The 105492-nt window shown below is 44.9% G+C and carries 87 protein-coding genes, 2 pseudogenes and 1 other annotated feature; of the genes and pseudogenes, 73 read left to right on the plus strand and 16 right to left on the minus strand.

What is annotated here, in order from left to right:
* The first annotated feature begins 82 nt into the window (after positions 1–82).
* From NCY57_RS07270 to NCY57_RS07290, 5 genes are all read left to right on the plus strand, one after another.
* Entirely contained in the window at positions 83–922 is an 840-nt protein-coding gene (locus tag NCY57_RS07270; protein WP_147603350.1) for a sugar phosphate isomerase/epimerase family protein, read from the plus strand.
* A 113-nt stretch (positions 923–1035) separates the two neighbouring features.
* On the plus strand, positions 1036–2961 hold the full coding sequence (locus NCY57_RS07275; protein WP_021652299.1) for an FAD-dependent oxidoreductase: 1926 nt from the start codon (positions 1036–1038) through the stop codon (positions 2959–2961).
* Between the two features lie 114 nt (positions 2962–3075).
* Positions 3076–3957 carry a shikimate dehydrogenase gene (aroE, locus tag NCY57_RS07280; RefSeq protein WP_015527027.1) on the plus strand — a complete coding sequence of 294 codons (882 nt, stop codon included), beginning with the start codon at positions 3076–3078 and terminating at the stop codon, positions 3955–3957.
* A 5-nt stretch (positions 3958–3962) separates the two neighbouring features.
* Positions 3963–5162 (plus strand): MFS transporter, encoded by a 1200-nt coding sequence (locus tag NCY57_RS07285; protein WP_021652301.1) that lies wholly within the window; start codon positions 3963–3965, stop codon positions 5160–5162.
* Positions 5163–5393: 231 nt separating this feature from the next.
* Positions 5394–6776 (plus strand): hypothetical protein, encoded by a 1383-nt coding sequence (locus NCY57_RS07290; RefSeq protein WP_015527029.1) that lies wholly within the window; start codon positions 5394–5396, stop codon positions 6774–6776.
* Positions 6777–7012: 236 nt separating this feature from the next.
* On the opposite strand, the gene aroD is transcribed toward NCY57_RS07290, so the two are convergent.
* The 3 genes from aroD to NCY57_RS07305 form a co-directional block, all read right to left on the minus strand.
* Entirely contained in the window at positions 7013–7774 is a 762-nt protein-coding gene (aroD, locus tag NCY57_RS07295; RefSeq protein ID WP_015527030.1) for a type I 3-dehydroquinate dehydratase, read from the minus strand.
* Between the two features lie 37 nt (positions 7775–7811).
* A complete protein-coding gene (locus NCY57_RS07300; protein WP_118608570.1) occupies positions 7812–8690 on the minus strand; it encodes a shikimate dehydrogenase in 879 nt (292 codons plus the stop codon).
* A gap of 222 nt (positions 8691–8912) precedes the next feature.
* Entirely contained in the window at positions 8913–10910 is a 1998-nt protein-coding gene (locus tag NCY57_RS07305) for an oxidoreductase (protein ID WP_059085376.1), read from the minus strand.
* A 313-nt stretch (positions 10911–11223) separates the two neighbouring features.
* Between NCY57_RS07305 and NCY57_RS07310 the strand changes: the two genes are divergently transcribed.
* The 10 genes and pseudogenes from NCY57_RS07310 to NCY57_RS07355 all read left to right on the plus strand — a co-directional run bounded on the left by NCY57_RS07310 (position 11224) and on the right by NCY57_RS07355 (position 23233).
* Positions 11224–11727, plus strand: coding sequence for an NUDIX hydrolase (locus NCY57_RS07310; RefSeq protein ID WP_092069605.1), 504 nt, complete (start codon positions 11224–11226; stop codon positions 11725–11727).
* Positions 11728–12037: 310 nt separating this feature from the next.
* Positions 12038–12403, plus strand: a complete 366-nt coding sequence (locus tag NCY57_RS07315) for a BMC domain-containing protein (RefSeq protein WP_015527035.1) — start codon at positions 12038–12040, stop codon at positions 12401–12403.
* Between the two features lie 11 nt (positions 12404–12414).
* Entirely contained in the window at positions 12415–12846 is a 432-nt protein-coding gene (locus NCY57_RS07320; RefSeq protein ID WP_044961969.1) for a BMC domain-containing protein, read from the plus strand.
* An 18-nt stretch (positions 12847–12864) separates the two neighbouring features.
* Positions 12865–13395 (plus strand): EutP/PduV family microcompartment system protein, encoded by a 531-nt coding sequence (locus tag NCY57_RS07325; RefSeq protein WP_022426452.1) that lies wholly within the window; start codon positions 12865–12867, stop codon positions 13393–13395.
* Between the two features lie 129 nt (positions 13396–13524).
* The gene (locus tag NCY57_RS07330) at positions 13525–13707 is read left to right on the plus strand and encodes a hypothetical protein (protein ID WP_015527038.1); all 183 of its coding nucleotides are present in this window, start codon (positions 13525–13527) and stop codon (positions 13705–13707) included.
* Positions 13700–15151, plus strand: a complete 1452-nt coding sequence (locus tag NCY57_RS07335) for an alanine/glycine:cation symporter family protein (RefSeq protein ID WP_021652308.1) — start codon at positions 13700–13702, stop codon at positions 15149–15151. The genes NCY57_RS07330 and NCY57_RS07335 overlap by 8 nt, the downstream gene beginning before the upstream one ends.
* Before the next feature lie 3 nt (positions 15152–15154).
* Positions 15155–16756: an amidohydrolase gene (locus NCY57_RS07340; protein ID WP_110102509.1), complete on the plus strand. Its 1602-nt coding sequence runs from the start codon at positions 15155–15157 to the stop codon at positions 16754–16756.
* Positions 16757–16802: 46 nt separating this feature from the next.
* Positions 16803–21809 carry a leucine-rich repeat protein gene (locus NCY57_RS07345; protein ID WP_250789585.1) on the plus strand — a complete coding sequence of 1669 codons (5007 nt, stop codon included), beginning with the start codon at positions 16803–16805 and terminating at the stop codon, positions 21807–21809.
* Positions 21810–22030: 221 nt separating this feature from the next.
* A pseudogene (locus NCY57_RS07350) lies at positions 22031–22333 on the plus strand (nucleotidyltransferase domain-containing protein); the annotation flags it as partial.
* A 228-nt stretch (positions 22334–22561) separates the two neighbouring features.
* Positions 22562–23233 carry a transcriptional regulator gene (locus tag NCY57_RS07355; protein WP_227573683.1) on the plus strand — a complete coding sequence of 224 codons (672 nt, stop codon included), beginning with the start codon at positions 22562–22564 and terminating at the stop codon, positions 23231–23233.
* Positions 23234–23321: 88 nt separating this feature from the next.
* Here the strand turns inward: NCY57_RS07355 and NCY57_RS07360 are convergent, their stop codons facing one another.
* Positions 23322–24185, minus strand: coding sequence for an AraC family transcriptional regulator (locus tag NCY57_RS07360; RefSeq protein ID WP_044961974.1), 864 nt, complete (start codon positions 24183–24185; stop codon positions 23322–23324).
* A gap of 201 nt (positions 24186–24386) precedes the next feature.
* Between NCY57_RS07360 and NCY57_RS07365 the strand changes: the two genes are divergently transcribed.
* From NCY57_RS07365 to uvrB, 6 genes are all read left to right on the plus strand, one after another.
* Positions 24387–27425 (plus strand): glycoside hydrolase family 2 TIM barrel-domain containing protein, encoded by a 3039-nt coding sequence (locus NCY57_RS07365; protein WP_110102506.1) that lies wholly within the window; start codon positions 24387–24389, stop codon positions 27423–27425.
* A gap of 169 nt (positions 27426–27594) precedes the next feature.
* Positions 27595–28992 (plus strand): MFS transporter, encoded by a 1398-nt coding sequence (locus NCY57_RS07370; protein ID WP_110102505.1) that lies wholly within the window; start codon positions 27595–27597, stop codon positions 28990–28992.
* Positions 28993–29343: 351 nt separating this feature from the next.
* Positions 29344–30144 (plus strand): helix-turn-helix transcriptional regulator, encoded by an 801-nt coding sequence (locus NCY57_RS07375; RefSeq protein WP_161208687.1) that lies wholly within the window; start codon positions 29344–29346, stop codon positions 30142–30144.
* 161 nt (positions 30145–30305) lie between these two features.
* On the plus strand, positions 30306–31112 hold the full coding sequence (locus NCY57_RS07380; protein ID WP_161208684.1) for an HAD-IIA family hydrolase: 807 nt from the start codon (positions 30306–30308) through the stop codon (positions 31110–31112).
* 38 nt (positions 31113–31150) lie between these two features.
* Complete coding sequence (locus tag NCY57_RS07385) at positions 31151–31699, plus strand: hypothetical protein (RefSeq protein WP_015527045.1); 549 nt, start codon at positions 31151–31153, stop codon at positions 31697–31699.
* A gap of 566 nt (positions 31700–32265) precedes the next feature.
* A complete protein-coding gene (uvrB, locus tag NCY57_RS07390) occupies positions 32266–34254 on the plus strand; it encodes an excinuclease ABC subunit UvrB (RefSeq protein WP_147603343.1) in 1989 nt (662 codons plus the stop codon).
* Between the two features lie 86 nt (positions 34255–34340).
* On the opposite strand, the gene NCY57_RS07395 is transcribed toward uvrB, so the two are convergent.
* From NCY57_RS07395 to NCY57_RS07405, 3 genes are all read right to left on the minus strand, one after another.
* Positions 34341–34610, minus strand: a complete 270-nt coding sequence (locus NCY57_RS07395; protein WP_173739611.1) for a hypothetical protein — start codon at positions 34608–34610, stop codon at positions 34341–34343.
* A gap of 117 nt (positions 34611–34727) precedes the next feature.
* A complete protein-coding gene (locus NCY57_RS07400; RefSeq protein ID WP_021652321.1) occupies positions 34728–36323 on the minus strand; it encodes a response regulator in 1596 nt (531 codons plus the stop codon).
* Positions 36298–38124: a sensor histidine kinase gene (locus NCY57_RS07405; RefSeq protein WP_250789586.1), complete on the minus strand. Its 1827-nt coding sequence runs from the start codon at positions 38122–38124 to the stop codon at positions 36298–36300. The genes NCY57_RS07400 and NCY57_RS07405 overlap by 26 nt, the downstream gene beginning before the upstream one ends.
* Positions 38125–38370: 246 nt before the next feature.
* Between NCY57_RS07405 and NCY57_RS07410 the strand changes: the two genes are divergently transcribed.
* The 13 genes from NCY57_RS07410 (at position 38371) to thiI (ending at position 53104) form a co-directional block, all read left to right on the plus strand.
* Positions 38371–39606, plus strand: a complete 1236-nt coding sequence (locus tag NCY57_RS07410; protein ID WP_015527072.1) for an ABC transporter substrate-binding protein — start codon at positions 38371–38373, stop codon at positions 39604–39606.
* 78 nt (positions 39607–39684) lie between these two features.
* Complete coding sequence (locus NCY57_RS07415; RefSeq protein ID WP_044961978.1) at positions 39685–40563, plus strand: carbohydrate ABC transporter permease; 879 nt, start codon at positions 39685–39687, stop codon at positions 40561–40563.
* Between the two features lie 11 nt (positions 40564–40574).
* Positions 40575–41429 carry a carbohydrate ABC transporter permease gene (locus tag NCY57_RS07420; protein WP_021652326.1) on the plus strand — a complete coding sequence of 285 codons (855 nt, stop codon included), beginning with the start codon at positions 40575–40577 and terminating at the stop codon, positions 41427–41429.
* A gap of 41 nt (positions 41430–41470) precedes the next feature.
* Positions 41471–42580, plus strand: a complete 1110-nt coding sequence (locus tag NCY57_RS07425) for a glycoside hydrolase family 172 protein (protein ID WP_021652327.1) — start codon at positions 41471–41473, stop codon at positions 42578–42580.
* Between the two features lie 15 nt (positions 42581–42595).
* Positions 42596–43849, plus strand: coding sequence for an ABC transporter substrate-binding protein (locus NCY57_RS07430; RefSeq protein ID WP_244092794.1), 1254 nt, complete (start codon positions 42596–42598; stop codon positions 43847–43849).
* A 175-nt stretch (positions 43850–44024) separates the two neighbouring features.
* Positions 44025–45068, plus strand: coding sequence for a heat-inducible transcriptional repressor HrcA (gene hrcA, locus NCY57_RS07435; protein WP_015527075.1), 1044 nt, complete (start codon positions 44025–44027; stop codon positions 45066–45068).
* Between the two features lie 18 nt (positions 45069–45086).
* A complete protein-coding gene (gene grpE / locus NCY57_RS07440) occupies positions 45087–45722 on the plus strand; it encodes a nucleotide exchange factor GrpE (RefSeq protein WP_059085388.1) in 636 nt (211 codons plus the stop codon).
* A gap of 53 nt (positions 45723–45775) precedes the next feature.
* Positions 45776–47668: a molecular chaperone DnaK gene (dnaK, locus tag NCY57_RS07445; RefSeq protein WP_015527076.1), complete on the plus strand. Its 1893-nt coding sequence runs from the start codon at positions 45776–45778 to the stop codon at positions 47666–47668.
* 21 nt (positions 47669–47689) lie between these two features.
* Complete coding sequence (gene dnaJ, locus NCY57_RS07450) at positions 47690–48880, plus strand: molecular chaperone DnaJ (protein WP_110102501.1); 1191 nt, start codon at positions 47690–47692, stop codon at positions 48878–48880.
* A 158-nt stretch (positions 48881–49038) separates the two neighbouring features.
* Positions 49039–49992, plus strand: coding sequence for a 50S ribosomal protein L11 methyltransferase (prmA, locus tag NCY57_RS07455; protein WP_021652332.1), 954 nt, complete (start codon positions 49039–49041; stop codon positions 49990–49992).
* A gap of 4 nt (positions 49993–49996) precedes the next feature.
* On the plus strand, positions 49997–50740 hold the full coding sequence (locus NCY57_RS07460) for a 16S rRNA (uracil(1498)-N(3))-methyltransferase (protein WP_173739610.1): 744 nt from the start codon (positions 49997–49999) through the stop codon (positions 50738–50740).
* Between the two features lie 3 nt (positions 50741–50743).
* Entirely contained in the window at positions 50744–51898 is a 1155-nt protein-coding gene (locus NCY57_RS07465; RefSeq protein ID WP_173739609.1) for a cysteine desulfurase family protein, read from the plus strand.
* Positions 51899–51922: 24 nt separating this feature from the next.
* Positions 51923–53104 carry a tRNA uracil 4-sulfurtransferase ThiI gene (thiI, locus tag NCY57_RS07470; RefSeq protein ID WP_015527083.1) on the plus strand — a complete coding sequence of 394 codons (1182 nt, stop codon included), beginning with the start codon at positions 51923–51925 and terminating at the stop codon, positions 53102–53104.
* Between the two features lie 165 nt (positions 53105–53269).
* Here the strand turns inward: thiI and NCY57_RS07475 are convergent, their stop codons facing one another.
* Entirely contained in the window at positions 53270–53506 is a 237-nt protein-coding gene (locus tag NCY57_RS07475; protein ID WP_015527084.1) for an HPr family phosphocarrier protein, read from the minus strand.
* Between the two features lie 133 nt (positions 53507–53639).
* Between NCY57_RS07475 and mtaB the strand changes: the two genes are divergently transcribed.
* From mtaB to NCY57_RS07520, 9 genes are all read left to right on the plus strand, one after another.
* Positions 53640–54968, plus strand: coding sequence for a tRNA (N(6)-L-threonylcarbamoyladenosine(37)-C(2))-methylthiotransferase MtaB (mtaB, locus tag NCY57_RS07480; RefSeq protein ID WP_110102499.1), 1329 nt, complete (start codon positions 53640–53642; stop codon positions 54966–54968).
* A 185-nt stretch (positions 54969–55153) separates the two neighbouring features.
* A complete protein-coding gene (locus NCY57_RS07485; protein ID WP_015527087.1) occupies positions 55154–55426 on the plus strand; it encodes an IreB family regulatory phosphoprotein in 273 nt (90 codons plus the stop codon).
* 1 nt (position 55427) lies between these two features.
* Entirely contained in the window at positions 55428–55880 is a 453-nt protein-coding gene (ruvX, locus tag NCY57_RS07490; protein WP_015527088.1) for a Holliday junction resolvase RuvX, read from the plus strand.
* A 92-nt stretch (positions 55881–55972) separates the two neighbouring features.
* Entirely contained in the window at positions 55973–56242 is a 270-nt protein-coding gene (locus NCY57_RS07495) for a DUF1292 domain-containing protein (protein WP_059086846.1), read from the plus strand.
* A gap of 281 nt (positions 56243–56523) precedes the next feature.
* Complete coding sequence (locus NCY57_RS07500) at positions 56524–58158, plus strand: ribonuclease J (RefSeq protein ID WP_044962008.1); 1635 nt, start codon at positions 56524–56526, stop codon at positions 58156–58158.
* A gap of 4 nt (positions 58159–58162) precedes the next feature.
* Positions 58163–58501: a YlbF family regulator gene (locus NCY57_RS07505; RefSeq protein ID WP_021652339.1), complete on the plus strand. Its 339-nt coding sequence runs from the start codon at positions 58163–58165 to the stop codon at positions 58499–58501.
* 11 nt (positions 58502–58512) lie between these two features.
* Positions 58513–58917 carry an endolytic transglycosylase MltG gene (locus NCY57_RS07510; protein WP_015527091.1) on the plus strand — a complete coding sequence of 135 codons (405 nt, stop codon included), beginning with the start codon at positions 58513–58515 and terminating at the stop codon, positions 58915–58917.
* On the plus strand, positions 58914–59606 hold the full coding sequence (locus NCY57_RS07515; RefSeq protein WP_021652340.1) for an O-methyltransferase: 693 nt from the start codon (positions 58914–58916) through the stop codon (positions 59604–59606). Before NCY57_RS07510 ends, NCY57_RS07515 begins: the two co-directional genes overlap by 4 nt.
* Complete coding sequence (locus NCY57_RS07520; RefSeq protein WP_173739608.1) at positions 59566–60789, plus strand: peptidase U32 family protein; 1224 nt, start codon at positions 59566–59568, stop codon at positions 60787–60789. Before NCY57_RS07515 ends, NCY57_RS07520 begins: the two co-directional genes overlap by 41 nt.
* 56 nt (positions 60790–60845) lie before the next feature.
* Here NCY57_RS07520 and sigK read toward each other — a convergent pair whose 3' ends face one another.
* The gene (gene sigK, locus NCY57_RS07525) at positions 60846–61475 is read right to left on the minus strand and encodes an RNA polymerase sporulation sigma factor SigK (protein WP_250789587.1); all 630 of its coding nucleotides are present in this window, start codon (positions 61473–61475) and stop codon (positions 60846–60848) included.
* A gap of 181 nt (positions 61476–61656) precedes the next feature.
* Between sigK and NCY57_RS07530 the strand changes: the two genes are divergently transcribed.
* The 3 genes from NCY57_RS07530 to NCY57_RS07540 are packed head-to-tail and all read left to right on the plus strand — an operon-like array spanning position 61657 to position 67243.
* Positions 61657–65196 (plus strand): DUF5717 family protein, encoded by a 3540-nt coding sequence (locus NCY57_RS07530; protein ID WP_250789588.1) that lies wholly within the window; start codon positions 61657–61659, stop codon positions 65194–65196.
* Positions 65193–66467, plus strand: coding sequence for a DUF5716 family protein (locus tag NCY57_RS07535; RefSeq protein WP_118752550.1), 1275 nt, complete (start codon positions 65193–65195; stop codon positions 66465–66467). Before NCY57_RS07530 ends, NCY57_RS07535 begins: the two co-directional genes overlap by 4 nt.
* A complete protein-coding gene (locus NCY57_RS07540) occupies positions 66464–67243 on the plus strand; it encodes a hypothetical protein (RefSeq protein ID WP_021652345.1) in 780 nt (259 codons plus the stop codon). The genes NCY57_RS07535 and NCY57_RS07540 overlap by 4 nt, the downstream gene beginning before the upstream one ends.
* On the opposite strand, the gene NCY57_RS07545 is transcribed toward NCY57_RS07540, so the two are convergent.
* Positions 67240–68679, minus strand: a complete 1440-nt coding sequence (locus tag NCY57_RS07545; RefSeq protein WP_250789589.1) for a hypothetical protein — start codon at positions 68677–68679, stop codon at positions 67240–67242. The genes NCY57_RS07540 and NCY57_RS07545 overlap by 4 nt on opposite strands.
* A gap of 167 nt (positions 68680–68846) precedes the next feature.
* Between NCY57_RS07545 and NCY57_RS07550 the strand changes: the two genes are divergently transcribed.
* From NCY57_RS07550 to NCY57_RS07580, 7 genes are all read left to right on the plus strand, one after another.
* A complete protein-coding gene (locus tag NCY57_RS07550; protein WP_044961983.1) occupies positions 68847–69569 on the plus strand; it encodes a LytR/AlgR family response regulator transcription factor in 723 nt (240 codons plus the stop codon).
* 92 nt (positions 69570–69661) lie between these two features.
* Complete coding sequence (locus tag NCY57_RS07555) at positions 69662–70552, plus strand: amino acid ABC transporter substrate-binding protein (RefSeq protein WP_044961985.1); 891 nt, start codon at positions 69662–69664, stop codon at positions 70550–70552.
* A gap of 229 nt (positions 70553–70781) precedes the next feature.
* A complete protein-coding gene (locus NCY57_RS07560) occupies positions 70782–71432 on the plus strand; it encodes an amino acid ABC transporter permease (RefSeq protein ID WP_022426149.1) in 651 nt (216 codons plus the stop codon).
* A gap of 21 nt (positions 71433–71453) precedes the next feature.
* Positions 71454–72146 (plus strand): amino acid ABC transporter ATP-binding protein, encoded by a 693-nt coding sequence (locus NCY57_RS07565; protein ID WP_173739605.1) that lies wholly within the window; start codon positions 71454–71456, stop codon positions 72144–72146.
* A 122-nt stretch (positions 72147–72268) separates the two neighbouring features.
* A complete protein-coding gene (gene purB, locus NCY57_RS07570; RefSeq protein WP_044961987.1) occupies positions 72269–73702 on the plus strand; it encodes an adenylosuccinate lyase in 1434 nt (477 codons plus the stop codon).
* Positions 73703–73822: 120 nt separating this feature from the next.
* Positions 73823–75097, plus strand: coding sequence for an adenylosuccinate synthase (locus tag NCY57_RS07575; protein WP_022426147.1), 1275 nt, complete (start codon positions 73823–73825; stop codon positions 75095–75097).
* Positions 75098–75231: 134 nt separating this feature from the next.
* The gene (locus NCY57_RS07580) at positions 75232–76053 is read left to right on the plus strand and encodes an HAD-IA family hydrolase (protein ID WP_015527102.1); all 822 of its coding nucleotides are present in this window, start codon (positions 75232–75234) and stop codon (positions 76051–76053) included.
* Positions 76054–76187: 134 nt separating this feature from the next.
* On the opposite strand, the gene NCY57_RS07585 is transcribed toward NCY57_RS07580, so the two are convergent.
* From NCY57_RS07585 to NCY57_RS07595, 3 genes and pseudogenes are all read right to left on the minus strand, one after another.
* A complete protein-coding gene (locus NCY57_RS07585; RefSeq protein WP_173739604.1) occupies positions 76188–76745 on the minus strand; it encodes a helix-turn-helix domain-containing protein in 558 nt (185 codons plus the stop codon).
* Between the two features lie 345 nt (positions 76746–77090).
* Positions 77091–77378: a hypothetical protein gene (locus NCY57_RS07590; protein ID WP_173739603.1), complete on the minus strand. Its 288-nt coding sequence runs from the start codon at positions 77376–77378 to the stop codon at positions 77091–77093.
* A 217-nt stretch (positions 77379–77595) separates the two neighbouring features.
* Positions 77596–78673, minus strand: a pseudogene (locus NCY57_RS07595) (IS1380 family transposase); the annotation flags it as partial.
* Between the two features lie 431 nt (positions 78674–79104).
* Here NCY57_RS07595 and NCY57_RS07600 point away from each other — a divergent pair.
* The 3 genes from NCY57_RS07600 to thrS all read left to right on the plus strand — a co-directional run bounded on the left by NCY57_RS07600 (position 79105) and on the right by thrS (position 82479).
* Positions 79105–79614 (plus strand): SEC-C metal-binding domain-containing protein, encoded by a 510-nt coding sequence (locus NCY57_RS07600; protein ID WP_021652360.1) that lies wholly within the window; start codon positions 79105–79107, stop codon positions 79612–79614.
* A complete protein-coding gene (locus NCY57_RS07605; RefSeq protein WP_092071306.1) occupies positions 79614–80096 on the plus strand; it encodes a YdcF family protein in 483 nt (160 codons plus the stop codon). The genes NCY57_RS07600 and NCY57_RS07605 overlap by 1 nt, the downstream gene beginning before the upstream one ends.
* A 421-nt stretch (positions 80097–80517) precedes the next feature.
* Positions 80518–82479 (plus strand): threonine--tRNA ligase, encoded by a 1962-nt coding sequence (gene thrS, locus NCY57_RS07610; RefSeq protein ID WP_173760379.1) that lies wholly within the window; start codon positions 80518–80520, stop codon positions 82477–82479.
* 126 nt (positions 82480–82605) lie between these two features.
* On the opposite strand, the gene NCY57_RS07615 is transcribed toward thrS, so the two are convergent.
* Positions 82606–83472 carry a shikimate dehydrogenase gene (locus tag NCY57_RS07615; protein WP_173759128.1) on the minus strand — a complete coding sequence of 289 codons (867 nt, stop codon included), beginning with the start codon at positions 83470–83472 and terminating at the stop codon, positions 82606–82608.
* A gap of 296 nt (positions 83473–83768) precedes the next feature.
* Here NCY57_RS07615 and NCY57_RS07620 point away from each other — a divergent pair, with 296 nt between their 5' ends.
* The 16 genes from NCY57_RS07620 to NCY57_RS07695 all read left to right on the plus strand — a co-directional run bounded on the left by NCY57_RS07620 (position 83769) and on the right by NCY57_RS07695 (position 102388).
* Complete coding sequence (locus NCY57_RS07620) at positions 83769–84620, plus strand: sigma-E processing peptidase SpoIIGA (protein WP_059085399.1); 852 nt, start codon at positions 83769–83771, stop codon at positions 84618–84620.
* Positions 84621–84687: 67 nt separating this feature from the next.
* Entirely contained in the window at positions 84688–85362 is a 675-nt protein-coding gene (gene sigE, locus NCY57_RS07625) for an RNA polymerase sporulation sigma factor SigE (RefSeq protein ID WP_235812409.1), read from the plus strand.
* A complete protein-coding gene (locus NCY57_RS07630) occupies positions 85355–86401 on the plus strand; it encodes an HD domain-containing protein (RefSeq protein ID WP_330638982.1) in 1047 nt (348 codons plus the stop codon). The genes sigE and NCY57_RS07630 overlap by 8 nt, the downstream gene beginning before the upstream one ends.
* A gap of 230 nt (positions 86402–86631) precedes the next feature.
* Positions 86632–86841: a binding site (T-box leader), on the plus strand.
* Between the two features lie 157 nt (positions 86842–86998).
* Positions 86999–88438, plus strand: coding sequence for a proline--tRNA ligase (proS, locus tag NCY57_RS07635; RefSeq protein ID WP_015527114.1), 1440 nt, complete (start codon positions 86999–87001; stop codon positions 88436–88438).
* A gap of 363 nt (positions 88439–88801) precedes the next feature.
* The gene (locus tag NCY57_RS07640; RefSeq protein WP_059085400.1) at positions 88802–90142 is read left to right on the plus strand and encodes a CCA tRNA nucleotidyltransferase; all 1341 of its coding nucleotides are present in this window, start codon (positions 88802–88804) and stop codon (positions 90140–90142) included.
* Between the two features lie 59 nt (positions 90143–90201).
* Entirely contained in the window at positions 90202–91176 is a 975-nt protein-coding gene (locus tag NCY57_RS07645) for a hypothetical protein (protein WP_022427359.1), read from the plus strand.
* Positions 91177–91274: 98 nt separating this feature from the next.
* A complete protein-coding gene (locus NCY57_RS07650; protein ID WP_015527116.1) occupies positions 91275–93008 on the plus strand; it encodes a phospho-sugar mutase in 1734 nt (577 codons plus the stop codon).
* Positions 93009–93110: 102 nt separating this feature from the next.
* Positions 93111–93404 (plus strand): HU family DNA-binding protein, encoded by a 294-nt coding sequence (locus NCY57_RS07655; RefSeq protein ID WP_227573730.1) that lies wholly within the window; start codon positions 93111–93113, stop codon positions 93402–93404.
* 73 nt (positions 93405–93477) lie between these two features.
* Positions 93478–93717, plus strand: coding sequence for an RNA-binding S4 domain-containing protein (locus NCY57_RS07660; RefSeq protein WP_015527118.1), 240 nt, complete (start codon positions 93478–93480; stop codon positions 93715–93717).
* A 90-nt stretch (positions 93718–93807) separates the two neighbouring features.
* Positions 93808–94089, plus strand: a complete 282-nt coding sequence (yabP, locus tag NCY57_RS07665) for a sporulation protein YabP (RefSeq protein WP_044960948.1) — start codon at positions 93808–93810, stop codon at positions 94087–94089.
* A gap of 111 nt (positions 94090–94200) precedes the next feature.
* Positions 94201–94515, plus strand: coding sequence for an FtsB family cell division protein (locus NCY57_RS07670; RefSeq protein WP_227573720.1), 315 nt, complete (start codon positions 94201–94203; stop codon positions 94513–94515).
* 119 nt (positions 94516–94634) lie between these two features.
* Positions 94635–96128, plus strand: coding sequence for a SpoIIE family protein phosphatase (locus NCY57_RS07675; RefSeq protein ID WP_044960946.1), 1494 nt, complete (start codon positions 94635–94637; stop codon positions 96126–96128).
* Positions 96129–96153: 25 nt separating this feature from the next.
* Positions 96154–97596, plus strand: coding sequence for a tRNA lysidine(34) synthetase TilS (gene tilS, locus NCY57_RS07680; RefSeq protein WP_250789590.1), 1443 nt, complete (start codon positions 96154–96156; stop codon positions 97594–97596).
* A complete protein-coding gene (gene hpt, locus NCY57_RS07685; RefSeq protein WP_015527123.1) occupies positions 97593–98120 on the plus strand; it encodes a hypoxanthine phosphoribosyltransferase in 528 nt (175 codons plus the stop codon). The genes tilS and hpt overlap by 4 nt, the downstream gene beginning before the upstream one ends.
* Positions 98121–98136: 16 nt before the next feature.
* Positions 98137–99984, plus strand: coding sequence for an ATP-dependent zinc metalloprotease FtsH (gene ftsH, locus NCY57_RS07690; protein WP_022427362.1), 1848 nt, complete (start codon positions 98137–98139; stop codon positions 99982–99984).
* A 286-nt stretch (positions 99985–100270) separates the two neighbouring features.
* Complete coding sequence (locus tag NCY57_RS07695; protein WP_195274745.1) at positions 100271–102388, plus strand: glycoside hydrolase family 13 protein; 2118 nt, start codon at positions 100271–100273, stop codon at positions 102386–102388.
* An 81-nt stretch (positions 102389–102469) separates the two neighbouring features.
* Here the strand turns inward: NCY57_RS07695 and NCY57_RS07700 are convergent, their stop codons facing one another.
* Both NCY57_RS07700 and NCY57_RS07705 read right to left on the minus strand, forming a co-directional pair.
* On the minus strand, positions 102470–102781 hold the full coding sequence (locus NCY57_RS07700) for an ArsR/SmtB family transcription factor (RefSeq protein WP_022427364.1): 312 nt from the start codon (positions 102779–102781) through the stop codon (positions 102470–102472).
* A gap of 134 nt (positions 102782–102915) precedes the next feature.
* Positions 102916–105228, minus strand: coding sequence for a heavy metal translocating P-type ATPase (locus NCY57_RS07705; RefSeq protein ID WP_250789591.1), 2313 nt, complete (start codon positions 105226–105228; stop codon positions 102916–102918).
* A gap of 12 nt (positions 105229–105240) precedes the next feature.
* Between NCY57_RS07705 and NCY57_RS07710 the strand changes: the two genes are divergently transcribed.
* On the plus strand, positions 105241–105492 hold a 252-nt coding region (locus NCY57_RS07710; RefSeq protein WP_250789592.1), incomplete at its 3' end, for a hypothetical protein.

Raw genomic sequence — 105492 nt, forward strand, 5'->3', positions numbered from 1 at the left:
TTATATAATGCTTATAGAAAAAAGATACAAAATAATTTAAAAAAAACAAATAAAATTATTTAAATTTTCAGGAGGAATTATCATGTCAAAAGAATTTCCAATCACAATCAGTTCCTGGACAATGGGAGATCAGTGCAAATTTGAGGACCGTGTAAAAGCTGCCAAAGAGGCTGGCTATGAGGGAATCGGCCTGAGAGCAGAAACCTACGTAGATGCCCTGAATGAGGGACTTTTCGACGAGGATATCCTGGCAATCCTGGATAAATATGACATGAAGGTAACAGAGGTTGAGTACATCGTGCAGTGGGCAGAGGAGCATCGTTCCTATGAGCAGAAATACAAAGAACAGCTCTGCTTCCATATGTGTGAATTATTTAACGTAAAACAGATCAACTGCGGACTGATGGAGAACTATTCCGTAGAGTACACAGCACAGAAGCTTCGTGAGCTTTGCCACAGAGCAGGCAAATACATCATCGGTGTTGAGCCAATGCCATACAGCGGAATCCCGGATGTGAAAAAGGGCTGGGCTGTTGTAAAAGCTGCTGACTGCGAGAATGCGAAACTGATCCTTGATACATGGCACTGGGTAAGAGCAAACCAGCCAATCGAGCTTTCCGTACTTGAGGGAATCCCGGCAGACAAGATCGTATCCATCCAGATCAACGATGTATGGGAAAGACCATATGCAACAACGATCTTAAGAGATGAGTCCATGCATGACCGTCTTGCTCCTGGAACAGGAATCGGAACAACAGTACCGTTCGTAAAAATGATCAAAGAAAAAGGCATCAGACCAAATGCCATCGGCGTAGAGGTTATCAGCGATGCAAACCTTGAAAAAGGTATCGAGTATGCTGCAAAACATACATATGAGAACACAAAGAAGGTACTGGAAGAGGCTTGGCCGGAAGTACTGTAATTAATACAAGAAACTAATATTTCAGACGGGCCCCTGTTTCCGACGTCATACCGGTGACAGGGCGTTACCGTGAAAGAAACAAAAAGATTGTTTCAAAGAAAAGGAGAACGCATATGAAATTCAATGCGATGTTTCAGCCGATCGAGATCGGTCCTATGACAGTAAAGAATCGTTTTGTTGTTCCGCCAATGGGAAATAACTTTGCAAACACAGACGGAACAATGAGTGAGCAGTCCGCTGCATATTACAGAGAAAGAGCAAAAGGCGGATTTGGTCTGATCACTATCGAGGCTACTGTAGTTCACAAGGGCGCAAAGGGCGGCCCGCGTAAACCATGTCTTTATGACGACTCTACGATCGAGAGCTTCCGCAAGGTTATCGACGGATGTCATGCAGAAGGAGCAAAGGTGTCCATCCAGCTTCAGAACGCAGGTCCGGAAGGAAATGCAAAGAACGCAGGAGCACCGATCACAGCAGCAACCAGTATCCCGTCAGTGTGCGGCCGTGATATTCCGAAGCAGCTTACAACTGAGGAAGTTTACGAGCTGATCAAAGGCTACGGTGAGGCTGCAAGAAGAGCAATGGAAGCAGGAGCAGATGCTGTTGAGATCCATATGGCACACGGTTATCTGGTAAGTACCTTCCTTTCTCCGAGAACAAACAAGAGAGTGGATGAGTTTGGCGGATGCTTTGAGAACCGTATGCGTTTCTCCCGTCTGATTATCGAGGAAGTTAAAAAAGCAACACAGGGAAAAATTGCAGTTCTTGCAAGAATCAACTGTGCAGATGAGGTTCCGGGCGGACTTGATATCCACGACAGTGCAGCGATCGCAGCATATCTGGAAAGTTGCGGACTGGACGGACTCCATGTATCCCGTGCCGTTCATATCAAGGATGAGTTTATGTGGGCACCGACTGTTATCCACGGTGGATTCTCTGCAGCAGAGGTTGAGGAGATCAAACGTGCGGTAAATATTCCGGTGATCACAGTTGGACGTTATACAGAGCCACAGTTCGCAGAGCTGATGGTAAAAGAAGGAAGAGCAGATCTTGTAGCATTCGGACGTCAGAGCCTTGCAGATCCGGCTATGCCGAAGAAAGCACAGGAAGAGCGTCTTGAGGATATGACTCCTTGTATCGCCTGTCTTCAGGGCTGTGTTGCAAACATGTATGCAGGAAATCCGGTATGCTGTCTGACAAACCCATTCCTGGGTCATGAGGCAGAGCCGCTTGAGAAAGCGGAAGAGCCGAAGAAGGTTATGGTTATCGGTGGCGGTGTTGCAGGACTTTCCGCTGCATTTATCGCAAAAGAGAGAGGACATGAGGTAACGCTTTATGAGGCAGGAGATGTTCTCGGCGGAAACATGAGACTTGCTGCATATCCGCCGGGAAAAGGTGACATCACAAACATGATCCGCAGCTACATCCATCGCTGCCAGAAGGATGGCGTTAAGATCGTGATGAACTGTGAGGTAACTCCGGAGCTTATCAAAGAAGAGAAGCCGGACAGCGTGATCATTGCCACCGGTTCCAAGACTCTGATCCTTCCGATTGAGGGAATCGACAATCCGGCTATCATCCACGGCTCTGACCTTCTGGATGGCAAGAGAGCAGCAGGCAAAAAGGTTCTCGTTGTCGGCGGTGGAATGGTTGGATGCGAGACAGCTGCATTTTTAGGCGAGCAGGAGCATGATGTAACTGTTATCGAGTTCCGTGATACCGTAGGTGCAGACGTGATCCACGAGCACAGAGTATATCTGATGAAGGATTTCGAGGACTACGGAATCAAGGAGATCACCGGAGCAAAGGTATGCAAATTCTATGAAGACGGTGTAGAATATGAGACCGCTGACGGAGTACGTCACGAGTCAAGAGGATATGATTCTGTGATCCTTTCCATGGGATTCCGCAACTACAATCCTCTGGAAGAGAAGATCAAAGACCTTGTACCTGAGACACATGTGATCGGAGATGCTATCCGTGCAAGACGTGCACTGGATGCAACAAAAGAGGCTTATGAGGTAGCTTCCAGGATCTGATCTGCCAATCTATCCAATAAACCGGACAGTACAAAAATTAAAAAGATGACCTGTCAGACACTGGAGAAAATATATCCGGTGTCTGACAGGGGAAAATGCAGGAGGTAAAAAGAAATGGAACAGAGAATTAAAGGAACAACTGGTTTACTTGCACTGATCGGAAGCCCTGTAGGACATTCCGGATCCCCGGCTATGTACAACTTCAGCTTCCAGTACCATAACCTGGACTATGCTTACATGGCATTTGATATCAAAGAGGATCAGGTTCCGGCAGCTCTTGATGCAATGCGTCTGTTCAAAATGAGAGGCTGCAATGTGACCATGCCTTGCAAGAACAAAGTAGCTCAGTGTGTAGACGAGCTTTCACCGGCAGCAAAGATCATCGGCGCTGTAAACACCATCGTAAATGAGGATGGAAAACTTGTTGGACATATCACAGACGGTATCGGATTTGTCCGCAACCTGAAAGAGCACGGTGTTGATGTAAAGGGCAAAAAGATGGTAGTCCTCGGAGCAGGCGGTGCAGCTACAGCCCTTACTGTACAGTGTGCCCTTGACGGAGCTGCATCCATCGCGATCTTCAACCCTGACGATCCATTCCTTGACAGAGCAAAAGGAACTGCTGAGAAGCTTGCAAAAGAAGTACCGGACTGCAAAGTAAGCGTATATTGCCTTGACGACCAGGACAAACTGAGAGAAGAGATCGCAAACGCAGATATCCTCGCGAACGGAACACTTGCAGGAATGAAACCACATGATGACATCACACTAGTTGATAAATCCATGTTCCATAAGGATCTTGTTGTTGCTGACTGCGTATACAATCCGGCCGAGACAAAGATGGTAAAAGAAGCAAAAGAAGCAGGCGTGAAGCTTGCGGTAGGCGGAAAAGGAATGCTTCTGTGGCAGGGTGCAGCATCTTACAAGCTTTACACAGGTCTTGAGATGCCGACAGATGAGTACCAGAAATTTCAGGCTGAGAACGAAGGGAAATAAGAAAAATGAGCCAGACAGGTAAGAAAAATTTAGTGATTACTTCTATCGCGCTGTATTTTACATATTTCATCCATGGAATCGGAGCTTCCATCATGGGTCAGTACAAGCCGGAGCTTGCGGCTCACTGGGGAGCAAAGGCTTTAAGTGATGGAACTATGGATGTCAGCATGGTAGTATCTGTAATTGCCGCACTTGGACTTGGAAGACTGATCTCTCTTCCGTTTTCCGGTCCCCTGTCCGACAAATTCGGACGCAGATTAAGCGGAATCATCGGCGTAATCTGTTATGCAGCATACTTTATGGGAATCGCATTTGCTCCGTCTATGGGAGTTGCCTACGCCTTTGCCATTGTAGGCGGTATCGCAAACTCCTTCCTGGACACCTGCGTAAGCCCGACATGTATGGAGATTTATGTAAACAATCCTTCTGTAGCGAACCTGTTTACAAAATTCTCCATGTGTATCAGCCAGTTTCTGCTTCCTTTCCTCATCGGATTTGTAGCAGCGGCGAATATGTCCTACAGAACCATTTTTATTGTTGCAGGTGCTGCGATCTTTATCGATGGAATCCTGATTCTGTTCCTGCCATTCCCGGAGAGAAATACAGCAGGTACAGTAAAGAAAGAAAAAGCAAAATTAAAGATCACTCCTGCAGCTCTTGCAGCAATCCTCATCGGATTTACAAGCTCTTCTACATTCATGCTGTGGCTGAACTGTAACCAGGAGCTCGGAAAGCTTTATAACTTAAGTGATCCTTCCAAAATCCAGTCATTCTATGCAGTAGGAACCTTTGCAGCAATCCTGTGTTCCTCTGTATTTATCAAAAAAGGACTGAAGGAGATCAATATCCTGATCATTTATCCACTGATCTCTTTCATCATGCTGGGACTTTGCTACTTTATCCAGAATCCGACAATCTGTCTTATCGGTGGATTTGTGATCGGTTTTGCAGGCGCAGGCGGTGTGCTTCAGCTGGCTGTTTCCACAACTGCGGAGTTCTTCCCGGAAAACAAGGGAACTGCAACATCCATGGTCATGATCGCATCCAGCGTTGCGAACTACACCATTCTGACACTGGCCGGCTACATTACAAAGACTGCCGGAACCAGTGCTCCGAGAATGATCCTGCTTCTCAATATGGCAGTGACATTCATAGGAATCCTTCTTGCACTGTTCGTTAAGATGAACCGTGGAAAAGAGGCTTGACTGAATCAAGGAAATCCCTTGGGATGAATATCCGTTTGACTACAGTAAAAAAAGTGAATCATTGTATGGATACAGACAAAGATGACTGAATCTGTGCAAAACAAAGTTCCAATTCGGGAACAATTCCCGGATTGGACTTTACCGTTTCTGAAAATGTTTGTTAATTAACAAACTTACAAAATAAAAGATACTATATATGTATTATCAAAAAAACGACAAAGGAGAATCGTTATGGCACGTGCAGCAAGACAGCGAAGAGAAAACGAACTGCCCTACATTCCGTTTGGGCCATTTCAGATTCGTTTTCCGTTTATTCACTATAAAATTGAGTCCGTAGAGTTTATCCAGGGCCTGATCCTCGGGGTTACGGCACTGGCGGCGGTTCCTTATCTGGAACAATATCTGGGATTGCCTTATGAGCTGGCATGGAGCTGTGTGATCATAGAGACCATGCTGTATATGCTACACAGCTTACTTGGTGATCCGGTTGTACCGGGATGGATCACACCGACCCTTCCGCTGACGATCGTATTCCTGGAAGGCTTCCCTATGGGAAAAGAACGTATCCAGGCAATGATCGCCCTGCAGATGCTGGTTGGTCTCGTGTTCATATTTATGGGCATCACCAAACTTGCGGATAAATTTGTCCATGCAGTACCAAATTCTGTTAAGGGTGGTATCCTTCTTGCTGCGCCGGTGACGGTTATGGCAGGACAGCTGGGAGAGGGCGGCAACATGCATAAGTATCCGCTGGCGATCGTTGCCGGTGTAGGCCTTCTGATCCTGATCAGCTTTTCAGATAAATATCAGGAGAAGAGAAAGAACAACAAATTCCTGGATCTTGTTGCCAGGTATGGAAACCTTTTCCCGTATCTGATCGCCATGGTGGTAGGTCTTCTTGTAGGAGAACTGGATGCGCCTGGTTTGGAGCTGGGAACCTTTATCAAGATCCCGCAGTTCAAAGAGATTATCTCACAGGTAAGTATCTTTGGTGTGGGAATCCCGCCGGTCTCCATGTTTGTCAAAGCGCTTCCTCTGGCACTTGTATGCTATGTTATCGCATTTGGTGATTTTGTTACCACAGAGACACTGGTTACAGAGGCACGCCAGTCCAGAGATGATGAGTACATTGATTTCAATTCCAGCCGTTCCAACCTGGTCAGCGGAATCAGGAACCTGATCCTTTCCGTCATTGCCCCGTTCCCGCCGCTTTCCGGTCCGTTATGGGTTGGAATGACAGTATCTGTTTCCATCCGTTACAAGGAGGGAAAGAAAGCTATGAAGTCTCTGATCGGCGGTATGGCATCCTTCCGTATTGCAACGTTTTTAAGTGTGCTGATCATTCCGGTTGTAAGCTTCTTCCGTCCGATCTTTGGAGTCGGTTCCTCCATTACTCTGATGTTCCAGGCCTTTGTCTGTGCAAGGATCGGTATGGATTACTGTAGAACAGACCGTGACAAGATGATCGCAGGTGTTATGGCAGCTGTGCTTGCAACCCAGGGAACTGCATGGGCATCCGCATGGGCCCTGGCTGTAGGCTTCGGCCTGAATATCTTCCTTTCAAACTGGGATCCCAGAAAGAAAGAGGAGAATGCCATCGAGGATAAAAATTGATCAGAGGAATAACAAAGATATAAAAAACAGAAAAAGAAGAAGTGTGCTGGATGGGTCAGCACACTTCTTCTTTTTGTCATGAGATTTGTTGTTTTTAATTATTATTTTAATAGATTTGCTATTATGGGATTAAAATTGCAAAAATTTGTTACATCAATTGGGTTTAAAAATTGGTTTATAATTCGCGTTCTGTTACAAAAATCTACCGTAGATCCTTTTTATGGGAGGTTACAGGATCACAGGCTTTTGTGGATAATGTCAAGAACCTGTGCAAGCTCGTTGACATTGATCTGTCCCGGTGCGGAAGCTTTGGTAGCTGCACCGAAGGTAAGGGCGGAACCGAAGGTTTCGCCAGCGAGACGGCTGACAACACCGGTACCTGCCATGGACATGGTAATGATCGGGCGGTCGGCGAACTGTTCGGACATTTCCAGCGTGGCACTTAAGAGTGTAAGCACGTCCTGTTTGTTTCTTGGCATAACAGCCATTTTCGGGATATCTGCGCCATAGTCCTGCATCATGCGAAGACGGCGCACGATCTCATCCTTCTCAGGAGTTGCGTCAAAATCATGGTTGGAAGCGATGACCTTTACGCCATAGCTGTGTGCTTCCTGGATCATGCTTTTTACGATCTCCTCACCTGTGAAGGCTTCTACATCAATGAGATCTACATAGCCGCTTTTTGCGACAGCCATGTTGAGTGCTTTGTAAGCTTCGTTGGAGATCGCTTTTTCTCCGCCTTCCTTTGCAGTACGGAAGGTGAAGAGGATCGGAGTATCCTTTAAAACGGTCTGGAGATCTTTTGCCACATCCAGAACCTTGTCTGTGTCAAAAACGTCCTCAAACCAGTCAACACGCCATTCCACAACGTCTACGGGGATCCTTGCGAAGGTCCCTGCCTCAAGGAGGATATCATCCTTTGTCTGTCCCACGATCGGGACACAGATCTTCGGTCTTCCCTCTCCGAGTGTGATATTTCTTACCTGAACTGTTTTCATAATGGTCCTTTCTGATACGACAGGAACAGATAGCAGTTTAGTCGTCGTATCTGATGTTAAGAATCTCTTTCATATGCTCGATCGGCATCGGTTCGCCGGTCCACAGTTCAAATGCAGCGGAGCCCTGGAAAAGCATCATGCCAAGGCCGTTCATTGTCTTGCAGCCAACTTCCTTTGCCATAGAACGCATAGCAGTTTCAAGAGGGGAGTAAGGCACGTCAACAACGATAAGCTCCGGGCGGAAGTAAGACTTGTCCGGAACAACGGACTGACCTTCCAGCGGTTTCATTCCAACACCTGTCGCATTTACGAAAATATAACTGTCAGCCATTTCTTTTTTCAGCTGGTCAAGATCTGCCAGATCATAGAGAACAGCATGGCTTGAAGTTCTGGTGTTGATCTTTTCTACCGTAGATACTGCACGGTCCCAGAATTCATCTTTGCGGTTGAAGATTACGATCTCGCCTACACCGTCAAGTGCTGCCTGGATCTCGATAGCAGTTGCGGCACCACCTGCACCTACGATGGTCATTTTCTTTCCGATGGCGTCGATGTTATTGTCTTTCAGTGCTGCCATAAATCCGATACCGTCTGTGATATGGCCTGTAAGATGACCATGATCATTAACGATGGTGTTTACAGCGCCGCACATTTCTGCTGCCGGTGAAAGCTCGTCAAGGTACTGGCCTACCAGAGTTTTGTTCGGCATGGAAACGTTGGAACCTCTCATTTTCAGAGTACGGATGGCCTTTACAGCATCCTCGATCTCGTCTGCACCAACCTCAAATGCAAGATATGCATAATCATAGCCAAGCTTTGCAAAAGCTTCATTCTGCATGGCAGGAGAGCTGGAGTGGCGGATCGGATATGCCATAAGACCAATCAGTTCGGTATGTCCTGTGATTCTTTCTGACATGGTAATAACTCCTCTCATTGGTAAAATCTGGATGAAGATTTGTCTTTTTTAAACCTCCCACCACATAGATCTGAAGAAGTTGCGGACATTCTCCGGACGGCTACGGGGGAGGAAGACGTGGAAAAACTATGTTACGGATCACCGAGTGAACTGTAACAAATCTATATACACTTTCCGGTAGAAGGATTGAAATATTCCCGGAAAGGGTATAGCGGAAAAATATTAAAGGTATCCCTTCTGCTCAAGAATGGTAAGGATATTGCGTCCTTCCTGGGTACCGTCAATGATTCGTCTTGCTCTCTGGCTGTCGCCGATGTTCATGATCTCAACATCCTCAGAAGAAAATTCCTCTGTGAGGTTCTGGTAAAGCTGTCCCTGAGCTCTCATTCCGAGACATACGAAGCCGTACTCAAATGGAAGCTCATAAGGCTCACCGTCGCCCCTGACAAGGAAGGAAGAATCCTTAACCTCAAGGAGAGCAGTTTTTGTAAGCTGATGTACATTGTGTTTTTTCATCATGGTCTTTGTGTCATTTTTGCTTACCGGGTCAAGATCACGTCCGATCTGATCCATCATCTCAACGATAGAGATGTCTGCGTTTCTGTCAGCAAAGAATTCCACAACATCAAGACCTACAGCACCGCCGCCTACAACAACAACCTTTTTGCCTTCCAGATCCTTCGGAAAATCATTAATGTGGCTGATCATACCAAGAATAGAATAAATATTATGGTTCTCGTTGTCAATACGATCCTTCAGTCCTGCGATCGGAGGCAGAAGCGGAGCGGAGCCGGTGGAGCTTACGATGATATTCGGATGGAACTTGCGGATGTTTTCCGGTGTTCCTTCTGTGTTTTTGAAGATGTAAAGATTATCAAGCTGTTCAGCACGATGCATGAGATAGTGCGGGAAATCAGCAAGACGGTTCTTTGCAGGGATCTTTGAGATCAGAGATGCAAGTCCGCCAAGCTCATTGCCTTTTTCAAGAAGGAAGGTATTGCATCCAACCTCTGCGGCTGTACAGGCAGCTTCCAGTCCGGCAGTGCCTCCGCCGATAACGACCACGTTGCAGTTTTTATTTACATGTTTTTTCTTATATACATCGCCCTCAAGAACAGATGGGTTTACAGTACAGCGGATCGGACGGTTTACGCCGATACGGTTTCCGGCACAGCCAACGTTACAGGAGATACATTTGCGGAGGTCACACTCATGACCTGTGGCAACCTTGTTTACCCATGCAGGGTCTGCAATCAGACCACGGCCCATACCGATCAGATCTGCATCACCGTCAGCCAGGATACGCTCAGCAACCTTCGGGTCACGGACATTACCCATGGAGATACATGGCTTGTTGAATTTTTCTCTTACGGCCTTTGCCATGTAGGAACGCCATCCGTCCGGGAGATAATTTGCATCGATCTGGTACTGGATGGAACCGTTAAGTCCGCAGGAAACATCAAAGATATCAACCTCTTCCTGAAGATAATCCAGGTATTCCAGAGTATCCTCCAGTGTATTTCCGCCCTCCATCAGCTCATCCGCACTGAGACGGAGCATGATCGGGAAGAAAGGTCCTACCTGTTTTCTTACCTCATCGATGACCATACGGCAGAAACGGGTACGGTTCTCAACAGATCCGCCGAATTCATCGGTACGCTTGTTTGTGATCGGGGAGAGGAACTGACTGATCAGATAGGAGTGTCCTGCATGGATCTCTACCGCGTCAAAGCCAGCTGTCTGTGCACGTTTTGCAGCCTCACCGTATTTTTTTACGATGTGAAGGATCTCGTCTTTGGAAAGAGGACGCGGGATCTCGCCGCCTTCTTTGGATGGAACGTCGGATGCGGAAACCGGCTGCATGTTGATCCTGGAAGAAACAGCGGAAGCTCCGGCATGGTTGATCTGGATCGCGATCTTTGTTCCGTATCTATGAATATTTTCACAGAATTTGAAAAGACGTGGCAGATAGTTGTCATGGTCGATGCGCAGCTGTGTGGTTCCGTTGGAGCCCTGCGGGGAATCGATGCTTGCGTTCTCTACGATGATGAGACCTGTGCCACCCTTTGCACGCTGCTCATAATAATTGATATGAAGAAAACTCATTTCGCCGTTCTGTTCACCGTAGTTGGTGCCCATCGGCATCATAACAATACGGTTCTTGATAGTCATATTTTTAACGGTTAATGGGGAAAAAATATGCGGATAATCATTCTTCATCTGAAAAAAACCTCCCTGGTTATTTTAAATAGAATCGTTTGTTTGTGTTAATTATATAACAAAAATATCTATAAAACTAATTCATAATACAAGTGATATAATAAAAATAATCTATAGATTTTCTTATGAAATAAAAGGAGCAGAATGTGCAGATAGCAGCTGAAAAAAATAACTGGAAAAGGTAGCAGATTCCAGGGTTTACATACAGGACTTTAGCGTGGTATCATAACAAATAAAAAAGATACAGAACACGGGGAGACGGAAATGTAAGACCATATTACCGTGAAATGTAAAAAAGACAGGAGATAGAAAAATGGAATTCTGGGATATTTACGATGCAGATAAGAAACCGACAGGACGTACCATGAAGCGCAACGACTGGTGCCTGAAAGATGGAGAATATCATCTGACAGTCTTAGGTGTGGTGGCAAGACCGGACAAGACCTTTCTTATTACTAAACGTGTGATGACAAAGGCCTGGGCTCCGGGCTGGTGGGAGGTTTCCGGCGGTGCAGCCCAGGCAGGAGAGGCTTCCCGTGATGCAGTACTCCGTGAGGTGAAAGAGGAGACCGGACTGGACGCCAGTGAGGCAGAGGGCGGATACCTTTTTACATATAAAAGAGAGAACCCGGGGGAAGGAGATAATTACTTTGTGGATGTGTACCGTTTTGTCATGGATGTGGAGGATAAGGATCTGAAGCTTCAGACAGAAGAGACAGACGGATATATGTTTGCAACCCTGGAGCAGATCCGGGCGTTTGCCGCAGAGGGAAAATTCCTACATTATGACAGTATTAAGAAGGTGTTTGAGTTCTGAGCAGATTTCTGACTGGTTTTCCGCGAGGATTTGAAAATAAATGTTGTTTTTTGTGGATTTATATTTTTAAAAACGTTGTTTTTTGACTTGTTTTCGAAGAATTGTCTTGACATTAAAATTGGTAAATAGTAAAATTAAATCAGATGAACTGCCAGACTGTTTTTTGACCATGAGCAGGTAGCAGAGCGGATTTCAAAGATCTGCCTGACTTTAGGAAGCTGTAAGCCGGATGAATGAAATCCGGCTTATAAAATTATCCAATATTATCAGATCGAGAATAATATAAAATTTTGAAAGCGAGGAATCATCAATGGCGGATGAACATAGAGATCAGATCAGAATCGTACAGGAAACCGTAGCCGGTAAGGAGATCACATTTGCCCATATCATGGGTGGTCCGGCACCTATCATATATCAGAAGCTTGGACTGAATCCGCAGGTGGACTATGGATCATCTGCAATTGGTATCATGAACATGACACCTTCCGAGTCTGCTGTGATCGCATCCGATATTGCTGTGAAGAGCGGTAATGTGTATCTTGGATTTGCAGACCGTTTTACAGGAACACTGATCATAACAGGAGAGATTTCCGATGTGCAGACTGCAATGGAGGAGATCGTGGATTATTTCCGTGATACTCTGGGATATGTAGTATGCAATATCACCAAGAGATAAGGAAGTGTACCATGGAAGAACGGATAACAAAGGAAGAACTGCTGGAGAGGCTGTTTCATGATGATTATGAGAACCTTAAGGGAAGAAGACTTCGGCTGACCCGGGTGAGAGTACCTGGAAAGGAGCTTTCCTTTGCACATGTTTTTACACCAAATGACAGATCGATATATGAGAATCTTGCGTTACATATCGGTGTTCATGAAGGTGAAGATCACAGAGGAGATGCCATCGGCATGGTCCGTGTCACACCCTGGGAGGCAATCGTGGTTGCGGCAGATGTTGCAGTGAAGGCAGCTCATGTGGAAGTAGGATTTATGGATCGTTTCTGCGGGACGCTGATCCTGACAGGCGGTTTTACGGAAGTGATGACAGCCGTGGAGGAAGTGGTACGATTTTTCCATGAGACATTGAAATTCGATGTCTGTAAGATCCACAGAAGCTGAGGCAGGACGGGATAAAAAATGAAAAAAATTTTTCTGATGGGTCGAAGTGAAGCCGGCAAAACATCCCTGACACAGGCGCTTAAAGGGGAAGAGCTTCATTATCATAAGACTCAGTATACCAATACAAATGAAGATACTATTGATTCACCGGGAGAATATGCGGAATCCAAGCATTTCAGCGTAGGACTGGCCTGCTTTTCCTTTGAGGCGGATGTGATCGCCATTGTACAGGCAGCCAATGAGCCCTTTAACCTGTTTAGTGACGGCAGCAGGAATTTTCTACTACGGCCGCTGATCGGGATCATCACCAAGGTGGATTCTCCCCATGCCAACATTCCCATGGTCAGACAGTGGATGGAGAACATGGGCTGTGAGAGGATCTTTATGGTAAATAACAAGACAAGGGAAGGCATCAGCGAGCTGATGGATTATCTGCAGGATGATCTCCCGACGCTTACGCTTGAACAGGCGAAATTCAAGCAGAGCCTTGGCCTTAACGAATGGGATTCCATGCCGGAAGGGGTGGAGTATCCGGAATCCATACGGTAAAATAGTAATATTCACGAAAAATGAATAAAAATACAAAATTCAAACAGAAAAAGTAGAAATTCCTCCGGAACTGTGATATACTGTCATCGTTTGGAAGATTCGTGGGCTGAAATGTAAGATCCCCAGAGCATGAAGGATAAAGAGGATAGAAACGGGGCTCGCAGATATATGGCAGAAGAGCTGTATGTCGGGAACACCGGGTATCCGTATCTGCCTTCATGTTCCGGGGATTTTTTATATTCTATACACAGATTTTCCGAGTGGATGCAAAAGACAAAAAATAAGAAGGACAGGAGAGGAAAAGATGTTTGAATTATTTGAAAATCTGACCAACTGGCTCTGGGGACTGCCGTTGCTGATCACGATCCTCGCTACAGGCGTATATCTGACAGTACGTTCCGGTTTCTTCCAGTTTCGCCATTTTGGTTACATTGTGAAAAACATGTTCAGTAAAGAACGTCGCCAGGAAGGCGGAGATGACGGAAAGAGCCTGACACCGTTCCAGGCTATTTCCATTGCGATCGGAGGTACTGTTGGTGTATCCAATATGTCCGGTGTTGCAACGGCTATTGCAACAGGAGGACCTGGGGCATTATTCTGGCTCTGGATCGCAGCGCTTCTTGCCATGGTCATCAAGATGGCAGAGGTAACACTTGCTGTATACTACAGAGAGAAACAGCCAAACGGTGAGTACCAGGGAGGCCCGACCTACTACATGCAGAAGGGGCTTGGCGGAGAGAAAAAGCTTCCCTTCTGGAAACTTTTTGCAGTACTGTTCGGCGGCTGTATTTTCATGACATGGTTCATTACTTTGCAGAATTATACAGTATCAGAGGCTGTCGGAAGTACCTTCCACCTGCCGTACATCGTACCGTCACTTTTGTATGTGGCAGCGATCTATCTGATCATCATCGGCGGTGTAAAGAAAGTCGGCGTGATCTCTTCCTATATGACACCGATCATGTGTATGCTTTACATTGTAGGCTCTCTCGCAATACTGGTAGTGAATTTTGACAAGCTGCCGGAAACCTTTGGACTGATCTTCAAGGGTGCATTTACAACACAGGCGGCAGTCGGCGGATTTATGGGAGCCGGTGTTGCAACAGCAATGCGTCTTGGCTTTGCCCGTTCCGTATACAGCAACGAGGCAGGCTGGGGAACATCTCCTATGATCCATGCTTCCGCAAAGACAGACCATCCTGTAAAACAGGGACTGATGGGAGCATTTGAGGTATTTGCAGACACCATCGTAGTCTGCTCCATGACAGGTCTTGTTGTTATCATCACCGGCTACTGGAATTCAGGACTTCAGGGATCAGAGCTGACACTGACAGCATTTGAGTCTGGAATGGGCTCCATTGCGAGAGCACTGATCGCGATCAGTATTTTTCTTTTTGGATTAACAACATCAACCGGATGGTTCACCTACTACAGCGTGATCCTGAAGCACTGGCTGAAAAATAATCAGAAGGTTCTGAAGATTGCAGAGAAGGTTTTTATCCTTGGAACACCATTATGGGGTCTTCTGGTCACAGTGCTTACTCTTTACGGAAACGGAACACCGGCGCAGCTGTGGGTAATTGCAGACTTTACAACCGTATTCCCTACATTTGTAAATGTTGCCACATTGTTTATCTTAAGTGGTACTTTCTTTAAACTGCTGAAGGATTACAAGGCGCGTTACATGGGAATCGGAAAGGTAGACAAGGATATGGCACTTTTCTACGAGGATAAAAAAGAAAAAGAGGAAAAATAAACAGTGGATACAATTTTTTTTAACGGATGTATAAGAACACTGGATGACAGTGAAAAAGTGGCAGAGGCTGTGGGAATCGAAAATGGCCGGATCGTTTTTGTGGGAACTGATAAAGAAGCGGAAGCTTTTTCCTGCAAAAAGCGGATCGACCTTAAGGGAAGGCTGATGCTGCCCGGTTTTGTGGATACACATATGCATATGCTGCATTATGCATTTGTGGAAAGATCTGTAAAACTGTTTGACTGCACAAGTGTTGAGGAAATGCTTGCCGCAGCAAAAAAAAGACTGGAGGAGAGCAAAGGTCAGAAGCTGACCTGGCTCTACTGCAGAGGCTGGAATGAGGAGCATTTTGATAAGCCACGCTATCCGCACAAGGATGAGCTGGATGCGCTCTCAACGGAAATCCCCATCATTATGGTGCGTGTCTGCGGGCATGTGGCTGTGTGCAACAGCTGCGGTCTGGAGCTTCTGAAAAAAATCCCGGAGTTCCCGGAGATTGAGAAGGAGGTTGACCTGGATACCGGACTTCTGAAGGAGAATGCAGTACAGTTTTATTCTTCCGTATTGGAAGCACCATCCCAGGAAGAAGTGGAAGACTACATCAAATACAGTGCGAAGAAGCTGAATGAATGTGGATTTACAGGTGTACAGTCCGATGATCTTGCTTCACTTCCGGGGAAAAACTGGCGTCGGATCATGGCCTCCTATAAGGCACTGGATGCCAGAGGAGAGCTGAGTATCCGCCATTATGAGCAGTGCCTTTTTGAGCGGGCGGAGGATGCGAAGGCTTTTATTGAGGAAGGATATCGTACCGGACAGAGGGGGTATCACTTTACTGTCGGACCAATGAAGCTGATCCAAGATGGTTCCCTTGGTGCAAGAACAGCGGCCATGAATGAGCCTTACGAGGATTCGCCGGGAAATACCGGGATCATCACATTCAGTCAGGAGGAGCTTGACGATCTGTTTGCTTTTTTTGACCAGCATCAGATGCAGGCAGCGGTACACTGTATCGGCGATCGTGCCATGGATATGGTCATTGAGGCAGCAGCGAAATCTCCTTACCGGAAGGATAATAAAAAGGGCAGACATGGTATCGTGCATTGCCAGATCACCAATCCGCGTATTTTGCAGGGGATGAAAGACCAGGATCTTCTGGCATATATCCAGCCGGTATTTATCGATCTGGATATGAACACAGTGGAACCTGCCATCGGCGCACACCGTATGGATAAGGTGTATGCATGGAAGAGCATGCTGGATATGGGAATCCATACGTCCGGCGGTTCGGATGCTCCTGTGGTAAGCTTTGATGCCATGGAGAATATTTATTTTGCAGTCACCCGCAAAAATATCAGCGGTCAGCCACAGGAAGGCTGGATCCCATCCGAAAAAATGTCTGTAGATGAGGCGGTGAAGCTTTTTACAAAAAACGCAGCTTACGCTTCCTATACAGAGAAGGAGAACGGAACGATTGAAACCGGGAAAAACGCGGATCTTGTAGTTCTTGAGAAAGATATTTATTCCATTGATCCCGATGAGATCAAGACGGTGAAGGTGGATATGACAGTTCTTGGCGGCAAAGTCGTCTTTGAACGGGAATAAACCATTCCCATAAATATTTATGAAAAAGAAAAAGGAGGAGAGTAAGATGAAGAGAAAACTGGCACTGCTTCTGACAGTGACAATGCTGGCAACAAGTGTGTATACACCGTGGCTGGCAAATGCGGCAGAGTTTACTTCCGGTGAAGAAAACTCTCTGTACACGGAAGAGAAACCGGAAACAGAAGAAATTGAAGAAGAACCGGAAGCAGACACAGAAGAAGCCGGAGAAGAGGAGGTACAGGAAGATATCCTTTCCGACGAAAACACGGACACTGGTGAAGCGGAAGAAATTCAGCCATCAGAGGAAATGACAGAGGAGGAAGAAACACAGGAGCTTCTGCCAGAGCCGGCTGACGGAGAACAGGAATCTGCTTTTGAGGATGGCCAGACAGAAGAAGCCGGCGCAGGTACCACAGGCGTCTGGAACGGACTTAACTATAAGGTATCCAATGGGGAAGTAACGATCCTTTCAGTGGTCTATGATCAGCATTTTGACAAAGACGGGAAAAAGACCGGGGAGGACCGCTGTCAGCAGACAGACGGAAAGATCCCTTCAAGTATCGCAGGCTATCCGGTTACGGAGATCGCAGGAGGAGCCTATGCGAACTGCATTAACATGACTGAGGTGGTCATTCCGTCAACGGTGAAGAGAGTGGAAAGGGAAGCCTTCAGCGGCTGTACTTCTGTTCGCAGTATTTCACTTCCGGATAATGGAGTTACCATCTGTGCCGGTGTTTTTCAGGGCTGTACGGCACTGAATTCTGTTCATATACCGGCATCTGTAAAGGCGGATGGAGCCATCGGGGAAAGTCCGGCCTATGCAGGCGTATTTGCACGATGCAGCGCACTGCGGAATGTAACCTTCGGAGAAGGCATTACCTCGATCCCCAAGGGATTCTTTTTAAGCTGTACCGGGCTTCTCAGTATCAATATACCGGACAGTGTGACAAATATCGAAAAAAATGCGTTTAACAGCTGCGTCAATCTGAAAGATGTCCATCTTTCCGCAAAGCTTGAGTCTATCGAAGCAGGAGCCTTTAATAACTGTAAAAGTCTGAGCAAGATCCAGCTGCCTTCCACACTGAAGGTTTTAAGAGGCAGTGCGTTCAGCGAAACCAGTCTTACAGAAATCAATATTCCGCCACAGATGAAAACAGAGGATTATACCGCAGCCAACAGAGCATGGGGAGGACCGTTTGCAGGTCTGACGACACTTAAGAAGGTTACATTTGAGCAGGGAATGGAAGAAATCCCGAGAGGTATTTTTTATTCACCGGGGTCAATGCTCATGCTGGAGGAAGTGGTTCTGCCGGATTCCGTAAAAAAAATCGGCTATCGGGCATTCTGTAACTGCGGATATCTTAAAGAGATCACACTGCCCAAAAACCTGGAATCTATCGATGCAGATGCATTCTGGAACTGTACGGATCTGAAGCTGAGCAGAAGTGAACTTCCGGCATCCCTGAAAGTCATCAATGGTTCTGCGTTCTATGGCTGTAAAAATATTGACAGGATCGTATTTCCGGAAGGACTGGAATTTCTTGGAGGAAGTGCCTTTGGAGGCTGTACAGGCCTTAACGAGATCAATGTGCCGGCAGGTGTTGATACTGCTTACCGGGAAGCAGGACCTTTTGTAGATTGTTCCAATCTTAAAAAGGTTACATTCGCAAAGGGAATCGATAATGTTCCCTACAGCATTTTTGAGAACTGTAAAGGCCTTGAAACCGTAGAGATCCCGGATACAGTGAAAAAAATTGAGTCCTATGCCTTCAGCGGCTGTACAGGGCTTACAAAGGTGAATATTCCAAAGAACGTAACACAGATCGACAATGATGCATTTCTGAAATGCAGTGCGCTGAAGGAAATCCAGCTTCCGGAATCGCTGGTCTATATGGGATCTGAGGTCTTTAAAGCATGCACGGCACTGGAGAAGATCACATTTCCTTCCCGGAATATTGCAAATGGAACAGGCTCCAATATTTTTGCGGAGTGCAGTTCCCTGAAGAATGCTACGATCCCTTCCGGGGTTACAAAGCTGAATGATAGCCTTTTTGATGGCGTATCAGAAAATTTTGCCATTTACGGATATACAGGATCCTATGCAGAAAGCTACGCAAAGGACCACTCATTCAAGTTTGTTTCCGTAGGAACCACAGAAAAATTAAACTTTAAGATCACATTCAACAAAAATGCGAAAAAAGCAGTGCTGTCGGAGAAACAGAAGACAAAGCTCCTGAAAAAGGGAGAGGCATTCGGAACCCTTCCGGTACCTGTCTATAAGGGATATTATTTCCTGGGATGGTATACCAGAGCAGGAAAAGGCGGCACGAAGATCACTTCCAAGTCTTTATTACTTCTGCCCGAGGATTTGACATTATACGCACACTGGGCAAAAGCAGATCTGACCAAGGCAAAGATCACCGTTGGAAGCCGTACCTGGAACGGAAAGGCATCCCTTCCAAAGGTAACGGTAAAATTTAACGGTATAACCTTAAAATCCGGTAAGGATTATAAGGCATCGACCAAAAGCAAAGAGCCGGGAACCGGAAGTGTGACTATTAAGGGATCGGGTGCTTTTGCAGGATCAAAATCTGTAAAGAAAAATTTCAAGATCAATAAGGCTGCACGTACACTGAAGGTATCCAATGTGATCAAAGGAGCCGGCAATAAAGGAAAAACGTTCACCATTTCCACAAAGATCAACGGAGGTAAGGCAGATAAACCGAAGATCACCTTTAAGAGCAGCAATTCTTCCGTTGCAAAGCTAAACGGAAGTAAGGCGACACTTCAGAAGACGGGATATTCTTATATTACCGTAAATGTAGGCGCCACAAAGCATTACAAGGCAGTATCCAAAAAGGCTCTTGCGGTTCTTCAGGGAAAACAGAACATTACCTTAAATCCGGACGGAATGAAAAAAGGTACAAAAGCCAATACCTATGTTACCTCCGGCGAACTTCTGGCGAAGCCATTAAGAGTCAAGGCACTGGATGAGGCGGCAGTTACCTGCAGCGTGAATGCATCCGGATTAAATGGAGAAGCATGGATCACCGGCGGAGACAAGCTTACGGCAAAGGGTAGAGGAAAGATCACCATCAGGCTCACCGCAAAAGAGAGTAAGCATCATGTTTACCCAAAGACAACCAAAACCATTACGGTGGAGGTGAACGGTTTTGCCGTTTACGGCAAGGAATGGGCTTATGAACAGAACAATAACGGAACCATAACCCTGGTAAGATATTATGGAAAGAATTCCAAGGTCGGTATTCCGTCAAGCCTGAGCATAGCTTCCTCTGCAAGAAAAGTAACAGCACTGGGGGCGGGACTGTTTAAGAACAATACGACGATAACGTCCGTAAGCATTCCTTCCAGCGTAAATACCATTGGAGCCAGTGCATTTGAGGGCTGTAGCAGCCTCAGTGAGGTCAGCAATTCTTCTGCACTTAAGAAGATCGGCGCAAATGCCTTTAAGAACTGTAAAAAACTTAAAAATATCGAATTACCGGAAACGGTTACATCCATTGGAGCCGCAGCGTTTATGAACTGTTCTGCACTTACCATGATCAGGCTTCCTTACGAGCTTACTATCATTGAAGCAAATACTTTCTCCGGATGTACCACAATGGGGGGAGCGCTGTATCTTCCGTTAAATCTGGAGACTATCGGAGATTCTGCTTTTGAAAACTGCCGGGTTATCGGCAAGGTACACGTTTTCGGTTATGTGACCAGAATCGGAAAAAATGCTTTCCAGGGCTGCGAAAGCCTTGCGGAAGCAGCTTATGCCGGAATCAAAAGAGGATGGACTCAGTCCATTTCCTGGGGCGCAGGCAATGAAAAACTTAAAAACGCAAGCCTTACCTCCTATGTTTACGGAGAAAACTTCCTTTCAAGTTTCGTGAAGATGTCAGAAGAAGAATTCCTTACAGATCATGCAGATTACCTTGGAAATGCAGAGATCAGCAAGGTTGCAAAAGAATTGCAGAGTGAATCCTATACTGCAATGGCATCAAAAAGTAAATTTGATGATATGGCAGCAGCACTGATCAGCCAGCTGGAAGCAGGCACACCGAATGTAAAAGCCATATTTGAACATTTTACCGGTGTAAGCTACAGTGAAGATAAGCTTAACATGGAGATGGCCAGAGAACTTCTTCAGAGTATGCAGGAAGAGGACTGGAACAGAAGATATGATTCGCTGGCAGATCTGTTGAAAGTAATAAATGGATTTTTCGGTGAAGCCAAGAATATCCGTGAAAGCTTTAAACTGGACGGGAGAACCCGTTATCAGTTTGCCCGGACAGTTTCCTCAAAGTTTTTAAATGGAGCGGTAGATGCCAGCAAACTGAATAATGCATTTAAACTGTTTACGGATAACTGGGGCAAGATCGAAAAAGCGAACAAAGCAATTGGAAAGGGATTAGACCTTTATGACTTTGTGATCTCCTGGATGCTGGTCCTGCATGTAGAATATGATCAGATCGTACAGCTGATGCATCTGGTTCCGACAGACAGTGGTCTTTATACAGGACTGAATAAGCTGGAACAGTGGTACAGTAAGGATATCTACAGTATGGCGGTGGATTATATAGCAGATGATATTCTGAGTGAAACAGCAGACCTTACCAATGATCTTATAACAAAAGGTATCGTAAATACTGTATGGAAGGGGCAGAAGCTGGGTGCTTCCAGCTATACCCTTGTAGCAAAATGGGGATTTAAACTGGTGGGCAAGGCATTCAGCGGAATCCAGCCATCGATCTCAGCTTACAATAAGGCATGGATCACTATCTGTAATACAAGATATCTTCAGTCCCAGATGGAAAATCTGCGAATAAAACTGGCAAACGGCCAGAATGATAATACAAACAGAAAATATTTTGCAACAGCAGCAAAGGCATACTTCGCATCTCTGCGTCAGCAGGTTGAGTATGTATCCAAAGCTGTTGACAGCAAACAGTCCAGCGAGCTTATGTTCCTGTACAGAAGATACGAACCAGGACTTACCTACAATTCCTACATCTATTCCCAGATCGCACGGTATGAGGGAATCTGACAAAAAAGGAGAAAACTGTAAATAACGCCAAAAAAGCTGTCCGTAAATGCGGGCAGCTTTTTTTACGGGAAACTGAGAAGATGTTACTGTTCACTCCGTTCTCAGTAACAGTAAAATTGATACATGGAAAATACTGATTGAGAAACAAGGGTAAACTGGTTATAATAAAATTAAGAAGTAAGCAGAGCATAGAATGATCAGTAGAAAATGAGGGATGATATATGCCAAAGATGATGCAGGATTTAATCGAACAGTATGTAGAAGAGATCAAGAAGATCTATGGTTCCTATGTACGCCAGATAATCCTTTATGGTTCATGTGCAAGGGGTGACTTTCGTCCGGATTCTGATGTGGACATTATGATTCTGGCAGATATATCAGATCTGGAATTAAAGGCATATGCACAACAGCTCTCGTACATGACCTATGACTTTAATATGGATCATGACACGGATATTAAGCCTATTGCAAAAAGTGAAGCACATTTTAACAAGTGGATTGTGAACTATCCATTTTATTCCAGTAAACTTGCAGAACAAATTTCAAATGATAGTTATGGAATAGAAAATATGGATGCAAAATATCTGGCAGAAGATTTGATCGAGAATGAGCCGAAGCTTTTTGGATAAATTTTTTTACTCTGAATGATATACTGTAAAAGCAACAATAATAAAGATAAAAGCACTCTCTTTACATATAGTAACAGGCAGTATTTACATATCCACAAATTTCAGAACAACAAGGAGAACCGTATGGATCATTTCAAATTACACTCCGAATACAACCCACAGGAGACTAGCCTCAGGCTATCGAAAAACTGGTCAATCATTATAGTGCTTCTTATTGTAGTGGGAATATCTATGGTTACTTTTGGATCCATCGTATGTAATAAATTGCGACAACCACAAAACTATATTGAAGCAGTAGACTCAGATAGTATAGAAATGAAAACTGCTGAATTGTTATCAGGAATTGATGGAACAATGATGTTTCGATACAATTCAAGGGATACATTTAAAACGTTATCTATTTACTTGTCAGAATATCAGCTTGGACAACGAGTTTCACATAAAAAAGTTTTGGAACTTTCCTATGAAGATGTGAAATCTTCCACAAATGGATTGATTGTCATTACACCGGATTTTGATAATTTTACTGCAAAGCTCATCGCAGCAGATAAATATTCAAAATATATGACAGAAATACCAATTTTGGAGGGAGTTAAAAACAGGGAATATTATGGAAGATCAGCAACGACTATTGAAAACAAATGCAGGATAGAGTATGGAACAGAGCAAGGATTAGCAGCACTGATTTATGGAGAAAAAGGATTAAGCTCGTTGCCAATACAGGATATTGCAGGGGAGCATATAGATACAGATAATGAGTACATGTATTACTATTCGGTTGAATTTATAAAATAGCACTAATAAAAAGAAGAGGATGTCACGTAATCTGATTTGATTCGTTGGCATCCTTTTTTGGCATTTAGTTTTTATGACATTATAGATTTCATAACCTATTTCTTATTTTTCGGTATTCTCTCGGCGAATATCCTTTCAACTTGTGAAAAAGCCGACTGAAATAAAGCTGGTTATCATATCCGACAATCTTAGAAATCTCATGGATGGAATAAGTTGTTGTTTCAAGTAACATCTGAGCATTGTTGATGCGGATTCCCACAATGAATTGCATTGGTGTAGAACCGGTATATTTTTTGAAATTTCGGATAAACCAGCTGACACTCATGCCTCGTGAGGCAGCATAATCATCAATATTGATATTTTGATTGTAGTTTTCACTGAAAAAGGTAACAGCATTATCCATCTCATGATCAAGGTATTCATTTTTTAATATGTGCTCTCTTGTCAGTTCCCGGTGGAAACTGATCAGAAGATGACGTAGCAAAAGGACAAGCATTTCCTCATAATTGTCTTGACAGCGTTGCAGCTCGATAATGATACGTTTGAAAATTTGTTCATATTCATTAGATGTACCCACTTGAAAGACACGTTCTTTATCCGGAAACCCATATTGACGTAAGATATTTTTTACATTGCTTCCTGTGAAGTGAATCCAGTATACTTCTGTCTTATCTTCTCCGTAATATTCATATTTTTGGAGTTCTTTCGGTCTGTACAGTACAATGTTGCCGGCTGGAACAATCGTTTCATTATTTACATTATCAAAATGAAAATGCCCACAACCAGCAGTGATATATATAATCTGATAATCCAGACGACCCTTTGGACGGTAGGTCGGAAGTTTGGGATGTCTGGAAAGACGGTAAGTACCACAGCTACCTACAATCAGCGGACGACTTTTGTCTTTGAAATCCATATGTGAGTGGTTCAAATAACCGGTGTTCAAATACATAGGACAGCACCTCTTTTCGTACTTTTTATCATTGTATCATTTAGTGCATATTTTGTCTAATCCAATTCATAGACATATTTTGCGAATTAGGATAAGCTATATATATAGCATAACTAAGGAACGTAAACAAAAAGTAAAGTATAAGGTTTTCTTTAGGAAAACAAAGAACAAAAAAGTATATGTATTGGAGGAGAGCTATTTATGATCGTACCACGTTATTATGAAAATCTAAGCGTACTGCACGAAAACACAATGCCAGCCAGAGCCTATTATATTCCGGCATCCAGAAGAATGGATAACTTGGTGGAACACAGAGAAGAGTCAGATCGTATGCAGTTATTGAATGGAACTTGGAAATTCCAGTATTTTAACAGCATCTATGACATTCAGGATTCTTTCTTTGAGAAGAATTATGATACAGAAAATTTTGATGAGATTCAGGTTCCAAGTGTATGGCAGATGGCTGGATATGATACACACCAGTATACAAACATCCGGTATCCATTTCCGTTTGATCCACCATATGTGCCACAGGACATTCCGTGTGGAGTCTATGTACATACTTTTGAGTACAGTAGAGATGAGAAAGCGCCAAAATCTTTTTTGAACTTTGAAGGAGTAGACAGTTGCTTTTACGTATGGATCAATGGCTCTTACATAGGATACAGCCAGGTTTCGCATATGACCAGTGAGTTTGATGTTACCGATGTACTTCAGGATGGAACGAATACGGTGGCAGTGTTGGTAATGAAGTGGTGTGATGGTTCCTATTTGGAAGATCAGGACAAATTCCGTATGAGTGGTATTTTCCGGGATGTGTACATTTTGAAACGCCCAAAACAGGCAATCAGTGATTATCATATTAAAACAAGAATTGAGGATATGCTTGCGAAAGTAGAAATTGAAATGAAATTCTACTCTCCGTTAAATGTAAAAATTTCGATTGAAGATAGAAACGGAGCAGTTGTAGCACTAGGAAGTATTGCTGAAGAAGGAACAGCTGTATTAGAAATCGCAAGTCCGGAACTTTGGAATACAGAAAATCCATATCTATATAAACTGATTCTTGAGACAGAGAATGAAGTAATTGTAGATCACATTGCATTAAGAAAGATAGAGATTAAAGACCAGGTTATTTATTTAAATGGACAGAAGATTAAATTCCGTGGTGTCAATCGACATGATTCTGATCCGGTTACTGGATTTACAATCAATCCGGAACAGATTACAACCGATCTTACGTTAATGAAGCAGCATAATTTTAATGCGATCCGTTCCAGCCACTATCCGAACGCACCATTTTTCTATGAAATGTGTGACAAGTATGGATTCATGGTAATAGATGAAGCAGATATTGAAGCTCATGGTCCATTTATGATCTATAGAAAAGAAGACACTGATTACAATCGGTTTAAACGATGGAATGAGAAGATTGCAGATGATCCGGTATGGGAAGAGGCAATCGTTGATCGCGTAAAACTCATGGTGGAACGTGACAAAAACCGTTTCTGTATTGTTATGTGGTCAATGGGAAATGAGAGTGCTTATGGCTGCAACTTTGAAAAAGCACTGGAATGGACAAAGAATTTTGATCCAGAACGTATCACACAATATGAGAGTGCAAGATACCGTAATTATGATGAAACATATGATTACAGCAATCTGGATGTGTACAGCCGGATGTACCCAGCGCTTTCCGAAATTCAGGAATATCTGGATAAAGATGGAAGCAAACCCTTCCTTTTGGTAGAGTACTGTCACAGCATGGGAAACGGACCTGGAGATTTTGAAGATTACTTCCAGATGATTCAGGATAATGATAAAATGTGCGGCGGCTTTGTCTGGGAATGGTGTGACCATGCGATTGCTCATGGAACTGCTGAGAATGGAAAGACTATATATGCTTATGGGGGCGACCATGGCGAAGAAATTCATGATGGCAACTTCTGTATGGATGGATTAGTATATCCGGACAGAACGGTACATACAGGACTTTTGGAATACAAGAATGTTTATCGCCCGGCAAGAGTTATTTCCTATAACAAAGAAAGCGGAGAACTGGTGCTTCATAACTACATGGATTTTGATGACTTGAAAGATTATGTGAAGATTAGTTATGAGCTGACACAGGATGGTCTTGTGATCAGCAAAGGCATACTTCCGGAGTTTTCTGTGGCACCACATGGGGAAGGAAAAACAAACCTGAAGATCAATGTTCCAGAGAATGGGAAATGTTATTTAAAACTTATTTACCATCTGAAAAAAGAATTGCCACTGTTGGATAAAGACCATATTCTTGGATTTGATGAAATTGAGGTAAGTAAAGAGGATACAAAATGTAAACTTGCAGAGAAATGGATACCAAAAACAGTAGTGGACTCTGAATTACAGGTAAATGAAAATGATACACAGATTCATATCAAGGGGCGTGAATTTGCTTATACCATAGACAAACGTACTGCACTCTTTACAGAGATGAAATTCGCAGGGCGGGAATACTTGAACCATCCGATGGAATTAAATATTTGGAGAGCTCCAACAGATAACGATATGTACATCAAGTCTGAATGGAAGAAAGCCCACTATGATAAGGCTTACACAAGAGCCTATACGACAGAGGTTGTGCAGGGAAAACATGGTGTGAAGATTACAAGCCATGCTTCCGTTGTGGCAGAGACAGTACAGAAGATTCTTGATGTGACGATTACATGGAAAATAGAAGCTGCTGGAAAGATTGATGCAGATATTGCAGTAACAAAAGACGATGAATTCCCGGATCTTCCGAGATTTGGTGTGAGGATGTTCCTGGATAAAAAACTTTCAGCTGTAAGATACTTTGGAATGGGACCACAGGAAAGTTATTGTGATAAACATCAGGCTGCGAGCCACGGTTTGTACCGGGCAGATGTAGGGGATTTACATGAGGACTATATTCGTCCACAGGAAAATGGAAGCCATTATGATTGTGAATATGTAGAACTTAACAACAGCCGATATGGAATTGTGGCATCCGCAGAAAAGGCATTTTCATTCAATGCTTCTTATTATACACAGGAAGAACTTGAGAAGAAAACGCATAATTATGAACTGACAGAATCAGATAGTGTAGTATTTTGTGTTGACTATGCACTAAATGGCATTGGTTCTAACAGTTGTGGTCCAGTTGTATTGGAGCAGTACCGATTTGATGATGTATTATTCCGGTTCCAGTTTACACTGATACCGTATATAAAGGGATAATAAAGTTTCATGTAACCCGTAAACAAGGAAAGAGAGTCTGATTGTTATGTAAAGTCCGGATATACAGAGCAATCAGACAAAAACAGAGAAAAAACTAGAATTAGACATCATACTCTGTTAGACATCTTGAAATTCTAAGTGCGATGAAGATGAGGAGCAAAGAAATTCGATGGAAGAAAAAAAGTATTTGAAATGGTATAACAAAATTGGATACGGATCAGGCGATATTGCAGGTAATGTAGTCTATGCTTTCCTGACATCTTTTATGATGGTCTATCTGACGGACTCAGTAGGACTTGCTGCAGGTGTCGTAGGTACCCTGATTGCCGTATCAAAACTATTTGATGGTTTTACGGATATATTTTTTGGATCAATGATTGACAAAACACACAGTAAAATGGGAAAAGCGAAACCCTGGATGCTATACGGATACATTGGTTGTGCCATTACGCTGGTCTGCTGCTTTGCAGTACCAGTCAGCTTTGGAACAACGGCTAAATACGCATGGTTCTTTATCTCTTATACACTGTTAAATGGTGTGTTTTATACAGCAAACAATATTGCTTATTCAGCACTTACGTCACTGATTACAAAGAACAGCAAAGAGCGTGTGCAGATGGGATCTTACCGTTTTATTTTTGCGTTTTCAACAAGTCTTCTGATTCAGGCGATTACAGTTGGATTTGTAGATAAATGTGGTGGAGATGCTGCGGCATGGAGAACGGTTGCTATTATCTATGCAATCATTGGTCTTGTCATAAATACGATTTCAGCACTTTCTGTTAAGGAACTTCCTGAGGAAGAACTTAACGAAGGAGAAGTAAAGGATGATAATGAAAAGTACGGAATGGTACAGGCATTCAAGCTTCTTGTTAAAAACAAATATTACATGATGATTTGTGGAACATATATTTTACAGCAGTTATATAGTGCCATGATTGGAGCTGGCATTTATTACATGACATGGGTACTGAAAAATAAGAATTTGTTTGGACAATTTGCATGGGCAGTAAATATTCCACTGATCATTGCCCTGATTTTCACACCGACATTAGTTGGTAAGTGGAAAGGTATGTATAAACTGAACTTAAGAGGTTATGTCTTAGCAGTCATCGGTAGAGCACTTGTTGTTGTTGCAGGATATATGGGCAGTGTTCCGCTGATGATGGCATTTACAGCTCTTGCAGCCTTAGGTCAGGGACCATGGCAGGGAGATATGAATGCAGTTATCGCATCCTGCTCTGAGTACACTTATCTTACACAGGGAAAGAGAATTGACGGAACGATGTACTCTTGTACTTCTCTTGGCGTAAAAATCGGTGGAGGTATTGGAACCGCTGTTGTTGGATGGCTGCTTGAGTTCAGTGGATATATCGGAACAAATGCAACTCAGCCGCAGTCTGCACTTGATATGATGCAGTTTATGTATCTTTGGCTTCCGTTAATCTTTGATGTATTGATTATGTTTGTACTTTCAAGAATGAATGTAGAAGATGCAAATAAAAAACTGAAAGCAGAAAAAGAAATTGCTGCAGATGAAGTAACAGATGCATCAGACATAAATTAGAATTGACAGGAGAAAGCGTTGTCTGGTCGTTGCTCGATGAGACAGTGCTTTTTTCTATATATAAAGTGATTGAACTGTATTTTGAAAATAAAAAAGGACCACTTCATTTTTGTGAAATGGCCTTAAGAAAATATTCAGTTTTCACAAAATAGTCCTTTTAGTATTTATACATGGTAAGGATGCTCAAAATATTCAGTGTAGAATACTAAAAGGTCATTCAGATATTTTTTTAGGTTGCTCATTTGCAATTCCTCCTTTCCTTATTTACAAGTTGATTATAAGATAGGTGTAAAAGGATTGCTTGCCAAATCGAAAGAAGATATAGACAAATGTTGCAAAGGGGAGTATTTCATGCAGTTAAAATATGTTGACACAAAAGAGGAGATCATAGCAATAAATAGGAAGTCAAAACATATTGAACCACATCTTCATAATGCACTGGAGATCGTTTGTGTAACAAGTGGAGCATTAGAACTTGGTGTCGGACAGGAACTATACTATATGGAAAAAGGAGATATAGGCTTTGTATTTCCAGATGTTATTCATCACTATCAGGTACTGACACCCGGTGTAAATAAAGCGACTTATCTGATTGCATCGCCATTTACGATAGCCAAATTTGCAGATATTATGCAATCCATGGCTCCTGAATACCCAATCATCAAAGCGGAAAAGGTTGAACCGGAGGTATATAGGGTTATAAATGCAATTTTAGAGACAGAACAGTCGGATATTACTGTTGCACAGGCATATCTTCAAATTGTGTTGGCACGCTGCATAGGAAAATTAAATTTGGTAGAAAAGAGCAGTGTGGGGAGCAACGATCTTATTTACCAGACAGTTTCCTATATATCAGCAAATTTCAAGAAGAAGTTTTCGTTGGAAGAGATGGCAAAAGATCTGGGCGTGAGCAAATATGTTTTATCCAGACTCTTTTCCAAGACATTCCATAGAAACTTTAATCAATATCTTAACGATGCAAGGCTGAACTATGCATGCCATCGTTTGGAAAATACGAGTGATTCTATTACAAATATTTGTCTGGATAGTGGATTTGAAAGTCAGAGAACGTTTAACCGAGTATTTAAAGAAAGATATAAAATATCACCAAGTGATTATCGAAGTACTTGTGTGAAAGAGATGTTGTCATAAAAGGTTCTGTTGATCGAAATATTTACTTTGATTTTACAGTATTATGTATTTGATTTCATGTGTGGATGATATAATATAAAAATATTTGTAGAAAATAGCGCTTTATTTTATTATGAAAAGAGTAAGGTGTATTCTAAAGAAACAAGAAAGGCAGGGCGCATATGAACATGATAAAATCCATAATCGATTTTAATGAAAAAAAAGGATTCATCTGTGATATGGATGGTGTGATCTATCATGGCAATCAGATATTGCCAGGTGTTCCAGAATTCATCCAGTGGTTGCATGATGAAAAGAAAGAATATTTGTTTTTGACAAATAATAGTGGATATACACCACGGGAATTAAATCAGAAACTGGCTAGGATGGGACTTGATGTGCCAGAAGAACATTTTTATACCAGTGCATTGGCAACAGCCGCATTTTTAAAAGAACAGGCGGCAGGCTGTTCGGCATTTGTGATAGGAGAAGCCGGCCTGTTAAATGCACTTTATGATGTAGGTATCACAATGAATGATGTAAATCCGGATTATGTTGTTGTGGGAGAGGGACGCTCCTATTCATTGGATACATTAACAAAAGCAACGAATTTAGTTCTGAAAGGTGCAAAGCTGATCGGAGCAAACTCAGATGTTTCCGGACCGATTGAGAACGGCATTGCTCCTGCTTGTCGTGCATTGATTGCACCTATAGAAATGGCAACAGGTACACAGGCATATTTCTGTGGGAAACCGAATCCACTGATGATGAGAACAGGATTGAATATGCTTGGATGTCATTCAGCAGAAGCTGTAATGGTTGGGGATCGTATGGATACAGATGTGATTTCTGGAATGGAAAGTGGTATGTCTACTGTATTGGTTCTCTCTGGATGTTCAACGAAGGATACACTCAAAACTTATGCTTATCTTCCGACAATGGTATTGAATGGAGTGGGAGATATCGCCAGTATGGCAAAAGCAAAATAGGAATAGTGTGATTAGGCAAATACCAGGAGGTAAAGTATATGATGAAACTTGATAATTTTGTAGGAATGATGACAGGACATTTTGATAATAAGGATCAATTTAATAAGATGCAGGCAGAAGGGAAAACATATCCATATGCGGAACATGTAAATACAATCTGTAATGACAAAATAAATAACCTTCCTGAAGATTTCAAAGGAAAATTTGTTGTTGAAGAGAGTTATTATGAAATTAATGGAAAACGTCATGCATCTCCACATCTTTTCCTTATCACGGAAATAGAACAGGGAATTTTACTTTCTTCTTATAAAATTCCAAAAGGAGAAGATAAAAATACATTTTCATATGATTCTATGAAGAATGTTGATTACTCTAAACTAGAAAAATCTGAAAAATTTAATCCGGCACTTTATCATGAAAAGGACGGAATCTGGGAGGGAGGCAGCACAAGCCAGTTCTCTCCGGTAATGACATTCAAACTTTGGGAAAAGTTTTCCAACAATTTTCTGGAGGTATCGGAAAGCATGGAAGTTAATGGAAAGAGAACTTTTGGATATGATGAACCAATAATTTATAAGCGTGTATAATCAAAGGTCTGCATATTGGGATGAACTTCAGTTTGTAGAGGACTCGATGAATTTGCGTAATATTGGGCGTTACATGAATGTTAATTTAAGAAAATAATATGGTAAGCAAAAGCGGGATAACTTTTCAAAGTCGCTGTTTCTTTGCGTTTACGCCAACTTATCATATTGAGTGAAGTATCGAAAGTGATTGAAATAGACTTAATCCTGGAGGAATATTTCAACGCAGCATGATAAAAAATAGAATAGTAGTGATAGAAAAAAGTACAAATAAGAATCGAACATTTGTACTTTTTTCTTGCGTTAATCTATATACTTTCAAAAATTTATTTGATATAATAGGGACTGTTACAAGAACAAACAGTAAAAATATGACAGGACCGGAGGTTAGTATTTTCAGGTATTTCCGAGTGCTGTTTTATCCGCAAAAATCAGTTTTGTGACTTTTATTCGTAACGAGGTGAGAAACACATCTATTCACTATAAAAATGAGCTTTTCGTTACGAATCTGGATACGAATTTTTAGCTGATAATGATCATAGTAAAAGTCACAAATGGAGGGATTTACCATGAATGAGTTCAAATTAAAAGCCCCATACAAGCCAACCGGCGATCAGCCCCAGGCCATCGAGAAATTGGTCGAGGGATTTAAAGAAGGCAACCAGTTCGAGACTTTGCTTGGTGTTACTGGCTCCGGTAAGACTTTCACAATGGCGAATGTCATTGCCCAGTTAAATAAACCAACTCTGGTACTTGCCCACAATAAAACACTGGCGGCCCAGCTTTACGGCGAGATGAAAGAATTTTTTCCTGAGAACGCAGTGGAATATTTTGTCTCCTACTACGACTACTACCAGCCGGAGGCTTACGTTCCTTCCACAGACACCTACATCGCTAAGGACGCATCCACTAACGATGAGATCGATAAGCTCCGTCTCTCCGCCACAGCAGCCTTATGTGAGCGCAAGGATGTAATCGTGGTTTCGTCGGTATCCTGTATCTATGGCTTAGGTGCACCTCAGGAGTTTTTTGATATGATGATCTCTCTTCGCCCTGGAATGGAGAAGGACCGTGATGAGGTTATCAAACAGCTGATCGATATCCAGTACACAAGAAATGAGATGGATTTTCACCGTGGAACATTTCGTGTCCGGGGTGATGTGCTGGAGATCTTTCCGGCGAATTCTACAGACCGGGCAGTGCGTGTGGAATTTTTCGGAGATGAGATCGAGCGTATCACAGATATCGATGTGCTTACCGGAGAGATTAAAAGTGTGGAAAACCATGCAGCGATTTTCCCTGCATCTCATTACGTTGTGCCTCAGGAGCAGATCCGTCGTGCAGCAGATGCCATTTTGGAAGAGATGAAGCAGCAGGTGGAATACTTTAAAAGTGAGGATAAGCTGATTGAGGCTCAGAGAATTGCGGAGCGTACCAACTTTGATGTGGAAATGATGAAGGAAACGGGATTCTGCTCCGGGATCGAGAACTATTCCAGACACCTGACAGGGCTTGCACCGGGGCAGCCACCGTATACACTGATGGATTACTTCGGAGATGATTTTTTACTTATTATAGATGAGTCCCATAAGACAGTTCCCCAGGTTGGCGGTATGTATGCCGGTGATCAGAGCCGTAAACAGACACTGGTGGATTACGGCTTCCGACTTCCGTCTGCCAAGGATAACCGTCCATTGAGCTTTGATGAATTCGAGAACAAGCTTGACCAGGTAATGTTTGTATCTGCGACACCGGGAGAATATGAATATGACCATGAGCTTCTCCGCGCAGAGCAGATCATCCGTCCTACAGGGCTTCTTGATCCGAAGGTGGAGGTGCGTCCGATCGAAGGACAGATCGATGATCTTGTAGCAGAAGTAAATAAGGAAATTGAAAAGAAAAATAAAGTCCTGATCACGACCCTGACCAAACGTATGGCAGAGGACCTTACCGATTATATGAAGGATCTGGGAATCCGTGTCCGATACCTTCATTCAGACATTGACACTCTGGAACGTGCGGAAATCATCCGCGATATGCGCCTGGATGTGTTTGATGTGCTAGTCGGGATCAACCTTCTGCGAGAAGGACTGGATATTCCGGAGATCACGCTGGTAGCGATCCTGGATGCAGATAAGGAAGGCTTCCTTCGTTCGGAAACATCCCTGGTACAGACTATCGGCCGTGCTGCCCGGAACAGCGAAGGCCATGTGATCATGTATGCAGATAATATGACAGAATCCATGGAAAAAGCAATCTCGGAGACAGAAAGAAGGAGAGCGATACAGGAGGCTTACAACAGGGAGCATGGCATCACTCCAACCACGATCAAGAAGGCGGTCCGTGATCTGATCGCTGTTTCGAAGAAGGTGGCAGAGACAGAAGTGAAGCTTAAGAAGGATCCGGAATCCATGAACCGAAAAGAACTGACGAAGGTGATCGCTCAGGTAGAGAAGCAGATGCGTGCTGCGGCAGCAGACCTGAATTTCGAGCAGGCTGCTGAGCTGAGAGACAAGATGCTCGAATTAAAAAAGAATCTGGAAGAATTAACGGAATAGGCTGCGAAGCAGCTGACAGTACAACACCCCTGGCTGTAATATCCAGGGGTGTTGTCGGGTATGCTCGATCTGTTTTGGGGAAAAGCTTATTTTGTAGTTGAAAAGCCCAGGGAGCGCAGGGTGATGCCGGAGCCCTTGAGAAGATCAGTCCAATATGGAATAGCCATATCCAGAGTGTCGTTGGCAAGCTCGGAAGCATCTTTTTGTGTCAGAATCTGCCTTAGCTTGGAAGAACTAATCCTGGGAGCGGCCTCTGTAACACAGACTGTGCCAGGCAGAATTGCCGATTCTGCCGGAAGCATGGTCAGTACAAAGACTGTTATCAGAGATATCAGGATTTTTTTCCATTTTTTCATAGCGATCCCTCCTTCGAAAAAATATGATGGTTCTCTTTATTGATTGATTATAAGTAAAATTCCGGAGAAGGGCACTGGCATTTGTGCCAGTAACTTTGTTATAAAGAAGAGAAGAAGTTATGTATGCTGTTCCCGATAGGCGGAAGGTGTGATCCCCATTTTCTTTTTGAAGCTGGTGCTGAAATAATATTGATTGGCATAACCACATTTCAGGCTGATCTCCTTCAGACTCATAGTAGTCGTAGTCAGGTAACGGGCGGCTGCGGAAATTCGCTGAGATGTGATAAAGTCACTGAGACTGATTCCCTGATTTTTTTTGAAAAGAGCACTTAAATAAGCAGGGCTTACATTGGCAGAGGCAGCAATATCATTGAGGCAGAGCGTATTGTCAGTGTAGTGTTCGTTGATATAGGAAATCACCAGTTCGCAGAGCTTCTGGTGATAATCATTCATGGAGGAATCAAGCTTCCGACATAAAAGATGGCACAGATCCTTCAGCCATTGACATAGCTCTTCCGTATTATGAAACTCATTTATGTGGTTGTAAACATACAAAATTTTAGCTTCAAGGTCATGCGTATCCAGATTTAATTCATAGAAAAATTTCAGGATCCGGCCAAGAAGAGAATAAATCTGTATGAAAGCGAAATTCTTTGTGCGAAATTTCTGAGTGAGCCAGTCGGAAAAATTCTGAAACCAGAGATCTATGGCAGCGGTATCCTTTTTGCAGAGAAGCCGGATCAGTTCATCCTCCTTTGTATCTGAAAAATCTGCAACAGACAGATCGGAACCCAGAGCCTCTCTTCCGTCAAAGATATTCTGATGCGGGAAAAAGAATCTGTATTCCAGTGCATGTACGGCGCTTTTATAAGAATGGTTCAGGTTCCAAAAATCCTGGACAATTGTTCCAATACCTGCGTTGAGAGAAAGTCCCAGTGGCTGGCAGGCATCTGCGATTGAGGAAATAAGTCCGCTGGTAAGCTGGCGGAAGCTGTTGGACTGACAGCCGCTGTGTCCCAGAATGCACAGATAGCCATCCATATCCGGGAGAAGATACACAAAATCAAGAGAAGCGGTTTCCTCAGTTATCAGATCCTGAAGGTTGAAAAGCTCCATCTGAAACTTTTCAATCCCGTAAACAGCTTTTAGATCCGGAGCATTTTCAAGCTCCAGAATAACAACTGTATAAAAATCATAATTCAGCTCCAGGTTCAGATACTTAAGATAAGGCTTCAGTCGGTAGGCTGCTTCAGAAGACGGAAGGTGTGTGATCTCGCGGAAAAATTTTTCCGTAAGAAGAGGCCTGCTTTGTTTCAGAAGCTGGAGATTTTTCTGTTCCTTTTCCATCAGTGCAAAAGCGTTTTTTACCTTCTGGATAAGATAGGCATAATCCAGAGGCTTTTCGATATAATCCAGAGCACCGAGGAGCAGAGCGCGTCTTGCATATTCAAATTTATCATAGGCACTGATCAGGATGATCTTCACCATAGGATTGATCTCAAGAGCTTGACGGCTCATGGAAATGCCGTCAAGATCAGGCATTTCAATGTCAGAAATGATCAGATCTGCCGGTTCTTTTTTCATGGCTTCGATAGCAGAGGTTCCATTGTAGCAGACATGGATGATCTCTGCATTCAGTGTTTCCCAGTCTATGTTTTTTTCGATACCTTCTGCAGATAAGTAATTATCATCTACGATCATTATTTTTTTCATCGATATCTTCCTCCATCTGTTCGAATTCAATGGTGACGTATGTGCCGTTTCCGGGGTTGCTGCGGATCCTTACGGAACCGTTTCCGTATAATGGGTTGGAAATACGGGAACTTACGTTGGAAATTCCAAAATGCTTCTCATAATCAATAACATTATGCTCAATAGCATGGCGCAGCTGTGCAAGGGTTTCGGAGTCCATGCCGGCACCGTTGTCCTCAATGGAGATCACAACCGTATCATCGCCATAAAGAACATGGATCGAAATGAAAACAGCTGGTGTGCCCGAAGAAATCCCGTGCAGAATGGAATTTTCGAGAAATGGCTGAAGTGTAAACTTGCAGATCAGGAAATTTTCGATTCCATCTTCTGCTTCGATCTCCCAGTCCAGATTATCTTTATGACAGAGCTTTTCCATTTCCAGATAAAGCCGGGCAATTTCCAATTCATCTTTAATAGGAATAAGTTCCTTTGATTTACGCAGGGTAAGACGGTAAAAGGCAGTCGGATTTGCAATCATCTGATCAGCAATGTCAAGCTTTCCAAGGGACTGGCAGGTACGGATCGATCCCAGGATATTGTAAAGAAAATGCGGATTGATCTGTGACTGGAGCAGCTGGTATTTCAGACGTTCTTCGTTTACGGAAAGATTTACAATGGACTTCAGGTTTCCGGCTATTGTGTGCTGCATATCTTCAAAGGTGATGCCCAGTCTGTCAATCTCATCATACCTGGAAGGATCATCCGGGTGGGGAACAGTAACGATAGATAGATGTTCCGGGTCATATCCCAGCTGAAAGGCTTCCATTGCATAGGAAAGTGCAGTGATCTTCCGGGTAAGATTTTCGGAAAACAGGATAACGATGATAACAGTAAGGAGCAAGAAAATAAGGACAGTGATCAGTAAGGCACGGATCAGGATGTGCGTGTTGCCCTGAATATAGCTTTCCGGGATTTCGGTAACATGAAGCCAGCCATTGCTTAAGGTGCAGCAGTTATAATATTTGTCGCCGCTGTGAAAAGAAGAATCTGCATTTCCTTTGAGTTTCTGAAACTGTGCTTTGGAAATTCCGGATAAATTCAGTGAGGATGTATTTTTTGCTGCAATCTCTCCGTGATCTGTGAGAATGTAGCTGTATATGCGGGAATCCAAAGCAGCAGGCTGCAGATAAGTGGTAAGCTCTGAGGTGTCCAGAGCAATGCCGTAGGCGTATTCCAGAATACCGGTGGCCTGATTTTTCAGTGCCCGGACGCAGAGGATCACATCGGCAGATGATTTTTTTGTGGACAGTATTTTAGGCAGAGGCATATTGGAAACCGGTATCCAGACAGAGGAAAAGCCTGAACCGGAAACAATATTTTTATCCAGACCATATGCAGAAAGCTCATCTGTGGAAAAGAAGTACAGGCTTTCTTTTGAACCGAGCTGATCGGGCTGCAGAAAAACATATATATGGAAGAAATCGAATGTGGATTTATACAGCGAAATATTGTTTTTTACAGTGGTGAATTTTTTCAGTGCATCTACCTTATTAGAGGAAGGCTGATTTAGGGAGTACATTTGAAACTGTATGGTATCTGCTACATTTTCAACCTGACCGAGGCGGTCGTTCAGCTGAGAGACCAGCTGCTTGTCAGTCATTACGGCAGAATCGATGATACGATCTCTGGCAATGTTATAGGAAATGTGATAGCTGATGAAGGTCAGGGAAATCAGAGGTACCATAGTTGCGATCAGAAATGCGAGCAGGAGCTTATAGCGAAATGAGGAAAAAATGGGTGGGATACATTTGTGGAATTTCATAGTACATACTCTCCTTTATGTCGAAAACAAATTAATGAAACCGAATCCAGCTGTGAAAAAAAGCCGTTACAAATATAGATTATATAAAAGGATTATAAAAAATTAACAACAAAAATACAAGAGAACGAAAAATAATATAAAGAAATCATAAAATATTGTATTTAGAATGAGGGGGCTCTCTGGTATCCTTAAACCATCAAAAACAGGTGTGGACAAACACGAAAATGTCCAGAAAGGAAGAAAGATATGAAGAAAAAAGTAATGAGTGCAGTTTTGGCAGCAGCGATGGTTGTGGGTATGGCAGGTAACGTGGTTACTGTTTCCGCAGAGGAGAAATATGATCTTACCTTATACAGCATCGACACCACAGACCCGGATTTTGAGGACTGGCTTGCAAATGTGGAAGATGCCACGGGCCTGAACATTAATGTAATTGCGGCACCTACAGATACAGATACCCGTCAGCAGAAGATCACCACAATGCTTTCCACAGGAGATGCTTCCGTGGATGTCATTCAGATCAACGATGAGATGAGTGCGGCATTTAAAAATTCCGGATGGCTGGAAGGACTGAATGATACAGTAATGACAGATGATATCGCTGATCAGTTTGCCCAGGGATATGTAAAGAATATGATCACAGATAAGGACGGAAACATTATCGGTGTTCCAGGCTATACAGGATATTTTGCATTCTGGGTAAATCAGGAGATCATGGATGAGGTCGGAATCAAATCCATTGATACAAAAGAGGATTTCATGAAGTATATGAAGGCTGTTTCCAAGGACGGAAGATTCGGCTACGGCGGTTCCTGGGAGAAAACTTATGCATTTAACGAGCTTGCACAGTTTGTAAACATGTTCGGCGGCGATTATTTTGACTGGACCAAAGAGGAAAACAAGGAAGCAGTTCAGTTCCTCCACGATCTGGTTGCTGATAAAGAAACATCCATCGAGCAGATCGCTGATAAATATGAGCAGATGAATCCGAAGATCAATGACGGAAAATACGGATGCTGGTTCATGTGGGGCCTTGGAACAGATTATGCAAAGGCAGATATGCTTGGCGCAGATAAGATCCACATGGAAATGGTACCGGATTTCAGCGGCAAGGGAGAGCGTGCGATCTTTACAGATTCCTGGAGCTATGTTCTCAACAAAGCATCCAAGAATAAAGATGCAGCTGTGAAATTCCTCCAGTATATGGCTGATGAAGGCGGAATGGAAGCTTCCTATAAAGCATTTGACAGATATCCTGCAAGAAAGGATGTTGCAGAGAAGGTAGTTCCGGATTCTGACCCGGCAAAAGAAATGTACAGCAGATATGCAAATGAATGCAATGTACAGGGACGTCCGATGGTGGCACAGACAATGGAATTTATCAGCGATATGGGAACAATCTTCCAGTCCTGTATGAAAGACGAGATTACAGTTGATGAGTTCTGCAAGAAGGCTCAGGATGTGGTAGATATGTATAAGTAAAAGATATAAAAAAACAGCAATGTAAAGCAGAGGTAAAAGTCTGCTTTACATTGCTTGATGAACAGGGAGGAAAGTTCCATGACAATAAGCAAAAAAAATATGAAGTGGATACCATGGCTTTTGATCCTGCCGGTTGTACTGATTCGAGGTTTTACAACAGTATATCCCATTCTGATGACTGTGAAAAACAGCTTCTTTAATATCAGTATCCTTGCAGGTATCAATGAATTTATAGGCTTCAAGAATTACCTGAAGGTATTTTCTGATCCTAAAGTGCTCACATCGATCAGCTTTACGGCAATATTTGTGGTTGCTTCCATGATCTTTCATGTGATCCTCGGAGTTATCCTGGCACTGATCCTGAATATGAAATTCAAAGGCCGCCGTTTTCTGAGGACCATCGTGCTGATCCCGTGGGCTATGCCTGCAGTAGTAGCCGGTATGGCTGCAAAATGGGCATTTAACAATGATTATGGTCTGATCAATGATTTTATCCGCTGGTTTGTACCGGGTTACCAGAACAGCTGGCTGATCAATACAGGTACTGCAAGAGCAGCGGTAATTGCAATGGACCTGTGGAAGGACCTTCCGTTCTTTGCAATTCTTGTACTTTCCGGACTTCAGTTTATTTCCGGCGATATCTATGAGGCAGCAAAGGTAGACGGTGCAAACGGGATCCAGAGCTTTTTCCGGATCACACTTCCGCTGATCGCAAAAAATGTCCTGACTTTATGTATTCCGTTCACACTCTGGAGACTGACAACCTTCGATCTGGTTTATTCCATGACATCTGGAGGCCCTGGAGAGGATACTGCGCTGATCGCATACAGAATCACAACAGAAGCATTTACAAATCTAAACGTAGGATATGCTTCGGCGCTGGCTATGCTGCTGTTTGTTGTAATGGCGATCTTCAGCTGGCTGAATATACGTGTTATGAATAAGTTTGACAGTTAGGGGGAATTATCGTGAAGAATACAGGAAAATATAATGTTTATCATGGAGTGGTAGCCGTTGGAAGATGGGTTCTGTTTGCAGTTGTGGCTTTTCTGATCCTGTTCCCGGTTTACTGGATCTTTATTTCTTCGATCACACCGTCAGGAGAACTGTTTAAAACACCGATCGATTATCTTCCGGATCATCCCACACTGGAAAGCTATAAATTTCTGATACAGAATGTAGGACTGCTTTCAAAGATCGGAAATACAGTTCTGATCGTAGGCATTACACTTGTGATCAGTACCGTGCTGTGTGCAATGGCTGCCTATGGCTTCTCAAGATTTAACTCAAAGGGAGTTTCTGTTGCATTTGCGTTTGTTCTGGCTACCATGCTGATCCCTGAGGTTGTCACAGCCCGCCCGCTGTATGAGTTTATGCAGAAGGTAAAGCTGTATGATACATATCCGGGACTTATCCTTCTTTATATCAGTACCGTTATACCGTTTACGGTTCTGATCCTCAGAAACTTTGTCGGTGAGATCCCGATCTCACTGGAGGAGGCAGCTGCTATTGACGGCGCATCTTTTTCACAGAGACTGTTTACGATCGTTCTGCCGCTGATGAAGCCGGCAATCGCTACGGTTTGCATTATCAACTTTATTACCTGTCTGAATAACTTTTTCACACCGTTGTTTTATTCAAATGGTATTCAGGTACTTTCTGTTTCCATCGTACAGCTTCCGTTACGTGACAACATGTATGGAGTTCCGTGGGATCTGGTCAGCGCCATGGGATGGATCATCCTTCTTCCGATCATTATCTTTGTAGCTGTTTTTGAGAAACAGATCATGGATGGTATCATGGCAGGTGGAGTAAAAGCGTAAATATAATATTTTTAATTTCCAAAAGAGAGGAGAAAACAGATATGTATCAGGCATTTACAGGCGGACTGGGAGGGATCGCACTTGCAAAGCATGGAAAAAGCCGTGCGATCAACGCAGAAAATCCTCATGGAGAAAAAGGCAGAGGCGGTATGGCTGCAAGTCATCTGGGACCGTCCAGAAAAGGAAGCCCGTGTCTCAGGGATATTGAGCCGGGAACTGTGGTAACTCTGGCAGAAATGGAAGGACCGGGACAGATCAATCATATCTGGATCACCGTTGATAACAAGACTACAGAGGCAGATTGCTTTGTACTGAGAGATCTTGTAATCCGTATGTACTGGGATGACGAGGAAACTCCTTCCGTGGAAAGTCCTCTGGGTGATTTCTTCTGCTGCGGATTCGGAAGGGAATGTTTTGTAAATTCTGTTCCGGTGGCTGTTGTTCCAAACAGGGGCTTTAACTGCTATTTCCCGATGCCGTTTAAGAAGAAAGCAAAGATCACACTGGAAAACCAGCATGCAAATAAAATCCCGGCTTTCTTTTATCAGGTAGATTACTGTCTCTATGATGAGCTTCCGGACGATATTGCTTATTTCCATGCGCAGTGGAGAAGGGAACGGTTGACAGAAAAAACAAAAGATTATACAATTTTGGATGGAGTAAAAGGAAAAGGCCATTATATAGGAACCTACATGGCACTTACCACACTGGAACGTTACTGGTGGGGCGAGGGAGAAATGAAGTTTTATATTGACGGAGATGAGGAGTATCCGACCATCTGTGGAACAGGAACGGAAGATTACTTTGGTGGTTCCTGGAGCTTTGCCAAACAGGTGGATGGAAAAACCGTGGAACAGAATTATAACACGCCGTATCTGGGATATCCGTATTATTCTGCCCATGACGAGCTGATCCACAATTTTTATCATAATGATGACTGCCCGCCAATGAGAGGCTTTTACAGATGGCATTTACAGGATCCAATCTGCTTTGAAGAGGATCTTCGCGTTACGATTCAGCAGATAGGCGTCGGATACCGTGGCCTGTTTGAACGACAGGATGATGTGGCAAGTGTAGCGTACTGGTATCAGACACTTCCTCATGCACCGTTCCAGCCGTTGATGTCAAAAGAGGATAGATGGCCCAGATAAAAAGGGTGGTAGAGATTGAAAAAACAGGTATTTTGCGGGGTATTTGCCCTGGCTCTGGCAGTGACAGGATGTGGAGTCCAGAAGAAGGAGGCTGCATCTGATATTGTGCCGGAGAACAGACAGGAACTGACGATCCTTCATGTGGATGCAGGCACAGAAGGCTTTGATTCTTTTATCAGCCAGGCGGAAAAAGATCTTGGAATAAAGATCCATATTGAAAAATGTCCGGCCAATGCGGACAATCGCCAGGCCAAAATAGCAACTCTTCTGACATCAGGAGATGATTCTGTTGATCTGATCACAGTAAATGATGAGATGATATCCGAATTTAAACATAAGGGATTTCTTCTTCCGTTGGAAGATACGGTTATGACAGAGGAGACAGCGGCGAATTTTCTGCAGGAATACCTGAAAGAAATATGCATGTCAGACGGACATATTTTTTCGGTACCGTTCAGGATGGATATCATGGCATTCTGGGTGAACCAGGAATTGCTGGATCAGGCTGGTCTGGACAGACTCTCCTGTCTCAGTGATCTTGAGATCCTTCAGAAAAAGCTTCAGAATACGGGAAAATATGCATATGGGGATGCATGGGAGATTTCTTACATATATAATAGTATCAGCGAGTATGTCGATTTTTTCGGAGGAGATTATACAGACTGGACGGATCCGAAAACAAGAGAAGCGGCAGAATATATGAAGCGAATGCTGGATACAGGGATGATATCAGAGGAGAATCTGATCGACCAGCATGACCAGCTGAATGAAAAATTTATAAACGGCCAGTATGGATGTATGTTTATGTATACCGGTGTGTTGAGTACTTTTCAGAATGCAGGCGTGTATGGAAAAGATAAGATCCATATGGCACCATTTCCGGAATTTGACGAGAAGGTGACCAATATCGCAACCTGGCAGTATGTACTGAATAAAAATTCTGATCATAAAGAAGCAGCTCTGAAGTTCCTTCAGTATGTGTCCGGATATGAGGCCAGCAAAAATTACGGACAGCTGACAAAAATGTGTCCGGCAAGACTGGATGTGATCGAGGATAAGAATTTTGATCTGGATGGCATTGAAATGGTCCGGCAATATCTGAAAGATTATAAGCTGAAGGCAAGACCACTGTGTGCCGATTCCATAGAAGCTGTTTCGTCCATGGGAACGGAATTTCAGAAATATGTGCTGGGACAGAAAACAGAAGCGGAATTTTTTGCCGGGGCACAGAACTGCATAGACCAGTATTACAAAAAAGCATCGTACTGATGCTTTTTTTGTTTTGAAAAAATAAGAACTTTTTTTCAAAACATATTGACAAATATTTTACATGGTGATATCTTAAAGACTGTAGATGTTAGCACTCCACTAAAATGAGTGCTAACAGATATAAAAAAAGAATCAACATCCGTCAGGAAGAATAAAAAGGAAAGGAGATGGCTTCATGGAAGAGGTGTTGAATGAGCGCAAGCAAAAAATCTTAAAAGCAATCATCAAGACCTATATGGAGACCGGAGAACCGGTTGGTTCCAGGACCATTTCCAAGTATGCGGATCTCAATGTAAGTTCCGCAACGATCCGAAATGAAATGTCAGACCTGACAGATATGGGCTATATCGTCCAGCCTCATACCTCAGCAGGAAGGATTCCTTCAGATAAAGGCTACAGACTTTACGTCAATGAGCTGATGAAGGAGAAGGAAGCGGAGGTTGCAGAGCTGCGAGATCTGATCATTGAGAAGACAGATAAGATGGATAAGGTGCTTAAGAAGGTTGCGAAGGTTCTTGCTTCCAATACCAACTATGCTACCATGGTTTCCGTTCCGCAGTACAGCGGCAACAAGATCAAGTTCATCCAGCTGTCGAGAATGAGCGAGCTTCAGCTTGTGGCAGTGGTTGTCAGTGACAACAATACAGTCCGGAACCAGATCATCAATCTGGATGAGGAAATGGACGACCAGACGATCCTGAAACTGAATCTTCTTCTTAACACCAATCTCAATGGGATCCCGATTCAGGATATCAACCTTGGGATGATCGCCAGACTGAAGGAACAGGCAGGCAGCCACAGCGGTGTGGTGGCAACGGTTCTGGATGCAGTGGCAGCCACCATTCATGTGGAAGAGGAAGATATGGAGATCTATACTTCAGGTGCAACTAACATCTTCAAGTATCCGGAGCTTGCCGATAAAGAGAAGGCAACGGAGCTGATCTCCGCATTTGAGGAGAAGCATGAACTTGCCGATCTTGTAAAAGAACAGATGTCAGATGGAGAGAATACAGGAATCCAGGTTTACATCGGTGATGAGATGCCGATCCAGACCATGAAGGACTGCAGCATTGTAACTGCCAGATATGAACTGGGAGACGGAATGTACGGAACCATCGGGATCATCGGTCCCAAACGAATGGATTATGAGAATGTAGTGGACAGTCTGAAGGAACTGAAGAATCATCTGGATGACGTTTTGAAAAAGAAGAAAACTTAGAAAGGCGGTAGAAAAAAAGTGTCGGAGGAAACAAAGAAAACATCCGAAGAGCAGGAAGCGGAGAAGGAAATCCCCGTAACTGACGGAGATCAGGAAGAAGAAAACCTGACACCGGAGGGAGAAGATCTGCCGGAGGAAGAAAACAATACTCCAGGCGAAGAAGCTGCCTCAGAGGATAAAAAAGAAGAAAAATCAAAAACTTCCTTTTTCGGAAAGAAGAAAAAAGATAAATCTGAGCAGAAGGTGGAGGAACTTACCGATCGCCTGAAGCGTACCATGGCTGAATTTGATAATTTCCGTAAAAGAACGGAAAAAGAAAAATCCAGCATGTACATCATCGGCGCAAAAGAGATCGTTGAAAAGATCCTGCCGGTTGTGGATAACTTCGAAAGAGGTCTTGCACAGGCACAGGAAGGCGATGCTTTTGCAGATGGAATGAAAATGATCTACAAGCAGCTTACCACAACACTGGATGAGCTTGGTGTGAAGCCGATCGAAGCAGTGGGAAAGGAATTCAACCCGGATTTCCATAATGCAGTGATGCATGTGGAGGATGAAGAGGTTGGAGAGAACATCGTGGTGGAAGAATTTCAGAAGGGCTACACCTACAAGGATTTCGTAGTACGCCACAGTATGGTAAAGGTTGCAAACTAACTGACAACAAACTTTATTTTAACAGATACAGACTAAAACAGGAGGAAAAAATCATGGGAAAGATTATTGGTATTGACTTAGGTACAACAAACAGCTGTGTAGCCGTAATGGAAGGTGGACAGCCGACAGTTATCGCAAATACAGAAGGCGCAAGAACAACACCATCCGTTGTAGCATTCACAAAAACAGGAGAGCGTCTGGTAGGTGAGCCTGCAAAACGTCAGGCAGTTACAAATGCAGACAGAACAATCTCCTCTATCAAAAGAGAGATGGGTACCGATTACCGTGTAACCATCGATGACAAGAAATATTCTCCACAGGAGATTTCCGCAATGATCCTTCAGAAACTGAAAAAGGATGCAGAGGCATATCTTGGTGAGAAAGTAACAGAGGCAGTTATCACAGTTCCGGCTTACTTCAACGATGCTCAGCGTCAGGCTACCAAAGATGCAGGTAAGATCGCAGGTCTTGATGTAAAACGTATTATCAACGAGCCTACAGCAGCAGCTCTTGCATATGGTCTTGACAATGAGAAAGAGCAGAAGATCATGGTATACGACCTTGGCGGCGGTACATTCGATGTATCCGTGATCGAGATCGGTGATGGTGTTATCGAGGTTCTTTCCACAGCTGGTAACAACCGTCTTGGTGGAGATGACTTTGATAAGAAGGTCACAGATTACATGCTTTCCGAGTTCAAGAGAACAGAGGGCGTAGACTTAAGCAACGACAAGATGGCTCTTCAGAGACTGAAAGAGGCAGCTGAGAAGGCTAAGAAAGAGCTTTCTTCCGCAACAACAACAAACATCAACCTTCCGTTCATCACAGCTACAGCTGAGGGACCGAAGCATTTTGATATGAACCTTACAAGAGCTAAATTTGATGAGCTGACACATGACCTTGTAGAGATGACTGCAGAGCCGGTTCGCCGTGCACTGTCTGATGCAGGTATCACAGCTTCTGAGCTTGGCCAGGTACTTCTGGTTGGTGGTTCTTCCCGTATTCCGGCTGTACAGGATAAGGTAAGACAGTTAACTGGCAAAGAGCCAAGCAAGAACCTGAACCCGGATGAGTGTGTTGCACTTGGTGCTTCCGTACAGGGTGGTAAACTTGCAGGTGATGCAGGTGCCGGTGATATCCTTCTTCTGGATGTTACTCCGCTGTCTCTGTCCATCGAGACAATGGGTGGTATCGCAACTCGTCTGATCGAGAGAAATACTACAATTCCTACAAAGAAGAGCCAGATCTTCTCCACAGCAGCAGATAACCAGACAGCTGTAGATATCAACGTTGTACAGGGTGAGCGTCAGTTCGCGAAAGACAACAAATCCCTCGGCCAGTTCCGTCTGGATGGAATCCCGCCAGCACGTCGTGGAGTTCCGCAGATTGAGGTAACATTTGATATTGATGCCAACGGTATCGTTAATGTATCCGCTAAAGACCTTGGAACAGGTAAAGAGCAGCACATCACGATCACAGCTGGTTCCAATATGTCCGATTCCGATATCGACAAAGCTGTCAAAGAAGCAGCTGAGTTCGAGGCTCAGGATAAGAAACGTAAAGAGGCGATCGACACAAGAAACAATGCAGACTCCATGGTATTCCAGGTTGAGAATGCACTGAAAGAAGCTGGCGACAAGCTTGACGCAAACGATAAAGCAAGTGTTGAGGCTGACCTCAATGCACTGAAAGATCTTCTTGCACAGACAGCAAATGCTCAGGAGCTTACTGATTCTCAGGTTGCAGATATCAAGGCTGCACAGGAGAAGATGATGGAGAGCGCTCAGAAACTGTTCTCCAAGATGTATGAGCAGACTCAGGGAGCTCAGGGTCAGGCTGGTCCTGGACCGGATATGGGCAACATGGGCGGAAACGCTGGTGCTCAGGGCGGAAATGAAGCAGGATACGGCGATGATGTTGTAGATGCTGATTACAAGGAAGTCTAAGACAAGTAGGAAATAATTACAATGGCTGATAAAAGAGATTATTATGAAGTCTTAGGTGTGGATAAAAACGCCGACGACGCAACATTAAAAAAAGCATATCGTAAGCTGGCCAAGAAATATCACCCGGATGTAAATCCGGGTGATAAAGAGGCTGAAGCGAAATTCAAAGAGGCGACAGAGGCTTACTCCGTTTTAAGTGATGCCGACAAGAGAAGACAGTATGATCAGTTTGGTCATGCGGCATTTGAAAACGGCGGCGGAGGCGGTGCCGGCGGCTTTGGTGGATTTGACTTCAACGGTGCGGATATGGGAGACATCTTCGGAGATATCTTCGGAGACCTGTTCGGCGGCGGAGGCAGAACCAGACGGGCCAACAATGGACCGATGAAGGGTGCCAACCTTCGTGCACGTGTGAACATTACTTTTGAGGAAGCGGTTTTCGGATGCGAGAAAGAGCTGGAAATCGTTCTCAAAGATGAGTGTACCACATGTCACGGAACCGGAGCGAAACCGGGAACATCACCGATCACCTGTCCGAAATGTAAAGGCCAGGGCCAGATCGTTTACACCCAGCAGTCCATGTTTGGTATGGTACGTAATGTTCAGACCTGTCCGGATTGTAACGGAACCGGTAAGGTGATCAAGGACAAATGCAGTGCCTGCCGTGGAACCGGATATACCTCTTCCAGAAAGAAGATCCAGGTATCTGTACCGGCCGGTATCGACAATGGCCAGTGCATCCGTATCCGTGAAAAAGGTGAGCCGGGAACCAACGGCGGTCCGAGAGGAGATCTGCTGGTTGAGGTAAATGTAGCCCGTCATCCGATCTTCCAGAGACAGGATATGAATATCTTTTCAACAGCTCCGATCACATTTGCACAGGCTGCACTTGGCGGTGAGATGCGTATTAATACCGTTGACGGTGAGGTTTCCTATGAGGTGAAACCGGGAACACAGACGGATACAAGAATCCGCCTGAAGGGCAAAGGTGTTCCGTCATTACGTAACAAGAACGTTCGTGGTGACCACTATGTAACACTGGTAGTCCAGACTCCGACTAACCTTAATGAGGAGGCAAAGAAAGCTTTGGAGGCTTTTGATGCGGCATGCGGAAACCGTCCGTCAGAGGACAGCACATCCGAGACTTCCGAAAAAACCGAAAAGAAGAAAAAAGGTTTCCGTGAGAAAGTTAAGGAAATGTTTGAGGAATAAATAAAGTGAAAACAGGAAAGAGGCACAAAATGCCTCTTTCTTTTTTTTCTGTATTCGTGTATATTAAAAGAAGTGCCCGTTTTCGGGACAATAGAAAACAGGCGACAGACAGGAACGAAAATCCGTAAATGTGTATACAGCATAAGGAGATATAAAAGATGAAATGGAACCGTTTTACACTTAAGACAAAAACAGAGGCAGAGGATATTGTGATCTGTACACTTGCCGAGGTGGGGATTGAAGGTGTGGAGATCCAGGACAAGCAGCCACTGACCGATGAGGATAAGGCACAGATGTTTGTGGATATCATGCCGGAAGGACCAGCAGATGACGGGATCGCATATCTGAACTTCTATCTGGAAGAGGATGCGGATACCGAGGCAATCCTGAAAGATGTGAAGGCTGCACTGGAGGATCTGAGAAGCTTTGTGGATATCGGAGAGGCAACCATCACAGAATCCCAGACAGAGGACAAGGACTGGATCAATAACTGGAAACAGTACTTCCATCAGTTCTATGTAGACGACATTCTGATCGTACCGTCCTGGGAAGAAGTGAAGGCAGAAGATAAGGACAAGATGATCCTCCACATTGATCCGGGAACTGCCTTTGGTACAGGAATGCATGAGACCACACAGCTTGTGATCCGTCAGCTGAAGAAATTTGTGAAGCCGGGAATGGAGATCCTTGATGTGGGAACCGGAAGTGGAATCCTGGGGATCGTTGCACTGAAGCTTGGTGCAGGTCATGTGGTTGGTACAGACCTTGATCCCTGTGCAGTTCCGGCAGTATCTGAGAACAAGGAGGCCAACCAGATCGAGGAGAAATCTTTTGACATGATGATCGGAAATATCATCGATGACAAAGAAGTTCAGAATCAGGTCGGATATGAGAAATATGATATCGTAACTGCAAATATTCTGGCAGATGTTCTGGTACCGCTGACTCCGGTGATCGTTGCACAGATGAAAAAAGGCGCTTACTACATTACATCAGGCATCTTGGATGTAAAGGAGGATGTCGTAGTGAAGGCTGTAAAAGACGCCGGACTGACTCTGGTAGAAGTGACTCATCAGGGCGAGTGGGTATCTGTGACAGCAAGAAAGGACTGATCTCATGCAGCGATTTTTTGTGGAACCTCATCAGATTGACGGGGACAGACATGAGATCCATATCACAGGAAGTGACGTCAACCATATCGTAAACGTACTCCGCATGAAAAAAGACGAGGAGCTCTGGATCAGCGATAAGGAAAAAGAATATCACTGTGTGATCGAAAACGCGGGGGAGGATGAAGTCCTGCTTCATATCCTCTATGTACAGGAGCCGGATTATGAGCTGCAGAACCGTATTTATCTTTTTCAGGGACTGCCGAAGGCTGATAAGATGGAGCTGATCATCCAGAAGGCAGTAGAGCTTGGAGCATATTCCGTAGTTCCGGTTTCAACCAGACGCTGCGTGGTAAAACTGGATAACAAAAAAGCAGAAAAAAAAGTATCCCGCTGGCAGCAGATCGCAGAAAGTGCGGCAAAACAATCCAAGCGTATGCTGGTGCCGGAGGTACATTCCGTGATGACCTTTAAAGAAGCCCTTGTCTATGCAAAAGAACTGGACGTTCTATTGATCCCTTATGAGCTTGCAAAGGGAATGAAAGAGACGAAAGAACTGATCCGGTCGATCGAACCGGGAAAAAGCATCGGTGTCTTTATCGGCCCTGAGGGTGGTTTTGAAGAGCAGGAAGTGGCAGATGCCATGGAAGCCGGTGCGAAACCCATCACCCTGGGACACCGGATCTTACGGACAGAAACCGCGGGACTCGCAGTACTTTCTGTTCTGATGTTTCAACTGGAGGATGAATAGATTATGGAAGCATATTTTGACAATTCCGCGACAACGAGATGCTTCGATGAAGTAAAGGATATTGTCTGCAAAACCATGACAGAAGATTTCGGAAATCCTTCTGCCATGCATAAAAAGGGAATGGAAGCGGAGAATTATGTCCGCAGAAGTGCCCAGACCCTTGCAAAATTACTGAAAGTGAATGAAAAAGAGATTCTTTTTACCTCCGGTGGAACAGAATCGGATAACCTTGCTATCATCGGTGGTGTGGAAGCCAATAAGCGAATGGGAAACCATATCATCACAACTGCAGTAGAGCATGCAGCAGTGGCCCAGCCTTTTGCTTATCTGAAGGAACAGGGCTATGAGGTGACCATCCTTCCTGTTGATCATCAGGGCGTTGTAAAGCTGGATGCATTGGAAGAGGCTCTTCGTCCGGATACCATTCTGGTGTCTGTGATGTACGTGAACAATGAGGTGGGAGCCGTGATGCCGGTAGAAGAGATCGGAAAGCTTGTCCATGAAAAAAGTCCGAAAGCACTTTTTCATGTAGATGCCATCCAGGCATTCGGAAAGTATCGTATCTATCCGAAAAAGCTGGGGATCGATCTTCTTTCTGTGAGCAGCCACAAGATCCATGGACCAAAGGGCGTAGGCTTTCTCTATATTAACGAAAAAGTAAGAGTACAGCCGCAGATCCTTGGCGGCGGACAGCAGAACGGTATGCGTTCCGGAACAGACAATGTGCCGGGGATCGCAGGCCTTGGCGTTGCCGCAGAGATGGTATACACAGATTTTGATAAAAAGATACAGCACCTCTATGCTCTGAAGGAGCGGATGGCAGAGGGACTTTCAAAGCTTGGCGATGTCACTGTCAACGGAATGCCGTTAATGGAGGGAGCGCCACACATCATGAGTGTAACCTTCCACGGAGTACGGAGTGAGGTTCTTCTCCATACACTGGAAGAATTCGGAGTATATATTTCCGCAGGAAGTGCATGCTCCAGTCATAAGAGAAAACCGAGTGCAACACTGACAGCTATGGGCTTGAGCAGAGCCGATGTGGAAAGTACCGTTCGCATCAGCTTCTGTGAGGAAAATACCTTTGAAGAGGTAGATTACTGCCTGGAAGCACTGGGAAAAACAATTCCGATGCTGCGCAGGTATGCACGTCGATAGAGAATACAGAAGAAAGGGATTTTTATGTTAGTACATGCATTTCTGATCAAATATGCGGAAATTGCCCTTAAGGGAAAAAACCGCTATCGTTTTGAAGATGCTCTCGTACATCAGATGGAGATCGCACTCTCCAAGATCGAGGGAGATTTTGAAGTAAAAAAAGAGCAGGGAAGAGTTTATGTATTCTGCCCGGAGAATTATGATTACGATGAGGCTGTAGATGCGCTGCAGCATGTATTCGGTATTGTAGGCATCTGCCCGGTTATGATCTATGAAGAACAGGGCTTTGAGAAGCTTGCCGAAGATGTTGTGGGTTATATGAAGCAGTGGCATCCGGACTTTAACGGAAGCTTCAAGGTCTGGACACGCCGCGCAAAGAAATCCTATCCGATCAGCTCCATGGAAGTCAGCGCTGAGCTTGGCGGACGTATCCTGGATGCGTTCCCGGAGGCAAGTGTAGATGTTCATCATCCGGAGCTGGATCTTTCTGTTGAGATCCGTGACAAGATTTACGTATATTCCCAGACCATTCCGGGCGCAGGCGGAATGCCCATCGGAACAAACGGAAAAGCCATGCTTCTTCTTTCCGGTGGGATCGACAGTCCGGTTGCCGGCTATATGATCGCAAAACGTGGTGTCAAGATCGATGCGGTATATTTCCATGCACCGCCCTACACCAGTGAGCGCGCAAAACAGAAGGTAGTGGATCTTGCCCGCCTGGTAGCCAAATACAGCGGACCGATCCGTCTCCATGTAGTTAACTTTACAGATATACAGCTTTATATTTATGATCAGTGTCCTCATGATGAGCTTACTATTATCATGAGAAGATATATGATGCGTATTGCCGAGCATTTCGCTAAAAAAGACCGTTGTCTCGGACTTATCACAGGTGAGAGCATCGGACAGGTTGCAAGCCAGACCTTACAGAGCCTTGCTTCTACAAATGAGGTCTGCACACTTCCGGTATATCGTCCGGTGATCGGCTTTGATAAAGAGGAGATCGTCCGTATTTCCAGAAAAATCGATACCTTTGAGACTTCTATTCAGCCGTTTGAGGATTGCTGTACCATCTTTGTAGCGAAACATCCTGTAACAAAGCCGAATCTTAAGGTGATCCGCCGTTCTGAGCAGAAGCTTTCTGAGAAGATCGATGAGCTTATGGAAACGGCTCTGAATACCACAGAGATCATTGAAATTCAGTGATCCGTTTTTAGATAAGAAAAAACAAACAGGGAACCTCGCTGCAGAGGTTCCCTGGAATTACCGATATATCAGGAAAAGGGAGTTCATTGAGAACAGAAGGATTCTGAAAGCATGAAAAAAGAGGAACTGTATCCGATACAGTTCCTCTCAAATATACAGTATAGATTAGTCGATTGTATATTTGGAAATAATCTGCATTACGTTATCCAGAGCAGCGCCATCTGCATGGATGTTGAGGTCGATCGGCTTGGAAAGATCCAGGCTGAAGATACCCATGATGGATTTTGCATCGATCACATATCTTCCGGATACTAAATCAAAATCGCAGTCGAATTTGCTGATCTCGTTTACGAATGCTTTCACCTTATCGATGGAATTCAGTGAGATTTTAGCTGTTTTCATTATAATAACCTCCCTTGATAAATTTTTGTTGTTTTACAGCTTTCATCTTACCTGTCAGTACCCAAAAAGTCAAGGTGAAAAGAGATAAAAATTGTTTTAATAATTAGTTAAAGTGTAAAAAAAGTGAGGAAAAATGGGAAATAAAGTTGCATTACACAACCTGGGCTGCAAAGTAAATGCCTATGAGATCGAGGCCATGCAGCAGCTTCTGGAGGAGGCGGGATATGAGATCGTGCCTTTTGAGCCGGGAGCGGATATTTATGTGATCAATACCTGCACAGTAACCAATATTGCAGACAGAAAATCAAGACAGATGCTCCACAAAGCAAAAAAAATGAATCCGGAAGCGATCGTGGTGGCAACGGGCTGTTATGTACAGACCGGTGGCGAGAAACTGGAAAAAGACGAAGCCATTGATCTTGTTCTGGGAAATAACCAGAAGATCAATATTGTGGAGGCACTGGCCGAATATGCGGAAAATAAACCGGGCCATGGTTCCCATGTGATCAAGATCAATCAGACAAAAGAGTATGAGGAACTTTCCATTGATCGTACTGCAGAACATGTAAGGGCATATATCAAGGTTCAGGACGGATGCAATCAGTTCTGTACGTACTGTATCATTCCCTATGCAAGAGGTCGTGTCAGAAGCCGGAATATTGAAAGTGTGCTGAAGGAGGTCCGTGCACTTGCGGAAAAAGGGTATAAGGAAGTGGTCCTTACAGGAATCCATTTAAGCTCCTATGGAGTGGATTTCCCGGAGGAGAAAAAAGAGACACTGCTTTCTCTGATCCGTGCTGTGCATGAGATCGAAGGGATCAGGCGTATCCGTCTGGGATCGCTGGAACCGGGAATCGTTACAAGAGAATTTGCGGAAGGGATCGCGGCGCTGCCGAAGGTATGCCCGCATTTCCATCTTTCCCTGCAGAGTGGCTGTGATGAGACCCTGGAGAGGATGAACCGCAGATACAGAAGCGGGGAATACAGAGAGCGCTGTGAGCTTTTAAGAGAAGTGTATGGAAATCCGGCACTGACAACGGATGTGATCGTAGGCTTTCCGCAGGAATCGGAGGAAGAATTCCGGAAATCCTATGATTTTGTGGACAGCATCCGTTTTTACGAGACTCATATCTTCAAATATTCCAGAAGACAGGGAACAAAGGCGGCTGCCATGGACGGACAGCTGACAGAGGCGGAGAAATCCTTCCGCAGTGAGAAGATGATCGAGCTGCATCATCGTCATGCAGGGGATTATGAGAAATCCATGCTTGGCAAAAACCTGGAGGTACTGATCGAGGAAGAGTATACAAAGGATGGACGGACCTGGTATCTGGGACACAGCCGGGAGTATATAAAAACTGCTGTACCGAAATCGGAAGCTTATGGCGTAAATGATATCGTAATCGTAAAGGCAGAAGGCTTTCTTGAAGAGCACATCATGACCGGTGAAGCCGTGGAGTGAAGAACGGGATCGTATGTTGAAAGGTTGTTTGTTCACTGGTAATATTTTGCGAAGCGTGTTACTGAGAACGGAGTGAACAGTAACGTTGACAGTTTGTATTCGCAATCCTCGTTAAATTTAAGATTGTAATTTATGTAAATTTATATTAAAATAAAAAAGAATATATTTTAAGGACGTGAGAGACAATGGCAGAGAATAATCTGGGAAATACACAGTATTTCAGAACAAAACCGGATCAGGAGCTTCAGGTAAAAGAAGTCCTGGATCTGGTGTACAATGCAATGGATGAGAAGGGCTACAATCCGGTGAATCAGATCGTAGGATATATTATGTCCGGAGACCCGACCTACATCACAAGCCACAAGGGTGCGAGAAGCATGATCATGAAGGTGGAGCGTGATGAGCTGGTAGAGGAGCTTCTCACCGAGTATATCAAGAATAAGTCCTGGGAACGTTAATATGAGAGTACTGGGACTGGACTATGGCTCGAAGACCGTTGGGGTTGCAGTGAGCGATCCCCTTGGTCTGACAGCCCAAGGTGTGGAAACCGTATGGCGCAAGCAGGAAAACAAGCTTCGTCGTACTCTGGCACGTATTGAAGAGATCATTTCGGAGTATCAGGTTACGGAGATCGTTCTGGGATACCCGAAAAACATGAACAATACAGTAGGAGAGCGGGCCGAGAAATCTCTGGAGTTTAAGGAAATGCTGGAGAAACGTACGGGTCTGCCTGTTGTTATGTGGGATGAGAGACTGACTACCATGGCGGCAGACCGTACTCTGGAGGAGACCGGTGTGCATAAGGAAGACCGTAAACAGTATCTGGATCAGGTAGCAGCAGTCTTTATCCTGCAGGGATATCTGGATGCTGCCGCATACAGAAGAGAGCAGCAGGAAGGCGTGGAAGAATGATCGGAAACGCAAATAGATATTTTGAGCGGATCAGGTAGCAAATGCGGATTGTGAATATCCGCTTGACAAGAACGGATAAGGAAGAATTAAATATGGAAAAAATAATATTTCAGTCAGACGACGGCACAGCTGCTGAGTTTTACGTAGAGGAGCAGACCAATATTGCGGGTGTGACTTATCTTTTGGTGTCCGATTCACAGGATGAGGAAGCAGACGCATATATTCTGAAGGATATTTCAGCTCCGGGAAGCACAGAAGCCTGTTATGAGATGGTCGAGGATGATGACGAACTTCAGGCTGTATATGCAGTTTTTCAGCAGATGCTGGATGACGTGAATTTTGAATGGAGGAGCGATTTTTGAAAAGCGAGAACAACGATGACAACAAAAATGCGGAGAGCAGAGTACAAGTTTCCGCAGGCGGTGCCAGAAGAACCGCAGCAAGACAAAAGAATGCCGGATCAAGAACAAGACAGTATCGTGGTGGCAGCAAAAACCGTCAGGATAAGCCTTTCCGGCCAACAGCAAAGAAAACAGCAGCCGGTGGCGCTGTAAAAAACAGCAGAAACACACAGAAACCGGCAAAGACCGGCGGCAGGCCATCCGGTCGGAAAACCGGCCGCAGAACAACATCCAAGCTTAAGATCATACCACTTGGCGGTCTGGAGCAGATCGGAATGAACATTACCGCTTTTGAGTATGGCGACAGTATTGTAGTTGTAGACTGTGGTCTTTCTTTCCCTGAGGACGATATGTTGGGAATCGATCTGGTCATTCCGGATGTAACATACCTTAAGGAAAATATTTCCAAGGTGAAGGGATTTGTGATCACTCATGGACATGAGGATCATATCGGAGCTCTTCCGTATGTGTTGAAAGAGATCAATGTTCCGATCTATGCTACCAAGCTGACACTGGGACTGATCCGCAACAAACTGAAAGAGCATAACCTTATGCGTTCTACCAAATTGAAAGAGGTAAAACACGGGCAGGTGATCAATCTTGGGGATTTCGCTGTGGAATTTATCAAAACAAATCACAGTATCCAGGATGCATCCGCACTTGCTATTTATTCACCGGTGGGAATCGTGATACACACAGGAGACTTTAAAGTTGATTATACACCGGTATTTGGAGATGCCATCGATCTGCAGCGTTTTGCAGAGATCGGCAAGAAGGGTGTGCTTGCACTGATGTGTGAGAGTACCAATGCAGAGAGACCGGGATTTACAATGTCCGAGCGTACAGTGGGACATGTATTTGATAATCTTTTTAATGAGTACCGTACATCCAGGATCATCATTGCAACCTTTGCATCCAACGTGGATCGTGTGCAGCAGATCATTAACACTGCATACCGGTTCGGAAGAAAGGTTGCTGTGGAAGGCCGCAGTATGGTCAATGTTATTTCCGTAGCGTCAGAGCTTGGCTATCTGCAGATCCCGGAGAACACACTGATCGAGATCGATCAGGTGAAGAATTATCCGGACGACAAGGTGGTTCTGATCACAACCGGAAGTCAGGGTGAGTCCATGGCGGCACTTTCCCGTATGGCAGCCAATATCCATAAAAAGATCACGATCAAGCCTAACGATACCATCATTTTCAGCTCCAATCCGATCCCCGGAAATGAAAAGGCAGTTTCCAAGGTCATCAACGAACTGTCTATGAAGGGAGCCAAGGTTATTTTCCAGGATGTCCATGTTTCCGGACATGCCTGCCAGGAGGAGATCAAGCTGATCTACTCCCTTGTAAAACCGAAATATGCCATTCCGATCCATGGTGAGTACCGTCATCTGACTGCACAGAAACACATTGTGGAAGATCTGGGAATCCCGAAGGAGAATATTTTTATCCTTTCTTCCGGAAATGTTCTGGAGTTGGACGGACAGGATGCCAAGGTGACAGGAAGCGTTCATACAGGTGCGATCTTCGTAGACGGACTTGGCGTTGGCGATGTGGGAAATATCGTACTCCGTGACCGTCAGCACCTGTCTGAAGATGGAATCATGATCGTAGTTATGACACTGGAGCGCCACAGTAATGTAGTTCTCGCAGGTCCGGATATCGTTTCCAGAGGTTTTGTGTATGTAAGAGAATCTGAGGATCTTATGGAGCATGCCAGACAGGTTGTGGAAACTGCACTGGATTCCTGCCTGGAGAACAATATCACGGACTGGGGCAAGATCAAAACCGAGGTCAAGGATGCCCTTGGAGAGTATCTGTGGAAACGGACCAAGAGAAATCCTATGATCCTGCCTATCATTATGGAGGCGTAGGTTCATGGATGAGATCAGCATGGAGATCGAGAAGCTTCTCGATGCTGTGCACAGAAGCGATGAATATCAGGAATATCAGAAACAGGCAGCCCAGCTTGAAGGGGATCCTGAGCTGAAAGCCAGAGTGATGAGATTCCGTGGAGATAATTTCAGACTGCAGAATCATTCAGACAAGGATGAGCTGTTCCATATTGCGGAACAGCTCAATCAGGAGTCTGCAAGTCTGAGACAGAACCTGAAAGTAAATGCCTATCTCGACGCAGAGCTTGCGCTGTGCAGACTGATGCAGCGGATATGCAGGACGCTGGTGGACGGGATCGACATACAGATTCCTGACTTATAGGAGGAAAGACTATGGCAGACACAAGAGACAAGGTTGGCAGGGCCGGCGTTTTTCTGGCTGGAGGGGTATTTAAAACCGCTGTATATATCTTTATTATCGTATTTCTGATCTGGGTTGGAAAATCAGCATATCAGTTTGGCTACGATGTGTTTAACCAGCAGGCTATGAGCCCGGGAGAGGGACAGCAGGTCACGGTAGTTATAAAAGAAGGTGCCTCTGCATATAAAGTAGGCAAGACACTGGAGCAGAAGGGTCTTATCAAGGATGCGCTTGCATTTACCATACAGGAAAGAATGTCCGCATATCACGGACAGATCAAAGCAGGTACATACCTTCTCAGTACAGCTTATACACCGACCAGGATCATTGCAGTGCTGTCAGGAGAAGAGAGCAAGGAAGGATCGAACAGCCAGTGATCGTAGAAGAACGCATGCAGACCTATATCAATTCACTGGATATGGGGAATACTCCATTTCTGCAGGAGTTGGAGACAAAGGCACTTGCAGACCGGGTGCCGATCATCCGGAGAGATATGCAGAGCTTTATGAGGATGCTTCTGGCACTGAAACAACCGAAGCGCATTTTGGAGGTGGGGACTGCCGTAGGCTTCTCCACACTTCTTATGTGTGAGTATGGGCCGGAAGATATGGAAATTGTTACCATAGAGAATTATGAAAAAAGAATTCCTGTCGCAAAGGATAATTTCAGGCGCGCAGGAAGAGAGTCACAGATCACGCTTCTGGAGGGAGATGCCGGAGAGATCCTGAAGAATCTTACCGGAACCTTTGATATGATCTTCATGGACGCAGCCAAGGGCCAGTATATCCACTGGCTTCCTGACGTGCTGAGACTGATGAAAGAGGGAAGCGTGCTGGTATCTGACAACGTGCTGCAGGAAGGGGATATTATTGAATCTCATTATCTTGTGGAACGGCGTAACCGTACAATCTATAAAAGAATGAGAGAATATCTCTGGCAGCTGACTCACAGTCCGGTGCTTCGTACATCGGTGCTTCCTCTTGGAGACGGAGCGGCTGTAAGTGTAAAAACAGGAGAACAGGTTTATGAAACGACCAGAACTATTGGTTCCGGCGAGCAGCCTTGAGGTTTTAAAGGTTGCCGTCATATATGGTGCAGATGCTGTTTACATCGGCGGAGAAGCTTTTGGACTTCGTGCAAAGGCTAAGAATTTTTCAAAAGAAGATATGTGTGAGGGAATCGCATTTGCCCATTCCCATGGTGTAAAGGTTTATGTGACAGTAAACATCCTGGCGCATAACCGTGATCTTGAGGGTGTAAGGGAATATCTTCAGGAACTGAAGGAGATCGGACCGGACGCACTGATCATCGCAGATCCGGGAATCTTTATGTATGTAAAGGAAATCTGCCCGGAGATCGAGCGTCACATCAGTACACAGGCAAATAATACCAATTATGAGACTTACCGTTTCTGGTATAACCTTGGTGCCAAACGTGTGGTAAGTGCAAGAGAGCTTTCTCTGGAAGAGATCCGGGAGATCCGGGCACATATTCCGGAGGATATGGAGATTGAAACGTTTATTCACGGCGCCATGTGCATTTCCTATTCCGGAAGATGTCTTCTCAGTAACTTTATGGCAGGAAGAGATGCCAATCAGGGAGCCTGTACCCATCCCTGCAGATGGAAATATTCTGTTGTGGAGGAGAAGCGTCCGGGAGAATACATGCCGGTATTTGAAAATGAGAGAGGAACTTTTATTTTTAATTCCAAGGATCTCTGTATGGTAGAACATATGGAAGATATCCTTACAAGCGGTATTGACAGCCTGAAGATCGAAGGACGTATGAAAACAGCTCTTTATGTGGCAACAGTGGCAAGAACCTACCGCAAAGCCATTGACGACTGTATGGAAAGTCCGGAAAAATATCATGCAAATATGCCGTGGTATCAGGAGCAGATCTCAAACTGTACCTACCGTCAGTTTACCACCGGATTTTTTTACGGAAAGCCGGATGAGAATACCCAGATCTATGACAGCAACACATATGTAAGAGAATACACATATCTTGGATTTGCAGAAGAGATCGATGAGAGAGGTCTGGCAAGACTGACACAGAGAAACAAGTTTTCTGTAGGAGAGACCATCGAGATCATGAAACCGGACGGAAGGAATATTCCGGTCACAGTGGAAGCCATTTATAATGAAGAGGGCGAAGCTATGGAGAGTGCACCACATGCTCAGCAGAGAATCTATGTGAAACTGACTGAGATGCCGGAGGTATTTGATATTCTCCGAAGAGGTGAATGATCCGAAAGGGTGGATAAGAGAGAGTAAAGGGGAGAACGAAAAGAACGTTCTCCCCTTTACTGATTTTCAGGAAAAAGAGTACGGAGTTTTCGAAGAGCGTTCTTTTCGATACGGGATACATAGGAGCGGCTGATGGAGAGATTTTCAGCAATCTCTCGCTGGGTCAGTGGCTCCTGGCCATTCAAACCGTAGCGGCAGCAGATCACCTGGTATTCCTTTGGGGAGAGTACTGTCCGGATACAACGGAGAAGATAGGAAATGCTGTCCCTTTTGAAACAATCATCCACAACATCAACGGGTGGACTTTCAATGATATCGAGAAGGCTGATCTCGTTGCCTTCCCGGTCTGTGCCGATGGGTTCATAGAGAGAAACTTCTCTGGAACGTTTCCTGCGGGCACGGAACATCATGAGAAGCTCATTGTCAATGCACCTTGCAGCATAAGTGGAAAGCTTGGAAGTCCGGCTGGGATCAAAGGTGGAAATGGCTTTGATCAGACCTATGGTGCCTATGGAGATCAGATCATCCGGATCCTCGTCACATCCCTGATATTTTTTTGCAACATGTGCTACGAGGCGGAGATTGTGTTCGATAAGGATATTTTTTGCTTCCGGATCGCCCCTTTGGAGCTGCAGAAGATAGAACTGCTCTTCCGCAAAAGAAAGCGGTTTCAGAAAGGTTTTCAAGGGTTCACCTCAAAGGGGATTTCCTTATAGCTTATGAGCCGGACGTGCTTTTCGTGCTTTTCCAACAGAAACTTTATAAAAAGGACAGAGGCGAACACCTGTTGCGCCACATTCTGATCTGGTGTATAATCATAAAATACGAGTGACAACAATCAGTGTATATTGATGAGGAGTATATATTTTGAAAAAGAGGATAGAACAGCTTCTTAACGGAAAATTTATTTATGAACAGCCTGAGCTTCTGTTTTCACAGGACCGTATTTTCGCTACGCTGAAGGCAGGAGAGACTACAAAGGATGAGATTTATTTCGGTACCGATGACAACCGCAGGATCAGTGGCTTTGTGACTTCATCTGACCGGAGACTGGTGCCGGGATTTGACCGCTTTTCCGGAACCACAGTGCGCATGCCTTATGGGGTAGATGCAGAGGGAATGAGGCCGGGAGAGAGCTTTGAAGGCTGGCTGTGTTTTACTACCAGTATCGGAGAATATAAGCTGCCGTTCACTGTACAGGTACAGACGGAAGAGGTGAAGAGTGCAGGCAGAAAGGTAGCTTCTCTGGAAGAATTTCTGCATATTGCAAAGGAAGATTTCCATGAGGCTTACCGGATCTTTACAGAACGCCATTTTTCCCTGATCCTGAGTGATCAGAGCGAGAAGATCCGTTCTCTTTATGCAGGAATGTCACAGCAGCCGGTGACCTATCAGCATCTGGAGGAATTTCTGATCGCAGCCGGTGCCAAGGAAAAGGTGACATTGAGTCTGAACAGAGAAGAGGCCGGTTTTTATGATGTCAGTGAATCTGTTCAGGAATCCCTTTATATCCACAGGAGCGGATGGGGACACCTGCGGGCAGATATTGAGGTAAACGGGGATTTTCTGGAGGCAGGCAAGCATGTGGTCACAGAAGAGGATTTTATCGGAAGTACCTGTGAAATAAACTATGTGATCCGCCAGGAAAAACTGGGAAAAGGAAATCAGTACGGCGAGATCATTGTAAAAACCCCATACCAGAAACTGGTATATCACGTTCTTGCATCCAGAGGAACTGAGAGTGCCGTGAACCTGGATCTTCTGGAAAAACAGTACCGGATATCTCTGATGAAGGAATACTTGGGATATCTCTGTAAAAGAACAGATTTTCAGGCCTGGACAGCCTCTACTCATGAGAAGCTTGACCGTATGGGCGAAAACGGACTGAAATATCCGGAATATCAGCTTCTGGAAGCCTATCTTCTTCATCTGGAAGGAGAAGATGACCAGGCTTCAGAAATCCTTGAGCGTTATCAGAATAAATCCTTTCATTACAATGAACTGGAACTGGCAGGGAGTTATCTGTATCTGTGTACACAGACCGGGCTGTACCGGGATAAGGAACAGGCCCTCCGCAAGGTACAGAATTTCCAGATGCAGAAGGAAGACAGCTTTATCCTTCTGAAACTGGTATTTGAAATGGATCATACGCTTTCTCCGTCAAAAAAGATCTTTCTGATGGAGGAACTTTTTGAGCGGGGATGTACAAGTCCTTTTCTGTATCTGGAAGCATGGAACCGTATTTGTGCAGATATGTCTCTGCTGCATCGAATCAATGGGTTCTGGGCCCAGGTATTCCTTTTTGCAGGAAAAGAACAGATGCTGACGGAAGAGCTGGTCATGCGCCTGGCATATCTTTCCGGTTATGAGAAAGCTTTTAACGAAAGTTTGTACCGTGCTATGGCCATGGGATGTGAAGCCTTTCCGTCGGATGATACCGTGGAAGCTATCTGTAAATATATTATGAAGGGAAATCCAAGAAAACCGGAATATTTTCAGTGGTTTTCCGCTGCCGTGGACCGCGGGATCCGGATCACACGGCTGTATGAATATTATGTGGAAACACTGGATACTTCTTATCGGAGAGTCCTGCCGAAACCGCTTTTGATGTATTTTACCTATAACAACAATACTCTCGGTGATTCCAAGCGTGCCTATCTGTATGCATGCATCATTGCAGGGAAGGAACGTGATCCACAGACATACGAAAGTTATCGTGAAAGCATGGAGGAATTTGCTTTCCGTAAGTTACGGGAAGGCCGGATGAATGAAAATTATGCCGCTGTTTATCAGGAATTCATGCGGGAACCATCGGACAGCGAAAAAGCGCAGGTGATCGCCTCCAGAATGTTTACCTGCCGGCTGTATACGGATGATCCGAAGGTTCGCAGTGTGATCGTCCGTCACAGACAGATGAAACAGGAAGAAATCTATCCGTGTATCCATGGGATCGCTTACCCAAGGATCTGCAGCGAAGATGCGGCCGTTGTATTTCAGGATGAAAAACAGAGACGTTATGCTGCTACGGTAGATTATAATCTGACACCACTTTTTGATGATCGTGAGATGGTTCCGGCAGTGCTGGAAAAAGGGGCGGATGAACCGGCTGTGCTTTTGTATTACTGTCAGGGTCAGGAGATCAGTCGTAAGAATCTGGGAATTTTTCAGAAACTGGTCCTTTCACCGGCGTTTACCGATGAATATAAGAGGCTGATCCGCAAAAAGATCCTGGATTATTATCAGGATCACGTGCAGGGAGAAGATCTGGATGCCTGTCTGGAGATGATGGATTATCGGGAATATGCCATGGTCGACCGGAAAACCCTTCTGGAGATCCTGATCCAGCGGGGACTGTTTCCGCAGGCTATGAGCGTGGTGGAAGCATTTGGATTTGAAGGAGTAGAGGAGCGTGCTCTTCTGAAGCTGGTAAGCCGTATGATCATCCGCTGTGATTGTGCGGAAGACGAAGAGCTGATCGCACTTTCCTCTCATGTATACCGACAGGGAATCTATGATGAAGTGATCCTCATGTATCTGATGAAATTCCGGTTTGGACCTGTGGATGAACTTCTGGATATCTGGAAAAGTGCCTGTGGGTTTGAGATGGATACCTATAATCTGGAGGAGAGGATCCTTTCTCTTCTGATGTTTAACTGGGATTACCGGCCAGAGGGTGCGGATATCCTGAAAGCATATATCCGCCATTCCGGAAAAGAGAGTGTGATCGGTGCGTATCTGACTCTGATGTCTTACGGAATGTTTGTAAAAGAAATGCCGGAGATGCCTGGACTTAAGGAGTATCTGAAAAATCGCAGAGAAAAGGAGTGGCCCGGAGACCGGATCTGTGACCTGACCCTTCTGAAACTGCTTTCCGAAGAAAAAACTGCTGATGAAGAAAATCTGGAAATGGAGGAAAAAATCCTCTCCTCCTGTGTAAAGGAAGGAATGCTATTTGAGTTTTTCCGGAATCTGGATCAGAGTATCCTGCGACCGTATCAGCTGGATGATAAGACTTTTGTAGAGTATCATACTTCACCGGAGACTTTGGTCACACTGTATTATTCCCTGGATACAGGACTTGGAACTGTACCGGACTATAAAAGTGAACCGCTCAAAAATGTCTATGAGGGAATTTTTGCCAGAGCATTTACATTGTTTTATGGAGAGACCCTGCGATATTATTTCCAGACAGAAGATGAAACCGGTGTACACAAAACGGAAGAAAAAATACTGACCATGAGCCAGAGTAATGACCAGGCATCCAGCAAATATCAGCTGATCAATCAGATACTCTGTGCAAGGAAACTGGAGAAAGGCACGGAAGTGAAGGAGAAGCTGGCACAGTATCTCCGGCAGGAACAGTACGTTAATGAAATGTTTGTCATAGAGAAGGAACCGGAAAGATGAATGAAATTCGTGACTTGATCATAGGAATTGATATTGGAAAAGAATACACACAGATCTGTTATTATGACAGAAAAGCAGAAGAAGCCCGTTCTCTTTCCATGAAGGTAGGAGCCAGTCAGTACGAAGCTCCGGGCTGTATCTGCTATCGTACCGATCACGGTGATTACTGCGTAGGCCTGGAAGCAGAGTATTTTGCCAGGGAAAAGGGCGGGATCATGATCGGAAATATTTATGATATCTGTCAGAAGGAAGAAAAGATCCAGGTGGCAGGAGAGGAAAAAGAGCCGGCAGAGCTTCTGGCACATTTTCTAAGGGGAATCCTGAAATTTCTGGGAATCCAGGATATCGTAAAGAATACCCGGTGTCTTTGTATCACATCGCCGGAGCTTAGTACACTTCAGGTACGGAATTATCAGAAGGCCTGCAGCCTTGCAGGTTTTTCCCGTGAGAAATATATGCTTATGGACTATGGCGAGAGCTTTTATTATTATGCACTGGGACAGAAACGGGAAACCTGGAATCGAAGTGTAGGCTGGTATGCCTTTGCAGGCGATACGGTAACTTTCCGGAAGCTGACCATCAACGGCTCTTCCAGACCGGTGCTTGTAAAACTGGAGGATCCGGTCAGTACAAAGCTTGAACCGGAAGAAGAGATCCGTGATGTGGAATTTTACCGTTTTATCAGTAAGACTCTCGGCAAAGAGCTCTTCTCCAGTGTGCAGATCACGGGAGAAGGATTTGACCAGCAGTGGGCACAGCAGTCTGTAAAGCTCCTGTGTCATCAGGGACGGAAGGTTTTTTACGGAAACAATCTTTTTGCAAAGGGAGCCTGCATAGCCGGTAAGGACAGGCTGGAGGATAAAAAACTCAAAGGTTACCGCTATTTAAGTGATTCGCTGGTGACTGCGGACGTAGGAATGGATATGCGGGTGATGGGCTCTCCGGCTTACTATCCGCTGATCGAAAGTGGCAGCAACTGGTATGAATGCAGTGCATCCTGCGAGCTGATCCTGGATGATACCAGTGAACTGGTATTTGTGGTAAGTATTCCGGAAGAAACCGAGAAGAAACGTGTGGCCATGGCACTTGAGGGGCTGCCAAAGCGGCCTAATCGGACTTCAAGGCTTTCCCTCACGCTGAAATACGTATCGCCGAGAGACTGTGAGATCACAGTAGAGGATCTGGGCTTTGGCGAAATGTATCCTTCCAGTGGGAAGATCTGGAGGGAACTGGTACGATGGGATGAGCAGGAAGAAAGGAAACAGGCATGAGCGGATATATTTTATGTCAGGTAAAAAAGGCAGAGAAGCCGTTTTATATCGAAAATATCAGTACCAATATCTATTCTATAGAAGAACTCTGCTATTATCTTTATAACAATCTTTATCTTGTGGACAGCTCATTGATCAGCAGTAAGCTCTGTACCTGGCTGGAGGAAGAACTGGAGCTTCCGAAGCTTGCGGCCAAGCTGAAACCTTATATTGGAAGAGAGGCCGGACTTGAAGAAGTACTGTATCCGATATTTAAAGAGATCAATTATCTGGCTTATGAAGAGCTTAAGACCTTAAACGGGCGCATTGAAGCCAGAAAACGTGAACCTGAAGAAATACGGGAGAAACGTAAAGGAGATGCGCTGATGGAGAATCGGATGTATGTGAATGCACTCCGTGTTTATCAGAAGCTTCTGGAGCATGGCGGGAAAGAAATCACCGGAGAGATGCGTGAAAGGATCCTGCATAATCAGGGATGCGCATACAGTTACCTGTTCCAGATGGATAAAGCGCTGGATTGCTTTTGGAAAGCATGGAAGGAGAATCATTCAGAGAAAGCGATGAAGGTTTATCTTCTGGCCTACCGCAGTGTTCACAGTGAAGAAGAATACAGGAAACGACAAGAAGATCTGAAGACAGATGAAATGGTAAGGCAGGAAACTGACCAGGCTCTGAAAAGCTTTGCCGGTCTCCCGGAGCAGCATATCGCATCCGGAGAAACCGACAGGATCCTGGAGGATCTCACAAGAGAATATCACAGAAGTACCGGCTCTTAAAGCTGTTCAAGAAGTCCCAGCAGGATCTGCCGGGCTTCTTTTTTTGTATATACGGATTCTTCCTCAGACAGGGAACAGAGGTAATCATTCAGGGCCTGTCCGATACTGGTCTCTTTCAGATAGATACAGAGAAAAGTATCTTTTTCGGAAAGAAAGCAGAGAAAAACGGAATAGTCAGACAGAACTTCCAGATGGATCCCGGTTTCAGGAAGTACGGAAGGCTTCAGGATCCTGCATTTTTCATGTCCCATATCTGTGTCAAGAAGATGCTTGAGGGCTTTTTTTCGTTCTTCTTTCGGAAGAGGGGTCTGATGGTAGGAATAAGGTCCGTCAAGGAGTCCGGTACGGGCAAATTTCCGGATCCCGCTCAGTGTAAAATAATTGCAGGAAAAGGCAGCTTCTGTAAAAGAAAAGGAAGTCTGGTTCAGAACCGCTGCCAGCTGGGTATAGACCGGATCGGAAAGATCGATATCCCTGTTATCAAACAATGACTGAATAAAGCCCGGACCATAGGACATCAGTGCAAGGCAGGGATGAGATTCCAGTGCAAAATTTGTTGAGATCTTTGTCTGCATGATAGAACCAAAGATATTAAGGATCCTGTTCGGAGAATCCGACTGCAGGAAGAATTGACTGGAATTCTCAAGAACCCGCCGGAATTCCTGTTGATATGCGTGGATCGCTTCCGGATTTTCAGTAAAAATACAGGTCATCATATCCGAGGATAACAGCAGCAGTTTTTTTTCAGTGAGTAAGAAAAAAGGAAACAGTTCATAGCTGGAAAACTCTCGGCCTGTCTGAGTATAGTAATAATATGGCTGGTAGCCCACAAAACCTGACAGGATCGGAAGGAGTGTGCAGAGAAAGGTTTCCAGATTCATGTTGTAATCCGGTGAGGCGGACGGGTTCTGGTGAAGCGGCAGAATCTGGATCACCGGTGGCAGTTTCTCATATTTGGGATAAAGATGGGAAAAGATCTGTACAAGAAGCCGGCAGTTGGCCGGAAGGTTGGTACGGATCGTTTCAGAAGAACCGGAAGACAGGATGTCCTCAAAAAGGCTCAGGACCTTCTTTTCCACATCAAGAGAAAAAGTTCCACGGTAAAAGGGAAAGGCTGGAAGCCTGAGAAAACCCTCCCGGGAAATGACCTGCTGGGAGCTGATAACACCCAGAAGTTCCTGTATATATTTGCGGTTGTAATATATTTCTTTTCCAATTTTTTCTATTTTATATAATTCCATCAGTTCCCTGCGTTGGGAAGGATTGATCCGGAGGGAATCGCAGAACTGGCGCACAAAATCAATACCGGGAAGACGTTTCCCTGTGATCATACGTTGTAGCGAGGTACGGTCAAGTCCCGAAGAAGCAGATAACTGATAAACGTTTTCTCCTGTATCCTTTAGGTATTCCCGGCATTTGTTGCTGAAATCAGACATAGTAGTACTCCTTTTGGTGCTTATATGACATTATTATACGAAAACAGATCATGAATTGCAATAATTTGTAAAAAAACAAGGCACAATTAGAAGCACATATTGCGTAGGTCTTTCTTTGAAAATAAAATGTTAATATCAGAAAGAGCATGAGGGAGGAAAACACGGCAATGGCAGTGATGACGATCGCGATATGTGATGAAATACGAAAGGATGCACAGAAGCTGTACAGGCAGCTTTCCACACTGGTCCCTGATGCAGAGCTCCTTCTGTATCGGACCAGAGAGAGTCTTCTGAAAGGACTGGCAGAGGGACACAAGATCTGCGATCTGATATTTCTGGGGCTGGATGGTGATCAGGGCAGGAGTCTGGAAACTGTACGGACAATGCGCCTGAAAGGACATTATATCCCGGTTGTGCTGGTGGCAGAGAATGAAAAATTCTATAAAGAAGCATTTGAAGTGTTTGCCTATAACTATCTGGTCAAACCGGTTGAAAGTGGAGAACTGGAACATGTTCTGGTACATATCCTGGAGGTATGCAGGCGTGAAGGCGGAAGAGCGCTGTATTTTCGCTACAGGACACATGTTTATACACTGCAGCACGATCATCTGGCATATATATCCAGTAGTCTTCACAGTGTGACATTTCATCTTACCGATGGAAAAAAGATCAGCTGCAGAGCCAGGCTGGGGGATTTTTCGGGACAGCTGTCAGACAGCAGCTTTTTGAGATGTCATCAGAGCTTTTGTATTAACATGGAGAAGGTAACTTCACTTAAGAAGAACAGTTTTGTGGTCGGACAGACGGAAATCCCAATTTCCAGAACATATCTGAAAACGGCCAGAAAGAAATACAAAGATTATCTGGCAGAGCAGAAGGTTTGCTCTTGACAGCTCCTTTTGGGTATGTTACTATAACCATACGCTTTCACGTGGTAGAGTGACCATGTGATAAAGAGATAACCGAAAAAAGGAGAATGACCATGAAGAAAAGAACAGTTGCAGTAGTAATGGCGGCAGCGATGACAATAGGAATGATGGTAACAGGAGTGAGTGTACAGGCAGGTGTTGAGGATAAGACCCTGATCGTAGGATTTGATGCTGAATATCCTCCGTTCGGATATAAGGATGATAACGGAGAATATGTAGGATTTGACCTTGACCTTGCCCAGGAAGTATGTGATAATCTTGGCTGGGAACTTGTTAAGAAGCCTATCAACTGGGATTCCAAGGATATGGAGCTGAACTCCGGAACGATCGACTGTATATGGAATGGATTTACTATCAACGGACGTGAGGATGACTATACATGGAGTGATCCATACATCAACAATGAGCAGGTGATCGTAGTTGCCAAGGATTCCGGAATTGAGAAGCTTGCGGATCTTAAGGGCAAGAACGTAGTTGTACAGGCTGCATCCGCTGCACTGGACGCATTGAACAACGATGACAATAAGGAACTGAAGGACAGCTTTGCATCTCTTACAGAGAATCCGGACTACAACACTGCATTTATGAATATTGATTCCGGAGCTGCAGACGCTGTTGCTGTTGATATCGGTGTTGCTAACTATCAGCTTTCCCAGAGAGGCAAGGATAAATATGTGATCCTTGACGAGCCAATCCAGAACGAGCAGTATGGCATCGGATTCAAGAAGGGAAATGATGAACTGAAGGATCTCGTATGGGATGAGGTCAAGAAGCTTGACGAGTCCGGTGAGGTTGACAAGCTTGCAGATAAGTATGAACTGGATAAGAGCATGCTCTGCATCAGCGAGGACAAGGATAAGACAGAGAATTCTGATTCAGCAGAAGCTGACACAGAAGAAAGTGCAGACAGCACAGAGAAAGAAACCGATTCTGAATCCAAATGATCCGGTACAGATCCGGCACAGTAAAAGCTGTGAAGATATTTTTTTAAGCTATCCAACAGCAGTAGAAATAAGAAACATAGCAGAAGCTTTTGAAGCTTCCGCATAAAAAGGAAATGAGGGTGCTTCGGCGCAGAAAGAGCTGCCGTACACGCTCATTTCCTGTTGTTTACAGGAATTACAGGTATCAGTCCGATAAATGGGACTGATACTCCGAACCAGGAGGAAAAAAATGAGTTTTAGTGTAATGCTCCAGCAGCTGGCAGGAGGAATGCTGGTCTCTATTGAGATCTTTTTTGTAACCTTGCTGTTTTCTCTGCCGCTGGGACTTCTGATCTGTTTTGGCAGAATGTCCAGAAACAAAGTGATCCGTACCATTGTATCCGGGTACATATCCATCATGAGAGGAACGCCGCTGATGCTGCAGCTGATGGTGGTATATTTCGGCCCTTATTTTATCTTCGGGATCCGTATTTCCATGGGATATAGTCTGATCGCTGTATTTATCGCATTTGCCATCAACTATGCAGCTTACTTTGCAGAAATCTATCGCGGCGGCATTGAATCCATGCCGGTGGGACAGTATGAAGCTGCAAAGATCCTTGGATACAATAAGGTGCAGACATTTTTCCGCATCATCCTTCCACAGGTGATCAAGAGGATTTTGCCGTCTATTACAAATGAGGTCATTACGCTGGTCAAGGATACTTCCCTTGCGTTTGTTGTGGCAGTTGCGGAGATGTTTACCATTGCCAAGCAGATCGCAAGTGCACAGACAACAATGATGCCATTTGTGATCGCTGCGATATTTTATTATGTGTTCAACCTGATCGTGGCTGTTGTGATGCAGAAGGTTGAGAAAAGTATGAATTACTATCGCTAACCGGAATGGAGAGTATAAAATATGAAATTATTTGAAATGAAACATATCAAAAAAAGCTTTGACGGACTGGAAGTTCTCAAAGATATCTCTCTTGACGTGGAAGAGGGAGAAGTTTTAAGTATCATCGGTCCTTCCGGTTCCGGCAAGTCAACCATCCTGCGTTGTGCCACAGGACTTGAGACGCCGGACAGCGGCGAGATCATCAAAAACGGTGATGTGGGACTGGTGTTCCAGCAGTTCAATCTGTTTCCGCATTTTTCCGTACTGAAAAATATAGTGGATGCACCTCTGAAGGTGCAGAAGAGAAAGAAAGATGAGGTTTACGCCCAGGCAAGAAGCCTTCTTAAGAAAATGGGCCTTGCAGACAAGGAGAAGGCATATCCTTTTCAGCTTTCCGGAGGACAGCAGCAGCGAGTTTCCATTGCCCGTGCGCTCTGTATGAATCCGAAGATCCTGTTTTTTGATGAACCTACATCTGCACTTGATCCGGAACTGACCGGTGAGATCCTGAAGGTTATCAAGGATCTTGCTCAGGAGCATATCACCATGGTGATCGTTACTCATGAAATGAATTTTGCAGGAGATATTTCCGACCGTATCATCTTTATGGATAAGGGTGTGATCGCAGTGGAGGGAACGCCGCAGGAGGTATTTTCTTCCGAAAATGGCAGAATGAAGGAATTTTTGGGAAAATTCCATCAGGGTATGGAGTAACAAACGGTTGCTTTTAAAGAGGCAATGTTATATAATTTCAAGAGGCGTGAATTAACCAGATTCGGGCAGATAACGGATCATTCGCCATTCCGGCCCGGATGTATGTAATCAGGAGGATAATAATGAATACAGACAGATATGTAAGCCCGCTGTCAGAGCGGTACGCAAGCAAAGAGATGCAGTACATTTTTTCCCCGGACATGAAATTCCGCACATGGAGAAAGCTGTGGATCGCACTTGCTGAGACGGAACGTGAGCTTGGCCTTAACATCACCCAGGAGCAGATTGACGAGATGAAAGCTCATGCGGATGATATCAACTATGATGTGGCTAAGGAGCGTGAGCGTCAGGTTCGCCATGATGTAATGTCTCACGTGTATGCGTTTGGTGTACAGTGCCCGAAGGCAAAAGGTATCATCCATCTGGGAGCGACCTCCTGTTATGTAGGAGATAATACGGATATCATCGTTATGACAGAGGCACTGAAACTTGTCCGCAAGAAACTTGTGAACGTGATCGCTGAGCTTTCCAAGTTTGCTGCACAGTATAAGGATCAGCCGACTCTGGCGTTTACTCATTTCCAGCCGGCACAGCCGACAACCGTAGGTAAGAGAGCAACTCTCTGGACTCAGGAATTCCTGATGGATCTTGAGGACCTTGAGTATGTATTAAGCACTATGAAGCTTCTTGGCTCCAAGGGAACAACCGGTACACAGGCTAGCTTCCTGGAACTTTTTGACGGGGATCAGGAGACCATCGACAAGATCGATCCGATGATCGCAGAGAAGATGGGATTCAGATCCTGCTATCCGGTTTCCGGACAGACCTATTCCAGAAAGGTTGATACCCGTGTGCTGAATATCCTTGCGGGAATCGCTGCAAGTGCACATAAGATGTCCAACGATATCCGTCTTCTTCAGCATCTGAAGGAAGTAGAGGAGCCATTTGAGAAATCCCAGATCGGATCTTCCGCTATGGCATATAAGAGAAATCCGATGAGAAGTGAGAGAATTGCTTCCCTGTCCAGATATGTGATGATCGATGCACTGAACCCGGCGATCACATCTGCAACACAGTGGTTTGAGAGAACTCTGGACGACTCTGCAAACAAGCGTCTCAGCGTTCCGGAAGGATTCCTTGCGATCGACGGAATCTTGGATCTCTGCCTCAATGTTGTAGACGGACTGGTTGTTTATCCGAAGGTTATCGAGAAGAGACTGATGTCTGAGCTTCCATTTATGGCAACTGAGAATATCATGATGGATGCAGTTAAGGCAGGCGGAGACCGTCAGGAACTTCATGAGCGTATCCGTGAGCTTTCCATGGAAGCAGGAAAGAACGTGAAGGTAGAGGGTAAAGATAACAATCTTCTTGAGCTGATCGCAGCAGATCCGGCATTTAACCTGACTCTTGAGGATCTTCAGAAATCCATGGATCCGTCCAGATATACAGGACGTGCCAAAGAGCAGACAGAGGCATTTATCGCCAATGTGGTACAGCCGGTTCTGGATGCACATAAGGATCTGCTTGGCGTTAAGGTTGAGATCAACGTATAATTCCAAGATGTTATAAACATTAAGAAATGAACACAGACAGGAATGACGTGTCTCTGTGTATTACAGGCAGAGAACATGCCGTTCCGAATAATAGAGAAAGACACAAGGAGGAACTGTGTTATGGTAACTGCAGTAGTAGGAGCAAACTGGGGAGATGAAGGTAAAGGCAAGATCACAGATATGCTTGCTGAGAAAGCCGATATCATCGTAAGATTTCAGGGTGGAGCCAATGCGGGCCACACCATCGTAAATGATTACGGTAAATTCGCACTTCATACACTTCCGTCAGGTGTGTTTTACGGACATACGACCAGTGTCATCGGAAACGGTGTTGCACTGAACATTCCGGTATTCTTCAAGGAGTACAACGAAGTAGTAGGCCGTGGAGTACCGGCACCGAAGATCCTGATCTCCAACAGAGCACAGATGGTAATGTCTTACCACATTCTGTTCGATCAGTATGAAGAGGAGCGTCTTGGAGGCAAGGCTTTCGGTTCCACAAAATCCGGAATCGCTCCGTTCTATTCTGACAAATATGCAAAGATCGGCTTCCAGGTAAGTGAGCTTTTTGATGAGGAAGCACTGAAAGAGAAGGTTGTACGTATCTGCGAGACCAAGAACGTAACACTTGAGCATCTCTATCATAAGCCTCTTCTGAAACCGGAAGACATCATGAATGAGCTGATGGAATACAAGAAGATGGTTGAGCCATACGTATGCGACGTATCTCTCTATCTCTGGAATGCACTGAAAGAGGGAAAACAGGTTCTTCTTGAGGGACAGCTCGGAACTCTGAAAGACCCGGATCACGGAATCTATCCGATGGTTACATCCTCTTCCACACTGGCTGCTTATGGTGCTATCGGTGCAGGCCTGCCTCCATATGAGATCAAGAAGGTCGTAACCGTATGCAAAGCTTACTCCAGTGCAGTTGGAGCAGGTGCATTCGTTTCTGAAATCTTCGGCGAGGAAGCAGATGAGCTGAGAAAACGTGGCGGTGACGGTGGTGAGTTCGGTGCTACTACAGGCCGTCCGAGACGTATGGGATGGTTCGACTGTGTTGCATCCAAATACGGATGCCGTCTCCAGGGAGCTACAGACGTTGCTTTTACAGTACTGGATGTTCTGGGATATCTGGATGAGATCCCGGTTTGCACAGGCTATGAGATCGACGGAGAGGTGACAACAGAATTCCCGACAACTGTGCAGCTTGAGAAAGCAAAACCGGTTATTGAGAAGCTTCCGGGATGGAAATGCGATATCCGTGGAATCAAAAAATATGAGGATCTTCCGGAGAACTGCAGAAAATATGTAGAGTTCGTAGAAAAACATATTGGATTCCCGATCACAATGATCTCTAACGGACCAGGAAGAAACGACATCATTTACAGATAATTATTTTTACAGTATCAGGATTATGACAACAGGAAGCGCCGGGGAAGAATTTCTCCGGCGCCCTTTTGTTTCAAAGAGATATTCAGTTAAAATAACAGATAGAATAGCGGATGTATCATGTGAAAGGAAGCTCAATGAAAAATTTTAAAAGAATCGCGGCACTTGCAGGTGTTGTCATATTACTTCTTATATTCTGCCTTCCAATGGCATTTGCCTGGGGAAGCAGTGAAAACGCCCAGGCTTTGTTCCGGGGGGCTTTTGCGGCAGCAGTTCTGGTACCGATCGTAGCGTATGTTTTCTGGATGGCGTACCGGATCTGGGGAAATAAGAAGCCGAGAGAGGATGAAAACCGTATGATCGAGAATATTATTTTTGATGTGGGAAATGTGCTGATGGGCTATGACTGGGAAGAGTATCTTCGGAGCTATGACTTCCCGGAAGAAAAGTATCAGAAAATCGCAGATGCAGTATTTCGAAACCCGATCTGGGAGGAACAGGACCGTGGACAGCATGAGGAGTCCTGGTATGTAGATAAATTTGTGGAAAGTGCACCGGAATATGAAGCAGATATTCGTGAGGTGGTACGACGTGATCCGGAGTGTATGCATCTGTATGATTATGCGGAAACCTGGGTGAAATATCTCAAAAATCAGGGATATCATCTCTATGTCCTTTCCAACTACGGAACTTATATGCTGGATCGTACAAAGCAGGATATGTCTTTTCTGAAATATATGGATGGAGTGGTATTTTCCTGTGATGTGCAGCAGATCAAGCCTGAGGTGGATATTTACAAAACACTTCTGAAGCGTTACAGCCTGAAACCGGAGAAATCGGTATTTCTGGATGATCGTGCCGTGAACTGTGAGGGAGCCGGAAAAGCCGGTATCCATACCATCCAGTTTGAGAATCTGAAGCAGGCGGCGAAAGCGCTTGAGAAGCTTGGTGTGAAATGACCTTCAGTGTGAAAAGAGAAACGCAGAGGGCCTGCACCATCGCGAAGCCCTCTGCATTCTAAAGGGGAGGATATAATAAGTATCTCCCGGAACGGCATCTGTTATACAGAAAATATATAAGATCTTGTAATCTTTTATTCCCTGTTCTTCTTCCGGTATTCACCGGGAGTCATTCCATATGTTTTTTTAAAAGTACGCATGAAATGCTCCGGACTTTCATACCCTACAAGTTCACAGATCGCAAGATTGCTGAGAGAGGTTTCACGCAGAGCATGACATGCCTGGTTCAGCTTGATATCTCGGATGATCTGTAAAAATGTCCGTCCGGTACTTTCCTTGATCAGGGTACTGAAGTGGGAAGTACTATAGCCAAAATGCTTCGCAGCTTCACGTAAGGTAACGCTCTGGTAGTGACGGTTCAGGTAGTTGAGGATTTCCGTTACAGAATTTCCGGTGCTGTCCTTTGTAAGGATGGATTCAATATCATTTTCGTGAAAACGCAGCAGCATGGCCCAGAACATGACTAGCATGGAGTTGAGAAAGGTGCAGCTGTATTTGGCGTGGCCTAGATATTCGATATAGAGATTTTCCAGCATGTCATGGATCTGTGCATCATTTCCACTGTGAAAGATCAGATAATTTCCCACGGTCTTGCGGTACAGCACATGGGCAGTTACTGCTAACGGTAACAAAAGCTCATGGGTACCCTGGCAAATACTTCCTGTACAATATAAGCATACTTTTGGCTATGAAATGCTTTTAAACATAGTGGGTATTTTAGATCCCGGTATGCTGTTTCCTGTGACCATCTGAGATGGTAGAGTTCTTTTAAGTGATCCATATCAAAATCCTTTTTTTACAAGGAAATTCCTTAAGTAAATGACATTGGGAGTGAACAGTAACTCTGAAACAGTTAAGACAGGCGGAAAATCCGCCTGCTCTTGACATGCAGATTTGCACCTGTTGTATATAAAGAGCAAGGGCAAAAAGCTCTGTGAAAGAACTTTTCACCCTTCATTATCATAGAAGAATCTTATTTACAGACTTTTTCTCACAGTCTCTCTGTAGTTTACTATTGCTTTTTGGGCAGCATCAAAATCCTTTTCTAGTACATAAATACATGTTGTTTCATTCTTATGATCAATTCCCGATGCAAAAGTATGATAAAAAATCAAGAAAAAAAGATTATTGAGAAATGTTGCTTTTTTCAATCTGGTTTCATAAGGAATATTATTTTCATTCAACGCTTGTGTTAACCGCACAAGATGATCCATATTATCAGTTTCACATAATTTAATTTTCCCATTATCCTGAATATACTTCATAAAACCACCTCCGTGCTATATGTACATATATAAGAATAAATAATTTCCTGAATCCGTGAAATTCATCCTTTAAGTGAACCAACCTGCCAAGGGCAAGTTGGTTCCATGATAAAAATATACTTCCCTGTCTATTTTCAATACTAATGTCGTGACTCCAAGCGCTCATTGTGCAAAAAAAGGTACACGAAATAAGCCTACTATAAAATTGCTTTGTTACTTATGCGTTTGTGACAGCATATTTCTGACAGATATCAGAAAATATATGCCGCCAGACGTTGCTTTTTCCAAGGCCGATTATCAACTGGCGTGCATGCATGGTTACATGGCTTGCCATCATGATCAGGCTGCTGATAACTGTGCGTAAACGACGGCGTTTAACATCCCTCTTCTGACAAGGTGTTCGTCCTCCAATTGTGCCCTGACCGATCATACGGAGAATGTTATATGCGATCATCCCCAATTCGAGTATCAGTGCATTGGTCGTGAACTTTCCAGATGGAAGTCGCTCCAGATCCATGTCAGTTTTTACCTCACTATGAAACTGCTCGCATTCTCCATGGGCATGATACAGACGGATGATTTCCTCATCCGGGTCACCAAGGTTTGTCCACCAGGTTTCAACTTCAACATCGGGAACCAGATTGAACTGACCATATTTATCAATGGTTCGTTCCGTAATCTCGTAGCCGGTACGGAGTGTAAACTCTTTATTGAACTGCTTATTGGTAACGGTTTTCCAGTCACTGCCTATATAAACAGTTTTTCCATCTCTGGGGCTGTTTATATTCTGGCAGTACTGCTTTGCCATTTCAAACCAATCATCCGTGCTTTCCCGGCGAAGGTTCCGCTTGATAATAAAAAAGCAGCCTGCATCCATCAGAACAGCAACAGTGTCGATGGAGTCATTGCCGGAATCAAGGCGAATCAACAGCGGCTTATCTGTCAGTTTGTGGCAAAGCGTTATTGTTTCCTGCGGAAATTCAACCGTCCCCTTCTGACAATGCTGTTTTCCTTCACGGAGTTCGAAATTGATGGTGTACCCCTCTGTATCTATATATGCCATCATAGGCGCATAGCCGTCACCCCTTTGTAGGTTCGTGAAACACCTTCCTTTTTGGATTTCGAATTATCCATAGGTGTCACATCGATATCTACCGGAACAAGACCATTTGCAAGAGCTGTCGGTTGTATTTTGTTTGTAAGGAGCATCTCAACATTCTGCCCATGCAAAGCATTCCAAGGTAAGTGAGTACAATATCACCGTTCTTAATCTGATGCTGAGACCGGTTGGGTGAATAATGATATTGAACAACAGAGTATCGCAAAATCTTGAAATTATAGGATTTAAGGAGCCTGTGAAGAAATCAACTTCACGGATTCAGGGAAGATATAAAAGTGGAGCTGCATAGAGCAGTTCTAAACTGATTTAATTTTAGCAAAGAAGGTGATGCCTGCCAAGAGGAAAACACAAATTTATGCACATTTTTTTAGAGAGGGAATCCGTGTAATCATTCAATGTGGATAACTTTCCTAAATTTATAAGAAATGTGTAAATATGTGAAATCACAAAATGGGTAGGCTATAAAATAAATTTACCTTTCAAAACTGATATGAAACAGATGTATTTGATTTCTTCGCCAAAAGATGATATAATAAATAGAAATTGCGAAGCGGAATATAAATCTCCGTCTTATTTATCTAAAATTTTGGAAAAGAGGATCAGACAATGAGCGATATGACAATTCTTGAGCAGTGGCGTTCCATTGCTTATAATCAGAATGCAGATAAGAATAAGCTTCAGCGCTTCTGGGCAAATTATTTTAACATTGAGAAGAATATTTATGAGCAGCTTCTTGAGAACCCGGATGAGATCGTTTCCGGAACTGTAAAAGAGCTTGCTGAGAAATACGGTCAGGACGTTATGACTATGGTTGGGTTCCTTGACGGAATCAATGACAGTCTGAAGGTTCCGAACCCGATCGAGACTATGGATGAGGATACCAAGGTAAACCTTGCATTTGATAAAGAGGCACTCTATAAGAACATGGTAGATGCCAAGGCTGACTGGCTTTACAACCTTCCTCAGTGGGACAAGATCTTCACAGAAGAGAAAAAGAAAACCCTCTACATGGAGCAGAAGAAATCCGGCACAGTTGTGAAACCGCACAAGGTCGGAAGAAACGATCCGTGCCCATGCGGAAGCGGCAAGAAATACAAACACTGCTGCGGAAGATAATGAGCGTAAAGAAGAATCTGGATTACATTATCGTGTTAGGTGCCCATGTGGACGGAACACGGATGACACTTGCCCTTCTGGAACGAGCCAGAAGGGCCCTTCTTTATCTTGAAGAAAATCCGGGTACGAAGGCAGTGCTCTCCGGAGGAAAAGGCGATGGAGAAAACATTTCCGAGGCAGAGGCCATGTATCGTTATCTTACCGGTCACGGAATAGACGGGGACAGACTGATAAGGGAAGAGGAATCTACCAGTACGAAAGAGAATTTGGAATTCAGCTGCAGAAAGATCGGAACCACAGACTGTTCCGTAGGCGTGGTGACGAACAATTTTCATGTATGGAGAGGAGCAGCCATTGCAAGAAAATGTGGATTCCGGGAAGTGGCCATGGTACCTTCCAGGTATCGAAGCTGGCGTCTTTTTATCTACATTCCCCGTGAGATTCTGGCCATTATTAAAGACAAACTCATGGGAAATCTGTAGATCTGTGCGAGAAGAGAAATCTCAAAAATTTTGTCAACATGCGTTGACAAATAAAAATACTGCGCTTATAATGAACCACAGAAAAAGAAATAAAAAACACGTTGACGAGACGAGTAAGCTGTGAAACGTTACAGAGAGAGATGTGAAGTGCTGGAAACATCTTATCGGGAAACAGCCGAAGACTACCTCCGAGTGGCCCCAATCCGGTCCGGTGATTCCGTTATCATCATAATTAAGAGGCTTTGCATCCTGGCATGACTGGGCAGCAGAGCAAGCAGGGTGGAACCGCGAGAATGAATGAACTCGTCCCTTACAGTATGTGATGTACTGTGAGGGATTTTTTTATTGCAGAATCTCTTGCAAAAGCAGACACATACTGTGTACCATAGAAACTTCATTTAAAATGAAAGGAGAAACAACAATGATCATTACATTAAAAGACGGCTCAAAAAAAGAATATGCAGAAGCAAAAGCTGTGATCGATATCGCATATGACATCAGCGAAGGCCTTGCACGTGCTGCATGTGCAGGAGAAGTAAACGGAGAAGTCGTAGATCTTCGTACAGTTCTTGACAGCGACTGTGAGCTGAATATCCTTACAGCGAAAGACGAGAAGGGCCTTGCAGTTCTCCGTCATACAGCATCTCACGTAATGGCACAGGCTGTACAGAACTTATACCCGGAGGCAAAGGTTGCCATCGGACCATCCATTGATACAGGCTTTTACTATGATTTCGACCACGAGCCATTTTCACGTGAGGATCTTGACGCCATTGAGAAAGAGATGAAAAAGATCATCAAAAAAGGCGCAAAGATCGAGCGTTTTACAAAATCCCGTGAGGATGCCATCGCATACTTTAAAGAGAAAAATGAGCCATACAAGGTTGAGCTGATCGAGGATCTTCCGGAGGGAGAAGAGATTTCCTTCTATTCACAGGGAGACTGGATAGACCTCTGTGCAGGCCCGCACCTGATGAGTGTAAAAGGCATCAAGGCATTCAAGCTTCTTTCTTCTTCCAGCGCATACTGGAGAGGCAGTGAGAAAAATGCAATGCTCACACGTATCTATGGAACAGCCTATGCTACAAAGGATGAGCTGAAAGAGCATCTGGAGCAGATGGAAGAAGCAAAGAGACGTGACCATAACAAGCTTGGCCGTGAGATGAAGATCTTCACAACTGTAGATGTGATCGGACAGGGACTTCCGCTTATCATGCCAAACGGTGTGATCATGATGCAGGAGCTTCAGCGCTGGATCGAGGATGAGGAGACAAAGCGTGGATATGTAAGAACAAAAACTCCTCTTATGGCAAAGAGCGATCTCTACAAGATCTCCGGACACTGGGATCATTACAAAGATGGTATGTTCGTACTTGGTGATGAGGAGAAGGACAAAGAGGTTTATGCACTTCGTCCGATGACATGTCCGTTCCAGTACTATGTATACAAAGCAGAGCAGCACAGCTACCGTGATCTGCCGATCCGTCTCGGCGAGACCTCCACACTGTTCCGTAATGAGGATTCCGGAGAGATGCATGGCCTGACACGAGTTCGTCAGTTTACTATTTCCGAGGGACATCTGATCGTAAGACCGGACCAGATGGTAAAAGAGTTCAAAGACTGTATCGCACTTGCCCAGTACTGTCTGCAGGTACTTGGTGTTGAGGAAGATGTAACCTATCATCTTTCCAAATGGGATCCGACAAACAAAGAGAAATACATCGGTGAGCCGGAGGTATGGGAAGAGACAGAAGGCCATATCCGCCAGATGCTTGAGGAACTGAACATTCCATTCACAGAGGATGTGGGCGAGGCTGCTTTCTACGGACCGAAGGTTGATATCAACGCAAAGAACGTATACGGAAAAGAAGACACCATGATCACGATCCAGTGGGATGCACTTCTTGCAGAGCAGTTTGATATGTACTATATCGATGAGAATGGCGACAAACAGCGTCCGTACATCATCCACCGTACATCCATGGGATGCTATGAGAGAACACTGGCATGGCTCATTGAGAAATACGCAGGAATGTTCCCGACATGGCTCTGCCCGGAGCAGGTTCGTGTGATCCCGATCTCCGAGAAATATAACGATTATGCACAGAAGGTTGAAGCTCAGATGAGAGAAGCTGGAATCCGCTGCTCTGTGGACGGACGTTCCGAGAAGATGGGATACAAGATCCGTGAGGCACGTCTTGAGAGAGTACCTTACATGCTTATCGTTGGTGCAAAAGAGGAAGAAGAGGGTAAGGTTTCCGTAAGAAGCCGCTATCTTGGCGATGAGGGAATGAAAGAGCTTGGTGAGTTCATTGACTTCATCAAAGAAGAGATCAAGAACAAAACGATCCGTAAGATCGAGGTTCAGGAAGAGAAGAAATAAACAAAACAGATGATTGACGGATAAATAAAAGGCGACCCGTGTGATAGGCGGGCCGCCTTTATTTTTGATCCGGCAATATTGAGACCACGCTGTGATGCGGAGGCGGTCAGTATTGCCGGATATTTTTTATTTAAAATATTTCTCCCTGACGAGTTCAACCGGCATGTCCAGTCCGGTCCAGATGTGGAAAGCCTTTACACCCTGGTGGAGCAGCATGTACATTCCGTTAAAGGTCGGACATCCGGCTTCCCGGGCTTCCCTGAGAAGTCTTGTTTCTCTTGGCTCATATACAACATCGGCTACGGTAAGTTCCGGATGGAACAGAGTCTTGTCCGGGATCACGGTGCCTGTCACATCCGGAACCATTCCCACAGAAGTTGCATTGATGAGGAGATTGCTTTCCTCCAGTGCGTCCTTCAGCGCAGTGTGATCATCCATCTCATGAAGGATCATCTCACATTCTGTCATATGAGATATTTTTTCTGCCATGGCAGCAGCACGTTCCCAGTAACGGCTGGTAGGACGTGCAAAAACATGGATCTTTTTTGCACCCTCCAGGGCGGACTGGCCGCAGATTGCCATTCCGGCACCGCCGACGCCCATAACGGTGATGGTGCGTCCTTTTACATCACAGCCGGCATCTCTGGCAGACTGGGTAAATCCATAACCATCAGTATTAAACCCCTTTAATTTTCCATTGTCGTTGCGTACGGTATTTACCGCTCCGATCAGCTGGGCAGTGGGAGAAAGCTCGTCCAGAAGCTCCACGATCTTATTCTTGTTTGGCATGGTCAGGTTAAAGCCCTTGATCCCACAGGCTTTCAGTCCTTCCACAGCCTGGGGAAGGGTCTCCTCTGTTACATCAAAACAGAGATACACATAATCAAGTCCAAGATAACGGAATGCCTCATTGTGCATTAAAGGTGATACGCTGTGTGCCACGGGGCTTCCCAGAAGGCCGGTAAGCCCGGTATGTCCGGTAATATTGATCATTGTTCGATTCCCTCCTGTATCTCATATAATAGAATTTCTTTACGAAATATAATAAAAATATTTTAGCACTATAAAGTGCGAAAATCAACAAATACAAATATTGTACGGAAATTTATACATTTTTGTCGCTGATTCATAGAAAAAATCTATAAATGTCGAGGCAGACAGAAACGACCCGATAAGTTAGAAGAATCGACATCCGGATTTGACAAAATATGCAAAGAGCCTGCCCTATAATAAATACACTTACCAAAGTTGAGAATCGATGGTAGACGAAACAGCAGTGGGGGAAGCTTATGTATCAGAGGATATACATAGATATCGTTTTTATGACGAATTTCCTTATGGATTACATGCTTTTAAGACTTGTGGGAAAATTTCTGCATCTTGACGGGAAACGCAGAAGATGTGTGATATCCGCTGCCTTTGGATCTTTTGTATCCTGCCTGCTTGTATGTGCACCTTTTAAGATCATTTTTCCTGCCGCTGTACTGATCCATGGCGGCTGCGCTTTTTTTATGGCGTCGTTTGCTTTTCGACTGAAAAAAGGCGGCCTTCTTGTAAAAACCATTCTGGCTCTGTATTTCACAGCTTTTGTGGTTGGCGGGATCTATCAGGCACTGGAAACGGAAAGGACCATGACGGTGAAAATATTTCTGCTTTTTCTGGCAGGGATTTATGGCACACTTTATACTCTGGGATGTGTGACCGAGACCTTCCGGTTTGGAAGAAGAAATATTTTTCCGGTCACTTTGAAATATCAGGGGAAACTGCAGCAGACATACGGCTTTTATGATACCGGAAATCTCCTTATGGATCCTGTGAAAAAACAGCCGGTATCGATCATCAAACAGGAACTTTTGGGAAGCCTGATATCGAAAGAGCAGGTGAAAAAACTGATGGATATTAAAGATAAACCAGAGGCACTGGAAAATACAGGATTTGTCAGTCTGCAGCCGCATTTTCTGAGCTGTCATACCGCAGATGGAAAAAAAGGACTGCTGCTGGCAGTGATCCTTGATGAACTTCTGATCCAGACTCCCGAAAGGGTGGTACATGTAGGAAAACCGGTGCTTGCCATAACATCCGAGCCCTCAGCTTTGGGAGAAGAGTACGAGATACTTTTGAATTCCAGACTATTAAATTGAGAAGGGGGCTTATGTTATGAACAGAGCAGCTGCAAGATCCTATCCGTTTCAGGTAATCCGGAAATTTATGTTCAATCGTCCGGGAGAGGTTTTTTATATTGGTGGAAATGATATCCTTCCGGCGCCGTTGTCAGCGGAACGGGAGGCTGAAGTGATCGAAATGCTGGGAACAGAAAAGGAAAAAGAGGGAAAGTCGGTTCTGATCGAGCATAATCTACGGCTGGTGGTTTATATTGCAAAGAAATTTGATAATACAGGGGTAGGTGTGGAGGATCTGATCTCCATCGGAACCATAGGGCTCATAAAGGCTATCAATACCTTTGATCCGGTAAAAAATATCAAGCTTGCCACCTATGCATCACGATGTATCGAAAATGAGATCCTGATGTATCTGAGGAGAAACAGCAAAACAAAGATGGAGGTTTCCATTGATGAGCCGCTGAATGTGGACTGGGATGGAAATGAGCTGCTGCTTTCGGATATCCTGGGAACGGATGACGATGTGATCTCCAGACGTCTGGAAGATGAGGTGGAGATCGCACTTCTTGGAAAAGCCATCAGCAAACTGACAAAGCGGGAACAGATGATCATCCGTCTGCGATTCGGTATCGGAAACCGGGAAGGAAGCGAGAAAACACAGAAGGAGGTAGCGGATCTTTTAGGAATTTCGCAATCCTACATTTCCCGCCTGGAAAAGCGGATCATGAAGCGGCTGCGGAAAGAAATCGTAAAGTATGAATAGAAGAAACCGCAAATGGCTCCGTGATGTGGAGGCAGACCAGACAGAGGAGGGCGGTGTTGCCCATGTTGTTCCGGATATCATTTCCGGAAACGAAGGGTATAATTGGCTCCTTGAGCAGGGAAGGCATTCGGCAGCAGCGAGAAGATTTAAAATTCCGGGAAATACAGTAGAATTTGTCAGAGACCTTCGATATAATAAATACAGAGTGTTTACAGAACTACGGAATGAACAAAAGAAGAAGGGGTGTGGCAGAATGATCGACATTGCGCATGCAAAACAGGAATTCGAAAAATATCTGGATGAATACGACCGGGAGGATGAACAGATCTGTCTGAAGATCGTACATACCTATGGTGTGGTGAAATACGCAGGAGAGATCGCCAGAAAAATGGAATGTTCCGGTGAAGATGTGGAACTTGCGGAGCTGATCGGTCTGCTTCATGATATAGGCCGTTTTGAGCAGATCCGTAGATTTCACAGCTTTGAGCCGGGAACCATGGATCATGCTGTGTTCGGTGCAGAACTTCTCTTCGGGGAGGAGAAGCTGATCCGGCGTTTTGTGGAGGATGATAAATTTGATGAGCTGATCGATGCAGCAATTCGGAAGCACAGTGATTTCAAACTGGAAGGAATCCACGATGCAAGAACACTTTTCCATGCAAAACTGATACGAGATGCCGATAAGCTGGATAACTGCAGAGTAAAGCTGGAGGCGTCTGTTGAAGCCATGCTGGGAGTCTCTGAGAAAGCTGCAGGAGAAGGGCTGATCTCACCGGCAGTGTGGGAGTCCTGTCTCAGAAGAGAATCCGTGTTATCCGCAGACAGACATGTGCCGGTGGATTACTGGGTATCTTATCTTGCACAGTATTATGATATTAATTTTCCTGAGACCTGTGAGATCATCGAAGAAGAGGATTATATCACCAGGATCGCAGGCCGGCTGACGTACCAGGAACAGGATACCAGAACTAAGCTCCATATTCTCACAGAAGATCTGAACAGGTATCTGGAGATGCCGGCTGTGTCTGTGAAGGAATAGGAGCATAGCAGTTACTGTTCACTGGCAATGTCCCGCGAGGTGTTTTTTGTGAGCGAAGGTCACAGAAAACCCGAGACATACCGCGCGAATTTATGCGATTAGCATAAATTCTGTGCATCGCGAAGCGTGTTACTGAGAACGGAGTGAGCAGTAACTCATAGCAGAGAGACTTGTTATATTTTTTTGTTTGGGGTTGACTTTGAGGTGGTTTTCGCCTAAAATATATCAAAGATACGGCGATGATGAGAATAGTACACAGGGAATTATCTCAGAGAGGGATCTGCTTTGGTGGAAGGATCCTGTGCGTGAACTGTGGAACCGGCCTCGGAGCTCTGCGTGATTGAAGCGTGGCGTGTGTTTCCGGCGTTAACGGGTGTTGAGAGAACAGCTTTTCAGGCTGTTAACTGGGGTGGTACCGCCGAAGTCATTCGGTCCCTTGTGAGGGATTTGGATGGCTTATTTTTTGTCCGTAAAACAGGATTGTAAATACAGTGTACGGTTTATAGGACAGAAGAGTAAGCTGGAAGGATTCCGGATTGCTGTGGCTGCCTGACAGCCGGCAATATGTAACAGATCACAAGAAAAAGGAGATTTATCATGGCAAAAGAAAAGAAATTAGTACAGGCCATCACATCTATGGATGAGGATTTTGCTCAGTGGTATACAGACGTTGTTAAGAAGGCTGAGCTCTGTGGCTATACAAGTGTTAAGGGTTGTATGGCGATCAAACCTGCAGGTTATGCGATCTGGGAGAATATCCAGCATGAGCTTGACCGCAGATTTAAAGAAACCGGTGTAGAGAACGTTTACATGCCGATCTTTATCCCGGAGTCTCTTCTTGATAAAGAGAAAGATCATGTAGAAGGTTTTGCTCCGGAGGTTGCATGGGTGACTCATGGCGGCCTTGATCCGCTGCAGGAGAGACTTTGCGTGCGTCCGACTTCTGAGACTCTGTTCTGCGATTTCTACCAGAAAGAGATCCAGTCCCACAGAGATCTTCCAAAGGTATATAATCAGTGGTGTTCCGTTGTCCGTTGGGAAAAGACAACACGTCCCTTCCTTCGTTCCAGAGAGTTCCTGTGGCAGGAGGGACATACTGCTCATGCAACAGCTGAGGAAGCGGAGCAGCGTACCATCCAGATGCTGAACATCTATGCAGACTTCTGCGAGGAAGTTCTTGCGATTCCGGTCATCAAAGGCCAGAAGACAGACAAGGAGAAATTTGCAGGTGCTGAGGCTACTTATACCATCGAATCTCTGATGCACGACGGCAAGGCTCTCCAGTCCGGTACAAGCCATAACTTTGGAGATGGCTTTGCCAAAGCATTCGGAATCCAGTACACAGATAAAGATAACACACTGAAATATGTTCACCAGACATCCTGGGGAATGACAACCCGTATGATCGGTGCGATCATCATGGTTCACGGTGATAACAGCGGACTTGTTCTTCCTCCGAGGATCGCTCCGGTACAGACTGTGATCATCCCGATCCAGCAGCGTAAAGAAGGTGTTATGGAGAAGGCTGACGAGCTTCTTGCAGCACTGAAGGCAGCAGGTATCCGTGCAAAGGTTGACGCGACAGACAAGAGCCCGGGATTCAAGTTTGCTGAGCAGGAGATGCGTGGTATCCCGCTTCGTGTGGAATGTGGACCGAAGGATATCGAGAACGGTCAGGCAGTTCTCTGCAGAAGAGATACCCGTGAGAAATATACAGTATCCTTCGAGGAGCTTGCAGATAAGGTAAAAGAGCTTCTGGATACCATTCAGCATGATATGCTGGAGCGCGCACGTGCACACAGAGAGGCACATACTTACGTAGCAAAGAATTATGAGGAGTTCGGTGAGATCATCAACAGCAAACCGGGATTCATCAAAGCTATGTGGTGCGGTGATCGTGCATGTGAAGACAAGATCAAGGAAGATTTCCAGGCAACATCCAGATGTATGCCGTTTGAGCAGGAGCAGTTAAGCGACGTTTGCGTATGCTGCGGAAAACCGGCTAAGAAAATGGTTTACTGGGGACGTGCATACTAAAAAATACAGCAGGCCACTTCAAAAAAGTGGGATGATCATATTGCGTTACTGTTCACTGGTAATGTCCCGCGAGGTGTTTTGTGTGAGCGAAGGTCACAGAAAACCCGAGACATACCGCGCGAATTTATGCGATCAGCATAAATTCTGTGCATCGCGAAGCGTGTTACTGAGAACGGAGTGAACAGGAACCATATTGCAGAAACAACGGCGGGGCAAAATATGCTCCGCTGTTTTTATGAATCTATGTTATAATAGCGTTAAGGAAAACATATCAGAATATTATTCGGCTGCTGACATGGAGATAATACAGTGAAATGTAAACGTGTTTTGAACGGACAGCAGCGATCATCAAGAGGAGTTATCATGACGATTAATATACCACAAAAGGCAGCGCAGATACTGAAGACCTTGAATGCTGCCGGCTATGAGGCATATGTTGTAGGCGGCTGTGTCAGGGATTCTATCCTGGATCGGGTGCCTGGAGACTGGGATATCACCACCTCTGCACTTCCGGAGCAGGTGAAGGAGCTTTTTCACAGAACTGTAGATACGGGGATCCAGCATGGAACAGTAACTGTAATGATGGGCAAAGAGGGCTTTGAGGTGACAACCTACCGTGTGGACGGAGAATATCATGACGGCCGCCACCCGGATGCCGTGACCTTTACCAGGAGTCTTGAGGAAGATCTGAAACGAAGAGATTTTACCATCAACGCCATGGCGTATCATCCGGAACATGGACTGGTGGATCTGTTTGGTGGAATGGAAGATATCAATGGGAAGATCATCCGTTGTGTTGGTGATCCGGTAGAACGTTTTACAGAGGATGCCCTTCGTATGCTCCGTGCAGTGCGTTTTTCCGCACAGCTTGGTTTTACTGTGGAGGAAAATACGAAAGCGGCACTGGCGCGGATGTCGGGGAATCTGGAGCATGTCAGTGCAGAGCGTATCCAGACAGAGCTTGTAAAGCTTCTGGTATCCGATCATCCGGATTATCTCCGAACCGCCTGGGAGACAGGTCTTACCCGGGAATTTCTTCCGGAATTTGACGCCTGTATGGAAACCGAGCAGAATACCCCTCATCATTGCTATACCGTGGGAGAGCACATTCTGAAAAGTCTTACAGAAATCGAGAATGACCGGCTTCTCCGTATCACCATGCTTCTTCATGACATTGCCAAGCCGGTTGTAAAAAAGACAGATGAGAATGGAAGAGACCACTTTAAGACTCACGGACCGGCAGGCGAAAAGCTGGCAGGAAAGATCCTGCGCCGTCTGAAATTTGATAATGTAACGATCCGAAATACCTGTCGTCTGATCCGGTATCATGATCTTCGTCCCACTCCGGACGCCGAGGATGTGCGGAGAGCTGTGAATCTTATCGGAGAAGAGCTTTTTCCGCTGTATCTGAAAGTGCAGAAGGCAGATCTTTTATCCCAGAGCACTTACAGGAGGGAGGAGAAGCTGGCACGGTTAAGCGGTGTGACGGAAGCTTATCAGGGGATCCTTGAAAGAGGTGAATGTACATCTCTGAAAACCCTGGCAGTTTCCGGAAAGGATCTTATAAAGGCAGGACATCCGGCTGGACCGGCACTGGGAGCACTGCTCGAAAGACTTCTTGACTGTGTGCTGAAAGATCCAACCCTTAATACAAAAGAAAAACTTCTTGAAACAGCAGAAAAAGACAGCATAAAAACCGAATAGAATAACAAAAATCCCCCCTGCATAAAATAGAACGTAAAATAAGGCAGGGGGGAACTTTTTTGTATGATTATGGGTTGAGCGTGCTGGAGCAGTATGGGCTTACGGCTTCATTCTCCGGCAGGGTGCGGGGGGCACTTCTGTGCCGGACAGAAAAAGGTCCGGTGATACTCCGGGAATTTCATGGCTCGGAAAAAAAGCTTTCCATGCAGCAGCAGCTTCTTGAAAAAATGAAAGAACAGAACTGTCTTGTGGACGCCTATCTCAGAAACAGGGAAGGCGTACTGGTAAGCAGGGACAAAGATTCTGTTCCATATACTGCACAGATCTGGTTTGAGGGACGGGAATGTGACACGAGATCCGAAAACGATATTTTAAAAAGCATCCGGACTCTGGCACAGATCCACAAGATCATGCAGCTTCCTGTGGAAATGGATTATGCGGGAAGAAATCTGCAGGAAGAATATATCCGGCATAATCAGGAAATGAAAAAAATACGCCGTTTTATCCGAAAAAAAGGAGCGGTCAATTCTTTTGAGAAAGATTATCTGAAAAGCGTGGAATGGTTTCTGCAAAAAGGAGAAGAAGCGGCAGCTATGCTGGAAACCACGGATTATAAAAATCTGCGGCAGCAGTCTCTTCAAAGTGGCAGTATCTGTCATGGCGAATATAATCAGCATAATGTGCTGATACTTGGGAAAAACACAGCGGTGACGAATTTCAGTCACTGGAGCTTTGATGTGCAGATGGCAGATCTGTACCGCTTTATGCGGAAAATCCTGGAGAAATACAGCTGGGATCTGCACCTCGCGCAGAAGATGCTTTCTGCATATGATTCCGTACGGCCGCTCTCGGAGTCTGAGTGGCAGAACCTGAGAGTCCGGTTCTGTTATCCGGAAAAATACTGGAAACTGGCAAACCATTATTATACACATAACAAGGCTGTGATCTCCGGAAAAAATGTGGAAAAGCTGAGAACCCTGATCCATCAGAAAAAACAGTGGGAGGAATTTTCAAAACAGTGCTTCAGGCAGTAATGATTCTGAATGTGACAAAAACAAAACTTCCCTTTTTCTGAAAATTGTTATATAATATTAAGTATCTTATATAAAGAAACAGGGAGGTATTTTGGAACATGGATTATAAAGAAATCTATAATCAGTGGCTTGAAAACCCATACTTCGATGAGGCGACAAAAGAAGAATTGAAAGCGATCAAAGACGACGAGAATGAGATCAAAGAGCGTTTTTATATGGATCTTGAGTTTGGTACGGCAGGCCTGCGTGGTATCATCGGCGCAGGTACCAACCGTATGAATATTTATGTGGTAAGAAGAGCAACCCAGGGGCTTGCCAACTATATTGCCAAGGTTGACAAGAAATCCCAGGGAGTTGCTATCGCATATGATTCCCGTCATATGTCACCGGAGTTTGCCCAGGAAGCAGCACTTTGCCTGGCAGCAAACGGGATCAAGGCTTATATCTTTGAGACACTTCGTCCGACACCGGAGCTTTCCTTTGCAGTACGTCATCTGGGCTGTGTGGCAGGTATCAACGTAACAGCCAGCCACAATCCTCCGGAATACAACGGATACAAGGTTTACTGGGAGGACGGCGCGCAGATCACACCACCTCATGATTCCGGTATCATGGGCGAGGTAAAGGCGATCTCCGACTGGAATACCGTAAAGACCATGGATAAGGAAGACGCAGTAAAGGCAGGACTTTTTGAAGTGATCGGACAGGCTGTCGATGATGCTTACATGGCAGAGCTTAAGAAACAGATCATCCATATGGATGCGATCCAGGCAGAGGGCAGGAACCTGAAGATCGTTTACACACCTCTTCACGGAACCGGCAATATCCCGGCCAGAAGGATCCTTAAAGAGCTTGGATTTGAGAATGTATATGTAGTACCGGAGCAGGAGCTTCCGAACGGGGATTTCCCGACAGTCAGCTATCCGAACCCGGAGGCAGCAGAGGCATTTGAGCTTGGCCTGAAGCTTGCGAAGGAAGTGGATGCAGACATCGTACTTGCCACAGACCCGGATGCAGACCGTCTTGGCGTCCGCGTAAAGGATAAAAACGGAGAGTATCATGATCTTACCGGTAACATGTCCGGATGCCTTCTTGCAAACTATGAGCTGAGCCAGAGAAAGGCTGTAAACGGAAGCCTTCCGGAGGACGGAGCTCTTGTAAAGACTATCGTTACAACAAACCTGGCAGATGCCATTGCCAAGGGATACAACGTGAATCTTATCGAAGTACTTACCGGATTCAAATACATCGGACAGCAGATCCTCGGATTTGAGAACAGTGGCAAGGGTACATATCTTTTCGGATTTGAGGAGAGCTACGGCTGCCTGATCGGAACCTATGCAAGAGACAAGGATGCCATTGTTGCTACCATGGCACTTTGCGAAGCTGCTGCTTACTATAAGACACAGGGCAAGACTCTCTGGGATGCAATGATCGATATGTATGAGGAGTTCGGTTACTATAAGGATGCCATTCAGGCAGTTACCATGAAGGGTATCGAGGGACTTCAGAAGATCCAGGAGATCATGACAACACTTCGTCAGAATCCGCCTGCTGAGTTTGCCGGACATAAGGTGACTGCTGTACGTGACTACAAGCTGGATGAGATCACAGATCTTGCAACAGGTGAGAAGAAGCCGACAGGACTTCCGAATTCCAATGTTCTCTACTATGAGCTTACCGATGATGCATGGGTTTGCGTAAGACCGTCCGGAACAGAGCCTAAGGTTAAATTCTATTATGGCGTTAAGGGAACATCTCTTGCAGATGCAGACGAGAAATCCGATGCAATGGGCAAGGCTGTTCTTGAAATGGTTGATTCCATGAAATGATAAAATGGTCACATTCCGCCTGTAATATGCGAAAAACCTTGACATTATAAGCCAAAAGCGGTATATATATAAAGCAAAGTCAAAAATAAGAGAACATCAATTATAGGAGGAAACACCATGAATAAAACAGAGTTAGTGGCAGCAATGGCGAAAGACACCAATCTTTCCAAGAAAGATGTAGAAGCTGTTCTGAAATCTTTTATCGATGTTGTAACAGATGAACTGAAAAAAGGCGAGAAGATTCAGCTGGTTGGATTTGGAACTTTCGAAGTAAGCACAAGAGCTGCAAGAGAGGGAAGAAATCCTCAGACTGGTGAGACCATGACGATCGAGGCTTCCAAGTCTCCGAAGTTCAAAGCAGGAAAAGCTTTAAAGGACGTTGTCAACGGTAAATAATCTGTTGGTTCAGAGTGATAACGGCAGGGGAAACCGGGTTTTGGTTTCCCCTGCTTTTTTAGGAGGAAAAATTATGCGTCTTGATAAATATCTGAAAGTATCCAGACTGATCAAACGCCGCACGGTGGCAAATGAAGCCTGCGATGCAGGAAGAGTTCTGGTCAATGACAAGCCGGCCAAGGCTTCTGTACAGGTAAAGACCGGTGACACTGTGGAGATCCAGTTTGGAAGCCGTAATGTAAAGGTTGAAGTCCTGGAAGTTAAGGAAACGGTAAAAAAGGATGAGGTGGAAAGCATGTTCCGCTATATCTGATGCAGGGACAGCTGCCGTTTGGGCGTGATGGTCTATTCCGGATGGATTTTTCATAAAATAAAAGAGAAATCATCCCCAGGGAGGTATGGATTGGACGAGAAGAAACCGGCAGCATTTCACAGTCTGATGCTGGAGCGGCAGAAAGGCGGCACCATAACGGGAATCCGGGAGGTGATCTCTTTCGATGAAAAAGAAATACTGCTGCATACAGAGGAAGGAAAGTTATCCATAAAAGGCGAAGGACTTCATGTAAAACATCTTGATCTGAAAAGTGGGCAGCTTAGCTTGGAGGGAAAAATCGACAGTCTTACCTATCTTGGCAGGAAAAAGGACAAAAAAGAAGGATCCCTTTTAAAAAGACTGTTCCATTAAAGCTAAAATGACAGCAAACCGGTTGATATTTTTTTGAAGAAGTTGTAAAATCTGGATGTATAAGCTCGGAAAAGGTAAAGAGATCAGATTGTGTAAAAAAGGAGCAGCAGATTGAAAAATCCAAAAAAGGGAAAAGAAAAAAAACGGATCGGATATAATTATCTTGGCATGGCGGGGATCATGGTGATCGCACTGGTGTTGCTGGGAAGCCTTATGCTGCAGAGTAAGACTCTGGAACGGCGCAGGGATTATTATGATTCCAAAGCTACAGCACTGGAGAAGTCCATTGAAAGTGAGAAGGAACGTACCAAGGAGATCGAAGCAGAGAAAGAACATATGAAGACCGACGAATATGTGGAAGAGGCGGCTCGTGAGAAGCTGGGACTTGTGAAAGACAACGAGATCGTGTTTCAGGAAGAAAAATAGCTGAAAATCAAAGGTTTCGACGAAATTTTTTTTGACATTTTCGTGCGGCTTTGACAGATATTTCAGGGATCTTCCTTTATAATGTTCAGTCAGTGAAGGTTATAAGGGGAGGGGAAAATATGCAGGAATGGATCATTGCCATGCTCGTAGTCAGCATACTGCTGATACTCCGGGACATGGCAAAAACTGTCTTTTCGGGAAAAACGAAGGAAAAAGAAGAAATGCTGCCGCTTTGTGAAAGCCATCCCCAGAAGGAAAAAGTGGAACGGTATGCAGCATCCTTCCGGAAGCTTGCGGATACATTTTACGGAATGCCTTATCGTAAGGAATTTTTGAGCGGAGGACAGTTGAACCGTATCATATCGGACACCAGTGCGGCTGTATGTTCCAGATGTTATCAGAGAGAGATCTGCTGGGGAGAGCGTGCCGGGGAAACCATGCGGGGCAGTGAGAATATGATCCGTACCATGGAGGAAGGCAATGAAGAGAGTATCCAGAGAGCACGCAGTGAATGGATGGGAGCATGTGGCCGTTCCGCCCAGTATTTTCAGGTCCTGAATGAGGGATTTCGTGAAGAAAGGCAGAATCTCGTGTGGGATAACCGGATGATCGAAAGCCGGCTTGCAGTTGCACAGCAGCTGACGGAAATCTCGAGGATCATGGATCATATGGCAGAAGAGCTGTATGATATCATGCCGGCAGATCCGCAGTTTCAGGAAGATCTGAAAAAGGCTCTTCGTAAAAAGCATGTACTTGTAAAGAATGTCTGGGTCATGGATAAGATCGAAGGAAGACGGCAGATATTTCTGAATCTGAGAGCCAGGAGCGGACAGTGTGTTTCCATGACAGAGATCGCACAGATCCTGTCCAGGATCTGCGGAAGCTCCATGACGCCGGACGCCGGCAGCCGCAGTATTGTAAATGGAGATTTTCGTATGGTCCATTTTGTGGAGGATGTCAGTTATCAGATGCTTTACGGAGTAGCGCGGCTTACAAGAGAAGCGGAAAAGGTTTCCGGAGACAATTATATCTGTCGTCAGGAAGAGGATGGCAGGTTTTTTCTCTGTCTGTCTGATGGGATGGGTTCCGGAATAGAAGCGTTTAAAGAAAGCGAGATCGTGGTAGAACTTCTGGAACAGTTTCTGGAATCCGGCTTTTCTCAGGAGACAGCTGCCAGAATGGTGAATTCCGCACTGCTATTGAAAGGACGGGAAGGGATGTTTTCTACTGTTGATATCTGTGCGGTGGATCTTTATACCGGGATCTGTGATTTTCTGAAAGCAGGGGCGTCTTCCACATTTATTAAAAGAGATCACTGGGTGGAATCCATTGCTTCGGAAAATCTTGCAGCAGGCTTGGTCCAGCAGCTGGATTTTGATACTGCCTCAAGGAAGCTTTATCATGGAGATTATCTGATCATGATGACAGATGGAGTTCTGGATGCGCTTCCTACAGAACGGGAAGAGGAAACCATGAAGGAGATCATTATGGATGTCCGGGAAAAAGAGCCCAGGGAGATGGGACGGGGAATACTGGAAAGGGTCCTGGGATACAGTGATTATCATGCCAGGGATGATATGACAGTAGTTGTGGCAGGATTGTGGAAAAAATAGAGTATTTTTGGTTACAGGAGAAAAAATGATCACACGTGTAAGAAAATATATCAGAGACAATCGGATGCTGAAAGCAGAGGATATGGTTGTGGCAGGGGTTTCCGGAGGGGCGGATTCCATAGCAATGCTTCATATTTTGAAAAGTCTTCAGAAAGAGATCGGTTTTTCCATGGAAGTGGTTCATGTCCATCATGGGATCCGGGGCCAGGAGGCGGACCGGGATGAGCAGTTTGTGGAAAAAATCTGCCGGGATTGGGGAATCCCTTTCCGGTCCAGGCATTATCCGGTTCCGGAACTTTCCGGAAAGTGGAAGCTGGGAGAAGAAGAAACCGGAAGGATCGTGCGAAAACAGGCGTTTCAGGAGGAAAAAAAGAGACTTGGTTTTTCCGGAGAACAGTCAAAAAAGAACGGACAGTTCCGGGTTGCGCTGGCACATAATCGCAACGATCTGGCAGAGACTATGCTGCATCATCTGGCAAGGGGAACCGGTATCCGGGGACTTTCCGGGATACAGGCGGTAAATGGTGAGATCATCCGGCCGGTTTTGTGTTTAGAACGAAAGGAGATCGTCAATTATCTGAAAGAGAGAGGTATTTCCTATATCACAGACAGCAGCAATCTTTCAGATGACTATACAAGAAACCGGATCCGTAACCATATTCTTCCGGCTATGGAACAGAAGATCAATGCAAAAGCGGTGGAGCATATGGCAGAAACCGCACGGGTTCTGGCAGAGGCAGATTCGTATCTTCAGAAAAAGGGAAGGGAGCTTCTGGCAGGCTGCCGGAAAGAAAATGGCTATCTTCTGGATGAAAAATTTTTTGCACAGGATCTTATCCTTCAGGAATATGCGGTGATGGAGGCGTTTGAGATACTGGCAGGAAAACGTAAGGACTTTACATCTCTTCATGTGGACCAGGTCCTTTCGCTTCAAAAAAAAGAAAACGGTCGTTATATCAACCTTCCGGAATCGCTGCGGGTAATACGACAGTACGGAGGGGTATGTCTGAAAAAGAACTCTGCATCAGACAGAGAGAATGCTGCTTCCACTGAAAAAAAAGTATCGGCAGGTCTCAGAGAAATGTCTATGGAGCTTCCGGTACCTGGAATTCTGGAAAGTCCTTTCGGATTTTTTGAGTCGAAAATTTTTTCTTATAAGAAACAGAAGATTGAAGAAAAAAAGTATACGAAATGGTTTGATTATGATAAAATAAAAAATAGTCCATGCGTTCGGACTAGAAGACAGGGAGATTATCTTACTGTAAACAGTGAAGGCGGAAGAAAGAAGCTGAACCGGATCTTTATTGATGAGAAGATTCCGGCGGAGATGAGAGACAGGCTTCCGGTTGTTGCGGTAGGATCTGAGATACTCTGGATCCCGGGAGGACGGATGAACGAGAAGTATAAGATCACTTCCACTACAGGGAGAGTGTTAGAATTACATTACCAAGGAGGAGCTTTAGCATGAGCGAAAAAATCAGGGTTTTACTCAGTGAAGAAGAGGTAGATGCCCGTATCCAGGAAGTTGCAGATATGATCAACAAGGATTATGACGGAAAAGATGTACACATGATCTGCGTTCTGAAAGGCGGCGTTTTCTTTATGTGTGAGCTTGCCAAGAGGATCACACGCCCGGTAACACTGGATTTCATGTCTGTGTCCAGTTACGGTGATGATACGAAATCCAGCGGTGTTGTAAAGATCGTCAAGGATCTGGATCAGCCACTGGACGGGAAAGATGTTCTGATCGTAGAGGATATCATTGATTCAGGCAGAACCTTAAGCTATCTGCTGCGTATCCTGAAGGGCAGACATCCGGCAAGCATCAGACTCTGTACACTTCTTGACAAACCGGAGAGACGTGTGACAGATGTAGAGGTAGATTACTGCTGCTTCAATATTCCGGACGAGTTTGTAGTAGGATACGGACTTGATTATGCCCAGAAATACAGAAACCTTCCTTACATCGGAGTAGTGGAGCTTCAGGACTGAAAGGAGATTTAACCAAGTGAGCAAGCATTCAGGTAAGATAGGCCTGTACCTTCTGCTTATTGTGGCACTGATTGCAGGATATCTGTATCTCAATGACCAGGTATCTACCCAGGGCAGCTACACAATGGGCCAGCTGGAAAAGGCTCTGGAAGAAGACAAAGTGACGGATGCGGTGATCCATCAGAACAGAGAAGTGCCCACCGGTTATGTAACAGCAAACATTGTTTCAGATGGTCAGAAGACAGTCTACGTAACCGATGTAAAGGAAGCGGAGGCGCTTCTTGAAGAACATGATATCGATCCGACGATCCGCAATGTACCCAAGGACAGCTCCATGATCGGAACAGTACTTCCGGTAGTGCTTACCGGCGCGATCCTTCTCTTTTTCTTTATGATGATGAACCGGCAGATGTCTGGAGGCGGCGGAAGCAATGCGAAGATGATGAATTTCGGAAAAAGCAGAGCCAGGATGTCGTCCCCTGATGATAAGAAAGTAACGTTCAAGGATGTTGCAGGTCTTCAGGAGGAGAAGGAGGATCTGGAGGAAGTGGTGGATTTCCTGAAATCCCCACAGAAGTATACCAAGGTAGGTGCCAGGATCCCGAAAGGCGTGATCCTTGTGGGCCCTCCAGGAACAGGTAAAACTCTTCTCGCGAAGGCAGTTGCAGGAGAGGCCGGAGTTCCGTTTTTCTCCATTTCCGGATCCGATTTCGTGGAGATGTTTGTTGGTGTCGGTGCTTCCCGTGTACGAGATCTTTTTGAAGAGGGCAAGCGTCATGCACCGTGCATCATCTTTATTGATGAGATCGATGCGGTAGCCCGTCAGAGAGGAACCGGTATGGGCGGCGGCCACGATGAGAGAGAGCAGACGTTGAACCAGCTTCTTGTAGAGATGGATGGTTTTGGAGTAAATGAAGGAATCATCGTAATGGCAGCGACCAACCGTGTGGATATTCTGGATCCTGCGATCCTCCGTCCGGGACGATTTGACCGTAAAGTCGGTGTGGGACGCCCGGATGTCAAGGGCAGAGAAGAGATCCTTATGGTCCATGCCAAGGACAAACCGCTGGGAGATGATGTGGATCTTCGCCAGATCGCCCAGACAACCGCAGGATTTACAGGTGCAGATCTGGAGAACCTTCTTAACGAAGCTGCCATTGATGCTGCAAAAGAGGGCCGTCCTTATATCATGCAGAAGGATATCAAGAAAGCATTCATCAAGGTCGGGATCGGTGCAGAAAAGAAGAGCAAGGTCATCTCTGATAAAGAGAAAAAGATCACAGCTTATCATGAAGCAGGCCATGCGATCCTGTTCCATGTACTTCCTCATATGGATCCGGTATACACCATTTCCATTATCCCTACGGGAATGGGAGCTGCCGGCTACACCATGCCGCTGCCGGATAATGATGAGATGTTTAATACAAAGAACAAAATGCTGGAGGATATCACCACGCTTCTTGGCGGACGTGTGGCTGAGGAGATCATCTTCGGAGATATCACCACCGGTGCTTCCAATGATATCAAACGTGCCACAGAGACTGCACGCTCTATGGTAATGAAATACGGTATGTCTGAAAAAATCGGTCTGATCGCTTACGGCAACGATGACGATGAGGTATTTATCGGCCGTGATCTGGCACATACCAGAGGCTACAGTGAGGAAGTGGCAAGAGAGATCGATGGGGAGATTTCCCGTATCATCCGTGAGTGCCATGAGAATGCAGAGAGCATCATCCGTGAGAATATCGGCGTTCTTCACAGCTGTGCGGCCCTTCTTCTCGAGAAGGAAAAGATACATCGTGAAGAGTTTGAAGCACTTTTTACAACAGAAAAAGAAGAGGTTGCAAAAACAAACGAATAAAATGCACAAAAAAAAATATTGAATTTTGTGAACTTTGTGCACACTTTTTGGTGGACACATGGTACTATAAATACCGTAAAAACCCCCCAATACATTATATAGTTTTTGCTACACCCCATAAGAAGAAATACCTTCTCCAAAAAAGGCAGCTTAACCAGCTGCCTTTTTTACTGCCCAAAAATAAAGACGGATTACGGAGAAAACAGATATATATGCTTACGGGATGGAAAAAATTAAGATAATATATTTAAAAACATGGTACTAAAAACGGAATGAGGAAGATAGAATGTTATATGAAAGCATGGAGACTGCAAAGAAGATGCGGTATATACTCAATATGAGTCCGGTATTAAATAAAGACGCAATGTTCAGTGACGGGACGGAATATTACCGTACACCTGTGGAGCCGCGGGAAGGTGATACAGTTACGATCCGTTTTCGTACCCAGAGAAATAACGTGGACAACGTCTGTCTTGTGCATGACGGAGAATATCTGGAAATGAAGCGGGAAAAAACTTCCGGAAGCTTTGATTATTATACTGCACAGATCGTAATGGGAAAAGATCTTGTACGATATTACTTTGAGATCCATTCAGGACTTGTTACCTGTTATTATGATACAAATGGTGTAAGCACCAGACATGAGGAAAGGACAGAATTTGAGATCTATCCCGGATATCATGTGCCTGAGTGGCTGAAGGGTGCTGTGATGTATCAGATTTATGTGGATCGTTTCTGTAACGGAGATCCTTCCAATGATGTGGAAACAGGGGAATATTTCTATATCGGGGACACTTCCGTAAAAGTGGATAACTGGGAAAAGGTTCCGGCTGTGATGGGTGTCCGGGAATTTTATGGCGGCGATCTTCAGGGAGTTATGGATAAGCTGGATTATCTTCAGGAGCTTGGAGTAGATGTGATCTATCTGAATCCGGTCTTTGTCTCTCCCAGCAACCATAAGTATGACTGTCAGGATTACGATCATATCGATCCGCATATCGGAAGGATCGTAGCGGACTGTGATGGTCTGTTAAGTCCCGGAGACAGTGATAACAGTCATGCCCTTAAGTATATCCGCCGTGTGACCGATAAACGGAATTTGGAGGCCAGTAATAAGCTTTTTCAGGAGCTTGTGGAGGAAATTCACAGAAGAGGGATGAAAGTGATCCTGGATGGGGTATTTAACCATTGCGGATCCTTTAATAAATGGATGGACAGGGAACGGATCTATGAAAATCAGGAAGGCTACGAGAAGGGGGCTTATGTTTCGGCGGACAGCCCTTATCGTTCTTTCTTCTGCTTCCAGGATCAGAACCGCTGGCCCTATAATCCAACCTACGACGGCTGGTGGACCCATGATACCCTGCCAAAGCTGAACTACGAAGAATCTGAGGAGCTTTGCCGGACGATCCTTGATGTGGGCAGAAAATGGGTTTCGCCGCCGTATAACGTAGACGGCTGGAGACTGGATGTAGCTGCAGATCTGGGCCACAGCAATGATTTTAACCATCACTTCTGGAAAGAGTTCCGGAGGACAGTAAAAGAAGCCAATCCTGAAGCAGTGATCCTTGCAGAACACTACGGAAATCCGGAAAGCTGGCTTCGCGGCGATGAGTGGGATACGGTTATGAACTATGACGCTTTTATGGAGCCTGTAACCTGGTTCCTGACCGGAATGGAGAAGCACAGTGATGAGTACCGGGAGGACCTTTATGGCAACAGTGAGGCCTTTATCGGGGCGATGAAGCATCATATGCAGTCTTTGCATATGGGAGCGCTTTATGGAGCCATGAATGAGCTTTCAAACCATGACCATTCCAGATTTTTGACAAGGACCAATCACAGAGTAGGAAGACTTTCCTACGCAGGCGCAGAGGCAGCATCTGCAGGCATCAATCCTGCCATCATGAGAGAGGCTGTTGTGATCCAGATGACGTGGCCTGGTTCGCCTACGGTATATTACGGGGATGAGGCCGGCGTCTGCGGCTTTACAGATCCGGATAACCGCAGAACTTATCCCTGGGGAAAAGAAGACCAGGAGATGCTGGACTTTCATAAACGCATGATCTGCATACACAAGGCATATCCGATTCTTGCAAAGGGTTCCCTGGAATTTCTGTGGAACGATCATCAGGGCTTGAGCTATGGTCGTTTTTCTGATTCTGAACAGATCATAGTGATCCTTAATAATCAGGATCAGGAGAGAGACATAAGGGTAACAGCCTGGAAAACCGGTGTAAGCCGGAAAGAAGCAACGGCTTTTCAGCGCCTGATGCTTTCTTCCGGAGAGGGTTATACGGAAATGCCGGAAGAATATATTGCAGATGCAGGGATTCTTCAGGTGAAGATGCCTGCATACGGAGCGATGGTGCTTCACCACAGGGCGAGGGATAAATACAAATGATGCACGAGTAAGGCAGAGAAAAAAAGCCAATCTGTTCTTCCATTAGGAAGCAGATTGGCTTTTTGCATTGTGTTTTATGCGTTATTCTTCTGTAACGTGTTCCAGACCCTGATTCATGATGGTTGCCACATGGCTGTCTGCCAGGGAGTAGTAAATGGTTTTTCCATCTCTTCGAAATTTGACCAGTGACATCTGCTTCAGTACCCGGAGTTGATGGGAAATGGCACTCTGGGTCATGGAAAGACGATCGGCAATATCCTGAACACAGAGTTCTTCCACAGAAAGTACGTACAGGATACGGATCCTGGTAGGATCACCGAAAACCTTGAACAGGTCGGCAAGCCGGTACAGTGTATCATCATTGATCGGGTAATCTATATGTGTTTTCTTCATTTGCGTATCCTCCAAACTGTTAACTTCTATTGTAGCTGAAAAAAACGCACCGGTCAAATTCTTTTCTGCATCACTGGGGAGTTGTATGGATGCACAGGGATTCGCTGCAGGATATCTGCCCTGCAGAACGGATCTTATTTTTTATACAGGATACGAATGGAATTCAGCACGCAGATCATGGCAACGCCAGTGTCTGCAAATACGGCCATCCACATGTTGGCATGTCCGGCAAGACCAAGGATCATAACTGCGATCTTGATCACCAGGGCAAATATTACGTTCTGCCATGCAATACGGTTTGTGCTTCGTGCAATGGCAATGGACTGAGGAATCGCATCTACATTGGAATTCATAAATACGGCATCTGCGGCTTCAATGGCAGCATCTGCACCGCTTCCCATGGCAGCACCTACATCAGCACCTGCAAGAACAGGAGCGTCGTTGATACCGTCACCGACAAACATAACCGTTCCATGTGCCTGGCGGACCTTTTTCAGGGCATTGAGCTTATCCTCCGGAAGAAGCTTTGCATAGATCTCATCGATCCCGGCATCTTTTCCTACAGCCTGTGCACTGTCTTCGGAGTCTCCAGTGAGCATAACGGTGTGGAGACCAAGCTTTTTCAGAGAAGCAATGGCTTCCTTTGCGTCAGGTTTGATGGTATCGGAGATCAGCATATATCCTGCGAAGGTTCCGTTTACTGCCATAAATACTTCAGAGCCGTAAGCGGCTTCCTTTAATTCTCCGATTGTAACTCCGAATTTATCCATCAGCTTGCGATTTCCGCAGAGAACTTTTCCCTCCGGCATTTCCGCAACGATCCCGTGACCGGAAATTTCTTCCAGGGAGATCGGTTTTTCAAATTGGATCTCACGTTCCTTTGCGGCAGCAACGATGCTGTTCGCAATAGGATGTGTGGAGTTCTGTTCACAGCCTGCACACATGGAAAGGAGTTCATTTTCCGTGTATTTACCGGTGGCAACAACCTTCTGAAGCTGGAAGTTACCCTCTGTGATAGTACCGGTCTTATCCATGATCACAGCGCCGAGCTTACTTAATCCTTCGATGGAAAGGCCACCCTTGAAAAGGATACCCTTTTTGGAACCGGCACCGATCCCGGAGAAGAAGGCCAGCGGGATACTAAGTACAAGAGCACAAGGGCAGCTCATTACCAGGAAAGTAATGGCTGTGTAGATCCAGTAATGCCAGTTTCCGGTAACAAGGGATGGGAGTATGGCAGTTGCCACTGCGATTCCTACAACACAAGGAGTATAAACCCTGGCAAAACGTGTGATAAAGCGGTCGATCTTCGGTTTGCTTGCTGCCGCGTTTTCTACGGAATCCAGAATACGAGTGACCATGGATTCTTCCAGAGGTTTTTCCACGCGGATCTTAAGCTGGCCGGAGGTGTTGACGCAGCCAGAAGTGATCTCATCACCTTCATTTACAGCAACCGGTACAGGCTCTCCTGTGATCGGAGAAGTGTCGATACGGCTGTTTCCCTCAATTACGATACCATCAAGAGGGATGCGGTCTCCGGGACGGACCAGAAGAATGTCTCCGATCTGAGCCTCTTCAGAGGGAATTACCTGGATATCATCGCCTGTGACCAGGTTTACAACTTCCGGACGAAGGTCTACGGCATCCATGATCTGCCCGCGGCTTCGTTCAACGGCTTTTTCCTCAAAAAGCTCGCCGATGCGGTAAAAGAGCATAACGCCTACGGCCTCAGCAGAATCATTGATGGCAAAAGCGGCAAGTGTTGCAATGCTCATGAGAAAGTTTTCGTCAAAAATCTGTCCGTGAGAGATGTTTTTGGCAGCTTTTACAACGATAACACCCCCAAGCGCCAGGTATGCGATCACAAATACAGGAAGAGTGGCACTGGTACCAAAGCCTTTGTGTTCCATGATCTCTCCGGCAACGAAGAGTACTGCACCGATGATAATGCAGATGATATCTATGTTTTCCTTGGAGAAAAATTTCTTCTTGGAAGCGGTTGTGTGAGTCACTGTTTTTGGGGACTGAGCCTTTGGCTTCGGATCCTTTTCTTTTACAAGAACTTCGGATTCAATGGATGTACAGATCTTACGGATCTGATCCAGGTATCGATCTGGATTCTTTGCAGTTAAGCGAAGCTGTTTTGTTGCAAAAGTGATGGTTGCTTCGGAAATGCCTTCAAGGTTTGCAATCTGTTCCTCCATTTTGGAAGCGCAGTGAGCGCAGCCTAGATTCTCCAGAAGATAGGTCTTGGTTGTTGTGTCAGTGGAAGCTGCCGGAGCTGGATTTCTCGGAACAACTTTAACTTCAGACTCAATGGATGTGCAGATCTTGCGGATCTGCGGAAGCAGAGCGTCTGGATCTGCAGCCCCTAAGCGAAGCTGTTTTGTTGCAAAAGTAATGGTAGCGCTTTCGACGCCTTCAAGAGCCTGGATCCGTTCCTCCATTTTGGAAGCACAGTGAGCGCAGCCGAGGTTCTCCAGAATGTAGACACGCTTTGCGGTGAGAGCATTGTGGGAGTGACCATGGTGCTCATGCTCGTGATCCCCGCAGCCACAGCTGCAGTGCTCGTCATGGTTGTGAAGGTGCTCGTGTTCATGATGTTCGTGCTCGTGATCCTCGCAGCCACAGCCGCAGTGTTCGTCATGGTTGTGAAGGTGCTCGTGTTCATGATGTTCGTGCTCGTGATCCTCGCAGCCACAGCCGCAGTG

The sequence above is a fragment of the Blautia sp. MB18-30 genome, from assembly GCF_023669475.1.
Taxonomy (GTDB): domain Bacteria; phylum Bacillota; class Clostridia; order Lachnospirales; family Lachnospiraceae; genus Blautia_A; species Blautia_A fusiformis.

Excerpts from the sequence above, each read along its gene's own strand:
- NCY57_RS07270 (WP_147603350.1), top strand. The coding sequence starts at position 83 with ATGTCAAAAGAATTTCCAATCACAATCAGTTCCTGGACAATGGGAGAT.
- NCY57_RS07275 (WP_021652299.1), top strand. The coding sequence starts at position 1,036 with ATGAAATTCAATGCGATGTTTCAGCCGATCGAGATCGGTCCTATGACA.
- aroE (WP_015527027.1), top strand. The coding sequence starts at position 3,076 with ATGGAACAGAGAATTAAAGGAACAACTGGTTTACTTGCACTGATCGGA.
- NCY57_RS07285 (WP_021652301.1), top strand. The coding sequence starts at position 3,963 with ATGAGCCAGACAGGTAAGAAAAATTTAGTGATTACTTCTATCGCGCTG.
- NCY57_RS07290 (WP_015527029.1), top strand. The coding sequence starts at position 5,394 with ATGGCACGTGCAGCAAGACAGCGAAGAGAAAACGAACTGCCCTACATT.
- aroD (WP_015527030.1), bottom strand. The coding sequence starts at position 7,774 with ATGAAAACAGTTCAGGTAAGAAATATCACACTCGGAGAGGGAAGACCG.
- NCY57_RS07300 (WP_118608570.1), bottom strand. The coding sequence starts at position 8,690 with ATGTCAGAAAGAATCACAGGACATACCGAACTGATTGGTCTTATGGCA.
- NCY57_RS07305 (WP_059085376.1), bottom strand. The coding sequence starts at position 10,910 with ATGAAGAATGATTATCCGCATATTTTTTCCCCATTAACCGTTAAAAAT.
- NCY57_RS07310 (WP_092069605.1), top strand. The coding sequence starts at position 11,224 with ATGGAATTCTGGGATATTTACGATGCAGATAAGAAACCGACAGGACGT.
- NCY57_RS07315 (WP_015527035.1), top strand. The coding sequence starts at position 12,038 with ATGGCGGATGAACATAGAGATCAGATCAGAATCGTACAGGAAACCGTA.
- NCY57_RS07320 (WP_044961969.1), top strand. The coding sequence starts at position 12,415 with ATGGAAGAACGGATAACAAAGGAAGAACTGCTGGAGAGGCTGTTTCAT.
- NCY57_RS07325 (WP_022426452.1), top strand. The coding sequence starts at position 12,865 with ATGAAAAAAATTTTTCTGATGGGTCGAAGTGAAGCCGGCAAAACATCC.
- NCY57_RS07330 (WP_015527038.1), top strand. The coding sequence starts at position 13,525 with ATGAAGGATAAAGAGGATAGAAACGGGGCTCGCAGATATATGGCAGAA.
- NCY57_RS07335 (WP_021652308.1), top strand. The coding sequence starts at position 13,700 with ATGTTTGAATTATTTGAAAATCTGACCAACTGGCTCTGGGGACTGCCG.
- NCY57_RS07345 (WP_250789585.1), top strand. The coding sequence starts at position 16,803 with ATGAAGAGAAAACTGGCACTGCTTCTGACAGTGACAATGCTGGCAACA.
- NCY57_RS07355 (WP_227573683.1), top strand. The coding sequence starts at position 22,562 with ATGGATCATTTCAAATTACACTCCGAATACAACCCACAGGAGACTAGC.
- NCY57_RS07360 (WP_044961974.1), bottom strand. The coding sequence starts at position 24,185 with ATGTATTTGAACACCGGTTATTTGAACCACTCACATATGGATTTCAAA.
- NCY57_RS07365 (WP_110102506.1), top strand. The coding sequence starts at position 24,387 with ATGATCGTACCACGTTATTATGAAAATCTAAGCGTACTGCACGAAAAC.
- NCY57_RS07370 (WP_110102505.1), top strand. The coding sequence starts at position 27,595 with ATGGAAGAAAAAAAGTATTTGAAATGGTATAACAAAATTGGATACGGA.
- NCY57_RS07375 (WP_161208687.1), top strand. The coding sequence starts at position 29,344 with ATGCAGTTAAAATATGTTGACACAAAAGAGGAGATCATAGCAATAAAT.
- NCY57_RS07380 (WP_161208684.1), top strand. The coding sequence starts at position 30,306 with ATGAACATGATAAAATCCATAATCGATTTTAATGAAAAAAAAGGATTC.
- NCY57_RS07385 (WP_015527045.1), top strand. The coding sequence starts at position 31,151 with ATGATGAAACTTGATAATTTTGTAGGAATGATGACAGGACATTTTGAT.
- uvrB (WP_147603343.1), top strand. The coding sequence starts at position 32,266 with ATGAATGAGTTCAAATTAAAAGCCCCATACAAGCCAACCGGCGATCAG.
- NCY57_RS07395 (WP_173739611.1), bottom strand. The coding sequence starts at position 34,610 with ATGAAAAAATGGAAAAAAATCCTGATATCTCTGATAACAGTCTTTGTA.
- NCY57_RS07400 (WP_021652321.1), bottom strand. The coding sequence starts at position 36,323 with ATGAAAAAAATAATGATCGTAGATGATAATTACTTATCTGCAGAAGGT.
- NCY57_RS07405 (WP_250789586.1), bottom strand. The coding sequence starts at position 38,124 with ATGAAATTCCACAAATGTATCCCACCCATTTTTTCCTCATTTCGCTAT.
- NCY57_RS07410 (WP_015527072.1), top strand. The coding sequence starts at position 38,371 with ATGAAGAAAAAAGTAATGAGTGCAGTTTTGGCAGCAGCGATGGTTGTG.
- NCY57_RS07415 (WP_044961978.1), top strand. The coding sequence starts at position 39,685 with ATGACAATAAGCAAAAAAAATATGAAGTGGATACCATGGCTTTTGATC.
- NCY57_RS07425 (WP_021652327.1), top strand. The coding sequence starts at position 41,471 with ATGTATCAGGCATTTACAGGCGGACTGGGAGGGATCGCACTTGCAAAG.
- hrcA (WP_015527075.1), top strand. The coding sequence starts at position 44,025 with ATGGAAGAGGTGTTGAATGAGCGCAAGCAAAAAATCTTAAAAGCAATC.
- dnaK (WP_015527076.1), top strand. The coding sequence starts at position 45,776 with ATGGGAAAGATTATTGGTATTGACTTAGGTACAACAAACAGCTGTGTA.
- dnaJ (WP_110102501.1), top strand. The coding sequence starts at position 47,690 with ATGGCTGATAAAAGAGATTATTATGAAGTCTTAGGTGTGGATAAAAAC.
- prmA (WP_021652332.1), top strand. The coding sequence starts at position 49,039 with ATGAAATGGAACCGTTTTACACTTAAGACAAAAACAGAGGCAGAGGAT.
- NCY57_RS07460 (WP_173739610.1), top strand. The coding sequence starts at position 49,997 with ATGCAGCGATTTTTTGTGGAACCTCATCAGATTGACGGGGACAGACAT.
- NCY57_RS07465 (WP_173739609.1), top strand. The coding sequence starts at position 50,744 with ATGGAAGCATATTTTGACAATTCCGCGACAACGAGATGCTTCGATGAA.
- thiI (WP_015527083.1), top strand. The coding sequence starts at position 51,923 with ATGTTAGTACATGCATTTCTGATCAAATATGCGGAAATTGCCCTTAAG.
- NCY57_RS07475 (WP_015527084.1), bottom strand. The coding sequence starts at position 53,506 with ATGAAAACAGCTAAAATCTCACTGAATTCCATCGATAAGGTGAAAGCA.
- mtaB (WP_110102499.1), top strand. The coding sequence starts at position 53,640 with ATGGGAAATAAAGTTGCATTACACAACCTGGGCTGCAAAGTAAATGCC.
- NCY57_RS07485 (WP_015527087.1), top strand. The coding sequence starts at position 55,154 with ATGGCAGAGAATAATCTGGGAAATACACAGTATTTCAGAACAAAACCG.
- ruvX (WP_015527088.1), top strand. The coding sequence starts at position 55,428 with ATGAGAGTACTGGGACTGGACTATGGCTCGAAGACCGTTGGGGTTGCA.
- NCY57_RS07495 (WP_059086846.1), top strand. The coding sequence starts at position 55,973 with ATGGAAAAAATAATATTTCAGTCAGACGACGGCACAGCTGCTGAGTTT.
- NCY57_RS07505 (WP_021652339.1), top strand. The coding sequence starts at position 58,163 with ATGGATGAGATCAGCATGGAGATCGAGAAGCTTCTCGATGCTGTGCAC.
- NCY57_RS07510 (WP_015527091.1), top strand. The coding sequence starts at position 58,513 with ATGGCAGACACAAGAGACAAGGTTGGCAGGGCCGGCGTTTTTCTGGCT.
- NCY57_RS07520 (WP_173739608.1), top strand. The coding sequence starts at position 59,566 with ATGAAACGACCAGAACTATTGGTTCCGGCGAGCAGCCTTGAGGTTTTA.
- NCY57_RS07535 (WP_118752550.1), top strand. The coding sequence starts at position 65,193 with ATGAATGAAATTCGTGACTTGATCATAGGAATTGATATTGGAAAAGAA.
- NCY57_RS07540 (WP_021652345.1), top strand. The coding sequence starts at position 66,464 with ATGAGCGGATATATTTTATGTCAGGTAAAAAAGGCAGAGAAGCCGTTT.
- NCY57_RS07545 (WP_250789589.1), bottom strand. The coding sequence starts at position 68,679 with ATGTCTGATTTCAGCAACAAATGCCGGGAATACCTAAAGGATACAGGA.
- NCY57_RS07550 (WP_044961983.1), top strand. The coding sequence starts at position 68,847 with ATGGCAGTGATGACGATCGCGATATGTGATGAAATACGAAAGGATGCA.
- NCY57_RS07555 (WP_044961985.1), top strand. The coding sequence starts at position 69,662 with ATGAAGAAAAGAACAGTTGCAGTAGTAATGGCGGCAGCGATGACAATA.
- NCY57_RS07560 (WP_022426149.1), top strand. The coding sequence starts at position 70,782 with ATGAGTTTTAGTGTAATGCTCCAGCAGCTGGCAGGAGGAATGCTGGTC.
- NCY57_RS07565 (WP_173739605.1), top strand. The coding sequence starts at position 71,454 with ATGAAATTATTTGAAATGAAACATATCAAAAAAAGCTTTGACGGACTG.
- purB (WP_044961987.1), top strand. The coding sequence starts at position 72,269 with ATGAATACAGACAGATATGTAAGCCCGCTGTCAGAGCGGTACGCAAGC.
- NCY57_RS07575 (WP_022426147.1), top strand. The coding sequence starts at position 73,823 with ATGGTAACTGCAGTAGTAGGAGCAAACTGGGGAGATGAAGGTAAAGGC.
- NCY57_RS07580 (WP_015527102.1), top strand. The coding sequence starts at position 75,232 with ATGAAAAATTTTAAAAGAATCGCGGCACTTGCAGGTGTTGTCATATTA.
- NCY57_RS07590 (WP_173739603.1), bottom strand. The coding sequence starts at position 77,378 with ATGAAGTATATTCAGGATAATGGGAAAATTAAATTATGTGAAACTGAT.
- NCY57_RS07600 (WP_021652360.1), top strand. The coding sequence starts at position 79,105 with ATGAGCGATATGACAATTCTTGAGCAGTGGCGTTCCATTGCTTATAAT.
- NCY57_RS07605 (WP_092071306.1), top strand. The coding sequence starts at position 79,614 with ATGAGCGTAAAGAAGAATCTGGATTACATTATCGTGTTAGGTGCCCAT.
- thrS (WP_173760379.1), top strand. The coding sequence starts at position 80,518 with ATGATCATTACATTAAAAGACGGCTCAAAAAAAGAATATGCAGAAGCA.
- NCY57_RS07615 (WP_173759128.1), bottom strand. The coding sequence starts at position 83,472 with ATGATCAATATTACCGGACATACCGGGCTTACCGGCCTTCTGGGAAGC.
- NCY57_RS07620 (WP_059085399.1), top strand. The coding sequence starts at position 83,769 with ATGTATCAGAGGATATACATAGATATCGTTTTTATGACGAATTTCCTT.
- sigE (WP_235812409.1), top strand. The coding sequence starts at position 84,688 with ATGTTCAATCGTCCGGGAGAGGTTTTTTATATTGGTGGAAATGATATC.
- NCY57_RS07630 (WP_330638982.1), top strand. The coding sequence starts at position 85,355 with ATGAATAGAAGAAACCGCAAATGGCTCCGTGATGTGGAGGCAGACCAG.
- proS (WP_015527114.1), top strand. The coding sequence starts at position 86,999 with ATGGCAAAAGAAAAGAAATTAGTACAGGCCATCACATCTATGGATGAG.
- NCY57_RS07640 (WP_059085400.1), top strand. The coding sequence starts at position 88,802 with ATGACGATTAATATACCACAAAAGGCAGCGCAGATACTGAAGACCTTG.
- NCY57_RS07650 (WP_015527116.1), top strand. The coding sequence starts at position 91,275 with ATGGATTATAAAGAAATCTATAATCAGTGGCTTGAAAACCCATACTTC.
- NCY57_RS07660 (WP_015527118.1), top strand. The coding sequence starts at position 93,478 with ATGCGTCTTGATAAATATCTGAAAGTATCCAGACTGATCAAACGCCGC.
- NCY57_RS07675 (WP_044960946.1), top strand. The coding sequence starts at position 94,635 with ATGCAGGAATGGATCATTGCCATGCTCGTAGTCAGCATACTGCTGATA.
- tilS (WP_250789590.1), top strand. The coding sequence starts at position 96,154 with ATGATCACACGTGTAAGAAAATATATCAGAGACAATCGGATGCTGAAA.
- hpt (WP_015527123.1), top strand. The coding sequence starts at position 97,593 with ATGAGCGAAAAAATCAGGGTTTTACTCAGTGAAGAAGAGGTAGATGCC.
- NCY57_RS07695 (WP_195274745.1), top strand. The coding sequence starts at position 100,271 with ATGTTATATGAAAGCATGGAGACTGCAAAGAAGATGCGGTATATACTC.
- NCY57_RS07700 (WP_022427364.1), bottom strand. The coding sequence starts at position 102,781 with ATGAAGAAAACACATATAGATTACCCGATCAATGATGATACACTGTAC.
- NCY57_RS07705 (WP_250789591.1), bottom strand. The coding sequence starts at position 105,228 with ATGGAGGAACGGATCCAGGCTCTTGAAGGCGTCGAAAGCGCTACCATT.